The 95,768-nt window shown below is 67.1% G+C and carries 81 protein-coding genes; 30 read left to right on the top strand and 51 right to left on the bottom strand.

Annotated elements, in window-relative coordinates; translation table 11 throughout:
• Positions 1–3: 3 nt before the first annotated feature.
• The 13 genes from VFL28_04180 to VFL28_04240 are packed head-to-tail and all read right to left on the bottom strand — an operon-like array spanning position 4 to position 14,331.
• A complete protein-coding gene (locus tag VFL28_04180) occupies positions 4–963 on the bottom strand; it encodes a Gfo/Idh/MocA family oxidoreductase (protein ID HET7263842.1) in 960 nt (319 codons plus the stop codon).
• Between the two features lie 3 nt (positions 964–966).
• On the bottom strand, positions 967–1,422 hold the full coding sequence (locus tag VFL28_04185) for a VOC family protein (GenBank protein HET7263843.1): 456 nt from the start codon (positions 1,420–1,422) through the stop codon (positions 967–969).
• Between the two features lie 10 nt (positions 1,423–1,432).
• The gene (locus tag VFL28_04190; protein ID HET7263844.1) at positions 1,433–2,689 is read right to left on the bottom strand and encodes a M20 family metallo-hydrolase; all 1,257 of its coding nucleotides are present in this window, start codon (positions 2,687–2,689) and stop codon (positions 1,433–1,435) included.
• Positions 2,686–4,065 (bottom strand): allantoinase AllB, encoded by a 1,380-nt coding sequence (gene allB, locus VFL28_04195; GenBank protein HET7263845.1) that lies wholly within the window; start codon positions 4,063–4,065, stop codon positions 2,686–2,688. Before allB ends, VFL28_04190 begins: the two co-directional genes overlap by 4 nt.
• A complete protein-coding gene (locus VFL28_04200) occupies positions 4,062–5,051 on the bottom strand; it encodes a succinylglutamate desuccinylase/aspartoacylase family protein (protein ID HET7263846.1) in 990 nt (329 codons plus the stop codon). The genes allB and VFL28_04200 overlap by 4 nt, the downstream gene beginning before the upstream one ends.
• A gap of 3 nt (positions 5,052–5,054) precedes the next feature.
• Positions 5,055–6,041, bottom strand: a complete 987-nt coding sequence (locus VFL28_04205; GenBank protein HET7263847.1) for an NAD(P)-dependent oxidoreductase — start codon at positions 6,039–6,041, stop codon at positions 5,055–5,057.
• Entirely contained in the window at positions 6,038–7,093 is a 1,056-nt protein-coding gene (locus VFL28_04210) for an Ldh family oxidoreductase (protein HET7263848.1), read from the bottom strand. Before VFL28_04210 ends, VFL28_04205 begins: the two co-directional genes overlap by 4 nt.
• Positions 7,094–7,099: 6 nt before the next feature.
• Positions 7,100–7,993 carry an ABC transporter permease gene (locus VFL28_04215; protein ID HET7263849.1) on the bottom strand — a complete coding sequence of 298 codons (894 nt, stop codon included), beginning with the start codon at positions 7,991–7,993 and terminating at the stop codon, positions 7,100–7,102.
• Positions 7,986–8,906 (bottom strand): ABC transporter permease, encoded by a 921-nt coding sequence (locus VFL28_04220; protein ID HET7263850.1) that lies wholly within the window; start codon positions 8,904–8,906, stop codon positions 7,986–7,988. The genes VFL28_04215 and VFL28_04220 overlap by 8 nt, the downstream gene beginning before the upstream one ends.
• Positions 8,907–8,944: 38 nt before the next feature.
• Positions 8,945–10,576, bottom strand: coding sequence for an ABC transporter substrate-binding protein (locus VFL28_04225; GenBank protein HET7263851.1), 1,632 nt, complete (start codon positions 10,574–10,576; stop codon positions 8,945–8,947).
• Between the two features lie 23 nt (positions 10,577–10,599).
• Positions 10,600–12,027 (bottom strand): hypothetical protein, encoded by a 1,428-nt coding sequence (locus VFL28_04230; GenBank protein ID HET7263852.1) that lies wholly within the window; start codon positions 12,025–12,027, stop codon positions 10,600–10,602.
• Positions 12,028–12,034: 7 nt separating this feature from the next.
• Complete coding sequence (locus VFL28_04235) at positions 12,035–13,255, bottom strand: amidohydrolase family protein (protein HET7263853.1); 1,221 nt, start codon at positions 13,253–13,255, stop codon at positions 12,035–12,037.
• A gap of 14 nt (positions 13,256–13,269) precedes the next feature.
• Positions 13,270–14,331 (bottom strand): Gfo/Idh/MocA family oxidoreductase, encoded by a 1,062-nt coding sequence (locus VFL28_04240; protein HET7263854.1) that lies wholly within the window; start codon positions 14,329–14,331, stop codon positions 13,270–13,272.
• A 114-nt stretch (positions 14,332–14,445) separates the two neighbouring features.
• Here VFL28_04240 and VFL28_04245 point away from each other — a divergent pair, with 114 nt between their 5' ends.
• The 4 genes from VFL28_04245 (at position 14,446) to VFL28_04260 (ending at position 18,891) form a co-directional block, all read left to right on the top strand.
• Positions 14,446–16,053, top strand: coding sequence for an ABC transporter substrate-binding protein (locus VFL28_04245; protein HET7263855.1), 1,608 nt, complete (start codon positions 14,446–14,448; stop codon positions 16,051–16,053).
• 27 nt (positions 16,054–16,080) lie between these two features.
• Positions 16,081–17,013, top strand: coding sequence for an ABC transporter permease (locus tag VFL28_04250; GenBank protein HET7263856.1), 933 nt, complete (start codon positions 16,081–16,083; stop codon positions 17,011–17,013).
• A gap of 64 nt (positions 17,014–17,077) precedes the next feature.
• The gene (locus VFL28_04255; GenBank protein ID HET7263857.1) at positions 17,078–17,902 is read left to right on the top strand and encodes an ABC transporter permease; all 825 of its coding nucleotides are present in this window, start codon (positions 17,078–17,080) and stop codon (positions 17,900–17,902) included.
• Positions 17,899–18,891: a Gfo/Idh/MocA family oxidoreductase gene (locus tag VFL28_04260; GenBank protein HET7263858.1), complete on the top strand. Its 993-nt coding sequence runs from the start codon at positions 17,899–17,901 to the stop codon at positions 18,889–18,891. The genes VFL28_04255 and VFL28_04260 overlap by 4 nt, the downstream gene beginning before the upstream one ends.
• A gap of 24 nt (positions 18,892–18,915) precedes the next feature.
• Here the strand turns inward: VFL28_04260 and VFL28_04265 are convergent, their stop codons facing one another.
• From VFL28_04265 to VFL28_04275, 3 genes are all read right to left on the bottom strand, one after another.
• Positions 18,916–19,956: a M20/M25/M40 family metallo-hydrolase gene (locus VFL28_04265; GenBank protein HET7263859.1), complete on the bottom strand. Its 1,041-nt coding sequence runs from the start codon at positions 19,954–19,956 to the stop codon at positions 18,916–18,918.
• Positions 19,957–20,012: 56 nt separating this feature from the next.
• Positions 20,013–21,161 carry a DegT/DnrJ/EryC1/StrS family aminotransferase gene (locus VFL28_04270; GenBank protein HET7263860.1) on the bottom strand — a complete coding sequence of 383 codons (1,149 nt, stop codon included), beginning with the start codon at positions 21,159–21,161 and terminating at the stop codon, positions 20,013–20,015.
• 67 nt (positions 21,162–21,228) lie between these two features.
• On the bottom strand, positions 21,229–22,836 hold the full coding sequence (locus VFL28_04275; protein ID HET7263861.1) for an ABC transporter substrate-binding protein: 1,608 nt from the start codon (positions 22,834–22,836) through the stop codon (positions 21,229–21,231).
• 157 nt (positions 22,837–22,993) lie between these two features.
• Between VFL28_04275 and VFL28_04280 the strand changes: the two genes are divergently transcribed.
• From VFL28_04280 to VFL28_04315, 8 genes are all read left to right on the top strand, one after another.
• On the top strand, positions 22,994–24,187 hold the full coding sequence (locus tag VFL28_04280) for an aminotransferase class I/II-fold pyridoxal phosphate-dependent enzyme (GenBank protein ID HET7263862.1): 1,194 nt from the start codon (positions 22,994–22,996) through the stop codon (positions 24,185–24,187).
• Positions 24,188–24,221: 34 nt separating this feature from the next.
• Positions 24,222–25,109: a MurR/RpiR family transcriptional regulator gene (locus VFL28_04285; protein ID HET7263863.1), complete on the top strand. Its 888-nt coding sequence runs from the start codon at positions 24,222–24,224 to the stop codon at positions 25,107–25,109.
• Between the two features lie 34 nt (positions 25,110–25,143).
• Positions 25,144–26,127 (top strand): NAD(P)-dependent oxidoreductase, encoded by a 984-nt coding sequence (locus tag VFL28_04290; GenBank protein ID HET7263864.1) that lies wholly within the window; start codon positions 25,144–25,146, stop codon positions 26,125–26,127.
• 101 nt (positions 26,128–26,228) lie between these two features.
• Entirely contained in the window at positions 26,229–27,377 is a 1,149-nt protein-coding gene (locus VFL28_04295) for an extracellular solute-binding protein (GenBank protein HET7263865.1), read from the top strand.
• 125 nt (positions 27,378–27,502) lie between these two features.
• Entirely contained in the window at positions 27,503–28,525 is a 1,023-nt protein-coding gene (locus VFL28_04300; protein HET7263866.1) for an ABC transporter ATP-binding protein, read from the top strand.
• Positions 28,526–28,533: 8 nt separating this feature from the next.
• Positions 28,534–29,430 carry an ABC transporter permease gene (locus tag VFL28_04305; protein ID HET7263867.1) on the top strand — a complete coding sequence of 299 codons (897 nt, stop codon included), beginning with the start codon at positions 28,534–28,536 and terminating at the stop codon, positions 29,428–29,430.
• Positions 29,427–30,245 (top strand): ABC transporter permease, encoded by an 819-nt coding sequence (locus VFL28_04310; GenBank protein ID HET7263868.1) that lies wholly within the window; start codon positions 29,427–29,429, stop codon positions 30,243–30,245. Before VFL28_04305 ends, VFL28_04310 begins: the two co-directional genes overlap by 4 nt.
• Before the next feature lie 21 nt (positions 30,246–30,266).
• A complete protein-coding gene (locus tag VFL28_04315) occupies positions 30,267–31,253 on the top strand; it encodes a succinylglutamate desuccinylase/aspartoacylase family protein (GenBank protein ID HET7263869.1) in 987 nt (328 codons plus the stop codon).
• A 31-nt stretch (positions 31,254–31,284) separates the two neighbouring features.
• On the opposite strand, the gene VFL28_04320 is transcribed toward VFL28_04315, so the two are convergent.
• From VFL28_04320 to VFL28_04365, 10 genes are all read right to left on the bottom strand, one after another.
• Positions 31,285–32,394 carry a Xaa-Pro peptidase family protein gene (locus VFL28_04320; GenBank protein ID HET7263870.1) on the bottom strand — a complete coding sequence of 370 codons (1,110 nt, stop codon included), beginning with the start codon at positions 32,392–32,394 and terminating at the stop codon, positions 31,285–31,287.
• A gap of 20 nt (positions 32,395–32,414) precedes the next feature.
• Positions 32,415–34,436 carry a hydantoinase B/oxoprolinase family protein gene (locus VFL28_04325; GenBank protein HET7263871.1) on the bottom strand — a complete coding sequence of 674 codons (2,022 nt, stop codon included), beginning with the start codon at positions 34,434–34,436 and terminating at the stop codon, positions 32,415–32,417.
• Entirely contained in the window at positions 34,436–36,481 is a 2,046-nt protein-coding gene (locus VFL28_04330) for a hydantoinase/oxoprolinase family protein (GenBank protein HET7263872.1), read from the bottom strand. Before VFL28_04330 ends, VFL28_04325 begins: the two co-directional genes overlap by 1 nt.
• 201 nt (positions 36,482–36,682) lie before the next feature.
• Positions 36,683–37,102, bottom strand: a complete 420-nt coding sequence (locus tag VFL28_04335) for a gamma-glutamylcyclotransferase (protein HET7263873.1) — start codon at positions 37,100–37,102, stop codon at positions 36,683–36,685.
• Positions 37,092–38,702 carry a regulator gene (locus tag VFL28_04340; GenBank protein ID HET7263874.1) on the bottom strand — a complete coding sequence of 537 codons (1,611 nt, stop codon included), beginning with the start codon at positions 38,700–38,702 and terminating at the stop codon, positions 37,092–37,094. The genes VFL28_04335 and VFL28_04340 overlap by 11 nt, the downstream gene beginning before the upstream one ends.
• 43 nt (positions 38,703–38,745) lie before the next feature.
• Positions 38,746–39,447 carry a cysteine hydrolase gene (locus VFL28_04345; GenBank protein ID HET7263875.1) on the bottom strand — a complete coding sequence of 234 codons (702 nt, stop codon included), beginning with the start codon at positions 39,445–39,447 and terminating at the stop codon, positions 38,746–38,748.
• A complete protein-coding gene (gene arcC / locus VFL28_04350) occupies positions 39,447–40,451 on the bottom strand; it encodes a carbamate kinase (GenBank protein ID HET7263876.1) in 1,005 nt (334 codons plus the stop codon). Before arcC ends, VFL28_04345 begins: the two co-directional genes overlap by 1 nt.
• Positions 40,448–41,902, bottom strand: coding sequence for a DUF1116 domain-containing protein (locus tag VFL28_04355; protein ID HET7263877.1), 1,455 nt, complete (start codon positions 41,900–41,902; stop codon positions 40,448–40,450). The genes arcC and VFL28_04355 overlap by 4 nt, the downstream gene beginning before the upstream one ends.
• Positions 41,899–43,452 carry an acyl-CoA synthetase FdrA gene (gene fdrA / locus VFL28_04360; GenBank protein ID HET7263878.1) on the bottom strand — a complete coding sequence of 518 codons (1,554 nt, stop codon included), beginning with the start codon at positions 43,450–43,452 and terminating at the stop codon, positions 41,899–41,901. Before fdrA ends, VFL28_04355 begins: the two co-directional genes overlap by 4 nt.
• A complete protein-coding gene (locus tag VFL28_04365; protein HET7263879.1) occupies positions 43,452–44,192 on the bottom strand; it encodes a GntR family transcriptional regulator in 741 nt (246 codons plus the stop codon). The genes fdrA and VFL28_04365 overlap by 1 nt, the downstream gene beginning before the upstream one ends.
• 205 nt (positions 44,193–44,397) lie before the next feature.
• Here VFL28_04365 and VFL28_04370 point away from each other — a divergent pair, with 205 nt between their 5' ends.
• Together VFL28_04370 and VFL28_04375 are read left to right on the top strand one after the other, a co-directional pair.
• Positions 44,398–45,660 carry an ammonium transporter gene (locus tag VFL28_04370; GenBank protein HET7263880.1) on the top strand — a complete coding sequence of 421 codons (1,263 nt, stop codon included), beginning with the start codon at positions 44,398–44,400 and terminating at the stop codon, positions 45,658–45,660.
• A 68-nt stretch (positions 45,661–45,728) separates the two neighbouring features.
• Positions 45,729–48,089 (top strand): molybdopterin guanine dinucleotide-containing S/N-oxide reductase, encoded by a 2,361-nt coding sequence (locus tag VFL28_04375; GenBank protein HET7263881.1) that lies wholly within the window; start codon positions 45,729–45,731, stop codon positions 48,087–48,089.
• Positions 48,090–48,218: 129 nt separating this feature from the next.
• Here VFL28_04375 and VFL28_04380 read toward each other — a convergent pair whose 3' ends face one another.
• The 11 genes from VFL28_04380 to VFL28_04430 all read right to left on the bottom strand — a co-directional run bounded on the left by VFL28_04380 (position 48,219) and on the right by VFL28_04430 (position 60,867).
• The gene (locus VFL28_04380; protein HET7263882.1) at positions 48,219–49,055 is read right to left on the bottom strand and encodes an ABC transporter permease; all 837 of its coding nucleotides are present in this window, start codon (positions 49,053–49,055) and stop codon (positions 48,219–48,221) included.
• 6 nt (positions 49,056–49,061) lie between these two features.
• Complete coding sequence (locus VFL28_04385) at positions 49,062–49,991, bottom strand: ABC transporter permease (GenBank protein HET7263883.1); 930 nt, start codon at positions 49,989–49,991, stop codon at positions 49,062–49,064.
• A gap of 63 nt (positions 49,992–50,054) precedes the next feature.
• Positions 50,055–51,629 carry an ABC transporter substrate-binding protein gene (locus tag VFL28_04390; protein HET7263884.1) on the bottom strand — a complete coding sequence of 525 codons (1,575 nt, stop codon included), beginning with the start codon at positions 51,627–51,629 and terminating at the stop codon, positions 50,055–50,057.
• A gap of 50 nt (positions 51,630–51,679) precedes the next feature.
• Complete coding sequence (locus VFL28_04395; GenBank protein HET7263885.1) at positions 51,680–52,660, bottom strand: hypothetical protein; 981 nt, start codon at positions 52,658–52,660, stop codon at positions 51,680–51,682.
• A 183-nt stretch (positions 52,661–52,843) separates the two neighbouring features.
• Positions 52,844–53,665, bottom strand: a complete 822-nt coding sequence (locus tag VFL28_04400) for an ABC transporter permease (protein ID HET7263886.1) — start codon at positions 53,663–53,665, stop codon at positions 52,844–52,846.
• Positions 53,666–53,697: 32 nt separating this feature from the next.
• A complete protein-coding gene (locus VFL28_04405; protein HET7263887.1) occupies positions 53,698–54,642 on the bottom strand; it encodes an ABC transporter permease in 945 nt (314 codons plus the stop codon).
• Between the two features lie 13 nt (positions 54,643–54,655).
• Entirely contained in the window at positions 54,656–56,287 is a 1,632-nt protein-coding gene (locus tag VFL28_04410; protein ID HET7263888.1) for an ABC transporter substrate-binding protein, read from the bottom strand.
• Positions 56,288–56,323: 36 nt separating this feature from the next.
• Positions 56,324–57,313: an ornithine cyclodeaminase family protein gene (locus VFL28_04415; GenBank protein ID HET7263889.1), complete on the bottom strand. Its 990-nt coding sequence runs from the start codon at positions 57,311–57,313 to the stop codon at positions 56,324–56,326.
• Positions 57,310–58,431, bottom strand: a complete 1,122-nt coding sequence (locus VFL28_04420; GenBank protein ID HET7263890.1) for a Xaa-Pro peptidase family protein — start codon at positions 58,429–58,431, stop codon at positions 57,310–57,312. The genes VFL28_04415 and VFL28_04420 overlap by 4 nt, the downstream gene beginning before the upstream one ends.
• A complete protein-coding gene (locus VFL28_04425; protein ID HET7263891.1) occupies positions 58,418–59,830 on the bottom strand; it encodes an MmgE/PrpD family protein in 1,413 nt (470 codons plus the stop codon). Before VFL28_04425 ends, VFL28_04420 begins: the two co-directional genes overlap by 14 nt.
• Complete coding sequence (locus VFL28_04430; GenBank protein ID HET7263892.1) at positions 59,827–60,867, bottom strand: sugar-binding domain-containing protein; 1,041 nt, start codon at positions 60,865–60,867, stop codon at positions 59,827–59,829. The genes VFL28_04425 and VFL28_04430 overlap by 4 nt, the downstream gene beginning before the upstream one ends.
• Positions 60,868–61,003: 136 nt before the next feature.
• On the opposite strand from VFL28_04430, the gene VFL28_04435 reads away from it, so the two are divergent.
• The 7 genes from VFL28_04435 to VFL28_04465 all read left to right on the top strand — a co-directional run bounded on the left by VFL28_04435 (position 61,004) and on the right by VFL28_04465 (position 68,548).
• Positions 61,004–62,566, top strand: coding sequence for an ABC transporter substrate-binding protein (locus VFL28_04435; protein HET7263893.1), 1,563 nt, complete (start codon positions 61,004–61,006; stop codon positions 62,564–62,566).
• Positions 62,567–63,511: an ABC transporter permease gene (locus tag VFL28_04440; GenBank protein HET7263894.1), complete on the top strand. Its 945-nt coding sequence runs from the start codon at positions 62,567–62,569 to the stop codon at positions 63,509–63,511.
• Between the two features lie 4 nt (positions 63,512–63,515).
• A complete protein-coding gene (locus VFL28_04445; protein HET7263895.1) occupies positions 63,516–64,370 on the top strand; it encodes an ABC transporter permease in 855 nt (284 codons plus the stop codon).
• 105 nt (positions 64,371–64,475) lie between these two features.
• On the top strand, positions 64,476–65,462 hold the full coding sequence (locus VFL28_04450) for an NAD(P)-dependent oxidoreductase (protein HET7263896.1): 987 nt from the start codon (positions 64,476–64,478) through the stop codon (positions 65,460–65,462).
• 71 nt (positions 65,463–65,533) lie between these two features.
• Entirely contained in the window at positions 65,534–66,478 is a 945-nt protein-coding gene (locus VFL28_04455) for an NAD(P)-dependent oxidoreductase (protein ID HET7263897.1), read from the top strand.
• Positions 66,475–67,257, top strand: coding sequence for a glucose 1-dehydrogenase (locus tag VFL28_04460; protein HET7263898.1), 783 nt, complete (start codon positions 66,475–66,477; stop codon positions 67,255–67,257). The genes VFL28_04455 and VFL28_04460 overlap by 4 nt, the downstream gene beginning before the upstream one ends.
• 40 nt (positions 67,258–67,297) lie before the next feature.
• The gene (locus tag VFL28_04465) at positions 67,298–68,548 is read left to right on the top strand and encodes a M20/M25/M40 family metallo-hydrolase (protein HET7263899.1); all 1,251 of its coding nucleotides are present in this window, start codon (positions 67,298–67,300) and stop codon (positions 68,546–68,548) included.
• Here VFL28_04465 and VFL28_04470 read toward each other — a convergent pair whose 3' ends face one another.
• The 4 genes from VFL28_04470 to VFL28_04485 form a co-directional block, all read right to left on the bottom strand.
• On the bottom strand, positions 68,549–69,358 hold the full coding sequence (locus VFL28_04470; protein ID HET7263900.1) for an ABC transporter permease: 810 nt from the start codon (positions 69,356–69,358) through the stop codon (positions 68,549–68,551).
• Complete coding sequence (locus VFL28_04475; GenBank protein HET7263901.1) at positions 69,358–70,275, bottom strand: ABC transporter permease; 918 nt, start codon at positions 70,273–70,275, stop codon at positions 69,358–69,360. Before VFL28_04475 ends, VFL28_04470 begins: the two co-directional genes overlap by 1 nt.
• On the bottom strand, positions 70,272–71,414 hold the full coding sequence (locus VFL28_04480) for an ABC transporter ATP-binding protein (protein HET7263902.1): 1,143 nt from the start codon (positions 71,412–71,414) through the stop codon (positions 70,272–70,274). The genes VFL28_04475 and VFL28_04480 overlap by 4 nt, the downstream gene beginning before the upstream one ends.
• A 63-nt stretch (positions 71,415–71,477) precedes the next feature.
• Entirely contained in the window at positions 71,478–72,581 is a 1,104-nt protein-coding gene (locus tag VFL28_04485) for an ABC transporter substrate-binding protein (protein HET7263903.1), read from the bottom strand.
• A gap of 189 nt (positions 72,582–72,770) precedes the next feature.
• Between VFL28_04485 and VFL28_04490 the strand changes: the two genes are divergently transcribed.
• Complete coding sequence (locus VFL28_04490) at positions 72,771–73,883, top strand: fumarylacetoacetate hydrolase family protein (GenBank protein ID HET7263904.1); 1,113 nt, start codon at positions 72,771–72,773, stop codon at positions 73,881–73,883.
• Positions 73,884–73,900: 17 nt separating this feature from the next.
• Here VFL28_04490 and VFL28_04495 read toward each other — a convergent pair whose 3' ends face one another.
• Positions 73,901–74,743, bottom strand: coding sequence for a 3-keto-5-aminohexanoate cleavage protein (locus tag VFL28_04495; GenBank protein HET7263905.1), 843 nt, complete (start codon positions 74,741–74,743; stop codon positions 73,901–73,903).
• An 87-nt stretch (positions 74,744–74,830) separates the two neighbouring features.
• Between VFL28_04495 and VFL28_04500 the strand changes: the two genes are divergently transcribed.
• The 5 genes from VFL28_04500 to VFL28_04520 are packed head-to-tail and all read left to right on the top strand — an operon-like array spanning position 74,831 to position 80,036.
• Entirely contained in the window at positions 74,831–75,571 is a 741-nt protein-coding gene (locus VFL28_04500; protein HET7263906.1) for a GntR family transcriptional regulator, read from the top strand.
• Positions 75,568–76,551, top strand: a complete 984-nt coding sequence (locus VFL28_04505) for a D-2-hydroxyacid dehydrogenase (protein ID HET7263907.1) — start codon at positions 75,568–75,570, stop codon at positions 76,549–76,551. The genes VFL28_04500 and VFL28_04505 overlap by 4 nt, the downstream gene beginning before the upstream one ends.
• 33 nt (positions 76,552–76,584) lie before the next feature.
• The gene (locus tag VFL28_04510) at positions 76,585–77,742 is read left to right on the top strand and encodes a Xaa-Pro peptidase family protein (GenBank protein HET7263908.1); all 1,158 of its coding nucleotides are present in this window, start codon (positions 76,585–76,587) and stop codon (positions 77,740–77,742) included.
• Positions 77,743–77,754: 12 nt separating this feature from the next.
• Complete coding sequence (locus VFL28_04515) at positions 77,755–78,921, top strand: M20 family metallopeptidase (GenBank protein HET7263909.1); 1,167 nt, start codon at positions 77,755–77,757, stop codon at positions 78,919–78,921.
• Complete coding sequence (locus tag VFL28_04520) at positions 78,918–80,036, top strand: enolase C-terminal domain-like protein (GenBank protein HET7263910.1); 1,119 nt, start codon at positions 78,918–78,920, stop codon at positions 80,034–80,036. Before VFL28_04515 ends, VFL28_04520 begins: the two co-directional genes overlap by 4 nt.
• Before the next feature lie 105 nt (positions 80,037–80,141).
• Here VFL28_04520 and VFL28_04525 read toward each other — a convergent pair whose 3' ends face one another.
• The 6 genes from VFL28_04525 to VFL28_04550 all read right to left on the bottom strand — a co-directional run bounded on the left by VFL28_04525 (position 80,142) and on the right by VFL28_04550 (position 88,560).
• Positions 80,142–80,987: an ABC transporter permease gene (locus VFL28_04525; GenBank protein HET7263911.1), complete on the bottom strand. Its 846-nt coding sequence runs from the start codon at positions 80,985–80,987 to the stop codon at positions 80,142–80,144.
• On the bottom strand, positions 80,984–82,012 hold the full coding sequence (locus VFL28_04530) for an ABC transporter permease (GenBank protein ID HET7263912.1): 1,029 nt from the start codon (positions 82,010–82,012) through the stop codon (positions 80,984–80,986). Before VFL28_04530 ends, VFL28_04525 begins: the two co-directional genes overlap by 4 nt.
• A gap of 41 nt (positions 82,013–82,053) precedes the next feature.
• Positions 82,054–83,739, bottom strand: coding sequence for an ABC transporter substrate-binding protein (locus VFL28_04535; protein HET7263913.1), 1,686 nt, complete (start codon positions 83,737–83,739; stop codon positions 82,054–82,056).
• 119 nt (positions 83,740–83,858) lie between these two features.
• Entirely contained in the window at positions 83,859–85,268 is a 1,410-nt protein-coding gene (locus VFL28_04540; GenBank protein HET7263914.1) for a M20/M25/M40 family metallo-hydrolase, read from the bottom strand.
• 14 nt (positions 85,269–85,282) lie between these two features.
• Positions 85,283–86,917, bottom strand: coding sequence for an ABC transporter substrate-binding protein (locus tag VFL28_04545; GenBank protein ID HET7263915.1), 1,635 nt, complete (start codon positions 86,915–86,917; stop codon positions 85,283–85,285).
• A gap of 2 nt (positions 86,918–86,919) precedes the next feature.
• On the bottom strand, positions 86,920–88,560 hold the full coding sequence (locus tag VFL28_04550; protein ID HET7263916.1) for an ABC transporter substrate-binding protein: 1,641 nt from the start codon (positions 88,558–88,560) through the stop codon (positions 86,920–86,922).
• A gap of 201 nt (positions 88,561–88,761) precedes the next feature.
• Between VFL28_04550 and VFL28_04555 the strand changes: the two genes are divergently transcribed.
• Positions 88,762–90,111 carry an MmgE/PrpD family protein gene (locus tag VFL28_04555; protein HET7263917.1) on the top strand — a complete coding sequence of 450 codons (1,350 nt, stop codon included), beginning with the start codon at positions 88,762–88,764 and terminating at the stop codon, positions 90,109–90,111.
• Positions 90,112–90,219: 108 nt separating this feature from the next.
• Here the strand turns inward: VFL28_04555 and VFL28_04560 are convergent, their stop codons facing one another.
• From VFL28_04560 to VFL28_04570, 3 genes are all read right to left on the bottom strand, one after another.
• Positions 90,220–92,346 carry a cation-translocating P-type ATPase gene (locus VFL28_04560; protein ID HET7263918.1) on the bottom strand — a complete coding sequence of 709 codons (2,127 nt, stop codon included), beginning with the start codon at positions 92,344–92,346 and terminating at the stop codon, positions 90,220–90,222.
• Complete coding sequence (locus VFL28_04565) at positions 92,343–92,693, bottom strand: metalloregulator ArsR/SmtB family transcription factor (protein ID HET7263919.1); 351 nt, start codon at positions 92,691–92,693, stop codon at positions 92,343–92,345. The genes VFL28_04560 and VFL28_04565 overlap by 4 nt, the downstream gene beginning before the upstream one ends.
• 240 nt (positions 92,694–92,933) lie before the next feature.
• Positions 92,934–94,100 carry a Xaa-Pro peptidase family protein gene (locus VFL28_04570; protein HET7263920.1) on the bottom strand — a complete coding sequence of 389 codons (1,167 nt, stop codon included), beginning with the start codon at positions 94,098–94,100 and terminating at the stop codon, positions 92,934–92,936.
• Positions 94,101–94,595: 495 nt separating this feature from the next.
• On the opposite strand from VFL28_04570, the gene VFL28_04575 reads away from it, so the two are divergent.
• The gene (locus VFL28_04575) at positions 94,596–94,904 is read left to right on the top strand and encodes a hypothetical protein (protein ID HET7263921.1); all 309 of its coding nucleotides are present in this window, start codon (positions 94,596–94,598) and stop codon (positions 94,902–94,904) included.
• Between the two features lie 313 nt (positions 94,905–95,217).
• The coding region (locus tag VFL28_04580) for a Crp/Fnr family transcriptional regulator (protein ID HET7263922.1) at positions 95,218–95,768 on the top strand (551 nt) is incomplete at its 3' end.

A 95,768-nucleotide genomic window follows, 5' to 3' on the forward strand; every position in this document is an offset into this window, starting at 1 on the left:
CTCCTATCGTCGATCGACGGAGGCGCGGTTTTCGGAGTCCGTATACATGCGAAGCACTACGTCGAGCGCCGCCAGGCCGTCCTCACCGGACGGCGACGGCGTCCGCCCCTCGCGGACCGCGGCGACGAACTCTCTCGCTGCGCCGAGGAAACGGTCTTCGGGTTCGCCCGGGACGGTGACGGCCTCGCCCCCCGCGGTCCAGCGCAGTTCCTTGCCGGTCCGGATGTGCAGGGACCCGTCGGAGCCAAAAACCTGGGTCTCCCAGCCGCCGAACGCGGCGCGGGGGGCCTTGTGTTGGACGATGGCGCCGGCGCCGCCGGACCGAAAGCCGAGCAGCGCGGTCACCGTATCCTCGAGCTCGACTTCGTACCCGAGCGTCCGGACGTCGGCGCGGACGGACTCGACGTCGTCACCCATGAGAAAACGCGCGCGGTCGACCTGGTGGATGCCGTTGTAGAACATCATGCCGCCTCCGGCTTGGCCGCGGTCCCACACCCACGCCGGCATCTCGCTCGCGCCGCTCGCCATCGTGTCGACGACGAGCCGGGGCCTGCCGATCTTGCCGTCGGCGATCATCGACCGAGCCGCGGCGACCTCCGGCCGAAACCGGTGCACGAACGACACCATAATCGCCAGATTCGCGCGGCGGCCCCGCTCGACGATCGCGGCCGCGTCGCCGCGCGTGGTGGCCATTGGCTTCTCGATGAGAATATGACAGCCGGCGTCGAGCGCGCGCATCCCGGCGGTCGCAAGAGAGGCATGAGGGACCGCGATCACCACCGCGTCGGGCCGTCGTGCGAGCAGCGCGTCGAGATTCTCGATCGCGCGCACGCCTTCGGCCTCCGCGCGGCGACGCCCGGCGGCGTCGGGGTCCGCGGCGAGCAGTTCGATGCCGTCTATCTGGCGGAACGCGCGAAGATGCCGCGCGCCCGCGGTCCCCATGCCCAAGATGCCGACGCGCACGCGCTAGACGGCCCGCGGCCCGGCGTCGGGTCCCTCGCCGGGCTTGTAGACCTGCATGAACTCGGTCTCGAGACCGGTGAGCCGGTCGGAGAGAAAGGCCACCCACCCTTCGGAGTGCTTGTGCGCACCGGTCACCTTGCACGCCGCGCACGGCTTGAGCACCGCGCCCTTTGCGACCGCCGCGGCGAGTTCGCGCTCGATGTCGTCGGTCGTGTAGCAGATGTGGTGCACGCCCTCGCCGTGGTGCTCTTCGATATAGCGGGCGAAGCGACCGTCCGCGTCCCATGACCGGCACAGCTGGTACTGAATAGCCCCGAGCATGAAGTGCGCCTCGCTCGACCGGGCTTTCTCGAATTCGTGGCGTGTCACGCCCGACACGCCGAGCACATTCTCGTACTGCTTGAGCGCCCCGTCGACGTCGCGCACGGCGATCGCCATATGCTTGATGCCGGTGATCATCGTCGGCCTCCTATTGTGCGAAGCGAGTAGAGAGATGGGAATCCGCGTCCTGGATCGTGTCCAAGAGGAGCTGCGCGCCGGCGGCCAGGTGCCTCGGTTCGGTGTACTCGTCCGGGGCGTGGCTGATGCCGCCTCGGCTTGGCACGAAGAGGAGCGCCGAGGCGACGTGCGGCGCGAGAATCTTGGCGTCGTGCCCGGCCCAACTCGGCATGCGTTGCACCCGCAGGCCGCGCCGCGCAGCCGCCGCCACAGCGATCCCGACCAGTCCGGGATCGAGCGGGGTCGCGGGCATCGTATCCCAAGGATCCAGCCGGAGGTCGAGACCGTAGCATGAGGCGGCGTCGCGGGCGGCGGCTTCGGCCGCTTCGCGAACCGCGGCCAACCCGTCGTAATCGGGCGCTCGCAGCTCCACTCGGACGCGGGCCCTGCCAGGAATGACGTTCGTCGCTCCGGGCTCGACGTCTACGCGGCCCGCCGTGGCAACCGCGCCGCCCTCAGCGTCAAACCCGAGTCGTCGGAGCGCCAGCACGAACGCGCTCGCGCCCCACATCGCGTCGCGCCGTGATTCCATCGGCGTGGTCCCGGCGTGGTTGGCCGCCCCCTCAAAAATGGCGGTGGTGCGGCTGATGCCCGCGATCGAAGTCGCCGCGGCCGCGTCCAAGCCCGCCGCCTCCAACCGCGGCCCCTGTTCGATGTGCAGCTCGAGGTACGCGGCGGCCGCCGGCGGCGCGCCGCGGGGTAGATCGCAGCTCCACGCGGCGACCCGCTCCGCAAACGAGCGGCCGTCCCGGTCTCGGAGCCCGACCTGGACTTCGGGACCCAACTGACCGACCACTGCGCGCGAGGTCAGGCATCCGACGCCGAACGAGTTGCCTTCTTCGTCGGCAAACGCGGCGACCGCCAGCGGGTGCGCGAGGCGGAAACCGGCATCGTGCAGAACTTGCGCGGCTTCGATCGCCGCGACCACGCCGAGGGCGCCGTCCAGAGTCCCGCCCATCGGCACGCTATCGATATGTGACCCGACTAAAATCAGCCGCTGCTCAGGGACCGGGGCCGCCGGCATGCCGAAGAGGTTTCCGGCGTCGTCCAGGCGGGGATCAAGCCCGGCATCCCGCAGCCAGGCCGCAAGGCACCGGCACGCCGCGGCATGATCCTCCGTAAAAGACAGCCGCGTCACGCCGCCGCGCGGATCCCGGCCGATCCGCCCCAACTCCTCCAGTCGACGGAGCAGGCGGCGCTCGACGATCCGCAAATCGGACGCCGTCATTGGGGCCGAAGCCATTCGCCCCAGCCCGGTTCGCCGGTGACCTGCCCGTCCCGCATCACGATGTGCCCGCGAACAACCGTCATGACCGGCGCCCCTCGAAACCGCATGCCGTCGTAGAGGAGCGCGGTGTCCCGCGCTTTGGTATAGAGACGCGTGTGGTCGTGCACCCACTCCGCGCGCGTGTCGACGACCGTGACATCCGCATCGGCGCCCGGGCGGAGCGATCCCTTCCGGGGCCACAGGCCGAACAGACGGGCCGGCGTCTCGCAGACCAGCCGCGCGAGCTGCGGCAGCGTGAGCCGCTCCTCGTGCACGGCGGTCAGCATGAGCGGCACGAATTCTTCGAGCCCTGGGAGTCCGGGCGGCGCCGTCCAGATGTCGCCGCCCACGGTGCCCTTTTCCGCGGCGAGGAACGGCGAGTGATCGGTCCCGACGACGTCGATCCCCCCGCCGCGGACCGCGTCCCATAAGCGGTCCACCGCCGTCCGGTCGCGCAGCGGCGGGTTGCACTTGGCGTACGGGCCCCACGCGGCCAGCGCGTCGTCGGTCAGCATGAGGTAGTGTGGACACGTCTCCGCCGTGACCTTCAACCCGCGGTCCCTGGCCGCGGCCACCATGCCGACCGCGTCCGCGGCGCTGACGTGCGCGATCTGGAGCCGCGCGCCCGTCGCGGCCGCGATCGCGATGGTCTGCGCGACCGACGCGGTCTCGGCGACGGGCGGCCGGGCGGAGGCATGCGCGCGCCCGTCGCGGCGCCCCGCCGCGCGTACGGCTCCGGCCGTGCGGTTGATGATCTGCTGCTCCTCGCAGTGCACGACATGCAACAGACCGGTCCGAGCGGCACGCTCCATGACCCGCAGCATGTCACCCGCGTCGGGGCAGCAGATGCCGATAAATTCGTTTTCCCGGCCGGGCACCGGATCCGTGCGGAACGTCTTGAACGCGACGGCGCCCGCGGCGGCGAGCGCCTCGATCTCGTCGAGGTTGTCCGGGTTGGCGCCGGCGTACAAGCCGAAGTCCACGATCGATCGCGGCGCGACGATCGCGGCCCGCTCGCGCAGAATCGCGGCGGTATGGACGGGCGGGATCGCAATCGGCATCTCCAGGATCGTGGTGATGCCGCCCGCCGCCGCCGCCTGCGTCCCCGTGACCCAGTCTTCGCGGTCGAGCCGGCCGGGGTCGCGCAGGTGCACGTGTGTATCGATCACGCCGGGCAGCACGTGCCGGCCGGCGGCGTCGATCGTCTCGCGCGCGGCCGGCATCGCATCGTCGCGATCCGCGGCGACGATCTTGCCGCCGCTGATCGCCACCGCCCCGCGGCGCACTCCCTCGGTGTCGACGAGCGTCCCGCCGCGGATCACAAGGTCGGCGATCACCCGGTGATCTCCTCCTCCACAACGCCGTAGAACGCACACCAGTCCCCCAGCTGCACCGACGGATTGGTGCGCATCCCGAACGGGATGCCGTCGAACGGCGCGCGCACATCCGCCAGCACCTCACCCCATAGGCCGTAGATCCGGGCGAGCCGCTCGCCCGCTTTGATGCGCTGCCGGAGCACGGAGGGCTCCGAGACCCAGAGGCCCGACGCCGGGGCCAGCACGACCGTCTTCTGATACCCGAGGGTCCACCGCCCGGCGTACTCCGGCGTACCGTCGATCATCTTGTAGTGGCGGAGGATGTTCGCAAACCCGTCCGTCAGCGCCTCCGCGTTGGCTTGAAAGCGCCCCGGGAACGTGTCGCAAAGACCGCCGAGTTCAACGGTGATCGCCGCTTTGCCGCGCTGCTTCATCGCGGCCTGGGGGCTGCCGCGTTCGCTCATCTGCTTCAACAGCAGGTCCCATCGCGGCCCCATCGCCTTTGCCAGTTCGAGCCCGGCCGGCGTGGGCGAGTAGAACATGGCATACGCCAAGTACGAATGCGCGCCGCCGGAGTGCACGGCCACCTCCAAATCGGCGTGCTCCGTCATCGTCGTGTAGTGGGCGTACGCAATGCGCTCCGTCAGATGTCCGTCGGGCCGGCCCGGATAGATGCGGTTCAGATCGTAGGTGAACAGATCGCCCGGGTTCCCGCGCGAACTGAACTCGAAAGCAGCCACGTTCACGACCGGCACGCCGACCACGGCGCCGCGCAGCCGCGCCGGGTCCAGGCGTTCCAGCAGCCGCAGGACGGCCAGCGGTCCTTCAGGTTCGTCGCCGTGGACGGACCCATCCAGCCAGAGCAGCGGCCCATCCTCGGTCCCGTTCACCACAGTCACCGGAATCTCAATGGGTCCACCGCCGGCACGCCGGCCGACCGGTATGGCCCCCGTGGCCCGCGCGCCGGACTTGGCGCGCGCCGTGCCGATCACACACTCGCTCTTCATCTGTCACCCCCGGTCGAAGTTGTCAGTATCCACCTCGCGGAACCGGCGAAGCCAGGCAACGGTCTCCCCCAGGCCGTCGTCGAGGGAGTAGCGCGGCGCAAACCCAAGCGCCCGGATTCTCGACGTGTCGAGCGGCCCGCGGCGCTGCGCCGCGGCCCCGTCGGCGTCCGCGGCGTCGGACGCCGGATGCCATGCAAAGCCGGGCTCGATGCGCCGCAGCGCCTCGGCCACCTCGGCCAGCGGTGCGACCGCGCCCGACGACACGTTGTAGCAGCCATGCGCCAGCGAGGGCGCGTCGATCAGCAGCCGGGCGGCGCGCGCAATGTCGGCGGCATACGTCCAGTCGCGGGCACGGTCGGCGCTACGCAGGCGAACTGTCCGTCGTTCAACCGCGGCGTGCGCCAGCACGTAGATCGCCGACATCACCGTCCGCGCTCCGGTCGGCCGCTCGGTGGGACCGTAGGGCGCCGCGATCCTCAGCGTCGCGGCGGCGAGCCGGGGTCCGTTCGCCTCGGCTACGAGCTGCTCGCCGGCGTACTTCGTCATCGTATACAGCGACTCGAGGCGAACGGGCGCGGCCTCGGACAGCGCGTCCGCGGGATCCGTCTCCCCGTAGACGCCCGACGAGCTGATGTAGACAAACCGGCGCGTCCCGACCCGCGCGGCAACCTCCAGCATGCGGACGGTGCCGAGGATGTTGACCGCCACAACGCGTTCCGGCTCTCGAGCCTCGACCTCAGGTGTCGACGTAACGACGGCGGCGTGCACAATGGCCGCCACCGGCTCCCGCACCGCCGCCTTCAGCGTTTCCGGCGCGGTGAGGTCCACCTGGAGGAACCGCACGCTCGCCCGCACGCCGCGGAGAAAGCTTTCCGCCAGGCGGTCCGGCGGGTTCTTGTCCAGGGCGAGGACCGATCGGCCCGTTTCAGCGAGATCCTTGACGACGTGCAGCCCGATGAACCCGGTCGCGCCGGTCACCAGGACCGTCACGGCAGCGGTGCCGGAAACGGCACGCCCACCTCGTCGCCCAGCGCGCGGAGGCGCTCGACCGTCTCGTCGAGCAGTTCGGCGCCGCACGCCAGCGCGGCATCGCGCCGTTCCCACTCGGGATCGCCCGGCAGCCGCACCGCGTCGACGCCCGGCTGGCGGGGCGCGCCGTGCACTTCGCGTGCGACCGCGTCAACACCGGCCCGAAGCGTCTCCGACCCGGCAAAGGCCTCGGGGTCGATGACAGCCAGTAGGTGACTCACACCCTGCGCCCGGCCGAAGTCGTACGGCGAGCCGACCGCCGAACCGGCCCGTCCTCCAGCGAGTCCGCCGGTCAACAGATCGACCATCACGGCGATGCCGTAACCCTTGTAGCCGCCGATCGGCGCGAGCAGCGCGTCGACCGCGGCGCGCGCATCGGTCACCGAACGGCCGTCGCGGTCCATCGCCCAGCCGGCCGGAATGGGTCGGCCGGCCGCCGCGTACTCGCGGATCAGCCGTTTGCCGGACGCGGCGTTCGAGATGTCCAGGACAACCGGCCGGTCCTCGGGCCCCGGCACCGCGATGCTCCACGGATTAGTGCCGACGAGCGGGACCGAGGCGCCCCACGCCGGCATCTCCGGACTCGCGTTGGTGAACGCCAGGCCGACGAGTCCCGCGCGCGCGGCCATCAGCGCGAAATACGATGCCGTGCCGAAGTGATTGCTGTTGCGCGCGGCCACCGCGCCGATTCCGCAGGCGCGCGCTTTTTCCATCGCGAGCGACATCGCGCGATAGGCCACCACCTGGCCGAACCCGTTGCCCCCGTCGACGAGCGCGGCGGCGGGCCGGTCCCGGAGCATCCGGAAGGCGGCCCGCGGTGTGATGCCGCCCGCGCGGACCCGGCGGGCGTAGATCGCAAAGCGCACGACACCCTGGTTCTGGAGCGGCGCGGTCCGCAGTTGGGCGTCGATCAAACAGTCGGCGAGAATCGCGGCCTCGTCCTCGCCCGCCCCGACGGCGGCGATCGCGCGCACCCCAAAGTCGCGCAGCCCCGCAATCGCGTAGCGCGCCACGGCGGCCTACCGGCCCTTCAGGCGCGGATCGAGCACCGCGCGGAGATAGTCGCCCACGAGATTGATCGCGACCACGGTGACAAAGACCAGCATCCCGGGGAAGACCATCAGCCACGGCGCGTAGCGCATGAACTCGCGCCCCTCGCTCAGCATGGTCCCCCACTCGGGCGTCGGCGGCTGCACCCCGAGGCCCAGGAAGCCGAGCGACGACGTGTCGAGAATGGCCGAGCCGACATAGAGCGTCGCCAGCACGATGATCGGCGGCAGCGCGTTTGGGAGCACGTGGCGGCGGATCAGGCGCGCGGCCCCGGCCCCCATGGCGCGCCCGGCCTCGATATAGGTGTGCTCGCGAATCGCGATCGCCGTTCCGCGCACGATGCGCGCGAACCGCGGGATGCCGCCGACCCCGACCGCGATCACGACGTTTTGAATGCCGACGCCGAGCACCGCGATGATCAGCAACGCGAGCATGATCGGCGGGAATCCCAGCAGGATGTCGATGGCGCCGGATCCCACGGCATCGACGCGGCCGCCGAGAAAACCCGCGGCCAGGCCCAGCAGCGATCCCAAGACGACCGAGAACGATACGGCCAGCACACCGATCGGCAACGAGATACGAGAGCCGTACAAGAGGCGGCTCAAGAGGTCCCGCCCGTACCGGTCCGTGCCAAACCAGTGCGCGGCGTTGGGCGGCGCGAGCGCGGGCCCCGTCATCATCGCCGAGGGGTCGTAGGGACTCAGCGCCGAGGCCGAGACCGCGGCAAGGGCGAGGACGGCGAGCAGGGCGGCGGCCAGCATGGCCGCCGGATACCGGCGCGCGCGAACGAGGCGCCGCCGCAGCCCCTCCGACCAGGAGCCCGAGCCGGCCGCACGCGCCGCGGGGAACGGTTTGCTAGCCAAAGCGGACCCGCGGATCAATCACGCCGTATAACACGTCGACGAGCACGTTCGACAGCACGTACGCGGCGGTCGTCAGCAGCAGCACGGCCTGGACCACCGGGTAGTCCTTGGTGAGAATCGACGTGACCAGCAGCGCGCCGATGCCCTGGCGCGCGAAGACGGTTTCGGTAATCACGCCGCCGCCGACGAAGAGGCCCAGCAGCAGCCCCATCATGGTCACCACCGGGAAGAGCGCGTTCCGCAGGGCATGGCGCAGCACGACGGTCCGTTCGAGGAGACCCTTGGCGCGGGCCGTCCGGATGTAGTCCTCGCCGCGCACGTCGAGAATGCTGGAGCGGACCAACCGCGCCAAGTTGCCGATGGCGTACGAGCCGAAGACGATCGCCGGCAGGATGAGGACCGGCAGGCCGCTCCCGACGATGGGCACCCATCCGAGCCGTAGACCGAAAAAGTAGATCAGCAGCATCGCGGTCCAATACCCGGGCATGGAGATGCCGACCAGCGCGACAAACATCGCGGCCGCGTCGACCGCTGTGTTCGGATACAACCCGGCCACCAGGCCGAGGAAAAGCCCTCCCCCGATCCCCACAACGAGGCCGGCGCCGGCGAGCTGCAGGCTGGCCGGCAACTGCTGCGCGATGACCTGGGAAACGGGCTGGCCGGTCGCAAACGACTGCCCGAAGTCGCCGTGGAGCGCGTGCACGACGAAATAGACGTACTGCGCCGGCAGCGGCCGGTTCAGCCCCAGTTTCGCCCGCAGGTTTGCCCTGACGGTGTCCGACGCCGGCCGGCCGGACAGCATCAGATTGACCGGGTCCCCCGGGATCAAGTGGAGCACCAGAAACGCGCAGGTCGTGGCGACCACGAGGACGGGCACGGCCCACAGCAGTTTGCGCAGCATGTACCGCGACATGCGACCTCGTGACGCTCAGGCGCCGCCGAACGGCGCGCTCAGGCTACAGATGCGCCGTAGAACAGCACTTGCCAGTAGCCTTGCGCCCACTTGAGATTGCGGACGGCGCGCCGGAAGCCCACCGGCTGCGGACTCACGTGGACCGGAAACATGAGCCCGCGGTCCAGGACCACGCGTTGAATATCGGCGAGCGTCTTGGCTCGCTGCCTGGAGTCGATCTGGCCGTCGGCCACGCGCAGCAGCCGGTCCAGCTCGGGCGAGCCGAACCGCGACCAGTTGAACTTGAACTTGCCGGGCGCCGGGATGTTTCGGGAAAAGAGAGGGATGTCGAGGACGCTGGGGTCGACGGCCACCCACCGGATTTCGCCGATATTGTACTGGCCGTGCATGACCATCTCGTCCTGCCGCGCCTTGGTCACCCGTTCCACGTTGAGCTTGATGCCGACATCTTTGACGGCCGCCTGAACGGCCACCTCGAGGTCGGGTTCGAGCAGCGTGATGAAGTGGATCTCGAGCGGCCGGCCGTTCTTCGTGCGCACGCCGCCCGGTCCCATCGTCCAGCCCGCCTCGTCCAGCAGCTGCCGCGCCTTGGCCGGGTCGTAGGCAAACATCTTTTCGACGCCCGGCCAGTAGCCCGGGGTCGTCGGCGTGATCGGCCCGTACGCCGGCTTGGCCACGCCGAAAAAGACCTGCTGCGCGACCTGCGGCCGGTTGATCGCATACATGTAGGCCTGCCGCACGCGCAGGTCGTTGGTCGGCTCCAGCTGTGTGTTGATGAGGTGCGCCAGCGGGATGCCGGACACGTCGCCGATCATCATGTCGAACCCCTGGCTGCCCTGGAAACGCTTCACTTCGATCGGCGGGACCTGGTCACATACGTCGATCTCGCCCTTGTCGAGCGCGGCGACCCGGGTGGAGTTGTCGGGAATGATGCGGACGACCACGCGCCTGAGGGCACTCGGCCCCTGCCGCTTGAACGGACCCGGCGCCCAGTTATAGGCGTCGTTTCGCTCCATCACGACGCGTACGCGCGGCACCCATTCGACGAACTTGAACGGCCCCGTCCCCACCGGATTGCGCGCGAAACCGTCGTTGCCCAATTTTCGCACCGCGGCCGGCGACACGATACTGAGCAGCCACGGGTTGCTCAGATTTGTGAGCGCGGCCGCGAACGGCTCCGTCCAGTTCACCCGGACCGTGTACGGGTCGAGCACGTCCGTGGACTTGTACGGCCCCAGAAAGTCAATCGCGCCCTGCGACCCCAGCTTCGGGTCCATGATCGTGTCAAAGGTAAACTTGACGGCCTCGGCGTTGAACGGCGTCCCGTCGTGGAACTTGACATCGTGCCGCAGCGAGAACGTGATACTCTTGCCGTCTTTCGAGTACTCCCACCGCTGGGCCAGCCACGGATAGAACTTGCCGTCCGTATCGAGGAAGAGCAGGCTCTCGAACATCTGCATGATCGCCTGCGCCTCGTGGCGCGACTGAGTGACGCGGGGATCGAGGGTGGCATAGTCCTGGTCCTCACCCCATGTGACCGTCGCGTCGGAGCGTCCTTGCGCGGACGCCTCCCGGCTCCACCCGGCCAGCGCGGCGCCCCCGAGCGCGGCCCCCGCCGCTCCGCCCAACAGCGTGCGTCGCGAGAACGTCCCGAGTCTCGTGTCCTTCACATCGGCACCCCCATCCGTCCGTCTCATTTCCTCGACTCCAGTAGACCCAGTTCCGCGAGAGCCTTCGCGGCTCCGTCCAAAGTGGAGAGGTCCATCCCGGCGTAGTTGGGAGAAAACACCACGCCCTTGCCTCCCGCGCGGTACGTCGCCAGGACACTGCGGCGCACGATGTCGGGCGTACACCGGGCTTGATCCTCACGCGTGCGCGGCGCGTCGACACCGATGCCCATATAGACGTCCACCTTCCCCTTGACGGCGCGCACCGTCGCCAGGCATTGCCCGTACACGTACGTGTCGGGGTCAAAGCCGGTCTGCACGACCTCGTCCCACGGCGCCTCATCGATGCCGAGAAACCGGTACATGATCGGTGTCATTTGCTGCGGCGTGACGTCCCGTAGAATGGAGCGGTGCCAGTCCGTCATCTCCTTCACGTACACGCCGCCGGCCTGGTGCTGGTAGGTGATCGGCTTGACCCAGTCGCTCCACCCGGTCATTTCCTCCCACGGCCACTGGGCCTTGCGCAGGGGGTTCAGGTGGTTGCGGTTCCACACGTTGAGGCCGAATTTCAACGAGCCCCTGCACCACTTCACGACGCCGTACAGTTCCCGGTCCATGTCCTTGTTCCGTTCGACCCAGAACCGCTCCCAGACCAACAGTTCCGGATGGTAGTACAGGACGCGCAGGAACTCCACGAAGGCGCCGTCGGACAGTTCGCCGCCTGACCGCGCGGTCTGAAAGACGTCGTAGGCCGTGCGGTAGGCGAGCCGCGCCGCCTCGGCGTCGACCCCCCGGGCCGCCGCCAGACGGCGGCAATGCTCGCAGAAGCAGTGCGGCGCGGCGCCGCCGATCAACGCGTCGAGCGGGCTGCGACGCTCGTTGCACCACATCACGCCGTCGATATCGTAGCTGCGGCAATAGTCTTCGACAATTGAGTGCCACCAAGTGCGGTAATCCGGATGGTTGATGCACGGGGCCGCGCCGACGCGATTGAACGCGTCGACCTCGAGCGTCTGGGGGAGGTTCGGCACGGCGACGACGTTCGCCGCGCCGTGGCCTTCGTAGTTGAACAGCGGTTCCATGACCTCCGGGTACACCCGCATGCCCCGCCGCCGGGCTTCCGGAATGACCGTCTCCAGCACGTCGACGCCGTTCAGCGCCTCATCCTGCGCGCGGAAGCCCGTGATGAACGTGTTGCGATAATACTGCGGATGGTCGGCGATGTAGGATCCGCCGCGAAGGGGCTGCGCGTCGCGGGCGCCGTGGTCGGGCCAGCCGTCCAGCTTCCACGAGATCCGGCGCCCGACTTTCAACCCGAGCCACGAGATCGTGCCGATCAGCAGGACGTTGATGCCGAACCGTTCTTTCAACGTGTCGAGCAGCGGCCCGACGCCTTCGTCGACGAAGCTGACGGGGCTGATCTGGATGCCGACGAATTTCTCGGACGCGGTCATGGGCCGCTCACCAATCGTACCAATCCCGGAGCTCTCCGTTGTCGACCAGATGGGCGCCGTCTACGAACACGTGGCGCACCGCGCCGAGGACGCGGACGTCGGTCAACGGATCGCCGTTCACCGTCACGAGGTCCGCGAGCTTCCCTTCCTCCACGGTGCCGAGCCGGTCGGCGTCACCGCGCAGCTCGGCGCTGTTGACGGTCAGCATCTGGATCACGTCGAGCGGTGAGTCAACGGCCTCGTACCGGAGCAGCGCCTCCATCTCGCCCATGATCTCGTCGTGCGGGACGCACGGGCTCCCCGCATCCGTGCCGAAGGCGAATTTGACGCCCGCTTCGCGCATGCGCCGCAGAAACGCGCCCGGCGGAGCCTGCTCGGCCTGCTTTTTGCGCGCCGCGGCGACCTCCGCGGGCATCCCCCTCGCCGGGCCGCGCTCGGTCTGCAGGACCCGGGGTGAAAACGTCGGCACCACAAACATCCGGCGCTCCACAATCCGCGCGAGCACGTCGTCGTCCACCGGACCGCCGTGTTCGATTGAATCGAACCCGGCCGCGACGACGTTCGCGATGGCCTCGCGAATCGAGGCGTGGGCCGTAATGCGGCGTCCGAGCCGGTGCGCTTCGTCCGCCGCCGCGCGCAGTTCGTCGACCGAGTACTGCGGCGTCCGTTCGTTGGCGATGACCTTGATGTGGTCGGCGCCGAGCTTCACCTGTTCGCGAACGGCCGCCCGGATGCCGTCGATGCCGTCGGCTTCGCGGCCGCACCACCAGGTGTGACCGCCCGTGCACATGATGGCCTTGCCGGCGATGAAGAGCCGCGGCCCTTTGAGCAGCCCGCGCCGCAGCGCTTCTTTGGCGTCGACGGCGCTCACACGCATACCGACGTCGCGGAGCGCCGTCAGCCCCACGCGGAGCGACTTGCGCAGATTTGCGGCGGCCTTGATTCCGTTGATGCCGTCGGAGTCGTTCAGCGACTCGTCCCGCAGGATCCCCGTCGGGCCGCCGTCCCACCCCCTGCCGCTCCATCCCACGTGCACGTGGTTATTGGAGAATCCGGGCAGGATCGTCTGGCCCTCGACGTTGAGCGCCGCGGCCCCCGGGGACGCGCCCAATTCGCCGGCCGCCGCGATGCGCGCGATCCGGTTGCCGTCCACCAGCACGTCGGCGGGAACCCGCGCCCCCCGCCGGACGTCCAGCACATGTCCTCCCCTCAACACCACTCGCGCCACGCCGCTTCCTCCCTTCACGTGATGGGGCGCGCCGCCGGCACATCGTGGCGCGCGTAGAACTCTTCCATAACGACGGCCCGGCCGGTCCGGTGTGACTCTTCGCACGCCGCGATCGCGCCGAGGGTCCGGAGGTGATCCGCGCCCGACGGATGAGGCCGGGCGACGCCCTCTTGCAGCTGCGCCGCCACGTGCGCGAGGAGCAGCCGCGCGTCGTCGACGAGCGGCTGCTGATACGGCAGCTCGATCGGCGCCGTCCGTTCCGCGTCCCGGCCGCGGGCGATGTGCAGATCCGCGAACATCTCGCGCTGGACCAGCGCGCCGTTCCCGCAGTCCGTCCGCCACTCGAATGTGGTCATCTTTGTCTGCGCCGACCACGTGCCGATGTACGTGACGAAGATCCCGCCTGCGAACTCAAACACCGCGGACACCGTGGCGTCGTGCCGGTACATGCTCCACGTGGGATTGTGGCACCGGCATGAGACCCGTTCGAGTTCGGCGTCGTAGACGAAGCGCATCGTGTCGAGGTGATGAATGGTCTGTTCGTACAGCATAGGGTGAAGCATCGTCAGCGGATAGCGGTTCAAACCCGGCCGGTAGCCGTCACGATTCCGCCAGTAGACGTAGCGGGCGAACTCGGGGGCGCCGATCTCCCCTCCGCGGAAAATCTCCCGCGCTCTGGCGACGCAGTGCTGGTAACGGAAATTCACCGCGACCGTCAGCGTCCGGCCGGCACCCTCGGCGGCCTCGACGATGCGGATCGCCTCGGCGATGTCAACGGCGAGCGGCTTTTCCGAGAGGAGATGGGCGCCGTGGTCGAAAATGGTACACGCGTCTTCGAATCGGTCCATCGGCGGCGTCGCGAGCACCACGAGGTCGGGGCGCAGGGCCCCGAGCGCGGCGGCGAGCGACGTAAACCAGCCGCCGGCCGCCGGCCCGGTCTCTTGCATGCGAGCAAGCCGCTCGTCCGACCGGTCGACGTAGCCTACGACGTTGACGCGGGGCTCTTCGTCGAGGAGGCGCGCCCAGACGCGCCCGCGGGCCCCGAGGCCGACCAAAAGCGTGCGCAACGGGTCCATATCGGGGCGTTCTGCCGTACCCGCAGGAAATCCTGCCAAATCATCCGAAGGTGGCCATTTATGGTGCGGCGCCGACCGTCCGACGATGCGCCGCCATCCCGAGAGGAGCGACACATGGGCCTGCATGGCATGACCCGCCGAAGCCTACTCCTTGCCACGTGCTCGGCGCTCGCCGGTGCGTCGGCCGCCGGACGCTCTTGGGCGGCCGCGGCGCCCGGCGGCGCGCTGACGATCGCGATGCCCGCCGATGCCGAGCCGGCGTCGCTCGACGGACAAGTCGATCCCTATGTCAGTGCGTGGTTGCTCAACTCCTTTGTCACCGACCCGCTGGTCATGCTGACGTCATCCGGCCGGTACATCCCGATGCTGGCCACGGGGTGGACGACCGCCGCCGATGGCCGCGTCTGGACACTCTCGCTGCGCCAAGGTCTCGTCTTTCAGGACGGCACGCCGTTCGACGCCGAGGCCGTGAAGTTCAACATCGACCGCGTCATGAACCCGGAGACGCACTCGGCGCTGATGGCGAGCTATCTCGGCGTGAAAAATTACCTCAAGACCGAGGTGGTCGACCGCCTGACGGTTCGTGTCATTTATGGTTCCCCGGTTCCCGCGCTGCTGTACGGACTCAGCATCTTTCCGCTGTGGTCACCCACCGCGGTCAGGCAGTTTGGGAGCGGCTTCCAGCAGCACCTCGTTGGTGAAGGCGCCTTTCGGCTGGCCGGCTGGGCGCGCGGCGACAACGTCCGCTTCGTGAGGAACCCCGCCTATCACGGGGCCCGCCCGTGGCAGGAGCACGAGGGGGCGCCGTTTCTCGAAAGCATTACGGTACGATTTGTCGGCGATCAAGGCGTGCTCGGACAGATCCTCAAGACGGGCGAGGCCAATCTCGTCGCGGGTCTGCCGGCGCAGGCGGTCGGCACATATGCCAACCAGCCCGGCTACGAGGTCGTGGCGGGGTACCAGTCCGGCAACGGCATGATGTTCTCGATGAATACGGCGCGCCCTGCGCTGAACGACGTGAGGGTGAGGCGCGCCCTGCGCTACGCCTACGATCAAGACCGGATGAACCAGACGCTGTACGGCGGCAGCTACGTGACCGTCAGGGGCCCGCTGACGAAGTACACGCTGTACTATTGGAAGGGCGCCGAGAACGCGTACCGGCTCGATCCGGGCCGCGCCCGCTCGCTCCTCGATGAAGCCGGCTGGAAAGACAATCCGCGCACCGGCGTTCGGGAAAAAGACGGCCGGCCCTTGACGCTGACGATCGTGATGCTGCACCACAAGGAGATCGGCGAATACCTTGCGGCCCAGCTGCGCGCCGTTGGCGTGGACCTGCGGGTCGAAGTCGTTCCCGGCCCGGTACAGCTGCAGCGCGCGTTCAGCGGCGACTTTGACATCATCTACGAACGGCTGCGGAGCTATGAGCCCGACATCCTCGCCGACGAATTCTACTCCAAGAACTACCGTCCGGGAGGGTGGGCGTGGACGCGCTATCAGAACGCCGCGCTCGACAAGGTCCTGCTCGAGACACAGTCCACCACGGATCCGGCGCGGAGGCGGGCGCTCTTCACCGAAGCGCAGAAGACGGTGACGGAGCAGGCCCTCTACCTCCCGACACTCGACGATCCACAGTATTACGCGATGACGCGGAAGGTCCGCGGCTTTCGGCTCGGCGCGATCGGCTCATGGTACTTCGTCAACGACGTGTCGATCAGCACGTAGCCCGCCGGCGCGCCGGGACGGTCTGAGATGGCGGGGTACATCGGACAACGGGTGGCCGTCCTGATCCCGGTCGTCGGGCTGGTCTTCACCGTCGTATTCGCCATCATGCACGCGCTGCCCGGAGACCCGGTGCAGCTGATGCTTGCCGGCGCCGAGGCCGGCGTCACCACGCCGGAGCGCATCGCGCAGCTGCGGACCAGCATGGGCCTCGACCAACCGCTGTATGTGCAGTACGGCCGTTTCATCGCCCACGCGCTGCGCGGCGACCTGGGCGAATCGATACGGTTTCAGTCGCCGGTGAATGAATTGATCACCGGGGCCTCGCTGCAGACCTTCCAGCTGAGCCTCGCCGGAATGGCGGCGGCGCTCCTGATCGGCATCCCGCTCGGCATCCTCGCCGGCATCCACGAAAACACGTGGTTGGACAACGCGGCGATGTTCGTCTCGCTGCTCGGCGTCTCCATGCCGCTGTTCTGGCTGGCGCTGCTGTTGATTCTTCTGGTGGCCATCCATCTGCAGTGGCTCCCGGCGATCAGCGGCCAACAGCTTCGGGGGCTCGTCCTTCCCGCCTTCACGCTCGGGTTCGTCGCCGCCGGTCTCATCAGCCGGCTGATGCGCGCCAGCCTGATCGAGGCGCTCCGGCACGATTACGTCCGCACCGCGCTGGCGAAAGGGCTTCGCCGCCGGGTGGTCACCTCGAAACACGCGCTCCGCAACGCGCTGATTCCGGTGATCACCGTCGCCGGGCTTCAGTTCGGCGGCATGCTGAGCGGCGCGGTGATCACCGAAACCATATTCAGCCGGCCGGGCCTCGGCTCGCTCATCGTCAAGGCGATCCTGTGGCACGATTACCCGCTCATCCAAGGCGCGGTGTTGCTCACCTCGGTGGCGTACGTCTTGGTCAATCTGGGCATCGACCTGTTGTACGCGTTGATCGATCCTCGGATCCGCTATGCCTGAGGTCGCCGCAAGCCGCCTGCCGAAGACCGTACAGCCGTCGCGACGGGCGGGCCGCGGGTCTTCGATCACATGGAAGATCTTTGTGCGGAACAAAGGAGCGCTCGCGGGCGCCGTCATTCTGGCCGGATGGATCGCCGTCGCGGTCCTGGCGCCCCACGTCGTCCCGTTCGACCCGCTCGGACTCGTCGCACCGAGCCGGCAGCCGCCCTCGCTCGCTCATCCAATGGGAACGGATCTGCTCGGCCGCGATATCTTCAGCCGCCTGATCTTCGGCGCGCGGCTCTCGCTTGCCATCGGGCTGATCAGCGTCGTCATCGGCATGACCGCCGGGTCGCTCATGGGCCTCGTGGCCGGCTACTATGGCCGCCGGCTCGACGCGACGCTGATGCGCATTGTGGATGCGATGCTGGCGTTTCCGGGCCTGCTGCTCGCCCTCGTCGTGATCGCCTCCCTCGGGCCGGGACTGGTCAACGTCATGCTGGCGGTCGGCATTTCGTCCGTGCCGCTCTACGCACGGCTCGTCCGGGGGTCCTGCCTCACGGTGCGTGAGGTCGAATATGTGCAGGCGGCGCGGGCGCTCGGCGGTCGGGACCGCCGCATCATGTTCCGGCACATCCTACCCAACGTGCTCGGTCCGCTCGTCGTCCTGTCTACCCTGCAGGTCGGGAGTGCGATCCTCGTCGGGTCGGCCCTCAGCTACCTCGGCATGGGCGCGCAGCCCCCCACGCCTGAATGGGGGCTCATGACCTCCGACGGGCAACCGTACCTGGCCTCGGCATGGTGGATCTCCACGTTCCCGGGATTTGCGATCTTTTCCGCGGCGATGGCCGTGAACTTGCTGGGGGACGGCCTCCGCGCGGCGCTCGATCCCCGGTCGACCTACCGATGAGCCGCGCCGGCCGCCCGGGATCGGTACGCGTTGGGATTATCGGGGCGGGCATCGCGGGAGAGCGCCACGCCGCCGCGTTTGGCGCCCATCCGGACGCGATCGTCGCCGCCGTCGTGGACGTCGATCCCGAGCGGGGACGGCCGCTCGCGGCGCGATTCGGCGCCGCCTGGTTCGCCGACTATCGGGACGCGTTCGCGCACGGCATCGATGCGGCAGTGGTCTGCCTCCCGCACGCGCTGCATGCCGGCTGCGCACTGGAGGCGGCGCGGGCGAAGATTCATCTGCTGCTCGAGAAACCGATCGCCAACACCATTGAGGACGCCCACCGCATCGTGGACGCGGCCGGCGCGGCGGACACCCGGTTGATGATCGGTTACGTCCACCGGTTTCGCCCTGAAGTGCAGGCGGCCCGCGAGCTGATCCGGGCGGGACGTCTGGGGCGGCCGGCCACAGCGCTCGATCGGTTCATCAGCGGCGGCATGCGCGACACGCCCGGGTGGGTATGGGACCGGTCGCTGGCCGGCGGCGGCGTCGTGATGTACGGCGGCGTGCACGCGATCGACCGCCTGCGCTGGCTGCTGGACGACGAAATCACCGAAGTCTATGCGCGATCCTCGACGTACAGTAACGCCGCGGACGTCGAGGACGGGCTGTGCGCGGTCCTGACGTTCGCGTCCGGCGCGACCGCGGTCCTGTACGAAAACGCGCCCGGGTATGGGCGGCTTGGACCGTGGACGACCGAGGTGTTCGGCAGCGAAGGCGCGCTCATCATCACGACCGGGGCGAGCGTGGAGTGCCGTACCGCCCGGGGTGCCGAGCGGCAGACGTACAGCGAGGATCGGCGGTTTGAACGTCAGGCCGAGGAGTTCCTCGGCGCCATCCGCGAGCGCCGGCGGCCGTCCGTGGACGGTTACGACGGGATCCGCGGCCTTGAAGTGGCGCTGGCCCTGTACCGGTCGGCCCGGTCGGGCAGGCCGGCGCCTGTCTAGCCGGTCACAGGCGCGAACGGCGGCTCAGCGCGGCGCCGTCAAAAACGCCGACAGCAGGTCGACACAGGCCTCCAGGTCCGTCTCATCCACCGTTTCATATGGGCTGTGCGTGTACCGACACGGGAAGGCGACCATCGCCGTGGGGATCCCTTCCTGCAGCCATTCCCGGCCATCGCTCGAAAAGTTTTGGAAGACCGCGTGCTGCAGCGAAATACCGGCGGTCGAGGCGCAGCGGGCCAGCCCCGCGGTGAGACCGGCACTGTAGGCGACAGCCATGTCTTTGTGCACTACGACCGGTCCCCGGCCGAGCCCGACGGGCATTTGACGTTCGTCGACGAGCGGCACGTCGCCGGCCAGGCCGACTTCCAGGACGAGACCGAGGTCGAAACCGCGAATGGCGGACCGTGCGCCGATCAGCCCGATTTCCTCCATGACCGTGGACCCGAACCACACGTCGTACTGCAGGCGGCCGCGCTCGACCCGGCCGGCCAGCTCCGTCATCACGGCGAGCGCGGCGCGGTCGTCCATGGCCTTGCCGACGATGTTCCGTCCATTTCTTCGGGTCGGGACCACGTTCACCACCGGCAGGCCCGGGTGCACACCCATCGCCTCGACGCCTGCGCGGCTTCGCACGCCGAGGTCAACGTAGAAATCCATCCAGTCGAGGCCGTGCCGCTCGTAGTGCGCGCGCTGCTGCCGGGTCAGCACGTGCCCGGTCGCGCTCACGAACGTGCCCTCCACGATGCCGGCCGATGTCACGATGGCGGCGGGCAGGCCGAGCGGCACCGGTTCGGGCGGACGCTGCTCGCCGAGGCCGCGCCCCGCGGTCAACCAAAGAAACCCGGCGGCATCGATGCTCTTGACGCGAAAACTGATCTCGTCGGCGTGCGCGCCAATGAGGATCTTCGGGCCGTGTCCGCCCAAGCGCGCGAGCACGTTGCCGATGGGTGTGGTGTCGACCTCCATACCGGCGTTACGCCACCGCTGCGCCAACCACTCCTGCACCGGCGACTCGCCGCCGGTGGGTCCCGTGAGCTCGGTCAGCGTCTTGACCAGGGTGAACATGGCGGCGGACTCGTCACCTCCCGCATTCGCGCCGGCGCCGTCCGGGCCGGGCGCCGCTACGCGGCGGCCGGCACGCACTCGCGTACGGCGGCGGCGACTTCGGCGAGCTGCTCGTCGCTCATCGTTGGGAAAATCGGCAGACAAACCAGACGGTCCGCGATCGATTCGGCGATCGGGAAAGCGCCGGCGCCAAAGCCCAGGTGCCGGTACACCGGCTGCAGATGCAGAAGCGGCGTGTAATACGCGTGCGTCGCGATGCCGCGTGCGGCGAGGTGCCGCCGCACGTGGTCCTTGTCCTGAACCAATATCGGAAACGTTCGATAGACGTGCGTGACGCCCGGCTCCTCGTGCGGGAGCACCGCGGCCAGCCCGTCGAGAAGCTCGCGGTACCGCTCGGCAATACGCCGCCGGCGCACAATGCAATCATCGAGCGAGGGCAGCTTGGCCGTCAGGACCGCCGCGTGCAGACTGTCCAATCGTTCATTGAAGCCCTCGGCGATGAGCCGCCACAGGCGGACCCCCGCGACCAACCCGTCCTGGTCGTCCATGCTCAGGTCGTGCCCGTAGTTGCGGAGCACTTTGACCCGCGCGGCGATATCGTCGTCGCCCGTGGTCACGATGCCCGCGTCGCCCGTGGCGCCGAGGATTTTCGTCGGCGCCAGGCTGAAGCAGCCGGCGTCTCCGATGGTACCGACCTTTCGCCCCCGGTATGTCGCGCCGACCGCGAGCGCCGCGTCTTCGATCACACGGACTCCCTCGCTGCGGGCGATGTCCAGAATGGGATCCATATCGGCCGGATGACCGAACAGATGGACCGGCAGAATCACCTTGGTTCGGCGCGTGATCTTTTCACGCAGGCGGCCCGGGTCCATGTTGAACGTCCTGGGATGCACGTCGACCCAGACGATCGAAGCGCCGCAGTGGCTGATCGCCATCGTAGTCGGAATATCGGTGTTGGGGACCGTGATGACTTCATCGCCCGGCCCCGCGCGGCACGCCAGCAGCGCCAACTGCACGGCCGCGGTCCCGGACCCCACGCCCACGGCGTGCCGCGCGCCGCAGTAGCGGGCGAAGTGCTCCTCGAACGCGCGCACCTCGTGGCCCATCGTCAGGGTGCCGCTCTCGAGCACGCGACGGATGGCCGCGTCGATCGCGGACTGCATCGACAGATAATCGGCCCGCAGATCGTACATCGGCACGCGCATGTGAGTCACCGAACGCTACCGGAACCGCGGACCACCTTGAGGACGCGGGGCCGGTACGCGTCCGGGGTCACTTCTCGAGATAGACGTCGTTGACGAAGAACCAGTTGCCGATGGCGCCCAGTTTGAATCCTTGGACGGTCTTCTGCATGGCGTAATACACCGGGTCGTCCACGGTCGGCAGCGCCAGCGCGAAATCCGTTATCATGCGTTGGGCCTGGGTCCACAGCCGCTGCCGGTCCGTTTGGGACGAGGCGCCTTGCGTCTTCAGCAGCACCGCGTCGAGCGCGTCGTTGTGAAACCGCGACCACGCCCATCCGCCCGGCTTGTCGTTCTTCGAATACCAGATGGCGAACAAGCTCCCATCGGGTTCGAAGGTGCGCTGCCGCTCGTAGATGAAGTCGAAATCGCCGCTTTGTGCCCGCTGCAGCTGCACCGGTCCCGGCACCACGGCCACCTTCAGGTCGACCCCGATCTGCCGGAACTGCGCCGAGAGGTACTCCCCGATCTCTTTGTGATGCAGCATGACGATGGTGAAGCTGAGCGGTTTGCCGCCCTGCTCGCGGATGCCCGTCTGCGGATTGAGCTTCCACCCCGCCTCGTCCAGGAGCTGGCGGGCCTTCGCCGGATCATAGGAATACGCGGTCTCCGCGCCCTTCCAGTAGAAACGGCTCGACGGCGTCAACGGGCCCTTCGCCGTGACGTAATCACCGCCGTAGAGCGTCTCGTTCACCTTCACGGGATCGTACGCGAACCGAAGCGCCTTGCGCACGCGGATGTCGCTCAGCCCGGGCCGGCTCGTGTTCATGACGAACTGCATGCCCGTGCCGGGTTGATATCCCAGGACGACCCGATAGTTTGGGTTGCCCCGGTACTCCTTGAGACTCTGGGACGGCACCTTGACGACGAGATTGACTTCCCCGGACTTCAGGACCTGTCCGAGCACCCCGGGGTCTCCGACGAACCGGACGTTGATGCCGTCGAGGTACGCCGCCCCGGCGTGCGATTGCACCGACGGAGAGCCGGCATAGCCCGCGTCGCGCGAGAACCTCACGTGATCGCCGCGGGCCCATTCGGCCAATTTGAAGGGGCCCGCCCCGGTAAGATGCTGGGGGAAGCTTGCGCCGTATTGTTTGACGGCCGCGGGCGACCACATCGGCGCCACACTGAGGCCCCACAGCGCAATCGGAACCGGCCCCGAATATGTGATCTTCACGGTCGAATCGTCGACCGCCTCAACCTTCTGGAAGTTGCCGGCGCCGAGAAAGTCGGCCAGTTCCGCCGAGTGCGTGTTGGGATCCATGATCCGCTCGATATTGAATTTCACCGCCGCGGCGTTGAACGGCGTGCCGTCCTGGAACTTGACCCCCTTCCGGACGGTAAGAGTCCAGACTTTGCCGTCTGGAGACACCGTCCAGGCCGTGGCGAGCGCCGCGACGTACCGTCCGTCCGAGTTGAGGCGGATCAGAGGATCGGCGACGAAGGAGTTCAAGAGTTTGGTGCTGTCGTAGGGGTCAACCTGAGAATCGAGGTTGGCCGGCTCTTCGTCGGCCGGCCAGGCGATGGCCAACGTCCCGCCTTGTACCGCGGCGGGACGGGCGGGCAGTGCCATCACGGCCACGAGGCTCACGAACACCGCCAGCCCAGTCGCGCTGACAATCCACCTGCGGTCGTTCACGAACCGTCACCTCCCGAAGCAGCACCGCCGGTCAGACCGGACGGGTGACGCCTTATACCTGACGGCCCGCAGGAAATCCTGCCAAATGGGCCAATTTATGAAAGGTGCGTTGCCGACACTAGAGGAGCTTCGGCCGGCGGAGGTACAAGCGGTTCCCATGGCAGAGACGACGGTGCCGACACTGCTCGAGCGTATGATTTCGCGCCGCGCCCGCGATGTCGGGCAGGGTTTCCCCCGCCAAACCTCGGTCCCGACGACAGGGATGATCACGCTGTCAAGCGGCACGCCCGACTTCGCCACGCCTCCGCACATCATCGACGCAGCCAAGCAGGCGCTCGACGGCCGGCATACCACGTACACCGAGTGGGCCGGCATCCCAGAATTGCGCCGAGCCATCGCGCGGAAGCTTCAACAGGATAACGGCATTACCGCCGACCCGGACTCGGAAATCCTCGTCACGACCGGGACGCAAGAAGCGCTGCAGGTCATCTGTCAGACGTTTCTTGATCCCGGCGACGAAATCCTGATCCACGCTCCCTACTACGACGAATACCGGCGCGATGCGCTGCTGGCCGGCGCGCGGCTCGTGGCCGTGCCGACGAAGCGGGAGCACGACTTCGCCGTCGACGCCGAGGTCCTGGCGGAACGAATTACCGACCGCACGAAGGCGATCATCGTGGTTTCTCCGAGCAATCCCGCGGGCGCCGTGCAACCGCGCGCCGCGCTCGAGCGCGTTGCCGCGCTGGCGCAAGAACGGGATCTCCTGATCATCGCCGACGAGCTGTACGAAAAATTCGTCTACGATGGACTGCGGCAGCACAGCATCGCATCGTTCCCGGACATGTTTTCTCGGACGATCACCATCAATGGGTTCTCGAAATGCTATTCGATGACCGGCTTTCGCATCGGGTACATTGCCGCGCCCGCCGCGCTCCTCCGGGCGATGCTGCCGATCAAACACGGCATGACAATCTGCGCACCGTCGGTGTCGCAGTGGGCGGCGATGGCGGCGCTGACCGGCCCCCACGAGTGGTTCGGCGGCGTGCTGAAAGAGTATGACGCGCGACGCCGGCTGTGGATGGAGGCCCTCGACGCGGGCGGTCTGACCTATGGTCGTCCGCAGGGTGCCTACTATGTCTACTTCAACGTCGCATCCACGGGCCTGACGGGGCGTGAGTTTTCGGAGCGCCTCCGCCGCGACTACCATATAATCCTGGGCTCCGGCGGGGCAATCGGCGGCGACTGGGCTTCGTACCTCCGCGGCTCGCTGGCCGTGCCGTCGGACCCGCTGCGGGAGGGCCTGGACCGGCTCACCCAGGCCGTCGAGCGATACCGCCGAGACGCGAAGTAGCACGGACGCCACATCCCTGACGAGGGGCTGAGCCGTGTCCGAGACCGATCACCTGGAAGTCTTCGAGCGCATCCGATCCAAATACCCGGACCTCAGCCCGAGCTTCAAGAAGATCGCGGACTACCTCCTGGACCGGTATCGCGATGCCGCCTTCTTGCCGGCGTCCGGTGTCGCGGCAAGCGCGGAGGTCAGTGAATCGGTCGTCGTCCGGTTTGCGGGTGCGCTGGGATATGACGGCTATCCGGAAATGCTGCGCGCAATTCAGCGCGTTGTGAAGCGCGAACTGGCGCCGTTCCGCCGCCTGCCCGGAGAGAACGTCGCCGAAGACTCAGTCCCCTCGGACGATGTCCTCGGGCAGATCATCGCCACGGATATCGAGAACCTCCGCTTCACCGCCGCGGACCCGGTCACGGTCGCCTCGTTCCCGCGGGCGGTTGACATGCTGACCGAGGCGCATGAGGTCTTCGCCCTCGGCATCCGCGGACTCGGGAACCTCGCCGGCATGCTCGGATTTCTGCTCACGATCTCAGGGATCCGGACGCACATCCTGGCCCACGGGGACGCGGAGTTGTTCGAACACCTCCGTTTCATCGAAAAGAGCGATGTTCTGGTCGCCTTTTCGTTCCAACGCTACACCAGGCGAACCGTCGACGCGCTCGATCTCGCGAAACGCAGAGGCGCGCGAACGATTGTGATCACGGAATCGCTCAGGTCGCCTGCCGCGCAGGTCGCCGACCTTTCCCTCATCTGTGCGCTCAAGAGCCGATCCTTCTTCAACTCGTACACCGCGGCGGTCACCCTCGTGAATGCGCTGACGACCGGTGTGGTGAACCGGCGCCTCCGCGCCAGCCGGCGGGCGCTCGAAACCCTCGATGAACTGCTGCCGGACGAGGATTTCTTCGGCCGGGACAACGGATTCTAGATCGACGCAGCACCGCACGGACGGAGCCGGCGACATGGCGACCGTGTTGGTCACCGGCGGAACCGGCGCGGTCGGGGCCCATCTGGTCCGCAGATTGGCCCTCGAGGGACATGATGTCATCTGCCTCTCCCGGCATGCCGCGGCGGATGACACGCGGCGGGATGCCTTTTTGGGCGCGGCGGGACGGCGGGTCGTGTTCGTGCCGGGAGACGTGGCCCGCCTCGAGGACCTGGAAGCCGTCTGGTCGCAGCATCACCCGACGCACGTCGTTCATGCGGCGGCGATCACCCCGACGCCGACGATGGAACGCTCGATGGCGGCCGCGGTGGTGTCGGCCAACGTATTGGGCACGGCCAACGTCCTGGAGACGGCGGGCCGCCGGGGCGCGACGCGCGTGATCTATGTCAGTTCCGCGGGTGTGTACGGCGAAACCGGTGATGCCGCGCCGGTCCCCGAGGCCGCGCCGCTGCGCGGGAACAGCCTTTACGCGATTACCAAGAAGACCGGCGAGCAGCTCTGTGAGTTCTACGAACGCCTCTCCGGGGTTCCCGTCGCCGCGGTGCGCGTCGGATGGGTGTACGGGGCGATGGAGCGACCGATGCCGGGGTCGCGCGAGCAGATGTCGCTGATCTATGAGTGTGTCCGCCTGGCGCTAAGCGGTGAGGAGCTGCGGCTCCACGAGCTCGATCCCGTCCGGGACTGGATCAACGCGGATGATCTGGCCCGCGCCATCTCGGCGCTGCTGTTCGCCGGCGCGCTCCCGCATCGTCTCTACAACTGCGCCGGACCGAGAGGCTACAGCCATTCGGAGCTGCTGGACACGCTGGCCCGTGTCCTCCCGTTGCGGTATCGCAAGTCGGAGCGTGCTGACAGTGCAAACGTGGCTCCCTCGCTGACCCGCCGGCGTCGCGGTCCACTAAACGTCGAGCGGCTGCTGACGGATACGGGCTATCGCCCGCGCATCGATTTGGAAACCGGACTGCGCCGGTACGTCGAATGGGTCAAAACCCAGGGTTGAAAAATGCTGGTATGGAAGGACTCGCGCCCGGAGATCGTTAAGGAAGCGCCCAATCCGCAAGGGGTCTTGGCGATCGTTTGCGTGGAGAGAGGAGGAGGTCGATGCGCAAGGGCATGGGAGACGCACTGACTCGCCGACAATTGCTCCACACCACCGCCCGGACGGGAGCGGCGTTTGGACTCGCGACGATGGGCGGGTTGTCGTGGCCGTCCGCAGCCGTGTTCGGCCAGACGCCGGTAGCCGGAGGCCGCAAAGTCCAGTTGACGGAATTCATCTGGATCGGCGGCGGGCAGGGAGTCGTGCCGCGCGAAGTCAAGGCGTCGTTCGAGAAACAGCACCCGAACGTCGACATCGAACTCTACGAGGGGACGAACGCGGTCACGTATCCGAAGATCGTGGCCCAACGCCAGGTCGATCCCAACAAGCCTCTCATTCACTTCGGGTTCTTCAACGTGGACGCGCAGACGAAGGGCGAGCACGACGACATCTGGATGAGCCTCGACCCGAAGAAGATTCCGAACATCGCGAACGTCTACCCCAGCTACCGTCGACCGAACAACACCGGCATCGGGTGGGGGCTGAGCGGCGTCGGCATCCTGTACAACAAGACGCTGGTCAAGGAGCCACCGACCAGCTGGAACGACATCTTCGCACCGCGCTTCAAGGGCAAGGTGATGCTGTTCGACTATGCCTGGGGGTTCAACGGGCTGTTGGGCGTCGCGCACGCCAACGGCGGCGATGCCAAGCACATCGACGCTACGTTCGAGCAATTCAGCAAAGCGGCGAAGGAGGGCCAGTTCCTGGCAACGTTCACCACCAACGAACAGGTGAAGGACGCGCTGGCCCGCGGCGAGGCGCTCATCGCTCCCTACTTCACGAGCTTTGCGATCACGTGGAACGAGGAGAGCCCGGGCGGCAACGGCCCCTTCGCCTATTCGGTGCCGAAGGAAGGCATGGTCGCGTTCACCTACTACTTCAACGTGATCAAAGGCAGCAATCCGGATCAGGTGGACGTGGCCTCGGACATCATCAACGAATACCTGTCCAACCAAGTGATCTCGCGTTACTGCAATCTCACGGCTACCGTCCCCGCGATCAAGGGTGTCGCTCTGGATCCGAAGTACCGCAAGGAGCCCGTGTTCCAGCCGGCCGCCATCCAGCGGGCCATCCAACCGGATTGGGCGACCGTGAACGAGCAGAATAACGCGTGGAAGCAGCGGTGGGACCGTGAGGTGAAGGCCAAGATGTAAACGGGCTCATTCAAGCAGCCCAGGGGTCCACGGGGGTGCCGGCAGGCGAGGCGAGGCGTTCCGGACCGGCCGTCGAGCTGAGAAGCGTCACCAAGCGCTTCGGCGGCATCGAGGCCGTCCGGAACGTGTGCCTTGAGATTCGGGGGAACGAGTTTTTTTCGCTCCTCGGTCCGAGCGGCTGTGGGAAGACGACAATTCTCCGCATGATCAGCGGGTTCGAGCGTCCGTCCGAGGGCGAGGTCTACCTCAACGGACGCCTCGCGAATGACATCCCGGCCTACCGGCGTGACACCAATCTCATTTTTCAGCACCTCGCGCTGTTCCCCCACCTCGATGTCTACGACAACATCGCGTTCGGATTGCGCCTCAAGCGGTTCGACCGCAACACGATCCGGGGCAAGGTCCTGCGGGTCCTGGACCTGGTGGACCTTCGCGGCTTCGAGGCGCGGCGCGTGCACCAGTTGAGCGGCGGCCAGAAGCAGCGCGTGGCGATCGCGCGCGCACTCGTCAACGAACCTCCCGTCCTGCTTCTGGACGAGCCGCTCGGCGCGCTCGACCTTCGGCTCCGGATGCAGATGCAGGTAGAGCTCAAAGAGATTCAACACCGCGTCGGCACGACGTTCGTCTACGTAACGCACGACCAAACCGAGGCCATGACGATGTCGGACCGGATCGCCGTGTTGCGCGACGGCGTCGTCGAACAAGTCGGCAGCGGCCGCGATATCTACGAGCTGCCGCGAACTCGCTTCGTGGCCACGTTCCTGGGCGAGAGCAATCTCCTCGAGGGGCGGGTGACAGAGGCGAAGCCGGATCGCGTAGTCGTGTCCGTCTTCGGAATAACGTTTGGGGCTCGGCCGAACGGTCCCGTCGAGGCGGGAATGGCCGTCCACCTCAGTGTCCGGCCCGAACGGCTACGGATCGCCACACGGACCGCCCGGGAGGCGCTCGGCGACGAATTCGACAATCGCTTCGCCGCGTCGATCGAGACGCTCACGTTCAAAGGCGCCGTCGCGGAGTACCGGCTGCTGGCATCGTTCGGTCAACGCGTCACGGCCCAGGTGCCCGCCGACGGGCGCACGCTGCTGCGGCCCGGCGATGCCGTCGACGTCGCGTGGCGAGCGCAGGACGGCGTGGTGCTGACGGAATGACGATCTCCATGGCGGGGCGCGCGCCGCGTCCGCGCGTCCGGGGCGACCGGCCGCGCGCGCTCACGGTCACCGGCCTGGTTGGCCCGGCGGCGCTCTTCATCGTCAGCACCCTGATAACGGCGCTCGCCATCCTGCTCGTTAACAGCGCGTTCCACTTCACCGGGACGCAGGTGCAGCCGATCCTGACGTTTGAGGCGTACGGCCGCTTCGTCCGGGACCCGTTCTACGCAGACGTCGTCTTCCAAGAGTTCCGTCTCGCCCTCATCACCACCGCGGCGTGTCTGGTCATCGGCTACCCGTCCGCCTACGCGATCACCAAGATCCGCCGCCCCGGTTGGGTCATCGTGGCGTACATCCTCGTCTTCTCGCCGCTGCTGACCAGCAGCATCGTGCGGGCCTACGGCTGGCTCATCATCCTCGCGCGCGGCGGCATCGTAAACTGGGCGCTGCTCCACCTGCACCTCGCCGCGTCGCCGATCCGGCTGATCTTCAATTTCACTGGGGTGACCATCGCGCTCGTCCACGTGCTGCTGCCGTTCACGGTCTTTCCGATTCTGAGCGTGCTGCTGCGTATGGATCCGGAGGTCCGAGAGGCGGCCGCGGACCTCGGCGCAAATCGGCTCCAGGCGTTCCTGCGGGTGACGTGGCCGCTGTCCTTCCCCGGCGTTTACGCCGCGGCGCAATTGACGTTCATTCTCGCCATGAACGCCTACGTCACGCCGCAGCTGCTCGGCGGCGGTCGCGTCCAGGTCCTTCCGCTCCTCATTTATCAAAACATCTCCGACCTCAACTGGCCCCTGGCCGCGGTGGAGGCGATCGCGCTCATCGCCCTGGTGTGGACGATCATTCTTGTATCCACCGTGGTCTTCCGGAAATCGATCGCCGTCGCCGGGCGCAGCGCGTGACGGCCGAACGCGCGGATCGTCTCACCGTCGCCCTCTGGGTCTACTTGGGCTTGGTGGGCGTGTACATGCTGGCTCCGCTCGCGCTGGTCATCGCCGACTCGGTCAACACATCGACCTACGGGACGTTCCCCTTCCCCGGGGTGACGCTGCGATGGTACGTCAACGCCCTCTTCCAGGTACCCGAATTCCGCAGCGGGATGACCAATTCGCTGCTGGTCGCCGTGGGCGCCACCGCGCTGGCGCTCGTACTCGGGACGCCGGCGGCGTACGGGCTTACGCGCTACCGGTTCCCCGTCCGGGGTCTGACCCAGTCCTTGCTCCTGCTCCCCCTCATCGTGCCCGCGATCGTGTTCGGGGCCGCGCTGTTTCTCTTGTACATTCGGGTCGGCCTGTACGGTACACGCACCGGCCTCATTCTGGGACACGCGCTCCTCGGGCTTCCGTTTGTCGTGTCCATCGTCGCCGCCAGCCTCCAGACGCTTGGCCGGGAATATGAGGAGGCCGCGATGGACCTGGGCGCCAACCCGCTGCGTACCTTCTTTGCGGTGACGATTCCGTCGATCCGGCCCGGGCTCACCGTTGCGGCGTTGTTCGCCTTTGTGACATCGTTCGACCAGGTCGAGGTCTCGCTGTTCCTGACGCGTCCCAGGAACAACACTCTGCCCATCGCCATGCTCAACTACGAGGAAAACTACCAGGACCCGACGCTGGCCGCGATCTCCACGGTGCTTATCGGGTTCACGGTCGTGCTCGTGCTCGTCGCGGTCTCACTGCTCAAGACGCAGGAATACCGCCGGCTCATCGAACGCGGTTGATGCGCGCCAAGGAGGACGGCCATGGGCGACGTCTTTGAGATGGGAACGGCCCGGGCGGGGCGGGGCACGCTGGCGACGGGGTACATCGAAAGCGCCTACCTGCGCGATGGCTCGCGCGTCCAAATCCCGCTGATCGTCCTGCACGGTGGAGCACCGGGCCCTGTCCTGTGGGTCGGCTCGACGATACACGGAGACGAGATTCCCGGCTGCGAAGTCATCCGGCGTCTCACCCGGGAGCACGTCGATCCGAGAACGCTCCGCGGCACGCTGGTGGCCGTGCCCGTGCAGCACCCGGTGGCGTACGGAACTTCGTCGCGGCTCACCTTTCACGACGGTGTGAACATCAACCGTGTGTTTCCCGGCAACGCCCGCGGGACGCTGACGGAACGAATCGCGTACGATCTATTCCACAAGGGCGTGGCCGCGGCGGACGTGGTGCTGGACATCCACTCCAACGCGATCGGCGCGGTCAGCTTTAACATCGTCCGGGTCGGGGGCTCCGGCCCGGCGTGGGACTCCCAGTGGGATCTCGCGGAAGCGTTCGGGATCACCGTCGCCGTCGGCCGGTTGGGCCAGACCGGGTTGAGCGGCATGCTGCAGGACGCGGCGCTGGACGCTGGCAAGCCCGCGCTCACCGTGGAACTTTCCGGCGGCTATGTCTGGGAGGAGCCGTCCGTCCGGGCGGGAGTGACCGGCGTGATGAACGTCCTGAGGCATTTGAAGATGCTCGACGGACCGGCAGAACCGCAGACCGAGGTCCCCGTGATCGGCGGCAGGCTGACGAACCGCCATTATCTCGCCTGCGACCACGGCGGGCTGGTACGGCCGCTCGTGCCGCTCGGCGCGCCCGTCAAGCGCGACGAGCCCGTCGCCGTGCTCTACGACGTGTTCGGAAACGACGTTGAAACCATTCGGAGCCCGATCGACGGATGGGTGATCACATATCCGGTCACCGGCAACCGCACCGCGGCCAGCGGCGACAGCATCGCCTTTGTGTTCGGACTATAGCGCGCGCCCGGGCCGGTGGGCGGACTCTGGCTTAACCGTACTCGGGCAGTTCGTCCGCGGCCATGATGCCGGTCCAGACCTGCGGCCCGTCCTCGGTGAGGACCAGCATGTCTTCGAGATGAACCGCGCCCAGCCCCGGCACGCGGTCCATCACCTCCACGCATAGCACCATCCCGGGCAGCAGCGGATCGTGTACGTCCGGCGTCATGACGGGATCCTCTACGACCCCGTAGCCGACGCTGTGGCCGACGTACCGATAGGCGAAGGACACGCCGCGCGCTTTCACACGCTCGAGAAAGTACTCGTACACGGCGCCGGCCGGCACGCCCGGGCGCAAGAACGCGACGACGTCTTTCTGGACCGCACGCACCCGACGATACATCGCCCGCTGGTCCGGGGTGGCCTCGCCGATGACCACGGTGCGGGCCATATCGGTGTACAATCCGGAGAAGAACCCGACGCAGTCGACGCGGAGAAGGTCGCCGCGGTCGATCAGCCGGCTGGAAGGATGCGCGTGGACGTCCAACGTGCGCTCCGCGCCGGACGCGAGCGTGATAAATGGAATGACGCCGCCCCCGATGGTCAGCATCGCGTCCTGCATGCGCGCGTACACCTGTCGCTCGGTAGCGTCACCGCCGGCCGCGAGCGAAAATGCGATCTGAATGGCGCGCTCCGCCGCGCGGGCGCAGCGCTCGTGCTCTCGGAGGTCGTTCGGCAGCCGGACCTGGCGGCGCGACCGGAACAACTCGCCGGCATCCTCGACGCGCGCGTCGGGCACGAGCGAAGCAAGCCGGCGCGCGTCCGCGGCCGGAAGGAAGTCGAGTTCGACGAGGAGCGCGCCGCGGTCGAGGCCGCGCTGCGCGAGCTGCGCCGCGAGCCCTTCGACCGGACCGGTGACGTACGTGGCGACGTCCGGGATGAGCCCCCGGGATCGCGCGGTTCCTTCGAGCACCGCCTGCACGAGCAGCATCGGTTCGCCGGTGGCGGGAATGACGACGAACGCAAACCTCCGGCGGATCATCACCTGGCTGGCGAAGTGCACGCCGGCCAGGTGGCGAACGCTTTCCGGCGAGGCCGCGATCGCGGCCGACGCCTGTCGCTCCCTGACTTCGCGCTGGACCGCATCCCACGGAGCCGCCATCGCGTCCGCCTCCTCCGATGTTATCCCGGCCGCACGCGGCCGGCCATCTGCTGCGCTATGTCGCCCACGAGACCGGCCAGACCGGCGGGTCTCGTGGTCCGCCCGGCTCGGACGCGTGCGTCCACCTCGATCATCGCCCGCTGCTTCAGATAGTTGCGAAGCGACAGCGGATAGCCGGCGAGCGCGGCGTTGAGCGCGGTCTGCATCGCGTCGGTCCAGACCGCCTCGAAGGCGTCCCGTTCGGGCCCGTAGTCGAATTCGAGCCGCCGCGCGGGCCGGCCGCTCCGCACAACCTGCGTCGCCGCCGCGTCGAGTTCGCCGTCCTGGAGCACGACGCCGTAGTCGGCTCGGGCCGATTCGGACGAGACGAGACCGCGCCGGACATCGGCGAGAACGCGGAGCGGGTCTCGCTCGTACGGGTCACCGTAGCCGCCGCCGCCCTGCGAGAGAAACGTCATCGTGTCCCCGGGCTGGAGCAGCAACTCATCGATGCGGCCGGTCGGCGCCTCGTCGGCTGCGCCGCGGTTCTTGAACGCGGTGCCGGGACGGCCCGGCATCCCGCCGAGCCGTCCCCATGGCCGAAAATGCATGCGCTCCATGCCGCGGGCCGTCATGACGGTATCGGGCGAAAAGACGCGGATCGTAAGCTCGATACCCATGCCTCCCCTGTACCGGCCGGGACCGCCTGAGTCCGGGCGCAGACCGTAGTGCTCCACCAGGAGCGGCATGTCGGCTTCCAGGGTCTCCGCCGGCACGTTGCGGAGATACCCGACCGAGAAATCCATCCCGTCGATGCCGTCCGCCATCGGGCGCCCGCCGCATCCCCCGCAGATCGGCTGGACCACGCCCACCAACCGCTTCCCCGTCCGCATATCATCCATGGCCAAAAGCACAATGCACGCCTGACCGGCGCCCGCCGCGGGCAGCCGGTCCGGCTGCGCGAGGCTCAGTGCGCCAATCAGGACGTCCATCAACCGAATGAAGGTGGCGGCCCGAACGCCGACGGCCGCGGGCGGCTGTGGGTTCAGCAAACTGCCGAGCGGGGCGCTGTTCCGGACCATTCGGACCATGCCGGTGTTCCATGGCACCGCCGGGTCGAGGGTGCGAAAATACCGCACGAGCGTGGGGACGAACATGAAATGCCCCTGCTTGTTGGACGATGGGAGATTAAACGCCGCGCGGACTTGAGGGTCGGTGCCCTCGAAGTCCAGCAACACCTCCTCCCCGCGCACGACGAGCCGGCAGCGCAGCCGGATGGGATAGCCGCCCGGACCGTCCTCGAGATAGTCCCAGAACGTGTACTCGCCATCCGGGATCTCGCGGATCATCGCGCGCACCCGGCGTTCCGCGTAGCCGAGAAGATCCTCGATGCCGCGCTCGACCTGCGCGACGCCGTACCGCGCGACCAGCTCGTGGAGCCGCCGCTCTCCCGTGTGCAGCGCCGCCATCAATGCCCGGAGGTCTCCCCAGTTCTGCTCCGGGATGCGGCAGTTATCGAGGAAGATGCGGAGGATCCGCTCGTCGAGCTGTCCGCGCTCATACAGCTTGACGGGAGCCAGGCGTATACCTTCCTGATAGATGTCGTAGGCGGCCGGCGTGATGCTGCCGGGCACTTTGCCGCCCACGTCCGACGAATGCACAAAGCAACACCCGAACGCGATAACGCGGCCCTCCGCGAAGATCGGTTTGATGAGGTAGACGTCGGCGAGATGGGTCGATACGCCCGCGGTCGCGTAGGGATCGTTCGCGATCGCGATGTCCCCTTCGTGCCACTCGGGGATCGCGTCGATGATGCCTTCCCCGGGGATGCCGAGCGATAAGTTCACCCCCGTCACGACCGGGGACCCGAAGGTTTCGCCCGCGGGCGACAAGAGGAACGTGCCGAAGTCCGCGGTCTCCTTGACGAACACCGTGAACCCGGTGCGGAGTACGACGTTGGCCATTTCCTCCGCGATCGCCTGAATCCGATTCTTGAAAATCCCAAGGAACACCGGATCGGCCGTCGTGGAGCGCTCTTCGCCGAGACCCGCGCGCGCCGCCATTACACGGCCTCCCCGATGAGATTGCCGAGGCCGTCGGAGCGCACCCGATATCCGGCCGGGACAAAAGTGGTCGTGTCATACTGTTCGACGATTACCGGGCCTGCGATCCACCGGTCTGCACCGACCGCAGCGCGGGGAAGCACCGACGCCTTCGTCTCCCGCCCGTCGAGGAACACCGACCGCGTCTCGCCGCGAGACGCGTCGGTGCGTCCGGCCCGCGCCTCCAGCCGCGCAACCTTCGCGGTCACTCCTACGACGGTCGCGCGGAGGTTCACGAACATGAGCGGTGCGTCGGGGTCGCTCACGCCGAACACCGAATGGTACAGCTCATGAAAGCGCCGTCCGATCGCTGTCCGATCGCCGCGCTCCGCGCCCGGCACGGCGACTTCGATCTCAAACGCCTGCCCTTCGTAGCGCATGTCGGCGCTGTAGAGGACGTACGATGACTCGAGAGCGATCCCGCGCGCGCTCTCTTCACGAAGCCATTGGCCTCCCTGGTCCTCCAGTCGGGCGTACCCTTCTTCGAGTTCCTGCTCGGTCAGGTCCTTGCCGCTTCGATACAGCGTGTGCACGAAATCGTTGCGCAGGTCGGCAACGATGCATCCGAGCGCACAGAGCGTACCGGGCGACGGGGGTACAAGCACCCGCCCGATCCCAACCTCGCCGGCCAGCAAGAACGCATGGGTGGGTCCGGCGCCTCCGTAGGCAAGCAGGGTGAAGTCCCGGGGGTCTACGCCGCGCCTGGCCATGAGGGGGGTGAACTGCGCGTACATGTTCGAGGTCGTCACGTCCATGATGGCCTGCGCGGCCGCCCGCGAAGAGATCCCCAGTGCGCGGCCCAACTCTTCCAGCGCGCGGGCGGCGAGAGTGGCGTCGAGCGGCATCTGTCCGCCGAGGAACCGGTCCGGGGCGATGATCCCGAGGTGAACATACGCGTCCGTCACCGTGGGAAGGCGACCGCCTCGACCGTAGCAGGCCGGACCCGGATCGGCGCCGGCGCTCTGCGGGCCGACTTTCAAGACGCCCGCGGCGTCGAGCCACGCAACTGATCCTCCCCCGGCGCCGATCGAAGAGACGTCGACGGCCGGCATGATGACCGGGAAATCGCCGACCGAGTTCTCAGTCGAATAGGCCGGCTGCCCCTCGGTGACGACCGCCACATCGGCACTGGTGCCGCCCATGTCCAGCGTAACGATGTGTGACGCGCCGGCGAGCCGCGCGACGTGCGCGGCACCGATCACACCCGACGCCGGTCCCGACAGCAGCGTGTGCACCGGTTCCTCAGCGGCGCGGGCGGCCGTCATGACGCCGCCGTTCGATTTGGTCGAAAGGACCTGCGCGCGAAGACCGTGCCGCGCGGCACCCGCGTCCAATCCTCGAAAGTACCCCGCCATCCGCGCGCCGATGTAGGCGTTCATCACCGCCACCAGGCAGCGCTCATACTCGCGCTGTTGCGGCCAGAGATCCGCGCTCACGCAGACGAATAATTCCGGCCGTTCGGATCGCACGATGTCCCGCGCCCGGCGCTCGTGCGCCGCGTTCCGGTACGCGTGCATGAAGCAGACCGCGATCGCTTGGACGCCGTCACCGGCCAGCCGCCGCGCAGCCTCACGCACCCCCGCCTCGTCGAGCGGACGGTGAACCCCGCCGTCGGCGAAGAGACGCTCGTCGATCTCTACCACGAGATCGCGGGGCACGAGCGGCACGGGCTTTTCTCCATAGAAGTCCGTCGTGTTCTCGAGGCGCAGCCGGCGGATCTCGAGAATGTCGCGGAAGCCCTTGGTTACAAGCAGGCCCGTGCGTGCGCCGTTCCGTTCGATCAAGGTGTTTACGGCCAGCGTGGTGCCGTGGACGAAGAGGGCCACGTCCTCCGCCGCGATGCCGGCGGCCGCAAGCTCGGAAAGCGCCTGAAAGACCGCCGCTTCCGGCGCCGAGGGCACCGACGGGGTCTTGAGCGTCGCGACCACGGATCCCGTTTCATCCGCCACCATGACGTCGGTGAATGTCCCGCCGATGTCGACCCCGAGCCGGTAGCGTGCCGCCATGATGGTTCCCCCCTCGACGACAGCGACTTTTTCCGCGGACGACGCCGCTCCTGCCGTCACGGGTTCTATCGGGTCGTGGCAGTCTACTGACGCTCGCCGTCTGGACGGCCCGTAAAGAGCCGGCGGTCAGATCGGCACGACGACTTGCGGCATTACGAAGCTATTGCTGTCGATGCCGGGCATAACGCACCGGCGGGCGGCTCACGTCTCGATGGATCGCCGGGAGGCCGGTCCCTCCACGCGGTTCAAAGTGGCCGCGGCGTACGCGCGCCACCCGCCGTAGGACGAGATGTCACGGTGTCCCGCCTCGGCCAGTGCGCGCGGGTAGAGGATGCCCGCCACCCGCCGCCCGTCTTCGAGCACGACCTCCCCGCGGTACAAACCGGGGGGCTCTCCCGCCTCGATCCGCCGGCAGAGGTCCTCGGTCACGCGATACAACTCTCCCGACACGGACACCCCGCCCTCGGAGGTTTCGAACATGCCGGGGTGCCGGTCGCCGATCGAGTACAGCCGGTAGATCGGGGCCGTGCGGGCCTCGCCCAGAAACACGGCCCCGTCGAGGTTGCCGTGAAGGGCGAGGCCCCGCATCAGCGTCCCGTTGACGAACAGCTCAACCGCCATTGCCACCGCCGGGCGCGGAAGCCGGCGCCGGCACCTCGCGGAGGTTTCGCATTCCCTCGGTGCTCAGCTGTCCCGCGTGCCAGGCGGCCACCGTGAACGTAACGGCCATGAAGAGGTAGCCCAGGGTGACCTGCGGCGACATGTTTAATCCCACGGGACCAATCGAGTTGATCAGCCCGAAGAACGACAGGACCGCGCCGGCCAGCGTCGTCACGATCGCCTTGACGAACTGGCGGTCGATGACGAACGCCGCGATCGCGCCGAGCACCATGCCCGCGAGCACCGCCCCGCCCGCGAACAGCGCCATCCCGTGGTAGATGTCCCCGGCGCCCGGCTTGTCGAGGCCCAGCTTGATCGCATCGGTGCCGGCCGCGCCGAGCGCGTCGTCCACCAATCCCTTCGCCCACAGCGCGACGTTCGGCAGCAGGGCAAGCACAACCGCCGGAGCGTGCCGCGCCGGCGTCGTCTGGAAGGCCTGAGCGCCGATCACCAACCCGATGAACAACAGAATCGGCAGCAGGGCCTGAATCGGGATCACGGCAAGCAGCAGCGCCACGAGGCCGAAGAACACCACGCCCGCCACCACGAAGCCCGTCGCCAGCGAGTACCCGATGCGGCCGCCCACGGCCTTCCAGCCGGGGTGTCCGATGTAGACGGCGGGGGGGAACGGGCTGCCGAGAAACGACCCGATGATCGCGCCGAAACCGTCCGCCAGCAGGATGGAGCGCAGGTTGTAGCTGTCGCCGGCGGCGGACGCGCTTTCCACGTTGTTCATGCCCTCGGTGAAGTTGTAGACGCCGAGCGGAATCGCCGTCGCCAGCAGCGGGCCCATGTCCCGCAGACCGCTCAGCACTTTCCCGTCGGCCGCCGGGAGATGCAGGCCGAACTGCCGGAACGACTCGCCGACGGCGGACGGCACCAGGATCCCCGTCCATCCCAGGAGTTGGGCGATCCATCCCACCGCCGTGCCGACGACGACCGCCGCCAGCCCGCCGGGGATGTTGAACGGCAGGCGCACGTTGGCGACCCAGCTCACCAGGATGATGGCGAAGGCGATGAAGCCGATCCAGGGGACTTCCCACATCTGAAACGCCGGCCGCATGGAGATGAAGACGATCGAGATTCCGGCGAGCGTCCCCAGCATCGCCGCCCGCGGCGTGAACGCGCGGATCGAGGGCCCGATGAAGGCGCCGATCAGGATGATCACGCCGATGATGAACGCCCACGCAAGGCCGGCGGTCCAGGCCTTGATCGGATCGTGGGTCGCCAGCACGATCGGCAGCATGATGACGAACACCACGATGAACATGTGCGGCACGCTCGGCCCGTAGGGCATCGCCGCGACGTCGCTGCGCCGCTCCGTACGCGCGAGCCGGTAGGCCAGGTACGCGTAGAAGATGTTGCCGAGCGGCAGCGCGATGCCGAGCGCCGGGAGGATCCGGCCGAACACGATCCCCTCCGGCAGTTTGATCACGCCGAGCACCAGGCTGCTCAGCACGATGACATTGAGGATGACGTTCGTCCCGAGGCCGAAGAACGCGTTCCAGTCGCCGGGCACCCACAACCGCGGCCGAAACTCACCCGCCGAAGCCGCCATCATCCACCCCCCCCCCGACTGATCCTACCCCGTACCGGTGCGCCGCTTACCCGCGCGCCGTTCCCGCGGCGCCGGCCACCGGCGCCTTGGCCAGCGCGTCAAGAAAGCGCGTGGAGTCGCTCACCCAGCCGAAAATGCCGCCCTGCGCCTTGATCATCTTGATGCCGACCGCCTGAAACTCCGGGAAGTACGACGCCACGCAGTCCTCGAGGACGAGGCAATCGTACCCGCGGTCGTTGGCCTCGCGGACGGTCGTGTGCACGCACACCTCGGTCGTCACGCCGCAGACGATAAGTTGCTGAATCCCGCGCGTGCGAAGAATCGCATCGAGGTCGGTGGCGTAGAACGCCCCCTTGCCCGGCTTGTCGACGAGGGGCTCGCCCGGAGCGGGCTTGAGCTCGTCGACGATGTCGTGCCCGTACTCGCCGCGCACGAGGATCCGCCCCATCGGCCCCGGGTCGCCGATGCCGGTCTTGAGGTGCCCCCGCACCTTCTTCGCGCGGGGCAGATCCGCGAGGTCGGGGCGGTGCCCCTCGCGCGTGTGCACCACGAGGACGCCCGCGCGGCGGGCCGCCTGGAGCACGCGCACGGTGGGCGGCACCGCCCTGAGCAGCAGCGACGTGTCGTTGCCCAGCGCCTCCCCAAACCCGCCCTTGTAGACGAAGTCCCGCTGCATGTCGATGATCACCAGCGCCGCCGTCGCGGGATCGAACTCGAACTCGTACGGTTCCGCTCGGACACTCAGCATCACGCCTCCCCCCTTCTCGCCTGTAGGATGCCGTCGGGCACCACACGCGTGCCGGTCTTTCCGGCGACCGCTTCGGGCAGCCGGTACGGCGACGTGATCAGCACCTCGGTGCCCCCGCGCTCGAGAAACTTGATGGCCGCCCGGATCTTGGGGCCCATGCTGCCTTCGGGGAACTCCCCTGCCGCGAGATAGGCCCGCGCCTCCGACACCGTCAACCGGTCGAGGAGGCGCTGGTCGGGTTTGCGGAAGTGCACGGCGACCTGGTCCACGCCGGTCGAGATGATCAAGAGCGAAATGCCGAGCTCGCTCGCCAGCAGCGCCGACGCGAGATCCTTGTCGATGACCGCCTCGACCCCCTCGTATACTCCCGGGGCCCGTTCCGCGACCGGGATGCCGCCGCCGCCGGCCGCGATGACGACGTAGCCGGCGTCCACGAGTGTACGGATCTGCGGCGTCTCGACGATGCGCAGCGGCTGCGGCGACGGCACGACGCGCCGGTACCCGCGTCCCGCGTCTTCGACCATCTGCCATCCGGCCCGCGCTCGCTTGACGGCCGCCTGCTCGACCGTGAAATAGGGCCCGATCGGCTTGCTCGGCTCGCGGAACGCCGGGTCCGCCTCGTCGACGACCGTGTGGGTCAAGAGATACCCCACGCGGTCGCGCAGGCCGAGCGCGGCCAGCTCACCGGACATCGCGTTGCTTAAAATGTGGCCGATCCCGCCCTGGGAGTCTGCCCCGCACATGTCCAGGGTCAGCGCGGGGATGGGCGCCGACTCGCCGATCAGCTCGGAGCGCAGCAAGATGAAGCCGACCTGCGGACCGTTGCCGTGCGTGACGACGACTCGCCACCCGTCGGCCGCCAGCCGCGCAATCGGCCGGGCGGTCTCGCGCGCGTTCTCCATCTGCTCGGCGATCGAGCCGTGCTGGCCGTCCCGAATCAGGGCGTTGCCGCCGATCGCGACGAGCAGGCTCCGCGAGCCGGGCGTCTCGGCGGGGCCGGTCACGCGGCGGCCTCCACGCCGGCCCGGCGCGCGAGCGCCCGCAGCGCGTCGACGAAGCACGGAAGGGGGGCCCGCGTGATGCCGGCGCCGATCTGCCCCACGCCGGCCCGGCGGTGCGCGATGCCGGTGTTGATCACCGGCAGTTCTCCCGTTTCCACGACGCGGCGAACGTCGATCGCCGTCGGCGTCCCGAGGAAGTCCAGCGCCGCCAGCGTGTACGCGGGATTGCGCGCGAGGGTGATCCGGTACATGGCGCGCGTGAAGGCGACCGCGTCCGCCGGCGTCCCGCCGACGAAACGCACGATCGCGGGGGCGGCCGCCATGGCGAAGCCGCCGAGGCCGCACGTTTCCGTGATCGCGCTGTCGCCGAGATCCGGGTTCGCGTCGGCCGCACTGTAGCCCGGGAAATACAGACCGTCGGGGACGGGCACCGGAGCGGTGAACCACGCGTTTCCGAGGCCGCTCACCCGAAGCCCGAACTCGACGCCGTTACGCGCCATCGCGGTGACCACCGACGAGCCGTCGATCCCGTGGGCTGCGTCGAGCGTGGCCTTGCACGCCGCCATCGACAGATTGAGATAGAAGTGGTCGTTGCCCCGCAAGAATTCGAAGACGGACGCCGCGTCGTCCGGGGCGCTCGTCCGCACCAGCGCGAGCGCCGCGGCCCGGGTGAAGAGCGATGTCGCGGCGACGTTGCGGTTGTGGCACTCGTCGCCCATCTGCAGCGCCTGCGCCGTCAGGTTGGCGAGATCCACCGGCTCCTGCCGCAGCGCTCGGGAGAGCGCCGGCCCCAGCGTCTCGGCCATCCAGCGCAGACGCGCGATGACGGACGCGTCGTAGGCGCCGTAGCGGAGCACCTTGCCAAGCCCTTCGTTGAGCGTGGCAAAGGCCCGGTTGCCGAAGGTACGGTTTTCCACCACGACCACCGGCATCGACGGCGAGACGAGACCCGCCATCGGTCCGACCGCGGCGTGCTCGTGGCACGGGGCGAACCGGATCTCCCCGCTTCCCGCCAGCGCTTCCGCGGCCTCGGGTGTCGGGGCCCAGCGCTCGAAGAGGATCGCGCCGATCACGGCGCCGCGCATCGGACCGCACATCCGGTCCCACGTGATCGGCGGACCGCTGTGCAGCAGCGTCCGCGGCGTCATGCCCGGGACGGCGTCGATCGCCGGGCGGACGTCGAGCAACGCCGGCCGCCCGGCGACGATCCGGCTCGACGCCTCCGCGTTGGCCTCTGCGACGCGTGCCCCCGCCGGATCGTCTCGATCGTCCTCGAGGCGCGCCACCAGCAGGCCGAGCGGACGGTCGCCGTCGGCCGGCGGCCGCCAATCGAGTTGCAGACACGACGCGCCGTGCGCGCGCACCGGCTCGGCGAACCCCGCGACGCCGATGTTCACGGCGCGGGCGCCGTCCGGAAAGAACGCGGCGCGGGCCTCCGCCCGGCCGGCCGTCATGACGCGCCTCCATGACCGCCGCGCGCGCGACGGTCTGTCCCGGCCGGCGCCGAAGCGCCGCCGCCCGACGCGATCCGAGCGGCGAGCCGTGCCGCGGCGGCGTTGCTGGGCGCGAGCGCGATCCCGGCCGCGCTCAACGTCGCCCGCTGACGCCGGAGATCCTGGGGATCGTCGGCGGTGCCGCACACGGACGCGACGACGGCGAGGTCGCGCCCCGCGCGGTGCGCTTCATCGACCGCGTCCCGAACCGCCGGGGCCAACGCCCCGGCCGGATCGGGGTGGGAATTGTAACCGAGCACCACATCGAGCAGGACGACGGCCACCGCGGGCTCGCGCGATGCCTCCACGATGAACTGGTTGCGGAGACTCGGATCGATCATGGGGTGCGGCCGGCCCACCGTGTATTCGTCGTCGCCGAGATCGATAATCTTCACGCGGCCGGCGGAGCCGTCGCCGAGCGCGGCGGCAAGCACGAGCTTGGCCTCGCCGGCGAGCGAGCCACCGCAGAAGAGTCCCCGGACGTCGCGCTGGGCCGGCGCGAATCGGTACGCCGGAAGCGCCCCTGGCTCGTCTTCCTCCGGCCAACTCAGCATCGCGACTGCCACGCCGCGCTCGAGCGCCACGGCGTTCCGCGCAGCGTCCTCGAACGTGACCGCCGCGTCGAGTCCCGGCGCGGCGGCCGATCCCAGGAAATTGACGACGACCGGCTTGCCGCACTCGCGCGCCGCGGCGAGGACGCGGTCCGCGACCGCGGGGGCCGGCGGCTTCGAGATGAGCACGATCACAGCCGTGCCGTCGTCACCGGAGAGACGGCGCAACGCACACAGCGTCATCCGGCCACCGACGTCCGCGCTCAAGTCGCGGCCGCCGACGCCGATCATCTGGGAGACGCCCTCCCCCAGCCGGTCGATCAGGCAGGACACCTGCTGGAGACCGGTGCCGGAGGCGCCGATCAGCCCGATGCGGCCGCGGCGAATCACGTTGGTGAACCCGAGCGGGATGCCGTCCAGCATTGCGGTGCCGCAGTCGGGACCCATCACGAGCAGATTCTTGCGTTCGGCAACCGTTTTCAGCTCGACTTCGTCCCTCACCGGCACGTTGTCGCTAAACAGGAAGACGTGCAGACCGCGCTTGAGCGCCTTGAGGGCCTCGGCGGTCGCGTAGGGGCCGGGCGTCGAGATGAGGGCCAGATTCGCATTGTCGATCTCGGCCAGCGCGTCGTGGAGCGTAACGGGCGAAGCGGGACGGCGCTCATCCGCGGCGGTGCGCGTCGAGCCGGTAAACGCCGAAGCGGCCCAGTCGAGCGCTGCTTCTGCCGCGGCCTGGCTCTCCGCGCAGACCGCGACCACCAGGTCGGCCGGCTTCGCCTCCGCCGCGGGATCGGTCATAAGCCCCGCATCCGCGAGCATGCCGAGGTTGGCGGGCGTACCCATGACGATGCCCGCCCGGAGTACACCGGGGCGGCGCTGCACCTCGCCGGCGATGCGCATCGACTCGACCGAATCCCGATACGTGCGGGGGAACACCCGCTGCCGCACGACGCCCGCCATCACCGCGGCTCCTGGACGAAGTAGATCTGTGCCAGCGCCTTCACGCTCTCTTTGCTGTCCAGGATGTGGCGCTCCATCCGGTCCGCCGCCTCGCGCGGAGCGCGCGCTTGGATCAGCGCGAGGATCTCGAGGTGATCTCTACGGGTGGATGCCGCCCGTTCGGCGCGCGAATAGTCGATGCGCCGGATGATCCGGATGCGCTCGTTGATCCTCCGAAGGAGCTCCACCAGCTCGGTGTTGCCGGTGACCGCGGCGATGCCGAGGTGCAGCCGTTCGTCGACCTGCAGCCAGTCCAGTGCAGTCATCGCGCCTCGCCGCTCGTCCAACCGCTCCCAGTCCTCCGTGATCCGGGCCAGCGACGCGTGGGGAGCTCCCTCCGCCGCGGTCCGGGCCGCGTGCCGTTCGATGGCGATGCGGAGATCGTAGACCTGATTGACCTCGGCAAGCGTATACGCCCGCACCGAATAGCCCTGGCGGGGCACCAGCACGAGCCAGCCTTCCTGCTCGAGCCGGCGCAGCGCTTCGCGTGCCGGCGTCCGGCTGACACCGAGTTCTGTGGCCACCTGAATCTCGCTGATGCGCTCGGCGGGTCGCAGCTGAAGAGTAAGGATGCGCTCTTTGAGCGTCTTGTACACGGCCTCGCCGCGGGGTTGGTCGCTCGGGCCGCGCTGCCGTGACGAACGGCGCGCGCGCGGCGCCCGGCCTTTGCCGGTCACTCTATTCGCGCGGGGCAGCGGCATCGGTCTCCTATCGAACCGTTATCTGCAGTATACCGACTTGTATACAGCGGCGTATACGATTACTCCTCCCCTTGCGGAGGGCGGCGGCCAAGCGGTCACGCGATCGGGGCACGAGGCCGCCGGCGGAACGCGCGCCGGCGGTGAGCAAGGTAATCTCCCTGGTCATCGCAAACCACTGCGTCTAGGTCGGTCACCGGAGGGTGCCATGCTGCACCTCGATACCGGCAACACTGCCTTCATGATTCTCTGTTCAAGCCTCGTGATGCTCATGACGCCGGGTTTGGCGTTCTTTTATGGCGGGCTGGTCGGCCGGAAGAACGTCCTCGCCATCATGATGCAAAGCTTCGTCTCGATGGGCTGGACCACCGTGCTGTGGTGGCTCGTCGGGTTCTCGATGTGCTTCAGCGGCGACCTGAAGTCGGGCACCGACATCGGCGGAATCATCGGCAACTTTCACTGGGCGTTTCTCCGCGGCGTAACGCTGTCGACGCCGTCGCCCAACGACACGATTCCGCTGATCGTGTTCTGCGCCTACCAGATGATGTTTGCCATTATTACGCCGGCGCTGATCACGGGCGCCTTTACCAATCGCGTGACCTTCAAAGCGTACTTCCTATTCCTCACCGCGTGGTTGCTGCTGGTCTACTTCCCCTTCGTGCACATGGTGTGGGGCGGCGGGCTCCTGGCGTCCTGGGGGGTCAAGGACTTTGCCGGCGGCATCGTGGTCCACAACATCGCGGGCATGGCCGCGCTGGCGTCGGTGCTCTACGTGGGCAAGCGTCGGGTCGCGGATGAGGGGCCTCACAGCATCCCGCTCGTGGCGCTGGGCACCGGCCTGCTTTGGTTCGGGTGGTACGGTTTCAACGCGGGCAGCGAATTCCGGGTGGACTCCGTCACCGCCGTGGCCTTCCTCAATACCGACCTCGCCGCATCGTTTGCCGCGATCGCGTGGCTGGTAATGGACTGGCTGCTCACCGGGCGGCCGCGCTTCCTCGGCCTGCTGACGGGAGCGGTCGCCGGCCTGGCCACGATCACGCCGGCCGCGGGGTTCGTGTCGCCGGCCGCGGCGTGCTTGATCGGCATCGTATCGGGCGTCGTCTGTTATTATGCAGTCGCCCTGAAAAATCGCCTGCGGTGGGACGACGCTCTGGACGTGTGGGGGGTCCACGGGGTCGGCGGCTACCTCGGGATCGTCATGCTGGGCCTGACGGCCTCAACCGCGTGGAATCCGGCCGCGTCCGGAGGGGTGGACGGATTGTTCCGCGGGGGCACGCACTTCTTTCTGGTCCAATGGGGAAGCGTGACGCTCGCGGCGGCGTGGGCGTTCTTCTTCACGCTGGGGATGCTCTGGGCGATCGAACACATCACCCCGGTGAAGGTGCCGGAACTCACAGAAGTCACGGGTCTCGACGAGGGTATTCACGGCGAAAAGGCCTACATCTTGGAAGGCGCGCCGTTGGCCCCGTAGGTTCGCCCGCGGCGCCGCGCGGCGGACGGGGGCCCTTGATCGGCCTGCCGGACGGGGATCGAAGCACGATGCCGACACGACGAGTACCATCGCTGTGCCATTGGGGCGCGTTTACGGCCGTGGTCGAAGGAGACCGGGTCGTCAAATGCGAGCCGTTTTTCAAGGATCCGTGTCCGTCGCCGATGCTCAGCGCCCTCCCGGCCATGATACATTCACCGCTCCGCGTTCAACGGCCGGCGGTGCGCGAGAGTTGGTTGCGGGAACGCGAAGGCAGCGACGGAGCCCGACGCGGTGCGGAGCGATTCGTAGAAGTGTCGTGGGACACAGCGCTGACGCTTGTCGCGGAAGAACTCTTGCGCGTGCGCACACAATTCGGCCCGCAGGCAATTTTCGGCGGGTCATACGGTTGGTCTTCGGCCGGACGATTCCATCACGCGCGCACACTCGTGCGGCGCTTTCTCTTCTCGGGCGGCGGCTGTGTCGATCAGATCGGCAACTACAGCTGGGGTTGCGCGCAGACCCTGCTTCCCCATGTCATCGGCTCCTACGAGCCGGTCGCGGGCAAAGTGACCCACTGGACCAACGTCGTCAAGCATACGAAGTTGTTCGTGGCCTTCGGAGGGCTCGCGATCAAGAACGGGCAAGTGACATCCGGGGGCGCCGGGGAACACACGATGACGCAATGGCTGCGCCGCGCCCGTGACGCGGGGTGTGACTTTGTCGTTGTGAGCCCAACGCAGGGAGACTGTCCGGATTTTCTGCGACCATCCTGGATCCCGATCCGGCCCAACACCGACGCCGCGCTCATGCTCGGCCTCGCGTACGTACTTCTTGCGGAGCGGAAAGCCGACGAGGCGTTCCTCTCGCGCCACTGCGTTGGCTTCGACAAATTCAAACCCTATCTCAACGGCGACTGCGACGGCACGCCCAAGACACCGGACTGGGCCGCCGCCATCACGGGCGTCCCCCCGGAAACGATCTACTCCCTTGCTCGCCGCATGGCCGCCGCGCGCACGATGCTCAGTGCCTCGTGGTCTCTACAGCGCGCGCATCACGGCGAACAGCCGTACTGGATGCTGATTGCCCTTGCCGCGATGCTCGGTCAAATCGGTTTGCCGGGCGGCGGATTCGGGTTCGGACACGGATCGATCAACGGCGTCGGCAATCCGCGGCCGGACGTACCTGCTCCCACGATGGACCACGGGGACAACCCCGCGGCCCGAGCGATTCCGGTGGCCCGTGTCGCAGACATGCTGCTGCAGGCGGGCGCCGAATACGAGTTCAACGGTCGGCACGACCGGTATCCCGACATCCGGCTCGTTTATTGGGCCGGAGGCAACCCCTTTCACCATCACCAAGATCTGAACCGGCTGCGCGCGGCATGGGCGAAGCCTGAGACAGTCGTTGTGCACGAGAGTTGGTGGACCGCCACGGCCCGCCGCGCCGACGTCGTGCTGCCCGCCACCACGACGCTGGAACGCAACGACGTGGGGGGCGCCTCGCGCGATCGCTTCATCTTCGCCATGCATCAGGCAATCAACCCGGTGGCGGCGAGCCGGAATGACTTCGACAGTTTCCGCGACCTCGCGGCGCGCGGCGGATTCGAGCGTGCATTTACGGAAGGCCGCGACGAGGCGGCTTGGATGAAGCATATCTATCGGCAGGCGCGCGCTGCCAACGCCGCAGTCGGCGTGGCGTTACCGGATTTCGAAGAGTTCTGGGAACGAGGATACGCCGAGCAGCCCGTGCCCGATGAGGACTTTGTGCTCTTCGCCGAGTTCCGCCGTGATCCCGAGCGCTATCCGTTGAAGACACCTTCCGGACGGATCGAACTCTATTCTGACACGATCAGAACGTTCGGCTATGACGACTGCCCGCCACACCCGGCGTGGCTGCCTCCTAAGGAGTGGCTCGGGGCGGAGGAAACACGCAGGTACCCTCTCCACCTGATCTCCATTCAACCGCCCAACCGGTTGCACTCGCAAATGGATCCGGGGCCCGTCGCGACAAGTCAAAAGATCGCGGGGCGGGAAAAACTGCGCATTGGACCGGAAGATGCGGCTCGGCGTGATCTTCGATCGGGCGACACGGCACGGGTGTTCAACGACCGCGGCGCTTGTCTCGCCGGCATCGAAATTGCCTCCGGGATAACGCCCGGGGTTGTAGTCATGGCAACCGGTGCGTGGTACGATCCGGCGGGACAGGGCGATCGACCGCTCGACCGCCACGGAAACCCCAATGTGCTTTCACTCGATATCGGGACTTCGAAGCTCGCGCAGGGCCCGAGCGCGTTGTCAGCGCTGGTGGAGGTGGAGTTGTGGCGCGGGGGCCCCGCTGCCGTGCAGGCCTTTGAAGCGCCGGAAATAGTGCAACTGCGGCCCGGCTCTGGGTCGGACGTGCCGGAAAGAGATCAGGTAACCAGGCGCTAACTGCGGCGGCAAGCGAGCAACGCTGTTGCTCGGGACGAGGCCATGTGCGAAAGCCTTGAAAATATGGAGCCGGCGATCGGAATTTGAACCGAGGACCTGCGCAGGTTCGGCGAGCCGAGGGCTACCGCCCTAACTTCGCGGGTCGAATGCGTCGCGAAGGCCGTCCCCTACGAGGTTGAACGCCAGCACGGCGATGCTGATGGCGACGCCCGGACACGCGGCCATCCAGGGCGCATTCAGGACGAAGCGGCGACCGTCGGCCACCATCGTGCCCCAGGAAGCCAGCGGGGGTTGCACGCCGATCCCAAGGAAACTGAGGGCCGCCTCCGCATTGATGGCTCCGGCCATGGCGAGGGACCCGAGCACAAGGAGCGGCGCGCTTGCATTCGGCAGAATATGGCGGATCATGATTCGAAACCGTCGCGACCCCATCGCGGTGGCCGCGGCGACGTATTCCTGCCTCTGAACCAGCAACGTCTGGGCCCGCGACATACGGGCGAAATCCGGCAACCGCGTGAACGCGATGACAAGAATGAGGTCACCAAAGTGCGCCCCAACGATGGCAATGAGTCCGATTGCCAGTACGATGTCGGGAAACGCCATCAGCACATCGATGACGCGCATCAAGACATCGTCCCACCAGCCGCCGAGGACGGCGGCCGACATCCCTACCGAGACACCGGCGGCCGCGGCCGCGCCGACGCTCAGCACGCCGACGAGCAGCGACGTGCGTCCTCCGTAGATGACTCGGCTCAAGATATCCCGTCCGAATTGATCTGTTCCGAACCAGTGGCCGGCGGACGGCGGTAGACTGCGCGCGGACGCGTCCATGCCTACCATCGAGTGCGGCGCGACGGCAGGCGCCAGTACGGCGAGGACCACGAGCCCCACAATCAGGAAGCCGCCGGCGACGGAGCTCGGATTGCGTACCAACGACCGCCACCGGCGCGACGGCGCGCCGGTCATCGGCGTCTACCCATATCGGATTCTCGGATCGCACGCGGCATAAAGGAGATCCACGGCGAGGTTGACCAGTACGTAGAGCAGGGATGTGACTAGAATCGTCCCCTGCAGCAGAGGATAGTCCCGTCCGCTGATAGCTTCGACCAACAACCGGCCCATGCCGGGGATATTGAAGACTGTCTCCGTCAACACGGTTCCGCTGAGGACCGTACCGAACTGCAGCCCGATGACCGTGATGATTGGGACAAGCGCATTGCGTAGAGCGTGAAAATACACGACTCGGCTAGCTGCCACACCCTTGGCGCGCGCCGTCCGGATGTAATCTTCGCGCAATGCCTCGAGCATGCTCGACCGTGTAATGCGCATCGCGAGTGCCGCAAATGAAGTCCCGAGCGCGACACACGGTAGAATGAGTGCCTGCCACCCGAACTCGTCGACCGAGCCGCCGGGCGGCAACCAGCCGAGTTGCAGGGAGAACACGATGATCAAGAGCAGTCCGAGCCAGAAGATCGGCATGGAGACGCCGACCATGGCCGCCAAACGGCTCACATGATCGGCGAGCGCACCGGCGCGGACCGCCGCCGTAACCCCCAACGGGATGGCGATTGCCAGCGCCACCCCCATCGCGCCCACGGCCAGCAGCATCGTTGTCGGCAGGCGCTCCCCGAGCAACGCAGCGACGCCGTTGCTCTGCGTGATGCTCCGCCCGAGGTCGCCGCGAGCAATGTTACTCAGCCACAGCACGTACTGCACGCTCAGGGGGCGATCGAGCCCCAACGCGTGCCGCTGGTCCGCGGCGTAGCTCGGGTCATAAAACTTCCCGAGCATCAACACGACCGGGTCGCCGGGCGCGAGGTGTATGAGACAGAACACGAACACGGTGACGCCGAGCACCACCGGCACGATCAGGATTAATCTGCGGACGAGGTACCGTTGCATCAACACGCCGCGGGCGGAGCCGCGGCTGGGACGCGGGTCCGCCCGATGCCGCCTACCCGGACGCTACTTGTCGAGCCAGACGGTCTCAAGCGGAAACCAGTTCTGGACGTCCATTCCCATTCCACGAACGTACGACTGGACGACGTCGACGTTCTTGCCCCAACTCAGCAGCACCCGAGGAGCATCGTGCATGGCGATCGTATTGATCTGACGATCGATGACGATCGCCTGCTGCCGATCGAGCGTGCTGAGCGCCCTGTCGAGCAGCGGGGGCATCGCCGCGTTCTTGTACCCGCACGCACGGTTGTACCAGGTGAGCTCGAACGGCGCGTCGGCCGAATAGGAATTCCACGTATACTGCTTGGTCAGCTTGCCGAACTTGAGACGATACAATCCCACATCGAAAGTAGGCGTTTGTCCGGCCGGAGGATTCCAGAGGCCGGCGAGCGCCGCCTTCTCCACGACGTTGGGCACGACCTTGACGCCGATTTGCGCCAGCTGATTCTGGACCAATTGCACCTCGTCGACATACTCGGACACGTTCGTCGTGTGAAGGGAAAACGTCAGCGGATGACCGTCGTTGAATCCGGCCTGCGCGAGCAGATCCTTGGCCTTGGCGGGATCGTACGAGTACGAGGTCGTTTCCCACTGTTTCTCGTAAGCCGGATGCCACGAGGGGAAGATCCCCGAGGCCGGCTCCGCGTACCCGAGGAACACTGTCTGCGCGATCGCTTTCCTGTCGACCGCGTATGAGATCGCTTGGCGGACGCGCAGGTCGCTGAACGGCGCTTTGCAGGTGTTGAAGTACATGAAGTTGAGCGTACTGCCCGGGGCCGACACGACCGTGAAGCGCGGATCCTTCGCCAGCCGCTTCGCGTCGGCGAGATCGGGCTCAAACACGACGTCGGCCCGTCGCGCCCGCAGCGCGATCATGCGGAGAGATTCTTCAGGCGTAGGCCGGAAAACGATCCGGTCCACGTAGGGCAATCCGGGTTTCCAATAGTGCGGGTTTCTGACGATCACGATCCGCTGATCGGGGACCCACTCCTGGAACATGAACGGTCCCGTGCCGACTGCCGCCTTGGATCCATAGTCCTTGCCCCACTTCTGGATCGCCGCGGGAGAATGGAAGCGGATCTCGTCGTCCGTCAGCAGCGAGGCAATGAAGTCGGCGTTGGGTTTAGGCGTCACAACTTCGACGGTGTACTTGTCGACGACGCGCACGCTTTTGATCAGCGTTTGGTACTGGCGGGCCGCATAGCCGACCTTGGGGTCCAACATCCGGTCCCAGTTGAACTTGACCGCGTCCGCGTCGAACGGCGTACCATCCTGGAACATAACGCCGTGCCGGAGGTGGAAGGTATACGTCACGTTGTCCGGTGCGACGGTCCAGGACGTCGCGAGGGCCGGGACCGCCTCGCCGTGCGGCCCGACGTTGACGAGGCTGTCGGAGATCTGATCGTCGACCATCTCGCCTTCGAAGCCACCGTCTACAACGGGATTCAAGTTCAGCATGTCCTCTTTCACGATCGCGTTCAGCGTGCCGCCGCGCTTGATCGATTGGCCGGCCGCGATACCCAAGGCAAGCGGGACCATGAGGACCGCCGCCGCGATCAGCCGCGCTGGTGCCTGGCGCATGCCCACCCCTCCTTTAACAGCTCAGTCGCTTTGCCGAAACCCGTTCCGGGTCAATGCTGAAGTGTCTCGAAGACCGAAACCGCGGCAAGGGCCGCCCAGACATGGTACTGAGCCCGCTGCTGCAACGGGGCGCTGCGCCCCACCTCGAGGCCGAATCCCGGGCCATATCGCGCCGTGGTATAGGCAAGTTGGGTCTCCTGCATGTCGGATTTGACGACCTCTTCTACGAGGATGCCATCGCCGAGGTCGTACATGTTCACGCCGCCGTCCGGGAAGTGCGGCGCCAGTTGCTTCAGGTTGAGCAGGCCGACGTTGTGCCGCTTCATTTCAGCGATGATGCCATTCGCGATTCGCTCGGCGGGCTTATTGCCGGCAATCGGCGGGATAATCATGTAGAAACCGGCCCCAAATCCCTCGTGCAGGTCCAGACTCAGACCGGGCCGCACGCGGTCGATCACGGCCTGCACGACTTTGATGTCCGCGGGCGCCGACGGCACGCCGAACAGCCGGTTCAAGTTTTTCAACTCACCCTCCGCGGTGATCGGGCACGTATAGGCGCGTTCAAAAACGCCGCAGCCTTCGCTTTGTGGCTGGTTGGTCGGAACGACGACGCGCTTTCCGGCGAGTTGTTCGCGGAGCTCCGGACGCTCCGCGAGCAGCGCCTTGATCTTGAGCCAGACTTTGCTCGGGCCGAACACCGTCGGCGTAAATTCCATCGCCGCAAACCCGAAGTCGCCGATGAGGGCCAGAGTCAGGCCGTCTTCATCGACGACGACCTTGCCGCGGCGCCTGAGGATCGCCGCCAGTTCGGTGTTTGTAGAGAAGTCCGGCGCGGCACCTCCGAGGGCGAAGGCAAGATACCGGTGATAACCCTCGAGGCCCATCGGGTCGCGGTTTGGCACAAGATAGACCGTGTGGTCGGTCTTCAGCTCGCGCAGCAGCCGCAGCGCCGATACAACGCCGGCGGGCTCCGAAGCGTGGCTGCCCGCCGTGATGACGATGGGCGGCGACTTCGCGCCGCCGTACTTCACCAGATAGATCGGGAGGCCGTTGGCGACCCGATGAATGACGGAATACTCGTGCCCCGACTCTTTGATCTCACTGAGAATCTCGTCGTTCGTGTTTACCGCCATTGATCACCCTCTCGGGACTGCGTCTGGAGCGCCATCACGGTCTGCCGCCTGGCCTCACCCCCTGCGCGCCGCCGAGACGCCTCATCGGTTGCGCAGTTTCGGATCCATCGCGTCGCGCAGTGCGTCGCCGAGCAGGTTGAACGACCATACCGCAAAGAAGATCGCCAGCGATGGAAATACCACCAGCTGCGGCGCGGCGCGCAGATACTGCCGGCCGGAGCTGGCGATCGCCCCCCACTCCGGTGTCGGCGCATTGACGCCGAGGCCGAGGAAACTCAGCGCCGCGGCCGCGAGGATCGCGGTCCCCATTTCGAGTGTGGCGTAGGTCACGATCGGCGCAGTCGTCTGCGGTAGGATGTGGCGGATAACGACACGTACGTCGGTCGCGCCGACGGCGCGGGCCGCTTCGACGAACGTCTCCTCTTTGAACGTGAGGATGTGGGCTCGGACCAGCCTCGCAAACGGCGGGATGCGCCCGAGGCCGATCGCGATGAACAGGTTGGCAAACCCGGGACCAAGAATCGCCACGACGGCGATCGCCCGCAGCATGAACGGGAACGCCATGATAATGTCCACCAGGCGCATCAAAATCGCGTCCGCGCGGCGCGAAACGCCGGACAGAACGCCCATCGCTCCGCCAGCCGCGAGCCCGAACACGACCGACAAAAGGCCGATGGCGAGCGAGACCCGAGCGCCGAAAATAATCCGGCTCAGAATGTCCCGGCCGACTTCGTCCTGTCCAAGCCAATGGGCCCGCGACGGTGGCTGCAGGCGGTCTAGCAGCGACGTCGTCAGGGGATTGAACGGCGCGATCAGCGGTGCTGCCACGGCCGCAAGCACGTACACCGCGAGCACAGCCGCCGCGATCCGGGCGGCTCGTTCGCGCCACAGGCGCGACGCCACATCCCTCCAGTAACCGCGCGGCGTGCCGGCGCTCACGAGTAGCGCACGCGGGGATCGACGACGGCGTACCCGAGGTCCACGAGGAGATTCATGCCGACGGCGAAGGCGGCTTTGACCATGAGCACGCCCTGAATCAGCGGCATGTCCTTGACAAGAATTGCGGCGACGACGAGGCGTCCCAGGCCCGGCCAGGCAAAGATCGTTTCGACGACGACGGCACCGGACAGAAGCTGCGCGAAGACCACCCCGAAGAGCGTCAATACCGGCAGCAGCCCGGGACGCAGAGCGTGCTTGATGACGACCGTAAGGCGCGGCAGTCCCTTGGCGCGAGCGGTGCGGACGTAGTCGGTGCCGAGTGTTTCCAACAGAGATGTCCGTGTCATTCGCGCGACCGGCGCCAGCATCTCGAAGCCGAGCGCGAGCGCGGGCAGCACTAAGTACCGAAGGCCCTGCCACGACGTGAAATTCGGACCGCGCCCACCGAGCGGGAACCATCCCGCTTTGAACGCCAGCACGAACAGCACCAGCAGCGCGATCGAAAACCCGGGAAACGAGACACCCAGCACGGCCGCACTCATCACGGCGCGATCGACGTAGGTGCCTCTTGCCGCGGCGGCCACCGTGCCGAGCGCGACGCCCAAAGCTGTGGACCAGGCGACCGCGGCAACCGCGAGGATGACCGTGTTGGGCAGCGCGCGGGCGAGCTGTCCAAACACCGGAGTTCCGGTGACGATGGATGTGCCGAAATCGGCGTGGAAGAGCACGCCGCTCAAGAACCGCCAATACTGGATGGGAAGCGGCAGATTCAAGCCGAGGTTCTCGCGGATCTGATCGACGATGCGCCGGGGAGCATGCTCACCGGCGATGAAGAGCGCCGGATCTCCCGGAATGAGATGCAGAAGAAAAAACGCGGCCGTCATCGCCCCGAGTATAACGGGGACGCTGATCAGCGTTCGGCGGAGTGCGTAGCTCCGCATCACACCGCGGCCGTCACTGCGTCCGGATGCTCCACACGTCGAGCAGTTTCCCGAGGGCGGTGTTGAGCCAGACGGCGCCGGTAAAATCTCGAAGCGTGCGGCTGTTTACGAGATTGAGCTCAGTGATCCAATAAATCGGCACAACCAGGGCTTGGTCGGCCACGACCATCTTCTGCAGCTGCGCCGCCGCGTCGAGCGCAGCCCGCTCATCCGGGGCCGAATGGAACGTCTGGATCCACCGATCGGTCTGTGCGTCCTTCCACCCGAACGGATTAGTCCCCGGGACGTTCGTGGAGAGCAAGTATTGATCGAATTCGTCCGCCGTGCCTTCGAAATTGTAGATTTCCATTTCGACCCCGCCCGCGCGGCGCAAGGGATAGAGCCGTCCGCGCTCCAGCAGTTCGATGTCGGCGCCGATGCCGATCGAGGCCAGGCTTTCCTTGATCACGACGGCGATATCCTGATATCTCGGCAGGCCCATGAGCTTGAGACCCTTGAGCACCACGCCGCCCTTCTCACGAAAGCCTTCGGCGTTGACCTTCCAGCCTGCCGTATCGAGGAGTTGCCTCGCCTTCGCCGGATCGTAACCGGGAGCGACACGCTCGATCCCCTTCCAATAGCCGTACGCCAACGGATGCAAGATATCGACCGCCGGCGTCCCGGTCGGGAAAAGGATCGACGCGGCGATGCGCTTCCGGTCCACGGCCCGGGCGACCGCCTCCCGCACCGCGAGGTCTCTGAGATGGGGGAACGCCGTATTCAAGATCAAACCCCGGGTGTCGGTGACCGGCCGCCGCGTTACATCAACCCGTCCCCGCAGGCCCGGCGCCCGCGCGAGCAGGCTCGGATCGGTGCTGTGGGTGAACAGATCGACGTCGCCGTTCTCGAGCATCAGTTCGGCGGTGGTGAGTTCGGGGACCACACGCCACACCAACCGCCGAATACGCGCGGGACCGCGGTTCTGGTATCCTGCCGGGCCCCACTTGTAGTTGTCAAACCGCTCATAAATGATCTGCTCGTTGAAGGAGCGCGAAACGAACCTGAACGGCCCGGTGCCGTCCACAACCGTTCGGCCGAATTCTTTGCCCGCCCGGTCGACGGACTCGCGGTTGAGCACCGATGTCGCCGGATTCGACATGACGTCGAGGAACATTCGGTCCGGTCGAGTCAAGTGCACGACGACCGTCGCCGGATCCGGTGTCTCGACACGGTCGACGATGGTAACCAGGTAGCCAAACGGCGAGCCGGATTGCTTGTCCTTAAGACGCTCCAGCGAATACTTCACGTCCGCCGATGTCATGTGGCGGCCGCTGTGGAACTCGATATCCTTGCGAAGAGTAAATGTGTAGGTCTTGCCGTCCGCGCCGACACGCCATGACGAAGCGAGGAGCGGCACCAGCCGTAACTGATTGTCTTTCGCGAGCAGCGTATCGAACATCAACAAGCCCTGTTCCTGGCTGGCGGTGCCCGTCCCAACGGTCGGATCAAGGCTTTCGGGATCGGAGCGGTCGACGTGGATCAAGATCCCATTGGTCGAAATGCTCTCGGCGCCCGAAGCCGGATTGCTCCACGGGAGCACGTACAACGCGAGCAGCGTGGTCAGAACCGCCACGGGCAAACGCAATTCGTTGCGAATCAGACGCATGAGGCCTCCCCCCGTCGCTCCTTCGCACAATAAACTCTAGATGGCCAACGGAAACCCCAGGCCCGCACCCACCGCCTTGCGGTACACGTGATGCGCGACGGCAACGTCTTGGGATACCAAACCAACCGTCTTGATGACGATGCGCTCCTCTGGCCGTTCGCGACCAGGTTTGCACCCTGCGACGACTTCCCAAATCGCGCCGTAGATGCCGCCCTCAGGCATCAATCCGGCCTGCACGACCGGACGTAACAAGGCCGCGACATCGTCCACCTCATCGGCCACAACCTTGTCGGCGCTGCCGTACAGTCGGTGGTCGATCTCGTCGTTCCCCACGGTCACTACACAGGCGCCCGGCGCCACCCAGTCACGCATCACGAGCGGCGTGCCGGCCGTCGTCGCCACAAAGATAAGATCGGCGCCTTCGCACGCCTCCCGAACCGTATCGCACCGTTCGACGACCAGCCCGATCTCGCCGCTCATCTCCGCCGCGAAGCGCACGGCCGACTCGGGGCGACGGGATGAGACCCGCACCACGGTGAGCGGAAAGGTCTCGCGAAGCGCGAGCAGGCCCGTGCGGGCGAGATTGCCGGCGCCGACGATCGCGACCACCCGAGTATTGGGACGGGCCAGATGTTTGGCGCCGACTACGGCGGCGGCCGTCGTGCGGATGGAGTAATTCCAATGTTCGTCCACCATCGCGAGCAGGACGCCCGTCCGCGGATCGGTCAGCAGGACCAAGCGGGTCGACTGCGGGGCACTTGTCCCCGAGCCGTCGGGATTGACGACGTAGGCGACAATACGAACACCGAGGATGGGAATCGACTCGAGCACACAACCCTTCACGTGCGAGTATATCGGCTGCGTGCGACCGTGGATCGTGAAGCGCGGCGGCTCGCACATGGTGATCTCGCCGCGCGCGTGCATGGCGAAGACCTCTTCCGTCACGTGAAGCGCGTCGCGCACAGACAACAGCCGGCGCGTGTGCGCGAGCGGGACATAGAGTGGACTGGAAACGGCCGCGGTCACCGGCCCGCTCCGATGATGCTGAGCACTTCCGCGCCGCGCGATAACAGCTCGCCGCCCGACTCGGTCACTACCACATCTTCCTCGATGTGGATTCGCTGGCCCGAGGCGCTCATAAACCTCGGCTCGGGCGTCAGAATCATCCCCGGCTCCAGCACTGTCTCGTCCACCAGGCTGATCGAAGGCGGATCGGAAGCAACCCCAAACCCGTGGCCCACCCGCTTATTCGCGTCAAGCGGCGGCAGACCAAGGCGCACCATGTCCTCGCTCGTCTGGCGAGCCAGGTCGCAGCAACGGACACCCGGCCCGATCCGTTTGATCAGGTTGTGGGTAAGTTCCCAGATCATCGCGAACTCGCGCTTTTGCTGATCGCTCGGCGGCCCGAACACGGCCATCCGCGCGAGATCCGACCGGTAGCCTTCGTAGGTCAGGCCGAAGTCACACCACAGCCAGTCGCCACGGCGGTAAGTGTGACGGAACGCATGGCCCTCGAGTCCGAACTCCATGTGCCCGAGTTGACCGCCGGTGTCGAGCATCTCGCCCTCAAAGATCCGTTGCGCCCGGGCAACATCCATACCGGGCTCGAGCCGCGCCAACGTCCTGGCCCAAGCTTCCGTAGCCATGCGGCACGCGGCACGCATCCGGTCCACCTCCCAGGCCGCCTTCACCATGCGAATGTGGTTGAAAACGGCGCTCGCGTCTACGATGGTCATCGACGGCAGCGCCCGCTGGACGGCCAGGAAATCATTGTACGAGATGCCGAGCCGCTGAAACTCACCGATCTCACATCCGAGATTCGCGCGGCTGAGGCCAAGCTCGCGCAACGCTTGCGGAATCAGTTCAAGCGGAAACGGCACGTCGATGTAGGTTCTGATGTTGGTCACCGGTGCGGTCGCGCGGACCTGAGGTTCATCGCGGCCGTATACGATCATGCAGGGCTCCGCCCGCAGCGGCAGGATCATGATCATGGGACGCTGCCGGCCGTCGAACTGCTCGCTCCGATGACCGGTGAACAGCCAGTAGTTGTACTTTTCCGTCACCAGCAGCGCGTCGATGCCGCGCGGTTCCATGAGGCACCGCGCGCGCGCCCACTGTTCTCGAATTCCGTCACCGTCCGCCATTCGGTCTCTCCCCCGCCCACTGCATCGGCTCTAGCAGCACGTCGGCCAGCTCTGTGACGTTCGTCATCGACGGAAGCCGCCCGCTCAACGCGACGATGTCCGACCGCGGTGTCGCCAGCCCGACGTTGCGCATGACAAACTCCGTGCGTGTGAACGGGCTTTCCGGGCTGCCGCGATGCGCGCGCCTTCGTCCAACAACTGTGCGCCCATCGCGCGTTACGATCGACACAGACGCGGAAGACCGGGACGCGGGAGAGCCGCCTGCGGCCGCCTCGGGGCCGATGCCGACCAGCGCGGCCAGACGCAACACACCAGGGTCGGCCAGCCGATCGGGGGCGAACGCCTCGTAGAACGTGTCGGAAGAAGGAACGTCAGGTGCCTTCAACAGAGCGGCGCCCAACGAGAATGGCAGACTCCGCTGCGCCTCCCGGGTGCCAGCGGGCCGGCGCTGGCGGTCGAAGGACGCGGCCAAAACCGCCGCCATGGCCGGAGGAAGGGTAACATCGATGTGTTCGATGTCTTGGGGAGCGATCCGGTGTTCCCGGACGAGGTCGATCGCGGTGTCCACCGCTGAATGGAAATCGGTGCTGTGTGCATACGGCTTGTAGGCTACGTCGTGAACCGTCCAGCGGCTCAGCGGCGCGAAGAGCGGGGCCGTGTCATAAGCGGCCTCACCCGCAACCGCCCACAGCAGACCACCCGGCGCTTCCAACATATCGGCCGGGCCCTGGAGATCGCGCCGGGCCAACAAGGCCGCGCCGACGCCCGCCGACGCGGCCCAGCCGGCCTGGAGCGGTTTAGTCGTCGCGGCGGGTCCGAAGTGCACGAGACCGGCCGCGCGCGTGGCTGCGATCGCCATCGCGTGGGCCTGCTGCGGAGCGGTGAGGCCCAGCACCGTGGCCGCCGCCGCCGCGGCGGCCACGGTGCCGAACACCGACGTCGGATGAAACCCGCGGCGGTACATCGTTCCCACCACGGAGGTGCGTCCCAAACGGCAGGCGATTTCGTACCCGACCAGCACGGCGCGCAGCAATTCCGGCCCCGAGGCAGCCACCGCCTCGGCGGCCGCAAGCGCCGCCGGCACGACCACGGCCATCGGATGCATGTCGGTCGGAGCGTGAAAATCATCCAGCCCGAGCGCATGGGCCGCGGTCCCGTTCACGAATGCGGCGAAGACGGCAGGAACCCGGAATCCGCCGACGGCGGCCGACGTTCGAGTACCGCTCATTTCCTCCACATGCCCCCGAACCGCGGCCACCTCGGCCCGGTTCCGGGCGGCAAGACACAGGGCGAGACAATCGGCCACCCGGTCGGCCGCCGCGGCGGCAGCGTCGTCAGGCACCGGCGCGGCGCTGATCCGAGCCAATGCGGCCGACGCGGTCTCCAACGGCTTAGTCACGGACCGCGCATGTCCCCGGCGGTTGCCGCGTTACTTGCGCGTGCGCCCGGCGACACCGCCGCGGCCCGTGCGTCACGATCCAGCGCAACGCGTGCGGTTCCTTCGTCGGTAATGAGCGCGTCGATGTAGCCTCCGCGCAACGCGCCGAGCAGAGCCGGTACTTTGGCGGCACCGTGAACCACACAGATCTTCATCGGTATCCGCCGCAACTCGTCGAGATCGAGCCCCACGGTCCGGGGGTACGGGTCTTCTTTCAACGGCCGTCCCTCAACGTCGATGAACCGCCCCAGGATATCCCCGACCGCTCCGCGCGCCCGCAGACGCGCCATCAACGCCGGCCGCAGCATCCCCACCCGAACCATCGCCGCGCGATCCGACGCGGCGCCGATGCCGAAAATCGCCTTGGTTGCCCGGCGGCCCGCTTTGAGCACCTCGCTGATGGTACGGTCGGACGCGATCGCGCGGCAGAGCGCCGGAGAGTCGACGATCGTCGGCACCAGGAGAAACAGTGCCCGGCCGCCCAACCGCTCGGCGGTTGTGCCGGCCAGATCGAAGGCATTCATATCCACCGGACCCTTGGCCAGCGCTCCGTTGAGCACAACAACGGTCAGTCCTCGGATCGGCCGCCGCGGCAGATATTGCGCCACGGCGTGCAGCGTGGATCCCCAAGACGTCCCCAACACGTCCCCGGCGCGCAGGACGTGCGCCAGGTAGTCGGCCGCCGCTGAGCCCACCTCGGCGGCCGCCGCTTCAGCCGGCGCTCGCACGACGACCGCGTCGGCAAGCCCGAACCGCCGCTTCAGGCCGCTGCCGAGTTCGAGCAGCGGCGTCGATGCATGGTTGATCCGGATCTCGAGCACGGCACGCTGCTGCGCGCGCCGCAGCGCCCGCATCACGCGCTGGCGGCTCATCCCAAGCAGCCGGCCTATCGCCTCCTGCGTCTTCCCGTCGCGATGATAGTACCAGGCGATGCGCGCCAGTAGCGCGGTGTCGCCGTCTTCATGGCGCGCCGTAACATTTGTTATAGACGTCGCCATATGTTCTACAGACATCCGCGACGGCAGGTGATTTTCCTGCGCGGTGCCCGCAGGAGGCGAGGCGGCGGGATGTCGTACCACCAATCAACATAGACGGTCCAGGACAAATGTTACGGGCGTGTTCGGAGGTGTTTCAATGGCGGGTGGCTGCAGTTGGGGGGAACGTCTTCGCCTTGTGTGTGCGCTCATCGTCGCCGCCGTCATTTGCGGCCCAGCAGGCGCCACGGCGGTCGATGCGCAGGGCGGTGTGTTACGGGTCGCGCGCGGCGGCCAAGGCCGCAGTCTGGACCCGCACATCCGTGCCCGGTTCGACGACCGGATCGTGATCGCGACCATCTACGAGCCCCTGATCGATTCTGACAAAGACGGACGGCTTGTTCCGGTGCTTGCGACATCATGGGACATCGGCTCCACCGGCAAGGTCATTACTTTTCATCTGCGACGCGGCGTCACGTTCCAAGACGGCACGCCCTTTGACGCCTCCGTAGTCAGGTGGAACATCGAACGCGTACTCGATCCCGCCACTGGATCCGACCATCGTCAGAAATTCGAGGGCATCATCCAGGGCGTCCAGGTCGTCGACGCCGCGACCGTTCGGATCTACCTGACGCGGCCTTACCCGGCGCTCTTCTCCGATCTCACGGAGCGCCCCGGGCAGATGGTGTCGCCCGCGGCGGTGAAGAAGTACGGAAGGGACTTCGCTCTCCACCCGACGGGCACGGGTCCTTTCAAGTTCGTTGAATGGATTCCAGGCAGCCGCGTGGCCGTGGAGCGCAACAACGCCTACTGGAACCGCGGTGCCATCAAGTCGGACGGTATCACCTTCTTTGACATTCCGGAACGGGCCGCGTCCGTCGCGCGCCTGCGCAGCGGCGAACTCGATCTCATCGCGAGCACCGGCTCGGGCGACCTCATAACCGGCGGCCCCGAGGTTCTCACCGTTCAGGGACAGCGTGGTTTGAAGGCGATGCCGAGCCGGAGCTACCAGTGGGAGTCGCTGCAGATGCGGGTCGATCGGCCGCCGTACGATAATCGCAGCCTGCGCCAAGCGATCGCTTACGCCATCAACCGCGACCAAATTCTCAAGACCATCTATCGCGGCCTCGGGATCCCCGCCGCCAAGTATTCGCTCGAAGGATGGTGGGCCGATCCGGCCTATCGAGGGATTACATATAATCCGGCGCTGGCCGCCGCAAAGCTTCGCGAATCCGGGTATCTCGGGAGTCCCGCACAGCTGACGTTATCAATGCAGGCCTCCGACGCCCAGGTGGGCGAGCTTATCCAGGCGCAACTCCAGGCGATCGGGCTGAAGGTTAGAATTCAGTTGGCATCCGAAACTGATTTCTACCCGCAGCAGGAGCAGGGTCTGATCCCCTTCTCCGGGCCGACCCGATGGACGCCGCGGGTGGATCCGCACGGTCTCGCGAACATCTTGTTCCATTCAACGAAAGGCAACTCAAATACAACGCACTACCACAATCCGCAGGTCGACGCGCTTTTGGATGAAGCGTCATCGATCAATGACATGTCGAAACGCGCAGCGCTCTACAGGCAGATCGAGCGTCTGGTTATGGACGATGCGCCCTACGTAATCTACTACGCGTCACCGGGCTACGCGCTCATGAAAGAAAACGTTCAGGGCTACCAGTGGGGGTTTGACATGGTGCCCCGCGTGGCGAGGGTCTGGCTGCAGCCGTAGATGCGCCGGTACGTCGTCACCCGAGCGCTGATTATCGTCCCTACGTTGCTCTTGGCAAGCGCCGCGATCTTCGCTTTGATGCAACTGGCGGTCGGGGGCGATCCCGCGCTCTACATCATGGGCCGCGAAGGATCGGCCGCGCAGGCGGACGCGCTGCGAAAGGATCTCCACCTGGACCGGCCGCTCATCGTTCAGTACGTGGACTGGCTGCGTCACGTCGCGCGCGGTGACTTCGGGCGTTCATTTCAGTACCCGCTCAATGTGCGCGCGGTTATCTTGAGCCGGCTGCCCGCCACGCTTGAACTCGCGGGCCTCGGCGCCGGTGTCGCGGTCGCCGTCGCGATTCCCGCGGGCGTTTACATGGCCCTCGTGCCTCGCGGGTTCGGCCGACTCGCCTCGGCCTCTACGATCGCGGCCCTGTGTCTCCCGGACTTCTGCCTGGGAATCCTGCTCATCTATCTGTTCAGCGTAATGCTGCACTGGCTGCCGAGCAGCGGATATGTCCCGCTGCGTTACGGGCTGGGACATAATCTGGCGGGCATGGTTCTGCCGGTCATGAGCCTGGCGACGTGGTACGCGGCGGCATGGGCCCGTTACGTCCGTTCGGCTTTTCTTGAAACGCTGGACGCCGATTTCGTGCGCGTCGCGCGGGCCAAGGGGTTGGCCGAGCGTGCCGTATCATACAGGCACGTGCTCCGGAACGCAATTCTGCCGACCCTGACGATCGTCGGGCAGAACATCGCGGCGATGTTCGGCGGCGTCGTCGCTGTAGAAACGGTGTTTGGCAATCCGGGCATCGGTCGCCTGTTCAGCACGGCGGTCCTCGGCCGGGATTACCCCGTGATCCAAGGCGTCATCGTCATGCTGACCTTTGTCGTGTGTATAAGCAGTCTGATTGTCGACGTGCTCTACGGGCTGGTCGACCCTCGGATTCGTTATGGGTAAACCGATGAAGCGCCGTTGGCTCGGCCGAGTGCGAAGCCTCATCCTGACACCCGGGGGGTTATCCGCCGCGGCCGTGGCGTGCTGGTTGGTCGCAGCCGCGGTGGTGCCGCGGCTACTCGCACCCTTCGATCCGCTCGCGATTCGGGCGTCGGAAACGTTGCTCCCGCCGAGCGGTGCTCACCTGGCCGGTACCGACGCCCTGGGACGGGATATTTTCAGCCAAATTACCTACGGAGCTCGCACCACTCTGTGGGTCGCGGGTACTGCGATGGTACTGGCCCTTGCCGTCGGGACAACGCTGGGACTTGTGGCGGGCTACTGGGGCGGTTCGTCGATCGACGAGATCGTAATGCGTCTCGTTGACGTATTGTACGTGTTTCCCAGCATCGTGTTGGCGCTTGCGGTGGTCGCCGCCCTCGGCCCTGATCGTCCGGGGAGCATCGCCGTCGCGCTCGCGCTGGCGGTGGTCCCGGGCTACGCGCGGCTAGTTCGCAGCCGCGTTCTCTCGATCCGTGAGGACGAATTTATCGTCGCCGCCAGAGGTATCGGCGCGACCACAGGCCGTATCCTACGCTGCCACGTGCTGCCACAAACGGTTGATGTACTGATCGTTCGGTCTGTCGTCGGGCTCTCCGGAATAATCCTGGCGGAGGCCACGCTCAGTTTCCTCGGTTTGGGCGTCCAGCCGCCAAATCCGAGTTGGGGCCGCATGCTTCGCGAGAGCTTTCAGTATCTCTCCGATGCGCCGTGGCTGGCACTGGCCCCGATGACGGCGATCTTTCTGACGGTGTTTGCGATCAGCCAGCTCGGCGAAGCCGTGCGGATCGGCCTCCATCCACGGGCGGACTTCCGACGCTGAAGCGGCCTGCCGTACCCTCCCTGAACGCCGTTGCCTCGACGTGTACGAAGAAATCGAGCACACGGCCGAAAATCTTCCGGCAGTTCACTCCGCGGAGGCTGGTGAATGTACGAGATTGTGTTGTTTGCTACGCCGTCGTCGATGGTGGCCGAAGAGACGCTCCGGACGGCGGTGGGAGAGCCGGTTCGGCTCACGCTCGCGCCTGAACACGCGCTGCGCTCCGGACAGCTGGCGCCCGAGGTACTCGCCGAATTGTGCGCGGCGACGGCCCATGCTGATGCGGTCGTGTTCCGCGTCGGCCAGGTGCCCCGTGAGGTCATCGAATCGGCGCCGAACCTCAAGATCGTGGCGGTGCACGGCGTCGGCACGGGCGCGGTCGCCGTGCCGGCCGCGACCGAACAAGGCGTCTACGTGACCGTGGCCCCGGGCGGCAACGCGGTTTCGGTGGCGGAATACGTGATGTCGGTGTCGCTCCTGGCCCGGCGCAGACTCGATCAGGCAGCCGCGACGCTCAAGTCGGCGACGTGGCAGGTAGCGCGGGCCGAAGGCTACGAGCTGTCCGGCAGGCGCATGGGCATCGTCGGCTTCGGCGCGATCGGGTCCCGCGTCGCAGGGCTCGCCAGCGCATTCGGCATGGAGGTACTGGTGGCGGCACACGGTAGCCTGCGGGATTGTCCCTACCCCTCGCTGCCGCTCCCCGACCTGGCGGGCGCGGTAGACTATCTGGTGATCGCGGTGCCGTTTCGCCCCGAGACCATAGGACTCGTCTCGAAGGAGATCCTCGGGCGCATGCGGCCCGCCGCCGTCATCGTGAACGTCGCACGGGGCGAGATCATCGACGAAGCGGCGCTCGTTGCGGCACTTGACGAGCACCGGCTCGCCGCAGCATGCCTCGACGTCTTCGCGCAGGAGCCGCTGCCTCCCGGGCACCCGTTGCCCCGCCATCCCCTCATCTTTGCCACCCCGCACATCGCGGGCGCAACGCACGAGGCGCTCGCACGTATCGCGCGCATCCTAGGCGAAGACATCCGGCGGGTGCTCCGTGGAGAGCATCCGCGCCACGCGGCCAACGCGCCGGTCCCGCGTCCCTAAAGGCGTGCCCGCGGCGCCGCGCGAAGCGAGGAGCGTGACCGGAAGGCTCGGCGCCGGCGCGGAGGCATGATGTGTACCTCGTAACGGGCGGAACGGGTTTCCTGGGCTGCTATGTCGTGCGCGATCTGGTTCGGACGGGACACTCCGTCGTGGCGTTCGACCTCGCACCGGATCTTCGGACGCTGAGCCTCATCGCGCCGGAGGCCGATCGGCGGGTCGCGGTCGTACGAGGCGACGTTCGCTCACTGGCGGAACTGCTGGGCGCGGCGAAGCACGGCACCGTCGACGTCATCGTCCACCTCGCGTCGCCGCTGCCGCCGGAGACCGAGCGCGACGCTACGACGAGCCTCCAACAGATGGTTCAGGGCCATATCAACGCGCTGGATGGAGCGCGCCTCCTGGGCGCCCGCCGTGTGGTATGGGCCAGCGCGCCGAGCGTGTTCGGTAATCCGCGCCACTTCGGCGGCCCGGACACGGTGGTCCCGAACGACGCACCCCACTATCCCGAAACGCTCTACGGCATCTGCAAGTCGGCCAACGAGCGGTTTGCGGAGCGCTATTGGCGGGAGTTCAACGTCGATACGATCGGTCTTCGGTTTTGCCAGGGGTACGGCCCTGGCAAACGGCGCGGCCGGCCGTTCGGCTACGAGCTGTTCGAAAAGGCGCTGCTCGGCGAGCCGTACACAGCGCCGTACGGCGACGACATGATGAACTGGCAGTACGTCGAGGACATGGCCGAACTCGTCGTCCGGGCATGCGAAGCTCCGCGGACCGAGACGCGGGTCTTCAACACCACGGGGGACGCCCTCTCGATGCGCGACTCCATCGCCCTCTTGAAGTCCATGCTGCCGCAAGCTCGCCTCGGGACTGCCCCGGGCGCCATGGGGCTCGCTTGGAAATACGACACGACGCCGCTGGAGCACGAAATCGGGGTGCGGAGCCGCACCCCGATCGGTGACGGATTCGCGAAGACCGTCGCAACGCTGCGGCGCTGGAAGGCCGAGGGGATCTGGTGACCGGCGCTCAGGAAGCGGGCGCGCTTTCCGGGCGGGTGGCGGTCATTACTGGTGGCTGCTCCGGCATCGGACGGGCGATAGCGGAGCTCTACGCGCAGCACGGCGCACGCATCGCCGTGAATTCGCGCTCGCCGGAGACCGCAGCCCGGACGGCGGAAGAACTCGTCGCCAAAGGATACTATGCGCTGCCCGCCCCCGGGGACGTGCAGCATCGTTCGGAGGCGGAGGCAATCGTTGGCGCCGCTATTCGGAAGTGGGGACACATTGACATCCTCGTCAACAGCGCGGGCATAGGTAGCATCGAGGACTCTGCGGTCTTGGCGGCCGAGGAGTGGCGGCGGATCATCGACACCGACTTAGGCGGTCCGTTCTTTTGCGCACAGGCGGCGGCAGCGGCGATGATCCCAAGGGCAAGCGGCGTGATCATCAACGTCGGCTCGATCCTGGGCCATGTGGCCCTGCCGGGCCGGGCCGCCTATGCCGCGGCGAAGCATGGACTGCTCGGGCTTACAAAGGTGCTCGCCCTGGAATGGGCACGCCACAACATTCGCGTGGTCTGCATCGACCCCGGTTACATTTGGACGAAGAACATGGAAGAGCGCGTCGCCGCCGGCGTCTACCCTGCGGACGACATCCGGCGACGCACACCGCTCGGCCGGTTCGGGCGTGTCGAGGAGGTCGCACAAACGGCGCTGTTCCTCGCGACGGACTCCGCCGCGTACGTCACCGGCAGCACGATCATGGTCGACGGCGGATGGACCGCCTACGGCGGTTGGTAACGCTGCCGTATCAACGCACCGGACAGGGGTGAGGCTAACGATGAGCGATACGAGCGCCGTCGAGCAGCGCGTCCTGGGGGCGGTGGACGACGGCCGCCTCACGCGGCTGCTGCAGGACATGGTGCGCCAGAAGAGCTACAGTAACACTCCCGGCGAGGGGGCGCTCGCCCGTTGGCTTGGCGCCTACCTGACCCGGTTGGGGCTGACGGTGACACACCAGGAAGTCGCGGCGGACCGGCTCAACACGATCGCCACGCTGCGCGGTACGGCCGGCGGACCGGAGCCCCGCCGCGCCCGGTTCATGCTGAACGGGCACATCGACACCAACATGGCGGGACTCGGCTGGACGCACGATCCGTGGGCGGGGGACGTCGAGGACGGCCACATCTTCGGCATCGGCGTGTCCAACATGAAGGCGGCGGACGCCGCCATGATCGAAGCGGCTAACGCCCTTGTGGACGCGGGGGTTCGCCTGGCGGGCGATCTGATCGTCGCGCTGGTGATCGGCGAGTTGCAGGGCGGCGTCGGCACCGTGCACATGCTCGACCAGGGCGTCCGGGCCGACCACTTCATCGTCGGGGAACCCACGGACCTGTCGCTCCTGACCCTGCACGCCGGCGCGTACGACGCCGAGATCCACGTCTACGGCGAGACTCGCCACCTCTCGAAAATGGAGGAGGGCGTCAACGCGATCGAGATGGCCTGCGACGTCATCGGCGCCCTCAACGGCCTCGGCTTCTCCGGTGCTACGCGTGAAGACTACCGTGGGCTGCAGCGGATCAACGTGGGGGTCATTCGCGGTGGGATGGGCGACGAGTTCCTGGAGTGGCGCACGCCATCGCTGCCGGACCACTGCATGATCAGAGTGGCGGGCCGCTACGCCCCCGGACAGACGCCCGCGGGCGCCGTGGCGGACATCCAGGCGATGCTCGACCGGCTGCGCGCCCACCATCCGCGGCTCAAGGCGACCGCCTCGCTGGTCGCGACGACGCAGAAGCAGGCGATGGGCCCCTTCGAGGTGGACCCCCGGCATCCGTTCGTGCAAGAGGTGAGGCGGCTTCACCGGCTGGTGCGGGGGACCGAGCCGACGATCGGCGACGTGCCGCCGTACAAGTTCTACGGCACCGACGCCGCGCATCTCGCCGAACGCGGCGGCATGCTGGGCGTGGTCTACGGACCGGGGGGCAAGTTCAACACGATGCCGGATGAGCGCGTGGCCCTCGCCGATCTCTTCGCCGCCGCCCGCGTCTACGCACTGGCCGCGCTGCGGACGTGCGGCGTCACGCCGTGATTAGCGGGGAGCCCGGCGCAACAGGGCGGACGCACTGAGGACGAACACGGCCACGACCGTCAAGAAGGCACTGACAGCCGCGATGGTGGGGTCGAGTTGCGTGAGGAGATTCGTCCAGATCCGGACCGCCAGCGGCAGCGTGTTCGTGCCGGAGAGCAGCAGCGGAATCAGCAGGTCGTCGAACGCGGTGAGGAACGCGAACAAAGCGCCGGAGATCACCCCGGGCGCAATCAACGGCAGCGTCACACGCAGAAACGCCACGACCGGGTCCGCGCCCAATCCGACGGCGGCCTGCTCCAGCCTCTCGTCGACGCCCTGAAGGGTCGCCGAGGCGATGATGATAAACAGCGGAAGCGTCACCACGGTCAGCCCGAGCGCCATGCCGGGAACACCGCCCACCAGGTTGAGGCGTGCGAGAAACAGGTATACGGCGATGGCGGTGATCACCGACGGCACGATCATCGGTGCGAGGACGATCGTATAGACCGCCGTCTTGCCGGGAAAGCGCGCCCTCACCAAGGCGATCGACGCGGCCAAACCCAGCACGACGGTCAGCACGGTCGCCGCCGCGCTCATCTCCGCGCTGAAGAGCAGGGATGCCATCCACTCCGGTCTGCCGAGAAATTCATGATACCAGCGCAGCGACAGTCCGGGCGGCGGAAATACCAGGTAGCCGGCCGAGGTCAGGGATAACGGGATGATAAACAGGATCGGGACGATCAGAAAGATGATGTCGAAAGCCGCAACCGTCGCAAACGCGCCCGACAACGGCGACCGGCGTCCGCGCCGCGCGCCGACCGAGGCCGCCATCACACCTTGCTCTCAAAGAGGGACCGCAGGCCGACGATCCGGTCGTACACCACGAACCCGCCGATGGCCAGCACGAGCAGCAGCACCGCCAAGCTCGAGGCAAAGTTGACGTCGAGCGACATCTCCACCTGGTTCTCGATCACCATGGCGATCATCTGGTCGTGCGGACCGCCCATCAGCCGCGGCGTAACAAAGTAGCCCAGCGCAAGCACAAAGACGAGCAAGCTGCCGCCGAACACGCCGGGCAGGCTCAACGGCAGAAATACCCGCCGGAAGGCCTGCCATTCGCTGGCGCCGAGATTGTTGGCCGCCTGCAGCAGGCTGCGGTCGATCCCGCGCATGACACTGTAGAGCGTCAGCGTCATATATGGCAGCAGCGCGTAGGTCATGCCGATCAGCACGCCGGCGCGACCGTAGAGCAGCCGCACCGGACCGGCGCCGAGATTGGACAACACCAGATTCACGAGGCCGTCGCGGCCGAGGATTACCATCCAGGAGAACATGCGAACGAGTAGGTCGGTGAAGAACGGCACCAAGAGCAGCGCCATCAGAACGGCGGCAACGGGTCCCGACACGGTCGAGAGCTTGTAGGCCAACGGGTAGGCCAGGACGAGCGTGGCCACGGTAACCGTAAACGCGATTTGGAACGTCAGCCCGAAGATTCTCGGATAGGCCGGATCCCTGATGGCGGAAACATAATTGCCCAGCGTGAAACCCTGGGATCCGGTGAAGCTCCTGACAAGGATGCCCGCCATCGGGTAGACGAAGAAGACGGCGAGGAAGCCGAGCGCCGGCAGGACCAGCGCCGCCGTTCGCCAGCGCCGTTCGGGCCCGCGCCGCGGAACGGCGCCGGCGGGCGGGTCGCCAACGGGCCGGCGTTCGGCGGCCCCGGCGAACGACGGCAGCCGAGCGTTCATGCCGGCTCGACCAGAATCTTGGTGTGCGCCGGCGCCCACATGACGATCACGGTGTCGCCCGGAACCGGACGGCGAGCCGTGTCGCCGCCGTGCTGCTTCACGAGCAGCACTTCGCCGTTCGCCGCGATCTTGTACTTCACGGCGTCACCGACGTACAGAGCCTCTTCGACGCGGCCGCGCCAAGCGTTGAACTCGCCGTCGAGGCCGGCGCTCGAGACATCCGCCACGCCGCCCACGGACCCGGCGTCCGACACCTCCGGGCGCAAACGTAGGTGCTCAGGCCGGATTGACATAAGCAACGATCGGCCGGCGCGCGCGTCCGTCGTCCCCTGCGCCGCCCGAAACGTGGCGCCGCCGGCATGCCGGACGACCAGGAGGCCGCCGGAGATCCCGTCGACGACACCCCGCAGCAGATTGGTCTCGCCGATGAACTGCGCGACAAACGCATCCGCCGGATCGTCATACAGGTCCCGCGGGGCGCCGAGTTGCGCGATCCGACCGCCGTTCATCACGGCGACGCGATCCGACATGATGAGCGCTTCCTCCTGGTCGTGGGTCACGTAGATGAACGTAATCTTGAGGCGCTCGTGGATGTGCTTCAACTCGATGCGGATCTGATCGCGCAGCTTCTTGTCGAGCGCGCTCAACGGCTCATCCAGGAGCAGGACGCGCGGCTCGAACACGAGCGCGCGCGCCAGCGCGACGCGCTGCTGCTGTCCGCCGGAGAGGTGCCGCGGGTAACGGCTTTCATATCCGGGCAGTTGCACCAATTCGAGGATGTCGCGCGTCCTCGCTCGGATTTCGGACCGGGAGACGCCTCGCATCTGCAGCGGGAACGCGATATTCTCCACGACCGTCATGTGGGGGAACAGGGCGTAGTTTTGAAACACCATGCCGATCCCCCGCCGCTGCGCCGGCAGCCAGGTCACGGGAGTCTCGTCGATGAAGATCTCGCCGCGCTCCGGGGACACGAAGCCGGCGATCATCATGAGTGTCGTCGTCTTTCCCGAACCGCTCGGTCCGAGGAGCGTCAGAAATTCCCCGGCGGCGATGTCGAGGTTGAGGTCGCGCACCGCGGCGGCGTCCCCGTAGAGCTTGGTCAGGCCCGCAAGAACAATGCGCGCCCCTTTAGCCCGCATGCCGCCTGTCGCCGGCCGGGACGCCGGACGCGCGCGCGACGAACGGACCGCCGGCAGCGTCGACTACCCCCCGAGCATGAAGGACTGCCAGCGCTTCAGAACCTCGGGCCGGTTGTCGAACCACCACTGCATGTTGATAAAGAAGCCTTCCCTGAGGTGCAGCGGGCTCGTCGGCAGATCTCTCGTCTGCGCCGGCGTCAGGTAGTTGAAGGCTTTGCGGTTGAGCGGACCAAAGCCGGCCATCTGGGCGATCGCGGCCTGCTGCTTCGGCTGCAGCGCAAAGTCGATGTACTTGTAGGCGTTCTCGAGGTTCGGCGCGCCCTTGAGGACGCACAGAACCTGGGACTCGATGGCGGCCTGGTTCCAGGTGAAGCCGACGGGGGCGCCGGCCTTCTGCAACACGATGGCCCGGTTCGCGGGAATCGTGCCGATAACGGCGTCCTTGTTCGTGAGCATCTCGGCGGGCACGGCCGCGCTGGTCCAGAATTTGACGACATCCTTGCGGATCTCCCGCAGCTTCCGGAACGCCCGGTCCACGTCGAGCGGGTAGAGCTTGCTCGTCGGCGCGCCGTCGGCGAGCAGCGCGCCTTCGAGCACGCCGACGTCGACGGACAGGTCTTCGAGGGTCCGCGGACCGTGAAAGTCGGCGACGTTCCACACGTCCGCGTAACTGCTCGGCGGCTTGGTCGGAAAGGCGTTCGTATTGTACCCGATGACGGCCGAGTATGTGTATTCACCCGCGTACCGGTCCGTCATGATCTGCAGATCGTGCGCATCGGTCAGGCGAAACGTCGACGCGGGGAGCGGCGCGAGAGATCCGCGATGCTGCAGAAGCAGCGCAAGACTCTCCGCGATGTCGAGCACGTCCAGGCCGATCCGCCCGGACTGAATCATCGCCTCCACTTTGGCCGCGTTGGCCGTGTAATTCTCGACCTGAATGCCGGTCGCCGCAGTGAAGGGCTCCCAGATCGCCTTGCGGTATGTGTCCTCGACGGACCCGCCCGGTGTGCGGACGACGACAGTGCCTCCCGAGGCGGCGCGCGCGCTCCGGACGCCGAGCCCCCCGAACGCCGCCAGGGCCGCGCCGGCCACCGCGCCGCGGTGAAGAAATTGGCGCCGCGACAGCGGCGTCCCGACGCGAGTTCCTGCTTGCCTGTGTAAACTCATAGTTCGCGTCTCCTCCCACCCGAAATTGGACTTCGGTCTATGCAACGGCGGCGATCTTCCATCGGTTGCTCACGACCGGAATCCGCGCGTTCGCCAGCCTGTCGCCGCGGAAATGCATCGACGGGTGACTCGGGGTCCCAATGCGCACAATCAAGATGCAAAAACATACCTGTAGGGAGCCTCTGGCGAGTGCGTTGCGTACTAAATCGTATATTGAGTATGATTAATACACCATATGAAGTCAACCGCGGCTCGAGTCGAATTCCCCCGGGTCCACTGCGGGGCGATCTGAGAGGAGCGTATGAGGAGCAGTACTTCTGTAAAGCGCCGCGACTGGAACTCCTGCCCGACCATGCCCATCGTGGGCGGCGAATCCGCATGAAGCTGGTGACGTATCTGACCTCCTCCACCGGACCTCGGGCGGGTGCCCTTTATGACGGCGGCAAGATCGTCGATGTGGCCGCCGCCGGAGAAGCCTACGGGACGCCGCTCCCCTCCGATATCCTGGGCCTGCTCGATCTGGGGGATGAAGGCGTGCGCCTTGCGGCGCGCGCAACGGCCCATGCCGGCGAACGCGACCTGACCGTCGTACCGGTGACACAGGCGCGACTCCTCGCACCGCTGCCTCGCCCCCGCAAGGTCCTCGCCGTCGCGGGCAATTACGCGGATCATCTGATCGAGTCCAGGATGGCCGTGCCGGCGAAGCACGAAATGACGATCCGGCCGTTCATGAAGCCCTCGAACAGCGTGATCGGGCCGGACGAGCCGATCCGGTTTCCGCGCTGGAGCACGACGCTCGACTACGAGGCGGAACTGGCAATCGTGATGGGCCGCCGGGCCACCGCCGTTCCGACGGACGGCGCACTCGCGTACGTCGCGGGCTACGCGGTGTTCAACGACATTTCGGCACGGTCGCTCACGATCGCCGCGGGACGCGCACCGCGCGAGCGGGATCGGTTCTTCGACTGGCTCGCCGGCAAATGGTTCGACACGTTCTCGCCGTTCGGTCCGTTCATCGCCACCGCCGATGAGGTTGCCGATCCGCACGCGCTTTGCCTGTCGTTGTCCGTCAACGAGACGCGCCGGCAGGCAGCGTCGACAGGGCAGATGATATTCGGCTGCGACGAAATCGTGTCGTTCTTCTCGCATCTCACGACGTTGGAGCCCGGCGACATCATCGCGACCGGCACGCCCGCGGGCGTGGGAACGGCCGAGAAGCGCTACCTCCAGCCCGGCGACGTCGTCGAGGCGACGATCGAAAAGCTCGGCACGCTGCGCAACCCGGTGGGCGGACGGAAATAATGCGCGCGCGGCCGCCGCTAGAAGTTCGGCCTTGGAATCCCCAACAGAGTGCGCGCCTGGTCGGGCGTCGCGATGGGACGGCCCAGCCGGTCCGCCATCCAGACGACGAGCTCGACGAGCTCCGCGTTGCTCTGTACCCGCTGGCCGGGCCGAAGCCATGCGCGGTCTTCCTTCCCGATCCGTACGTGCGCGCCGGACGCGATTACCTGCAAGAGCAGGGCGTTGGCGTCCTCAACCGCGAACGGCACGCGCGGCGCCGTGTAGATTGTCGTTTGGTACAGCGATCCCGCGGGCAGGTACGCGGCGCGGTGCCGAATCGACTCGATCGTGCCCGGGGCCCAGTTGAACCCCGGCGCTTCGCACAGGAGGTTCACCCAGATGGGCGCCGGCAGCAGACCCGCGGCGGCCGCCCAACGGACGTTCCAGGTGGCGCCGACCTGAAACACCTCGAGCTCCGGCAGCACACCCATGTCGAGATTCCACTGCAGGGATTCGCGGATGCGGTCGCGGCTCCACATCATGTGCTGCTTGCGGTCGGCGAAGTCCACGTCGCTCATCACGACGTTGCCGGTCTCGAACTTGCCGGACCCCATGCGGCGCGCCACCTCGGTGCGGATGTTGAGCGGCATGGAGCCTTTCGCGTATTCCCGAATTGCCGCCGTCTTCGATGCGATCCGGCGGAAGAGTTCCGCGGTCGCTTCGATCTCCACGGGCCCCGGCACGCCGTAGCTCGCCTTGGGGTCGTAGACGGAGATCCCGTGCATGTGGACGATGGCGGCGCCGGCCGCCGCCGCATCCACCGCCTCGCGGGCGAGATAGTCGATCTCGCGCTCCAATTCGTCGGGCGTAGGCGTTGTCACAAACGGATGGTTCTCACGATCGATGTTGGGCTCACTCGCTATGATGATCAAGGGCTCCACGGGACATCACATTTCCATGAATGAGATGTGGTCACCTTTCCGGCAGTGCACGGTGCTTCCTTCGACCGCGGCGACCAGCATATCAGCCACTCGGGAGGACGTATGACCAGTGCGCCGGCGAGCGAGATCAAGTACCGGACGGCAAGCGAGCACGCGTTCCGTGTGCTCAAGCGGTGGATCCTGGAAGGAGAGTTGGCGCCCGGCAGCCTGATTGACCTGACCGCCGCCGCACGGCGACTCGGGATTAGCCGCATCCCGATCCGCACCGCGCTCGAACGTCTCGACAGCGAAGGCCTCATCGCGCTGACGCCGCACCGCGGTGCCGTGGTGGCGCCGATCTCGGCGCGGCAAATGCAGGATCTGTATTTCGTCCGGCATCAGCTCGAGGGCGTCGCGGTCGAGCTCGCCGCCCGAAAAATGACCCCGGACGTCCTGGCGGAACTGGAGCGGATCTTGGACGCGACCGAAAGGCAAGTCGCCGCCCGAGACATCGACGGGTTTCTGGCGAGCAATCGGATGTTCCACTCCACGATCTATCACGCCTCGGGCAATCCGGTGCTGCAACGCGTGATCGACGGCCTGTGGGACCTCAGCGAACGCTACCGGCGCGCGTATCTGGCGCAGCCGGCGCGCGCCGTCGAGTCCACAGCGGAGCACCGCCAATTATATCAGCTGCTGCGGGAGGGGCGAGCCGACGAAGCGCGCGCGTTCATCCAGCAGCATAACGAGAAGACGATACGCGTCCTGATGGACGCCTACCGCGAGTGACCGTCCGGCCCTACCGCCTGGTGCGGCTGCTTCCGCCGTCCCGGACGGCGCTGCGCGTCCTGATCAGCCACCCGCTGTGCGACGAGTACGCGCGGGCGCTTGCGGCACACATGCCGCTCGACGACCTCACGGGCTCGGACCTGAACCGCGAACCACTGGAGACCGTGGATGTACTCCTCACCTGGAAGCCGCCGGGCGGGCTGATGGCGCGCCTGTCGTGCCTCCGCTGGATCCAAACGACAAGCGCAGGAATCGACCAGTTGCTCGACTTTCTCCGCGAGCGGCCGGGCGTGCTCGTTACCACCACCAAGGGCCTCCAGGCGGAGAACGCGGCCGGCCTCGCCGCCACCCTGATGCTGTCCCTCTTTTGGGGCATGCCTCGGCTGTACGAGTCCCAACGCGCGGCGGCGTGGCGGAAGCACCCCGTCGGGCTGTTGTCGACGCAGACCTGCGCCGTCCTCGGGTTGGGGCACGTGGGGATGTGCGTGGTATCGCATGCCCGGCACTTCGGGATGCGTGTGATCGGCGTGCGGCGGCAGCCCGCCGCGCCGGCAGAGGTGGACCGCGTGGCCGGCCCCGAGGAACTACCCGAGGTCCTCCGCGAGGCCGACTACGTCGTCGTCACGCTGCCGCTCACCGACCGTACCCGGGGGCTCATCGGCGGCCCCGCGTTCCGTGCGATGAAGCGCTCCGCGTATCTCATCAACGTCGCGCGGGGCGGCATTGTGGACGAAGCAGAGCTCGCGACGGCGCTGCGGGCCGGCGACATCGCCGGAGCCGCGATGGACGTGTTTGCCGAGGAGCCGCTGCCGTCCAGCCATCCTCTGTGGCGTGCGCCGAATCTTATCATCACGCCCCACATCGGGGGCGATCGCACCGACTACGTCGAGCAGGCCAGCAGCATCTTCGCCCACAACCTCACGGCGTTCCCCGACCGGACGCGCATGCGGGGTATCGCGAGCAACGTGCACGGCTATTGAGGGGCCGGCCTGTCCGGCCATCGGGAGGTGTCCATGTCCGCCGACAATGCGGGGGCCGTGTTCCCGGCCGAGGAGTACGACGCGCGCCTACGAGCGGTGCGCGAGGGGATCGCGGCCCGCGGGCTCGACGCGATCCTGCTGTTTGCGCCGGCCAACGTTTTCTATCTCACGGGGTATGCCACCGCGGCGTTCAGCAACTATCAATGCCTCGTCGTGCCCGTCGGTGGCGCGCCGTGGTTGGTCGTGCGCCTCTTGGAGCGGCCGGTCGCCGAGGCCACGACCGGGCTCAGCACCATCGAGACGTTCGAGGATCACGAGGAGCCGGCGGAGGCGGTCCGCCGCGCCCTGACCCGAGCGGGACTCCTCGGCCGCCGCCTCGGCGCCGAGCGCACCAGTCCCCTCTTCACCGTACGCAGTTACGAGCGCGTGGAAGCGCTGCTCGAGACGTCGTTCGCAGATGCCTCGGGATTGGTCGAGCCGGGACGGGCTGTCAAGTCGCCGCGCGAACTCGCGTGTGTCCGGTCGGCGGCGCGGTGCACGGAGGCGGGGATGCGCGCCGCCGTGGACGCCGTCGCGGCACGACGGACCGAGAACGACGTGGCGGCGGCCTGTTACGCCGCGATGATCGCCGCGGGCGGCGAGTTCTTCAGCAGCCAGCCGATCATCACCTCGGGGCCGAAATCGGGGATCGCTCATACGACGTTTCAGCGGCGCGTCCTCCGTCCGGGCGACCCGGTCCTCATCGAGATCGGCGCGGTCTGGAACCGGTACACCGCGCCATTGATGCGGACCGCCGTCGTGGGCGAACCCGCGCCGGAGATCCGCCGGATGTTCGACGCGTGTCGCGCGGCCCTGGACGCCAGCATCGAGGCCGTCCGGCCCGGCGCGCGGTCGCAGGACGTGCAGGCCGCGTGTCAGTCCGTGATCGACCGTTTCGGGTACGAGCCGAACTTCCGCAAGCGCGTCGGCTACAGTGTCGGCGTCGGATTTGGACCCGGCTGGGGCGAGGGACATATCTTCGACCTGAAGCGCCACGACGAACGGCCGCTGCGCCCGGGAATGGTCCTTCATCTTGTCCCCGCGATGCGGCAGAGCGGGGCCTTCGGCGTTGGAGTCAGCGAAACGGTCGCCGTCACCGACACCGGCGTCGAAATCTTGACGTCGTTCCCGCGAACGCTGGCGGTCCGGTAGCCGGGGCGCTGGGTGGACCGCAACCTGGAAGCTCTTCGCGCGGAAGCCGAGGCCAGGGGCGGCGAGATGCTCGACCTCGTGCGCCGCCTCGCCATGATGGAAAGCCCCACGCGGGACAAGGCACGGGTCGACGCGGTGATCGACGTTTTGGAAGAGGCCTACCGAGGGCTCGGCCTCGTATGCCGGCGGATTGCCGAGCCACTCTACGGCAACCACCTTATCGCGGATAGCCGGGGGGCCGAGCATCCCCGTGTTCTGCTGGTCGGCCACGCCGACACGGTATACGCCGCCGGAACGACAGACGCCATGCCGGTGGTGCTCGACGGCGGCCGGCTGCGCGGCCCCGGCGTGGTGGACATGAAAGGCGGACTCGTCGTCATGCTGTATGCCGTGCGCTCCCTCCTCGCACACCGGCCGCGGCTCGCAGGGTCGATTCGGGTTGTGATCAATTCTGATGAAGAGCCGGGATCCCCGTCGTCGCGCGGCCGGTGGCCCGAACTGGCGCGTGGAGCGGTAGCCGCACTGGTCTTTGAACCGGGACGCCTTGGCGGCACCCTCGTGCTCCGGCGCAAGGGTGTCGGGATCTTCCACCTGCGGGTCACGGGACGGGCCGCACATGCCGGGGCTGAACCGGAGAAAGGCGCGAGTGCCATTCGAGCGCTTGTGCGCAAGTGCCTGGACCTCGAAGGATTGGCCCGGCCGGACGCCGGGACGACTGTGAACGTGGGCGTGATCTCGGGCGGCACCCACGCGTACGTTGTCCCGGCGGAGGCGGAGGCGGCGATCGACGCGCGGGTCGCGACGGCCGCGGAAGCGGAGCGAGTTCTGTCCGGCATGAGGGCAATCGCGTCGCGTCCCGACGTCGCGGGTACCGTCGCGGCACTCGAGGGAGAGTTTCATCGCCCGCCCCTCGAACCCGGCCCCGAGACGGCACGGGTGATCGGCATCGTCGAGGCGGTGGGGCGCGAACTAAACACTCCGGTATGCTGGACCTCGACCGGCGGGGCATCGGACGGCAACAACATCGCGGCGGCCGGCGTGCCGACCGTCGACGCGATGGGACCGGAAGGCGGAGGCGCGCACAGCGTCGCGGAATACCTCGACGTCCCTTCGCTCGTCACCAAGACGGCATTGGCAGCCGGCGTCCTCGACCGGCTCATCGGCCCAGCCGCCTCGTGATACGCATCGCGGAGGTCGCGATCTACCGGGTCGACCTCCCGCTCATCGTCCCGTTCAGCCACGCGTCCGCCGGCCGAATCGGGGCGCTCGAGGAAATCGCCGTTCGAGTCCGATGCACGAACGGTGTGACGGGCTGGGGAGAGGCCCGCGGCAACGCCGCGTATGCGACCGGAAGCACCCTGGTCGAGGTGCTTGACGCGGCGATCCGGCTCTCCCGTTCGCTGCTCGGGTATCCGGTCGATCGCTTCGCCGGGGCCGCGGATCGGATGGACGCCGACGTGGCGGGGCATCCCCCGGCGAAAACGGCGCTCGATATCGCGATCCACGACGCGGCGGCCCGCACCCGCGGCGTGCCGGTCGTCGATTTGTTAGGCGGAGCACGTCGCCGCCAACTCCCGACCGACATCAGCCTGCCCTTTGCGGTACCGGAACAGATCGCCGCACAGGCGCGCGACGCCGTCCACGACGGCTTTCGCACCGTGAAAGTACGGGTCGGCGACCGTGCGGACGCCGACGACGCGCGTCTCGCGGCGGCGCGGCGGGCGATCGACGGCGAGCCAGACGGCGCAGCAGTGACCTTTGCGGCCGACGCAAACGGCGCTTGGGATCGCGATGAGGCGATCCGGCGCCTGCGCCGGTGGGCGCCGTACCGGCTGGCGTGGATCGAGCAGCCGGTGCCGGCGTCCGACTTGGAGGGCCTCGCCGCCGTCACACGGGAGAGCCCGGTTCCCGTGATGGCCGATGAGGCAGTCTTGGGGCCCGCGGAGCTACGGCGGCTGCTGGATGCCGATGCCGCGGACCTCCTTCACTTCAAACTCGCGAAGGCGGGCGGCATTACCCGCTTATTCGAGATGACCGCCATGGCGGATGCCGCGGGCAAGCCGTACATGATCGGTCAGATGGACGAGGGCATGCTCGCGACTGCCGCCGCGGTGCACTGCGGCGCAGCGTGCGCGGCCCGGCATTTCGAAGTGCACGGGTACGTCCGCGTCCGGCGTCAGCCGTTTCGGGGCCTTACGTACGATCGCGGCACGATGATGGTCCCCTCGGGCCCTGGTTTGGGCGTCGATGTGGACGACGACGCGTTGACACTGGTCCATTTAGCCCGTAACTGAGTCGGAATGCTGAACCAACGAATTCCCGGCGGTGGCGGGGCCGCGATGTCCGCGTGAACGTCCTCCCTTGCGACCGGTGCACTGAGGTTGAACCCGTCGGCGACTTCATTCGCCCCGCAGTCGCGGATCGAAGGCGTCTCGGGCCCCGTCGCCCGCGAGATTGAACGCGGCGACCGCAAAGAAAATCGCGAGTCCCGGGAACAAAACCACCCACCAGTGATCACGCATGTACTGCCGTCCGTCGGCGACCATGCGGCCCCAATCCGGCGTCCCCGGCTCCGACCCGAAGCCGATAAAGCTCAGCGCCGCCGTCGTGAGAATGATGGCGCCGAGATCGAGCGTGGCCTGGACGACAACGGGACTCAGCGCGTTGGGCAGCACGTGCCTCAACAGCACCCGCCGGTGGCGCGCGCCCATCGCGCGCGCGGCCTCCACGTAGTCGCGCTCGCGGATCGACAACGTCTGCGCGGCGACGATTCGTGCGTAGGGCGCCCACCAGCGCAGCGAGATCGCGACCACGATCGCCCACAGCGTCCGCTGCTGGATGGCGGCGACGACCGCCATCGCGAGCAGCAACCCAGGAAACGCCAGGAAGACGTCGGTAATCCGAAGCAGCACCTCGCCCCACAGGCCCCGGCCGTAGCCGGCAAGGAGTCCGACGGCGGTCCCCGCCGAGGTGGAGACCGCGAGCACGATGAGACCGCTGCCAACCGCCGGACGGGCCCCGTAGAGCACGCGGGTGAAAACGTCGAACCCCGAACTGTCGGTGCCGAACCAGTGCCGCGGTCCCGGCGGCTCAAATCGATCGAGCAATGTTCCCGTCTGCGGCCCGTACGGGGCGAGCGCCGGCGCGAGCGCGGCGACGACGAACAACACCGCGATCACGCCCACGCCAAAGAGCACGAGCGGGTTGCGTACCGCCTTCGGGACGAGCAACGTCCCGTAGATCACGTGAACCGGATGCGCGGATCCATGTACGCGTAGGCGATGTCGGTCGCCAAGTTGGCCAGCGAAAAAACGAACGCCGCCAGCGCAGTGTATGCCGTTACCGCGGGGAAATCGAACGAAGTGACGGCCCCCACGGCATACCGGCCGACACCCGGCCAGTAGAAAATCAGCTCGGTCACGACGGACCCGGTGAGCAGCCAGCCGGTAGAAAGGCCGAGGACCGTCACCGTCGGCATGAGCGCGTTGCGGAGGGCGTGCCGCAACGTCACCTGCCACTCGGGCATGCCTTTGGCGCGCGCCGTCCGCACGTAGTCCTGGTGAAGAACCTCGAGCAACGACGAACGCGTCATTCTGCTCACGAGCGCAATGAGCGGCAGCGCGAGGCTGAATGCCGGCAGCGCGAGATGGTTGAGGGCGTCGAGCAGGGCGGGCGCGTTGCCGGTGAGCGCGGCGTCCACGACGACGAGCCCGGTGACGTGTCGGACAGGAGAGAGTGCCACGACGGTCTCGCTGAGCATGCCGCCGGGATCGCGAACCCATCCCAGTCGATAGTAGAAGACGAACTGGAAGAGCAGGCCGACCCAAAACGTCGGCGCAGCCACGCCTACGATCGCCAGCCCCCGGCTCGCCTGATCGAGCCACGAGTTTCTGGTACGCGCCGCGACAACGCCGATCGGCACGCTGATCACGACCGCGAGGAGGAGGCCGGCGCCGGCGAGCTCGATCGTGTTCGGCAGATACGTGAGGATGTCGGCGGCGACCGGCCGGCCGGTGACCGGTGATGTACCCCACCGGCCGCTCGCGAGATCGCGCAGGTAGTAGCCGTACTGCACAATCAGGGGCTCGTCCAGGCGGTACTGCCGGGTGACGAGCGCGATCACGTCCGGCGTGACCTTGAACCCTTGCACGCCGGCCCAGATCTGGGCCACGTTCCGCGGGATGACGCGCGCGATGACAAACGTGACCGTCATCGCGCCGAACACGACGGCGATCAGCGTCGCCAACCGCTGCGCGATATACCGAATCATCTCAGCGCGGCCCGACCGCCGGCGCTCTCTACTGGAACTCGCTATCCCTGTTTGAACGTCTCGTAGAACATCGGATGAAACATCGGGTTGAACTGGAACCCGCCGACCCAGCTCGCCCGGGCATTCCACTTGTTGAGCACGCCCGCGGGCTCCGCCACCATCAGGATCGAGTACTGATCCCGGAAGTACATCTCCAACTCCCGGTAGATTGCGCGGCGGCGTGATGCGTCCTGCTCCATGCGGCCCCGCTCGATCAGCCCATCGGACTTCGCGTCGCCGGCAAACGCCGCGCCGAAGCCCTTGGGCGGCCAGTAGTCGGTCCGCGCGGAGAAGATGAAGTTGTCCGGGTCCGGGAAGTCTCCAACCCAGCGGCCCTCGATCAGCGGCACGCCGGGCACGGAGGTCTGCAGGCTGCTGAGCGTCGCCTGATCGATCTCCTGAAGGACGAGGCGAACGCCGATCTTCGCGAGGTCCTGCTGCCACATCACGGCGCCTTCCTGCCCGAGCACATAGCCCGGGACATACCGCAGCACGAGCCCCTTCGCCAACTCGGCCTTGGCCTGCGGAGACGCCTGGTCAAAGGCCGCCTTCGCCTTGGCGAGATCGAAATCGACGAGCGGGTAGTTGTTCACGTGCCCCAAGATGCCGCGCGGGATCATGCCGGCCATGCGCACGGCATAGCCGTTCAGCACTTTGCCGATGAACAGGTTGTAGTTGAAGGCGTGGCTGAGCCCTTTGCGCACGTTGAGATCGCTCGTCGGCAGGAGCTTGTGGTTCATGTTGACCTGCATCGTCGAGAGGCTCAACAGCGGTTGGCCGTTTTTGGTTTTCTCGATGACAATCGGCAGCCGGCTGCGCGCGATCCGCGCCTCGAGCCCCGGCAGGCTCTGCGCGCTGACGGTGGCGATGTCGATGTCGCCCTTCTCGAGGCGCAAGAGGCGCGTCTCTTCCTCCGGCACAGTCTCGAGCACTACGCGGTTCAGGTGGGCGTCGTTCCATCCTCGCCAGTAGTTGGGGTTGCGCACCAGCACGATGCGCTGCCCCTGATCCCAGCGGTCGATGATCCACGCGCCGATACCGGCCGTGTTGGCGGAGAGATAGTCGTTGCGCTTGCCCGGCTGGATCCCGCCGTGGGCCTCCACTACCTTGGGGTCGACGATGCTGCACACCGCCGGGTGCGACAGGATTACCGGCCACGCAGCGTAGGGATACTTCAGCACGAAACGGACCGTGTACCGATCCACGATGTCGGCGTGGTCGAACGGCACGGTGAGAAACAGCGGCCCCAACTTGGTGGCCTGCATGCGGTCGATGCTATACTTCACCGTGTCCGCGCTGAGCTCGCTGCCGGTGGTGAACTTCACCCCGCGGCGCAACTTGAACGTGTAGATCGTGCCGTTTCCCGAAACGGTCCACGACTCAGCGAGATACGGCTTCGCTTCCAGGCTGTAGCCGGGAAGGTACGTGAGGGTGTCATACAGTTCCGTGAGCACCCACCAGTTGCGGTTGCCGCGCGCGGTCTGTGGGTCAAGGTTGTCCTGCAGCTGATCCCAGGCAAACTGCAGCGTGCCGGAAATCGCGCGCTGCGCGCTCGCCGTACCCGCCGTCCGCGACAGCCAACCGGCGCTGAAGCCGATGCCGAGTACGCCCCCGGCGCCGGCCACCAGCGCACGACGCAGCCCTTCACGCCGCGGGAACCGGCGTCCCCCGTCGTGCGATCGGTCCATCACCGTCTCTCCTCTCGTCGAGCGTTTCTGTCGGGCGGCGGAGTGGCCGTCACGCGCGCCGCCGTCTCTCGGATCACGTCCGCGGGCCGCAGAAGTGTCGTTCGCACCCCTCCTCGTTCCTACGCCTCGGCCAGTCGGAACAGCACGGCGGCGGCGTATTCGATGCCCTTCAGGTAGTATTCGATGTCCACGTTTTCGTCCGGCGAGTGAATGCGGCAGTCCGGATTCGCAAACCCGGTTAGCACCGGCGGGATGCCGAGCGATTCCGCGAAGACGCCTTCGGCCGTCGGCCCGCGCCGTTCCGCCTCCCAATCGGCGCCGAAGACGTCCAGCCCCGCGCGGCGGATGGCGCGAACGATCTTCGCGGTGTTGGGCGTATGCCACGTCTGCGAGCGGGCGGAGATGACGCGCATCTCTACGTCGGCGTAGCCGGAGCGATCCAGGTGCGCGCGCAGTTTCTCCGCGAGCCGGCCCGCGTGCAGCCGCGGCGGACAACGAAAGTCCAGTTTGGCCGTGGCCCGGCGCGGGACAGCCGTCATCAACACGCCCGGCGACGTGTCACCGGCCCAGAAGCCGCAGATGGTGCACGTCGGCTCCATGTAGAATGCGCGGACCAGGTCTTCGCCGCTGCGCCCCGCCGGAAACGCGCGGCCCCGCAGACCGTGCTGGTGCCGGACCGCCTCCGGGTCCAACTCCCGGGCCTTCTCGCGGAAATACTCGACGTCGTCGTCGGTCACCGGCACCAGATCGTCGGCCCAACCCGGCACGATGACTCGATCGCTTGTCACGTCCTTGATGGTCCGCAGGGCCTCGATGAGCCGCCATGCCGCGTTGTGCACGAGCACTGCGCGGCTGCTGTGCACGTTCTCCGCGGCCGTTTCGACGGACAACTGGACGTACAGAATGCCGCGCCCAAACAGGTCCACGCGAGGCAGGCCGGTCGACGCCTCGGTGGAGCCGTCCAGACAGAAGACGCCGTCGGTGCCCTCGAGGTCGGCGCTGTGTCCGAGCGCCCACTCCCGCAGGTGCACCGATCCCGCCTCTTCCTCGCCCTCGATCACGAGACGCAGGTCGGCCGGCAGGCCGCCGGTCGCGAGGCAGGCTTCCGCCGCGAAGACAAACGCGAGGCATCCGCTCTTGTTGTCAACGGCCCCGCGACCGTAGAGCCGGCCCTCCGCAATCTCGCCGCCCCAGGGATCATGCGTCCACGCCTCGCGGTTGCCGGCGGGCTTCACATCGTAGTGCGCGTAGCCGATGACCGCCGGCCGCTTTGCGGCGGAGAGGCCCTGCGCGAAGAGCGTCGGCCCGGCGGCCTCGATTGGGTCGCTCCGAACCCGCAGGCCCGCTGCCGCCATGACGTCGGCGAGAAAGCCGGCGGCGGCCCGGCACTGCGCCTCGTCCGCCGTCACGCTCGGAATGCGGACAAAGTCGCGCAGGACGCCGACGTATCGCTCGCGCGACGTCCGCACGTGATCCCGCACCCGCGCGAACTGCGGCGGTAGTGCTCCACCCGCGTCCGGCTGCCCCACAGCGTCTCTCCCGGCTACGCCTTGCTGATCGTCGAGTAGTCGACGTACCAGCCCGTCGTGTACGTGACACCCTTGAGGTTCGAGCGGAACGCGTAGGGCACCGCCGGCTGATACATCGGGGCAAACGGCCCAGCCTCCGTGATTCGCCGATCCAGCTCCTGGTAGAGCGCGAGGTTCTTGGCCGGGTTCGTCTCCGTCTCGACGCGCTGGCCCATCCGCGCGAGCTCGGCCGCATCCGGGCTCGACTCGGGAAACCAGTTCATGCGCTTGCCGACCGTGCGGCCCGGCAAAAACACGAGGTAGTCGCTGATGTCCATGTAGTCCGCGAGCCAGCCGCCGAGCCCGATGGGGATCTTGCCGTCGCGGGACATCTGCACCTGAACGGCGTAGGGCAGGTCGACGAGCTTGACGTTGATCCCGGCGGCGGCGAGATCGTGCTGAATCTTCTGGGCCAGGATCGCGGTGTCCACACCGTATGATGCGATCGTGCTGGAGTAAATGAACGTGCCCTCGACCGCGCCGAGGTTCGCTTCCTTCACGAGCGCGCGGGCGCGTTCGCGTTCGGTCTTGACGGCTTCGCTGCGTGGACGGGCGCCCGGCAGATTGGTGGGGAAGACGCCGGCCGCCCGGACGCTCCCCGGGCCGGTGAGTGCCATGATGCCCTGGTAGTCGATCGCGTAGCGAACCGCCTGGCGGATCTTGGGATGGCTGAAGGGCCCGCCGATCTGCGGATTGTTGTTCATCACGACGTTGACGACGTTGAGCGCGAGGCTCGACTCCACGACGACCCCGGGCGCATGCCGGAGGTGCCGCGCCTGGTCCGCGCCGATGTTGACCGCGATGTCCACGTCGCCCTTTTCTATCATGAGCGACTGCGCCCCGGCTTCGATGACGTTGCGGAGTACGACGCGGTCTAAACTCGAGGGCCCGCGCCAGCAATTCGGGTTGCGAACCAGGACGAGATCCTGATTCGGCACGTAGGACTCGAGGATGAACGCGCCGGTCCCCGCCGAGTGCGCGTTGAGGTACCCCTCCGCTTTGTCCTTGTCCCGGGCGCCCGGCCCCGCGTCTCCACCCTGCGCCGTCACCACCTTCGTGTCCACCGGACTCAGCGACGGCGTCGTCAAAATCGCCAGCAGCGCCGGCTTTGACCGGCTCAGCCTGATCACGAACGTCGTCGCATTCGGCGCCTCCAACCCCGCCACGCCGTCCAGCAGCCACGCGCCGTTCCCCTTGATGTTCATCAGCCGCTCGAACGACCACTTGAAGTCCGCCGCCGTCATCGCGTTCCCGCTCGCGAACTTCACGTTCGGCCGCAGGGTGAACGTGTACGTCAACCCGTCGGGCGACGTCGTCCACCGCGTCGCCAGCGACGGCCGGACGGTCTTCAGGTCCTCGCCCTCGAACGTCACGAGCGCGTCGTACGTCACGTGATCTACGTTGTTGGTGGCGTTCTCCAGTGTGCGGCCCGGATCCAGCGTTTTGATGTTGAGCAGCGTCGCGACCGTGAGCACTTTGCCGCCCGGGGCCGCGGGCGCCGCCTCGCCCCGCGACGCCCCCGCCGGAGACAGGACCCCGCCCGCCGCGGCAAGCGCTCCCGCGGCGATGTTGCCGGCCGCCGATCCAAGCAATCGCCGGCGTGTGATCACGGCTATCCCTTGGTGATCGTCGAGTAGTCGATGTACCAACCGGTGGTGTACGTCACGCCCTTGAGGTTGGACCGGTACGCGATGGACACCGCGGGTTGATAGAGCGGAATGTACGGGCCGTCCGTCGAGAGCCGCCGGTCGACCTCCTGATACAACGCGTTGGCCTTGGCCGGGTCCGTTTCGTTCTCGACCTGCTGGCCGAGTTTGGTGATCTCACCCGCCTCGGGGCTGGCGTTGGGTTCCCACTGCAGCCGGTGACCCACGGTCCGCCCGGGCAGGAAAACGAGATAGTCGCTGCGGTCCATGTAGTCCGCGAGCCAGCCGCCGATGCCCATCGGCAGCTTGCCCTGCCGGTACTGAGTGACTTCGGTGGCGTAGGGCTCGTCGACGATCTTGAGCTTGATGCCGACTGCGGCGAGGTCCTGTTGGATCTTCTGCGCCAGGATCGCGAGGTCGAGCCCGAAGCCCGCGTACGTGCTGGAGTAGAAGAACATGCCCTCGAGGTTCGTGAGGCCGGCCTGCTGCAGAATGGCCCGGGCGCGCCGCTTGTCGGTCTTGACCGCCTCGCTCGTCGGCCGCGCGCCGGGGAAGCTCGGCGGGATGATGCCGGCCGACCGCCGCGACCCAGGTGCCGTGAGCGCCATTACGCCCTGGTAGTCGATCGCGTAGCGGATCGCCTCGCGCACCTTGGGGTTGGCGAACGGCCCGCTGACCTGCGGGTTCGTGTTGATGATAACGTTGACGACGTTGAGCTCGGGGCTGGACTTCACGACGACGCCCTCGACGTGCCGCAGCTGCCGGGCTTGGTCGGCCTGAATGTTGACGGCGATGTCGATATCGCCCTTTTGCACCATGAGGGCCTGCGCGCTCGGCTCGATGATGTTCCGGACGACTACGCGGTCGAGCGACGACGGCCCCCGCCAGTAAGTAGGATTCTTCACCATCACGATTTCCTGGTTGGGAACATAGGACTCGAGGACAAAGGCGCCTGTGCCGGCGGAGTGCGAGTTGAGGTAGGCTTCGGCTTTGTCTTTCTCCTTGGCGTCGGACCCGGCGTCGCCGCCTTGCGCGGTCACGACTTTGGTGTCGACCGGGCTCAGCGACGGGGTGGTCAGGATCGCGAGCTGCGCCGGCTTCGGCCGGCTCAGCTTGATGACGAACGTCGTGGGGTTCAGCGCCTCGACGCCCGCCACGCCGTCCAGCAGCCACGCGCCGTTCCCCTTGATGTTCATGAGCCGCTCAAACGACCACTTGAAATCCGCCGCGGTCATCGGATTGCCGCCGGCGAATTTGACGTTGGGCCGCAGCGTGAACGTGTACGTGAGCCCGTCCGGCGACATGGTCCATTTGGTGGCGAGCGAGGGGCGGATCGTCTTGAGGTCCTCGCCTTCGAAAGTGACCAACGCGTCGTAAGTGACATGGTCGACGTTGTTCGTGGCGTTTTCGAGCGTGTGGCCGGGGTCGAGCGTGTGAATGTTGAGTAGCATCGCGACGCTGAGCGTTCTTCCCCCTGCCGGCGCCGCTGCCGCGGGCCGAACGTCCGCGGCGGACAGCGCGCCGCCGCCGAGCACGGCGAGCGACGCGGCCGCACCGGTGCGCAACGCCTGCCGGCGGGTCATCCGAAGTGCCGAGCGTTCGTTCAAGCGCATTATCCGCCCCCTATTGAGTGTGTCATCGAATTCACCACGCCGACGCCGACGGCATGGATATCGGCCGCATCAGGCGGCGGGCTCCGCTTCGAACCGCTTGGTTTCCTGGCCGTTGCGCTGCGACAGCCTTCGGTGAAGGCGCGGCGGCTCCTGTGTTCCGAGGAGTTGGCCGGGCGCTGCCGGAAAGTTCACGCCATGGCGCAGTTTGACACCGAACGCCATCTCGCGGCACTTGCGGCGTGGGCGGCGAAGCTCCGACTCGACACCATCCCGGCTGGGGTGAGACGGCGGGCCGCGCTTGTCGTCCTGGATTTGATCGGCTGCAACGTCGGAGGCAGCCGCGACGACGGCATGCCGGCCTTTGCCCACGCCCTCGGCCGACGTCGGGGGCGCGCGACCCTCGCCGGCACGCCGGTGCGGGCCGACCCTGCCGCGGCGGCGCTGTTCAACGCTGCCGCCATCGTCGCCCTGGAGCTCGACGAAACGAACCTCTTCGCGAAGGGACATCCGGGCGCACACGTGTGGCCGGCCGTGCTCGCGGCGGCCGAAGACGGCGACCGTTCGGGCCCCGATCTGCTCGTGGCGTTCGTGGCCGGGTACGAGACCGGCGCGCGCGTGGCGCGGGCGGCGCAACTCTCTCCCGCGGTGCACCCGCACGGCACGGCGGTCGCCGTCGGGGCGGCGGCCGGTCTTGCACGGCTGTGGGAGTTTCCGGCGCCGGCCTTTGCCTCGACGGTACAGCAGGCGGCGGCGCTCCTCATCCCGGCGGACTGGAACGCCGCGCGGCTGGGTGGTACCGTGCGCAATCTCTTCTCGGGGGTGGCGGCCCAGAACGCGTTCACCGCGGCCGAGAGCGTGCGGTGCGGCCTCACGCACGACCCGGCGGCGCTCGACACGGTCCTCGGAAGAATTCTGGGAACGGGGTTCGACGCCGCGGCGCTCTCGGCGGACCTCGGGGACGTCTGGGCCTTCGAGGGCGACCTCTACTTCAAGCACCACGCGTGCTGTCTCAGCGTCCACAGCGCACTCGACGCGTTGCTCGAGCTGTGGCGCCGAGAACGGTTCGAGCCCGAGCGCGTCCGGGGTGTGGCGGTCGAGACCTACCGGTCGGCCGCCGCGCTCGGCAACCGCGAGCCGGCAACGCCGCTCGCAGCCAAGTTCTCCATTCCGCACGCGCTGGCCGCGGCCATGGTGCTCGGCGAGACCGGGCCGGCCGCCTTCAACGCCGCAAGTCTTCGCGACGAGCGGATCCGCACGTTGTCGAGGCGCATCGACGTCTCGGAGGATCCCGCCCTCACCGCGCGCCTGCCCGCGTCGCGGCCCGCGCGCGTCGTCGTCACGCTTGACGACCGGCAACTCGCCGGCGAATGCGCGCGATCGGAGGGCCTGCCACTCAACGACGACGGAGCAGCGATCGAAGAGAAGTTCATGAGGCTGGCTGCGCCGGTGATCGGCATGAACGCCGCGGCGGCCGCGCGAGAGGCCGTTCGGCGCCTGGATGCCCTACCGAACCTTGCCGCGCTGACCGCGCTCCTACGGACCTGAGAGTCGGCGCGCTCCGACGGCGGGTCGGGCTCGCCGGCAGCGCCCGCGACAACGGTGCCGGGTTCTTGCCGCGGGGTAAGCACCATGGGGCTCGCGGTTGTCGCGCGATCAGGTGGCGTGTGGCCGTCGTTGGACGAGCAGCCTCGAGGAGTTGGCGAGGATCCCAAGGTCTGGCAAGGACTGCGCCGCCGCGGCGAAGATCGGCGGCAGGAAGCCCAGGGCCGCGAGCGAGAGGCCGAGCAGGTTGTACACCGCCGTAAACCCGAGATTGAGCGAGACCACGCGCATCGTGCGGCGCGCGATCCGGAACACCTCGGGCACGAGCATCCAATCGTCGCGCATCAAGGCAACATGGGCGGCCTCGATCGCGACGTCGCTCCCCGCAGCACCCATGGCGATGCCCACGTCGGCCTGCGCCAGCGCGGGCGCGTCGTTCACCCCGTCGCCGACCATCACCACGGTGTGTCCCTTAGTCTGATACGCCTTCACAGCGGCAATCTTGTCCTCCGGCAGGAGGTTGGCCCGGTAGGCGATGCCGAGGCCGCCCGCGAGGGCGGCCGCCGTCCGTTCGTTGTCCCCGGTGAGGAGCTCGATCTGTGTAAGACCCAGGGCGTGGAGTGCGTCAAGGGCCGCGGGCACCTCCGGGCGTGGCGTGTCAGCCGCCGCGATCAGGCCGACCGGGGTGCCGTCGCGAGCGACGAACAGCAGCGTTTTGCCCTGGGCCTCAAGCGCGCCCGCATCGCCGGCATCCATGCGAGAAGCGGCCGCCGGCACCATGCGCCGGCTGCCCACGGCAACGGTGGACCCGTTGACCCGCGCACGCACACCCAGGCCCGGAAGCGCCTCGAACTGCTGCGGCTCAACGAGGCGGAGCGCCTTCTGTGTAGCCGCGGCGCGCACCGCCTCGGCTAGCGGATGTTCCGAGTACCGCTCCGCCGAGGCGGCCATCGCCAATACCTCGTCCGCGGAGGCCGCGTCGAGCGGTACGACGTCCGTGACCTGCGGCCGGCCGAGCGTCAGGGTGCCCGTCTTGTCGAGCAACACCACGTCCGCGCGTGCGAGAGTTTCCAGATACTTCCCACCCTTGATCAGCAGGCCGCGCCGGGCCGCGGCGCCGATCGAGGCGAGCATCGCGATCGGAGTGGCAAGGGCAAAGGAACAGGAACAAGCCACCACGAGCACCGCCGCGGTCGCCAGCGGGTCGCGGCGGATGAGATAGGTGAGAGCTGCGATCCCGGCCACGACCGGCAGGTAGGAACCCGAAAACCGGTCCGCGAGGCGCTGGACCTGGGCGCGGTGGGTTTCCGCCTGCTCGACCAGCGTGATCACCCGCCCGAAGACAGTGTCCCGACCAACAGACACCGCACGGACGCGAAGGCTCCCGAGGCGGGCCAGCGTCGCGGCATACACCCGCGCGCCGGGGCCGGCCTCCACAGGCATGGACTCGCCCGTGACCGGGGCCTGATCCACGGTCGCGTGCCCGGTCACGACCTCTCCGTCCACGGGAATCTGTCCGCCCGGTCGTACAATGACGATCTCGCCCACCCGCACCTCGCCGATCGGGACCTCGCGCTCCTCCCCGGCTCGCTCGACCCGCGCGGTCTGCGGCGCCATCGTGGTGAGGTCCCGGACCGCGCGGCGCGCACGGTCCGTCGTGAACCGCTCCGCGTAGTCACCAACGCGCATGAAAAACACCACCACCGCCGCGGTGGCCCACTGCCCGACCACAAGCGCCGCGACCACTCCCAGCGTCATCAGGGTGTGTGACGTGACCTGCCGCCGGAGCGCGGCCCGGACGACGCCACGGAAGACGGGATAGCCGCCCGCGAGGACGATCGCCAGTCCCACCGGCCAGGACACGTGCTCGGTGATCCGCTCAAATACACCCAGTTGCTCGCCCACCACGACAATGAAGAGCACGGCGCCGAAGACGATGCCGAGCAGCGTGAGCACCTGACGGGTGAAGTCCTGGGATCGGGACGCGAGGAACCGAGTCCCGGGTGCTCGCTCCGTCTCCCGCTCCGCGACCGTGTAGCCGGCGCCTTCCACTGCCCGGCGGATCGCCGAGAGCTCGGCGCGCACCGGGTCGAGGCGGATGACCGCCTTCTCGGCGGTAAGCGAGACTTCCGCGGATTCGACCCCGGGGACTGCGGCGATCGCCCGCTGAACGTGCGTCGCGCACTCGGCGCAATCCATGCCCCGGATCGGCAGGTCAATTTCCCGGACGGGGGTCATGGCCGGCTCTCCCTCGAGACGGTGTAACGCGTGCACTCGTACACGCCCCGCGCCACATCTGCCAGGAGCTCGTCGGCCAAGCGGAGCAGCGCAGCCACACGGCGGTCGCTCAGATAATACCGTGTGTAGCGGCCGTCCGGTTCGGAGCCGACAAGACCGCAGTCGCGCAGGCAGGCGAGGTGGTTCGAGACATTAGGCTGGCTGAGGCCGGTCGCCTCCACAATGTCCGAGACGGTGAGCGGGCCACGCCGCAACGCCTCGAGGATCCCCAGCCGCGAGGGATCGGCGAACCCGCGGAACAGCTTGGCTTTCAGCCCGGTGCTTTGGGCGCGTGCCGTCGTGAGCATACGCCAACTCCTGGATCGCATCATTAGATGGTAATATGATTATATCCGGCCGGAAAGGGAATCGCAACCGAGATGGGTTCAACGCTTTGCCGGCTCGTGCTAACGAAAACGGCCCCTCCTGGACGGTGATCCGAGGCTCGAAGAGACGCAAGATCGGTCATTGATTAGGGCCGGCAGGATCAACATCTAGCGGGCGACGCTGGCCAGCGAGGCAGGGGCTTGTCGACATACAGCAACAATCTAAGCAAGCAAGTGTTCGTCATATCGGAAATCGGTGAGCAGGCGCGACCCTGTGTCGGTAATGAGCAACGTATCTTCGATCTCCACACCACCGATGGTCGGGTCGTCGAACGTGTACAGTGATGGCTCGAGATTGATGACCATGCCCGACTGCAGCGGAACATCGACGCCCGGGGCCAGTAGAGGCTCGCCGTGCAACCCGAATCCCAATTGGTGGCCGGTCGCCCATCCCTGCTCGTACTTTGCAAGACCGGCATCTTGGATCACCTTGCGTACCACGGCGTCCACTGCTGAGCAGAGCGAACCGGGCTTAGCCGCCGCGATCCCCTCGGCTAGAGCGTCGTGGGCTGCGCGGTAGAGTCGCCGCTGCTGCTGAGTCGGCTCGCCAACGACGATGGTTCGGGCGAAATCACCAGTGTAGCCTCGATGCACACAGCCGAAGTCGAGAATGATCATGTCTCCTGACTCGATCCGCCGAGTTGTCGCCACCCGTTCCCAGATCGCCGCATTTGGCCCAGAGGCGACGACCGGGATGAACGGATTCATTTCTGAACCCAGGCATCGCATAGCATATTCGGCGGCCGCCGACACCTCGATCTCGCTCTTGCCCGGCGCGGCCGCCTCGATCGCGGCAGAGACCCCACGTTGGCTGATCTTCAGCGCGTCTTCGATCAGCGCAACCTCGAGTGGATGCTTAATCGCCGTCAAATCGAGCCACACATCGTTGGCGTCGACGAGCTCCAACCGTGGCAGCCGTTCGCGCAGGCCCTGATAGATGAACTGTGGCATCAAGTCAAACCCGATGCGCCCGGCCGAGAGCCCGTAGTCGCCAAGAATCGCCGCCAATGCCGCCGGCCAGTCCGCCAGCCTCGGCAAACGCCGCGCGTCATGCACGCGGCTTCGAACCGCTACGCGGCGATCCTCGCCCGAAAGGGTAAACCCAAGCACCGGATCTTTCCCGGCTGGGACGACTGCGGCGTAGTCGATATCGAGAAACGGGCGATAGCCTTTCGCGTAAAACTCAGTCACGTAGCGGACCGCGTCATGTTTGATCAACAGCAGTGCGTCCAACCCGCGACGGCGAATCGTTCGGTGCACTTTGTCCATCTTCGCCGCATGCACATCGTCGCCGCAGTAGAACAATGGTTCAGTCTCTAAAATGTTCACCGTCTGCCCTCCGTCGCGATCACCAGTGGTGTTATCGCGATTGGCCAAGCATAGGACCGAGATCGGCCATACGGCTCCATGACCGACACCGGGGCGTCACGGGTTCCGGCACCGCAAGATCCGTCAATGCATGTCTCAAGGAGGCGCGATTCGATGACTTTAGGCGGAATAAGGGTGCATATCGTCCTTGCTTCCACACGTAAGTAAGCGCATACTTGGCGTGTTCTCCTCTCTTCCTTGTAGCCCTCGATCAATCCCGTACGCAAAGCATTGGCGCCTCGGGGGGCTCACTATTCGGGGCAAGGTGAGTCGGGAAGCCCGTCCCCGTGCCTCGGGCCTGCGGTGATCCGTGTAAAGAACTCAGGCCGGCGTGCAATTCCGGGGGTCAACAGCGGCTCTGATGCCGGGCGCGTGTCTCATCTTTTCACCTCGATGACGTGTACCACGAATTCGCTGGGCAGATCGACTCCCTATAGGGAGACGGAGGTAGGAGCTATGCATGCAAGTGTCCGCCGCTACGAAAAGGTATCCAATCCCCTCGAAATGGGACGGCGCGTCAACGAGACGTTCGTGCCGTTGATCAGTGCGGTCCCGGGGTTCGTCGGGTACTACTTCACGGACGCCGGAGACGGTACGATGTTCTCCACGAGCCTCTTCCAGAACAAGGCCGGCATTGAGGAATCCAATAGGGTGGCAGCGGAGTGGATCACGAAAAATCCCGGCACGCTTCCGCCCGCCACGTCGGTGACGATGGGCGAGGTCATCGGCCATAAGGTGGCGGGGGAATTGGCCAAAGCTAGGTAACCTGCACGAGACCGCCATCGGCAGTTGGCATACCAAGGAGGACCGGGGCTTTCCGGTCCTCCTCTCTACTCAAGATTCTGGGATCACATGGCAGCCGCAGATCTTGCGCTCGCGGGAAGTCTGGGCTCCACCCTGCCTGAGGGACTGAGGATGGACATGAGCCACGAACCGGGGCTAATGGTCGGGGCCATCTCCGGACCAGTACAACAGGTTGATTCCGTGTCCGCGTCACTCTACAATTATTTCGAGAGTTGCCCCTCGGTAATCTGGAGTGGCGGGTTTGTCTCATCCATCGGCGGGGCGGAGGGCACCGATGGCCAAGAGAAAGTCGGCGCAGTTCCCCCAGCAGCGCGTGCTCGAAGCGCTCGACAAGGGCAAGCGTACCCTCGAGTACCGCAAGAATCACATCATCTTCGCACAGGGCGATCCCGCGAACGCCGTCTTCTACATTCGGGAGGGCAAGGTCAAGCTGACGGTCACCTCCCAACAGGGCAAGGAAGCGGTGGTGGCCATTGTCGGCGCCGAGGATTTTCTCGGGGAAGGTTGTCTCGCCGGGCAGCCGCTGCGAATGGCGACGGCTGCCGCCATGACCGACGGTTCGAGCATTCGCATTGAAAAGAAGCGCATGAACGAACTGTTGCGCCAACGGGGCAAGTTCTCCGAGGACTTCATGGCCTACTTGCTCAGCCGCAATATTCGGGTCGAAGAAGATCTCGTCGACCAACTATTCAATTCCAGCGAAAAGCGGCTGGCCAGGACGCTGTTGCTGCTCGCACAGTTTGGCAAAGAGGGTAAGCGCGAGACCATCGTGCCCAAGATCAGTCAAGAGACGCTCGCCGAGATCGTGGGGACCACGCGGTCGCG

This window comes from bacterium, assembly GCA_035691305.1.
Lineage (GTDB): Bacteria > Sysuimicrobiota > Sysuimicrobiia > Sysuimicrobiales > Segetimicrobiaceae > DASSJF01.

Bases quoted from the DNA above. Each gene is read 5' to 3' on its own strand.
- VFL28_04280 (HET7263862.1), top strand. From the start codon at position 22,994: ATGGCAGAGACGACGGTGCCGACACTGCTCGAGCGTATGATTTCGCGC.
- VFL28_04355 (HET7263877.1), bottom strand. From the start codon at position 41,902: ATGACGGCCGGCCGGGCGGAGGCCCGCGCCGCGTTCTTTCCGGACGGC.
- VFL28_04375 (HET7263881.1), top strand. From the start codon at position 45,729: ATGCCGACACGACGAGTACCATCGCTGTGCCATTGGGGCGCGTTTACG.
- VFL28_04245 (HET7263855.1), top strand. From the start codon at position 14,446: ATGGGCCTGCATGGCATGACCCGCCGAAGCCTACTCCTTGCCACGTGC.
- VFL28_04270 (HET7263860.1), bottom strand. From the start codon at position 21,161: ATGCGCGTGCCGATGTACGATCTGCGGGCCGATTATCTGTCGATGCAG.
- VFL28_04305 (HET7263867.1), top strand. From the start codon at position 28,534: ATGGCGGGGCGCGCGCCGCGTCCGCGCGTCCGGGGCGACCGGCCGCGC.
- VFL28_04325 (HET7263871.1), bottom strand. From the start codon at position 34,436: ATGGCGGCGCGCGCGGGTCTCGGCGAAGAGCGCTCCACGACGGCCGAT.
- VFL28_04365 (HET7263879.1), bottom strand. From the start codon at position 44,192: ATGCCGCTGCCCCGCGCGAATAGAGTGACCGGCAAAGGCCGGGCGCCG.
- VFL28_04485 (HET7263903.1), bottom strand. From the start codon at position 72,581: ATGAGTTTACACAGGCAAGCAGGAACTCGCGTCGGGACGCCGCTGTCG.
- VFL28_04320 (HET7263870.1), bottom strand. From the start codon at position 32,394: ATGGCGGCTCCGTGGGATGCGGTCCAGCGCGAAGTCAGGGAGCGACAG.
- VFL28_04190 (HET7263844.1), bottom strand. From the start codon at position 2,689: ATGACGGCGTCCGATTTGCGGATCGTCGAGCGCCGCCTGCTCCGTCGA.
- VFL28_04250 (HET7263856.1), top strand. From the start codon at position 16,081: ATGGCGGGGTACATCGGACAACGGGTGGCCGTCCTGATCCCGGTCGTC.
- VFL28_04475 (HET7263901.1), bottom strand. From the start codon at position 70,275: ATGAACGCTCGGCTGCCGTCGTTCGCCGGGGCCGCCGAACGCCGGCCC.
- VFL28_04265 (HET7263859.1), bottom strand. From the start codon at position 19,956: ATGTTCACCCTGGTCAAGACGCTGACCGAGCTCACGGGACCCACCGGC.
- VFL28_04405 (HET7263887.1), bottom strand. From the start codon at position 54,642: ATGCGGAGCTACGCACTCCGCCGAACGCTGATCAGCGTCCCCGTTATA.
- VFL28_04230 (HET7263852.1), bottom strand. From the start codon at position 12,027: ATGACCGCGTCCGAGAAATTCGTCGGCATCCAGATCAGCCCCGTCAGC.
- VFL28_04185 (HET7263843.1), bottom strand. From the start codon at position 1,422: ATGATCACCGGCATCAAGCATATGGCGATCGCCGTGCGCGACGTCGAC.
- VFL28_04560 (HET7263918.1), bottom strand. From the start codon at position 92,346: ATGACCCCCGTCCGGGAAATTGACCTGCCGATCCGGGGCATGGATTGC.
- VFL28_04335 (HET7263873.1), bottom strand. From the start codon at position 37,102: ATGGCGGTTGAGCTGTTCGTCAACGGGACGCTGATGCGGGGCCTCGCC.
- VFL28_04530 (HET7263912.1), bottom strand. From the start codon at position 82,012: ATGATTCGGTATATCGCGCAGCGGTTGGCGACGCTGATCGCCGTCGTG.
- VFL28_04220 (HET7263850.1), bottom strand. From the start codon at position 8,906: ATGTCGCGGTACATGCTGCGCAAACTGCTGTGGGCCGTGCCCGTCCTC.
- VFL28_04345 (HET7263875.1), bottom strand. From the start codon at position 39,447: ATGCTGAGTGTCCGAGCGGAACCGTACGAGTTCGAGTTCGATCCCGCG.
- VFL28_04465 (HET7263899.1), top strand. From the start codon at position 67,298: ATGAGCGATACGAGCGCCGTCGAGCAGCGCGTCCTGGGGGCGGTGGAC.
- fdrA (HET7263878.1), bottom strand. From the start codon at position 43,452: ATGGCGGGCGTCGTGCGGCAGCGGGTGTTCCCCCGCACGTATCGGGAT.
- VFL28_04330 (HET7263872.1), bottom strand. From the start codon at position 36,481: ATGGCGGCACGCTACCGGCTCGGGGTCGACATCGGCGGGACATTCACC.
- VFL28_04450 (HET7263896.1), top strand. From the start codon at position 64,476: ATGTACGAGATTGTGTTGTTTGCTACGCCGTCGTCGATGGTGGCCGAA.
- VFL28_04370 (HET7263880.1), top strand. From the start codon at position 44,398: ATGCTGCACCTCGATACCGGCAACACTGCCTTCATGATTCTCTGTTCA.
- VFL28_04260 (HET7263858.1), top strand. From the start codon at position 17,899: ATGAGCCGCGCCGGCCGCCCGGGATCGGTACGCGTTGGGATTATCGGG.
- VFL28_04295 (HET7263865.1), top strand. From the start codon at position 26,229: ATGCGCAAGGGCATGGGAGACGCACTGACTCGCCGACAATTGCTCCAC.
- VFL28_04510 (HET7263908.1), top strand. From the start codon at position 76,585: ATGTCCGCCGACAATGCGGGGGCCGTGTTCCCGGCCGAGGAGTACGAC.
- VFL28_04555 (HET7263917.1), top strand. From the start codon at position 88,762: ATGGCGCAGTTTGACACCGAACGCCATCTCGCGGCACTTGCGGCGTGG.
- VFL28_04535 (HET7263913.1), bottom strand. From the start codon at position 83,739: ATGGACCGATCGCACGACGGGGGACGCCGGTTCCCGCGGCGTGAAGGG.
- VFL28_04385 (HET7263883.1), bottom strand. From the start codon at position 49,991: ATGCAACGGTACCTCGTCCGCAGATTAATCCTGATCGTGCCGGTGGTG.
- VFL28_04410 (HET7263888.1), bottom strand. From the start codon at position 56,287: ATGCGTCTGATTCGCAACGAATTGCGTTTGCCCGTGGCGGTTCTGACC.
- VFL28_04440 (HET7263894.1), top strand. From the start codon at position 62,567: ATGCGCCGGTACGTCGTCACCCGAGCGCTGATTATCGTCCCTACGTTG.
- VFL28_04430 (HET7263892.1), bottom strand. From the start codon at position 60,867: ATGGCGACGTCTATAACAAATGTTACGGCGCGCCATGAAGACGGCGAC.
- VFL28_04340 (HET7263874.1), bottom strand. From the start codon at position 38,702: ATGATGGCGGCTTCGGCGGGTGAGTTTCGGCCGCGGTTGTGGGTGCCC.
- VFL28_04480 (HET7263902.1), bottom strand. From the start codon at position 71,414: ATGCGGGCTAAAGGGGCGCGCATTGTTCTTGCGGGCCTGACCAAGCTC.
- VFL28_04435 (HET7263893.1), top strand. From the start codon at position 61,004: ATGGCGGGTGGCTGCAGTTGGGGGGAACGTCTTCGCCTTGTGTGTGCG.
- VFL28_04575 (HET7263921.1), top strand. From the start codon at position 94,596: ATGCATGCAAGTGTCCGCCGCTACGAAAAGGTATCCAATCCCCTCGAA.
- VFL28_04240 (HET7263854.1), bottom strand. From the start codon at position 14,331: ATGGACCCGTTGCGCACGCTTTTGGTCGGCCTCGGGGCCCGCGGGCGC.
- VFL28_04315 (HET7263869.1), top strand. From the start codon at position 30,267: ATGGGCGACGTCTTTGAGATGGGAACGGCCCGGGCGGGGCGGGGCACG.
- VFL28_04565 (HET7263919.1), bottom strand. From the start codon at position 92,693: ATGCTCACGACGGCACGCGCCCAAAGCACCGGGCTGAAAGCCAAGCTG.
- VFL28_04420 (HET7263890.1), bottom strand. From the start codon at position 58,431: ATGGCGGACGGTGACGGAATTCGAGAACAGTGGGCGCGCGCGCGGTGC.
- VFL28_04380 (HET7263882.1), bottom strand. From the start codon at position 49,055: ATGACCGGCGCGCCGTCGCGCCGGTGGCGGTCGTTGGTACGCAATCCG.
- VFL28_04445 (HET7263895.1), top strand. From the start codon at position 63,516: ATGAAGCGCCGTTGGCTCGGCCGAGTGCGAAGCCTCATCCTGACACCC.
- VFL28_04200 (HET7263846.1), bottom strand. From the start codon at position 5,051: ATGAAGAGCGAGTGTGTGATCGGCACGGCGCGCGCCAAGTCCGGCGCG.
- VFL28_04290 (HET7263864.1), top strand. From the start codon at position 25,144: ATGGCGACCGTGTTGGTCACCGGCGGAACCGGCGCGGTCGGGGCCCAT.
- VFL28_04390 (HET7263884.1), bottom strand. From the start codon at position 51,629: ATGCGCCAGGCACCAGCGCGGCTGATCGCGGCGGCGGTCCTCATGGTC.
- VFL28_04470 (HET7263900.1), bottom strand. From the start codon at position 69,358: ATGGCGGCCTCGGTCGGCGCGCGGCGCGGACGCCGGTCGCCGTTGTCG.